This is a genomic window from Haladaptatus marinus (genome assembly GCF_051194195.1).
The window spans coordinates 977974-1088133 of record NZ_JBLZNK010000003.1; the positions used below are offsets into that span (position 1 = coordinate 977974).

At 59.3% G+C, this 110160-nt stretch carries 118 protein-coding genes, 2 tRNA genes and 1 pseudogene (2 of these 121 cut by a window edge); 60 read left to right on the forward strand and 61 right to left on the reverse strand.

Translation table 11 applies throughout. From position 1 onward, the window contains the following. The 5 genes from ACN2TU_RS11215 to pepF all read right to left on the reverse strand — a co-directional run. Positions 1–158, reverse strand: the beginning of a protein-coding gene (locus ACN2TU_RS11215; protein WP_435155384.1) for a CPBP family intramembrane glutamic endopeptidase. The gene continues 610 nt to the left of window position 1, outside the view; 158 of the gene's 768 nt are visible here — the first part of the coding sequence; it begins with the start codon at positions 156–158; the stop codon falls past the left edge of the window. A 46-nt stretch (positions 159–204) separates the two neighbouring features. Then, entirely contained in the window at positions 205–894 is a 690-nt protein-coding gene (locus ACN2TU_RS11220) for a BGTF surface domain-containing protein (RefSeq protein WP_435155386.1), read from the reverse strand. Between the two features lie 82 nt (positions 895–976). Next, positions 977–2269, reverse strand: a complete 1293-nt coding sequence (locus tag ACN2TU_RS11225; RefSeq protein WP_435155387.1) for a glucose-6-phosphate isomerase — start codon at positions 2267–2269, stop codon at positions 977–979. A gap of 590 nt (positions 2270–2859) precedes the next feature. Then, positions 2860–4080 (reverse strand): proteasome-activating nucleotidase Pan2, encoded by a 1221-nt coding sequence (gene pan2, locus ACN2TU_RS11230; RefSeq protein WP_435155389.1) that lies wholly within the window; start codon positions 4078–4080, stop codon positions 2860–2862. 266 nt (positions 4081–4346) lie between these two features. Beyond that, complete coding sequence (gene pepF / locus ACN2TU_RS11235; protein ID WP_435155390.1) at positions 4347–6137, reverse strand: oligoendopeptidase F; 1791 nt, start codon at positions 6135–6137, stop codon at positions 4347–4349. 99 nt (positions 6138–6236) lie between these two features. Here pepF and ACN2TU_RS11240 point away from each other — a divergent pair, with 99 nt between their 5' ends. Next, entirely contained in the window at positions 6237–7571 is a 1335-nt protein-coding gene (locus tag ACN2TU_RS11240) for a M28 family peptidase (RefSeq protein ID WP_435155392.1), read from the forward strand. Positions 7572–7579: 8 nt separating this feature from the next. Here the strand turns inward: ACN2TU_RS11240 and ACN2TU_RS11245 are convergent, their stop codons facing one another. The 7 genes from ACN2TU_RS11245 to ACN2TU_RS11275 form a co-directional block, all read right to left on the reverse strand. Continuing rightward, positions 7580–7750: a hypothetical protein gene (locus ACN2TU_RS11245; protein ID WP_435155393.1), complete on the reverse strand. Its 171-nt coding sequence runs from the start codon at positions 7748–7750 to the stop codon at positions 7580–7582. Positions 7751–7993: 243 nt separating this feature from the next. After that, the gene (truA, locus tag ACN2TU_RS11250) at positions 7994–8785 is read right to left on the reverse strand and encodes a tRNA pseudouridine(38-40) synthase TruA (protein WP_435155395.1); all 792 of its coding nucleotides are present in this window, start codon (positions 8783–8785) and stop codon (positions 7994–7996) included. A 148-nt stretch (positions 8786–8933) separates the two neighbouring features. After that, positions 8934–9533 (reverse strand): DUF7411 family protein, encoded by a 600-nt coding sequence (locus ACN2TU_RS11255; RefSeq protein ID WP_435155397.1) that lies wholly within the window; start codon positions 9531–9533, stop codon positions 8934–8936. A gap of 1 nt (position 9534) precedes the next feature. Then, positions 9535–9876 carry a DNA-binding protein gene (locus tag ACN2TU_RS11260; RefSeq protein ID WP_227776334.1) on the reverse strand — a complete coding sequence of 114 codons (342 nt, stop codon included), beginning with the start codon at positions 9874–9876 and terminating at the stop codon, positions 9535–9537. Between the two features lie 119 nt (positions 9877–9995). Next, positions 9996–10163: a hypothetical protein gene (locus tag ACN2TU_RS11265; protein ID WP_435155400.1), complete on the reverse strand. Its 168-nt coding sequence runs from the start codon at positions 10161–10163 to the stop codon at positions 9996–9998. Positions 10164–10338: 175 nt separating this feature from the next. Further along, positions 10339–10794, reverse strand: coding sequence for a 30S ribosomal protein S19e (locus tag ACN2TU_RS11270; protein WP_435155401.1), 456 nt, complete (start codon positions 10792–10794; stop codon positions 10339–10341). A 109-nt stretch (positions 10795–10903) separates the two neighbouring features. Continuing rightward, positions 10904–11938 carry a lysylphosphatidylglycerol synthase transmembrane domain-containing protein gene (locus ACN2TU_RS11275; protein ID WP_435155402.1) on the reverse strand — a complete coding sequence of 345 codons (1035 nt, stop codon included), beginning with the start codon at positions 11936–11938 and terminating at the stop codon, positions 10904–10906. Positions 11939–12024: 86 nt separating this feature from the next. On the opposite strand from ACN2TU_RS11275, the gene thiL reads away from it, so the two are divergent. Further along, positions 12025–12909, forward strand: a complete 885-nt coding sequence (gene thiL / locus ACN2TU_RS11280) for a thiamine-phosphate kinase (protein WP_435155403.1) — start codon at positions 12025–12027, stop codon at positions 12907–12909. On the opposite strand, the gene ACN2TU_RS11285 is transcribed toward thiL, so the two are convergent. From ACN2TU_RS11285 to ACN2TU_RS11300, 4 genes are all read right to left on the reverse strand, one after another. Then, positions 12894–14018 carry a site-2 protease family protein gene (locus ACN2TU_RS11285; RefSeq protein ID WP_435155404.1) on the reverse strand — a complete coding sequence of 375 codons (1125 nt, stop codon included), beginning with the start codon at positions 14016–14018 and terminating at the stop codon, positions 12894–12896. The genes thiL and ACN2TU_RS11285 overlap by 16 nt on opposite strands. Before the next feature lie 34 nt (positions 14019–14052). After that, positions 14053–15003: an AEC family transporter gene (locus ACN2TU_RS11290; RefSeq protein WP_435155405.1), complete on the reverse strand. Its 951-nt coding sequence runs from the start codon at positions 15001–15003 to the stop codon at positions 14053–14055. Between the two features lie 351 nt (positions 15004–15354). Further along, positions 15355–15606 carry a DUF7123 family protein gene (locus ACN2TU_RS11295; protein WP_435155406.1) on the reverse strand — a complete coding sequence of 84 codons (252 nt, stop codon included), beginning with the start codon at positions 15604–15606 and terminating at the stop codon, positions 15355–15357. 244 nt (positions 15607–15850) lie between these two features. Further along, positions 15851–16645, reverse strand: a complete 795-nt coding sequence (locus ACN2TU_RS11300; protein WP_435155407.1) for a molybdopterin synthase — start codon at positions 16643–16645, stop codon at positions 15851–15853. A gap of 87 nt (positions 16646–16732) precedes the next feature. On the opposite strand from ACN2TU_RS11300, the gene pyrH reads away from it, so the two are divergent. From pyrH to ACN2TU_RS11320, 4 genes are all read left to right on the forward strand, one after another. Beyond that, positions 16733–17452, forward strand: a complete 720-nt coding sequence (gene pyrH / locus ACN2TU_RS11305; RefSeq protein WP_435155409.1) for a UMP kinase — start codon at positions 16733–16735, stop codon at positions 17450–17452. Next, positions 17449–19101 (forward strand): lysine--tRNA ligase, encoded by a 1653-nt coding sequence (gene lysS / locus ACN2TU_RS11310; protein ID WP_435155411.1) that lies wholly within the window; start codon positions 17449–17451, stop codon positions 19099–19101. The genes pyrH and lysS overlap by 4 nt, the downstream gene beginning before the upstream one ends. 173 nt (positions 19102–19274) lie before the next feature. Beyond that, positions 19275–19586, forward strand: a complete 312-nt coding sequence (locus tag ACN2TU_RS11315) for a hypothetical protein (RefSeq protein WP_435155413.1) — start codon at positions 19275–19277, stop codon at positions 19584–19586. Between the two features lie 64 nt (positions 19587–19650). After that, on the forward strand, positions 19651–21480 hold the full coding sequence (locus ACN2TU_RS11320) for a site-2 protease family protein (RefSeq protein ID WP_435155415.1): 1830 nt from the start codon (positions 19651–19653) through the stop codon (positions 21478–21480). Between the two features lie 130 nt (positions 21481–21610). Here ACN2TU_RS11320 and ACN2TU_RS11325 read toward each other — a convergent pair whose 3' ends face one another. Beyond that, on the reverse strand, positions 21611–22126 hold the full coding sequence (locus ACN2TU_RS11325; protein ID WP_435155416.1) for a PadR family transcriptional regulator: 516 nt from the start codon (positions 22124–22126) through the stop codon (positions 21611–21613). A 136-nt stretch (positions 22127–22262) separates the two neighbouring features. On the opposite strand from ACN2TU_RS11325, the gene ACN2TU_RS11330 reads away from it, so the two are divergent. The 8 genes from ACN2TU_RS11330 (at position 22263) to ACN2TU_RS11365 (ending at position 29190) form a co-directional block, all read left to right on the forward strand. After that, positions 22263–23771, forward strand: coding sequence for a heme-binding protein (locus ACN2TU_RS11330; RefSeq protein ID WP_435155417.1), 1509 nt, complete (start codon positions 22263–22265; stop codon positions 23769–23771). Between the two features lie 61 nt (positions 23772–23832). Then, a complete protein-coding gene (locus tag ACN2TU_RS11335; RefSeq protein WP_435155419.1) occupies positions 23833–23967 on the forward strand; it encodes a hypothetical protein in 135 nt (44 codons plus the stop codon). A 539-nt stretch (positions 23968–24506) separates the two neighbouring features. Continuing rightward, positions 24507–25406 carry an acyltransferase gene (locus ACN2TU_RS11340; RefSeq protein WP_435155420.1) on the forward strand — a complete coding sequence of 300 codons (900 nt, stop codon included), beginning with the start codon at positions 24507–24509 and terminating at the stop codon, positions 25404–25406. A gap of 45 nt (positions 25407–25451) precedes the next feature. After that, positions 25452–26531 (forward strand): PQQ-dependent sugar dehydrogenase, encoded by a 1080-nt coding sequence (locus ACN2TU_RS11345; protein ID WP_435155421.1) that lies wholly within the window; start codon positions 25452–25454, stop codon positions 26529–26531. Between the two features lie 136 nt (positions 26532–26667). Then, positions 26668–26970, forward strand: coding sequence for a DUF7577 domain-containing protein (locus ACN2TU_RS11350; RefSeq protein ID WP_435155423.1), 303 nt, complete (start codon positions 26668–26670; stop codon positions 26968–26970). 48 nt (positions 26971–27018) lie between these two features. Further along, a complete protein-coding gene (locus ACN2TU_RS11355) occupies positions 27019–27771 on the forward strand; it encodes an Nmad3 family putative nucleotide modification protein (RefSeq protein WP_435155425.1) in 753 nt (250 codons plus the stop codon). Positions 27772–28022: 251 nt separating this feature from the next. Then, the gene (locus ACN2TU_RS11360) at positions 28023–28589 is read left to right on the forward strand and encodes a GAF domain-containing protein (RefSeq protein ID WP_435155426.1); all 567 of its coding nucleotides are present in this window, start codon (positions 28023–28025) and stop codon (positions 28587–28589) included. Next, the gene (locus tag ACN2TU_RS11365; RefSeq protein WP_435155427.1) at positions 28501–29190 is read left to right on the forward strand and encodes a sensor histidine kinase; all 690 of its coding nucleotides are present in this window, start codon (positions 28501–28503) and stop codon (positions 29188–29190) included. Before ACN2TU_RS11360 ends, ACN2TU_RS11365 begins: the two co-directional genes overlap by 89 nt. Positions 29191–29239: 49 nt before the next feature. Here ACN2TU_RS11365 and ACN2TU_RS11370 read toward each other — a convergent pair. Further along, a tRNA-Gly gene (locus ACN2TU_RS11370) sits at positions 29240–29310 on the reverse strand. Between the two features lie 190 nt (positions 29311–29500). Between ACN2TU_RS11370 and ACN2TU_RS11375 the strand changes: the two genes are divergently transcribed. Then, positions 29501–30295 (forward strand): NAD+ synthase, encoded by a 795-nt coding sequence (locus ACN2TU_RS11375; protein WP_435155428.1) that lies wholly within the window; start codon positions 29501–29503, stop codon positions 30293–30295. Positions 30296–30307: 12 nt separating this feature from the next. On the opposite strand, the gene ACN2TU_RS11380 is transcribed toward ACN2TU_RS11375, so the two are convergent. After that, the gene (locus tag ACN2TU_RS11380) at positions 30308–31006 is read right to left on the reverse strand and encodes an enoyl-CoA hydratase/isomerase family protein (RefSeq protein WP_435155429.1); all 699 of its coding nucleotides are present in this window, start codon (positions 31004–31006) and stop codon (positions 30308–30310) included. Positions 31007–31064: 58 nt separating this feature from the next. Between ACN2TU_RS11380 and ACN2TU_RS11385 the strand changes: the two genes are divergently transcribed. The 12 genes from ACN2TU_RS11385 (at position 31065) to ACN2TU_RS11440 (ending at position 40566) form a co-directional block, all read left to right on the forward strand. Beyond that, on the forward strand, positions 31065–31706 hold the full coding sequence (locus ACN2TU_RS11385; protein WP_435155430.1) for a DUF7114 family protein: 642 nt from the start codon (positions 31065–31067) through the stop codon (positions 31704–31706). Positions 31707–31757: 51 nt separating this feature from the next. Further along, positions 31758–31829 (forward strand) — tRNA-Thr (locus ACN2TU_RS11390). 114 nt (positions 31830–31943) lie between these two features. Next, the gene (locus ACN2TU_RS11395; protein ID WP_435155432.1) at positions 31944–32087 is read left to right on the forward strand and encodes a hypothetical protein; all 144 of its coding nucleotides are present in this window, start codon (positions 31944–31946) and stop codon (positions 32085–32087) included. Between the two features lie 311 nt (positions 32088–32398). Beyond that, complete coding sequence (locus ACN2TU_RS11400) at positions 32399–33955, forward strand: outer membrane protein assembly factor BamB family protein (protein ID WP_435155434.1); 1557 nt, start codon at positions 32399–32401, stop codon at positions 33953–33955. A 45-nt stretch (positions 33956–34000) separates the two neighbouring features. After that, positions 34001–34660: a potassium channel family protein gene (locus tag ACN2TU_RS11405; protein WP_435155436.1), complete on the forward strand. Its 660-nt coding sequence runs from the start codon at positions 34001–34003 to the stop codon at positions 34658–34660. 530 nt (positions 34661–35190) lie between these two features. Further along, a complete protein-coding gene (locus ACN2TU_RS11410; RefSeq protein WP_435155437.1) occupies positions 35191–36057 on the forward strand; it encodes a dihydrodipicolinate synthase family protein in 867 nt (288 codons plus the stop codon). A 39-nt stretch (positions 36058–36096) separates the two neighbouring features. Continuing rightward, complete coding sequence (locus ACN2TU_RS11415) at positions 36097–37068, forward strand: ABC transporter permease (RefSeq protein WP_435155438.1); 972 nt, start codon at positions 36097–36099, stop codon at positions 37066–37068. Then, positions 37065–38012, forward strand: coding sequence for an ABC transporter ATP-binding protein (locus tag ACN2TU_RS11420; RefSeq protein WP_435155439.1), 948 nt, complete (start codon positions 37065–37067; stop codon positions 38010–38012). Before ACN2TU_RS11415 ends, ACN2TU_RS11420 begins: the two co-directional genes overlap by 4 nt. An 89-nt stretch (positions 38013–38101) precedes the next feature. Continuing rightward, a complete protein-coding gene (locus ACN2TU_RS11425; RefSeq protein ID WP_435155440.1) occupies positions 38102–38245 on the forward strand; it encodes a hypothetical protein in 144 nt (47 codons plus the stop codon). A gap of 6 nt (positions 38246–38251) precedes the next feature. Next, a complete protein-coding gene (locus ACN2TU_RS11430) occupies positions 38252–39511 on the forward strand; it encodes an LEA type 2 family protein (RefSeq protein ID WP_435155441.1) in 1260 nt (419 codons plus the stop codon). Between the two features lie 62 nt (positions 39512–39573). Then, positions 39574–40014 (forward strand): hypothetical protein, encoded by a 441-nt coding sequence (locus ACN2TU_RS11435; protein WP_435155442.1) that lies wholly within the window; start codon positions 39574–39576, stop codon positions 40012–40014. Between the two features lie 81 nt (positions 40015–40095). Beyond that, positions 40096–40566, forward strand: coding sequence for a DUF7384 family protein (locus ACN2TU_RS11440; RefSeq protein ID WP_435155443.1), 471 nt, complete (start codon positions 40096–40098; stop codon positions 40564–40566). A 33-nt stretch (positions 40567–40599) separates the two neighbouring features. Here ACN2TU_RS11440 and ACN2TU_RS11445 read toward each other — a convergent pair whose 3' ends face one another. The 10 genes from ACN2TU_RS11445 to ACN2TU_RS11490 form a co-directional block, all read right to left on the reverse strand. Further along, positions 40600–41136, reverse strand: a complete 537-nt coding sequence (locus ACN2TU_RS11445; RefSeq protein WP_435155445.1) for an XTP/dITP diphosphatase — start codon at positions 41134–41136, stop codon at positions 40600–40602. A gap of 39 nt (positions 41137–41175) precedes the next feature. Continuing rightward, on the reverse strand, positions 41176–41448 hold the full coding sequence (locus ACN2TU_RS11450; protein WP_435155446.1) for a DUF5808 domain-containing protein: 273 nt from the start codon (positions 41446–41448) through the stop codon (positions 41176–41178). A gap of 470 nt (positions 41449–41918) precedes the next feature. Beyond that, a complete protein-coding gene (locus tag ACN2TU_RS11455) occupies positions 41919–43535 on the reverse strand; it encodes a bifunctional N(6)-L-threonylcarbamoyladenine synthase/serine/threonine protein kinase (protein WP_435155447.1) in 1617 nt (538 codons plus the stop codon). Then, positions 43536–43670, reverse strand: a complete 135-nt coding sequence (locus ACN2TU_RS11460; protein ID WP_435155448.1) for a 30S ribosomal protein S27ae — start codon at positions 43668–43670, stop codon at positions 43536–43538. Further along, the gene (locus ACN2TU_RS11465; protein ID WP_435155449.1) at positions 43670–43996 is read right to left on the reverse strand and encodes a 30S ribosomal protein S24e; all 327 of its coding nucleotides are present in this window, start codon (positions 43994–43996) and stop codon (positions 43670–43672) included. The genes ACN2TU_RS11460 and ACN2TU_RS11465 overlap by 1 nt, the downstream gene beginning before the upstream one ends. 197 nt (positions 43997–44193) lie before the next feature. Beyond that, entirely contained in the window at positions 44194–44745 is a 552-nt protein-coding gene (locus tag ACN2TU_RS11470; protein ID WP_435155451.1) for a GTP-dependent dephospho-CoA kinase family protein, read from the reverse strand. A 2-nt stretch (positions 44746–44747) separates the two neighbouring features. Continuing rightward, entirely contained in the window at positions 44748–44945 is a 198-nt protein-coding gene (spt4, locus tag ACN2TU_RS11475) for a transcription elongation factor subunit Spt4 (protein ID WP_266078870.1), read from the reverse strand. A gap of 2 nt (positions 44946–44947) precedes the next feature. Beyond that, positions 44948–45520: a DNA-directed RNA polymerase gene (locus ACN2TU_RS11480; RefSeq protein ID WP_435155452.1), complete on the reverse strand. Its 573-nt coding sequence runs from the start codon at positions 45518–45520 to the stop codon at positions 44948–44950. Position 45521: 1 nt separating this feature from the next. Further along, positions 45522–45899: a PIN domain-containing protein gene (locus ACN2TU_RS11485; protein WP_435155453.1), complete on the reverse strand. Its 378-nt coding sequence runs from the start codon at positions 45897–45899 to the stop codon at positions 45522–45524. After that, entirely contained in the window at positions 45899–47134 is a 1236-nt protein-coding gene (locus ACN2TU_RS11490; RefSeq protein ID WP_435155455.1) for a translation initiation factor IF-2 subunit gamma, read from the reverse strand. The genes ACN2TU_RS11485 and ACN2TU_RS11490 overlap by 1 nt, the downstream gene beginning before the upstream one ends. 147 nt (positions 47135–47281) lie before the next feature. Here ACN2TU_RS11490 and ACN2TU_RS11495 point away from each other — a divergent pair, with 147 nt between their 5' ends. From ACN2TU_RS11495 to ACN2TU_RS11515, 5 genes are all read left to right on the forward strand, one after another. Continuing rightward, complete coding sequence (locus tag ACN2TU_RS11495) at positions 47282–48235, forward strand: winged helix-turn-helix domain-containing protein (RefSeq protein WP_435155456.1); 954 nt, start codon at positions 47282–47284, stop codon at positions 48233–48235. Between the two features lie 165 nt (positions 48236–48400). Beyond that, complete coding sequence (locus tag ACN2TU_RS11500; protein WP_435155457.1) at positions 48401–48679, forward strand: hypothetical protein; 279 nt, start codon at positions 48401–48403, stop codon at positions 48677–48679. A 79-nt stretch (positions 48680–48758) separates the two neighbouring features. Beyond that, on the forward strand, positions 48759–49055 hold the full coding sequence (locus ACN2TU_RS11505) for a hypothetical protein (RefSeq protein WP_435155458.1): 297 nt from the start codon (positions 48759–48761) through the stop codon (positions 49053–49055). A 37-nt stretch (positions 49056–49092) separates the two neighbouring features. Further along, a complete protein-coding gene (locus ACN2TU_RS11510) occupies positions 49093–50052 on the forward strand; it encodes a DUF5787 family protein (protein ID WP_435155459.1) in 960 nt (319 codons plus the stop codon). A 211-nt stretch (positions 50053–50263) separates the two neighbouring features. Next, a complete protein-coding gene (locus tag ACN2TU_RS11515; RefSeq protein WP_435155461.1) occupies positions 50264–51649 on the forward strand; it encodes an arylsulfotransferase family protein in 1386 nt (461 codons plus the stop codon). Here ACN2TU_RS11515 and ACN2TU_RS11520 read toward each other — a convergent pair. The 4 genes from ACN2TU_RS11520 to ACN2TU_RS11535 form a co-directional block, all read right to left on the reverse strand. Then, on the reverse strand, positions 51646–52464 hold the full coding sequence (locus ACN2TU_RS11520; protein WP_435155463.1) for an MBL fold metallo-hydrolase: 819 nt from the start codon (positions 52462–52464) through the stop codon (positions 51646–51648). The genes ACN2TU_RS11515 and ACN2TU_RS11520 overlap by 4 nt on opposite strands. Positions 52465–52467: 3 nt before the next feature. Beyond that, positions 52468–53799 (reverse strand): ATP-binding protein, encoded by a 1332-nt coding sequence (locus ACN2TU_RS11525; protein WP_435155464.1) that lies wholly within the window; start codon positions 53797–53799, stop codon positions 52468–52470. Between the two features lie 424 nt (positions 53800–54223). Beyond that, positions 54224–55549 (reverse strand): flippase activity-associated protein Agl23, encoded by a 1326-nt coding sequence (locus tag ACN2TU_RS11530; RefSeq protein WP_435155466.1) that lies wholly within the window; start codon positions 55547–55549, stop codon positions 54224–54226. Positions 55550–55853: 304 nt separating this feature from the next. Further along, a complete protein-coding gene (locus tag ACN2TU_RS11535; RefSeq protein WP_435155467.1) occupies positions 55854–57656 on the reverse strand; it encodes a flippase activity-associated protein Agl23 in 1803 nt (600 codons plus the stop codon). 142 nt (positions 57657–57798) lie between these two features. Here ACN2TU_RS11535 and ACN2TU_RS11540 point away from each other — a divergent pair, with 142 nt between their 5' ends. Beyond that, positions 57799–58947 carry a thiolase family protein gene (locus ACN2TU_RS11540; RefSeq protein WP_435155469.1) on the forward strand — a complete coding sequence of 383 codons (1149 nt, stop codon included), beginning with the start codon at positions 57799–57801 and terminating at the stop codon, positions 58945–58947. A 5-nt stretch (positions 58948–58952) separates the two neighbouring features. Here ACN2TU_RS11540 and ACN2TU_RS11545 read toward each other — a convergent pair whose 3' ends face one another. Together ACN2TU_RS11545 and ACN2TU_RS11550 are read right to left on the reverse strand one after the other, a co-directional pair. Further along, positions 58953–59462, reverse strand: a complete 510-nt coding sequence (locus tag ACN2TU_RS11545) for a GNAT family N-acetyltransferase (protein ID WP_435155471.1) — start codon at positions 59460–59462, stop codon at positions 58953–58955. A 59-nt stretch (positions 59463–59521) separates the two neighbouring features. Then, positions 59522–61194 (reverse strand): annotated as a pseudogene (locus ACN2TU_RS11550) (aldehyde ferredoxin oxidoreductase family protein). A 182-nt stretch (positions 61195–61376) separates the two neighbouring features. On the opposite strand from ACN2TU_RS11550, the gene ACN2TU_RS11555 reads away from it, so the two are divergent. Next, positions 61377–61913, forward strand: coding sequence for a DUF7344 domain-containing protein (locus ACN2TU_RS11555; RefSeq protein ID WP_435155473.1), 537 nt, complete (start codon positions 61377–61379; stop codon positions 61911–61913). A 25-nt stretch (positions 61914–61938) separates the two neighbouring features. Here ACN2TU_RS11555 and ACN2TU_RS11560 read toward each other — a convergent pair whose 3' ends face one another. From ACN2TU_RS11560 to ACN2TU_RS11570, 3 genes are all read right to left on the reverse strand, one after another. Further along, positions 61939–63825, reverse strand: a complete 1887-nt coding sequence (locus tag ACN2TU_RS11560; protein WP_435155475.1) for a cation:proton antiporter domain-containing protein — start codon at positions 63823–63825, stop codon at positions 61939–61941. Positions 63826–63881: 56 nt separating this feature from the next. Beyond that, positions 63882–65816 (reverse strand): AMP-dependent synthetase/ligase, encoded by a 1935-nt coding sequence (locus tag ACN2TU_RS11565; protein WP_435155477.1) that lies wholly within the window; start codon positions 65814–65816, stop codon positions 63882–63884. 81 nt (positions 65817–65897) lie between these two features. Further along, a complete protein-coding gene (locus ACN2TU_RS11570) occupies positions 65898–66812 on the reverse strand; it encodes an MBL fold metallo-hydrolase (RefSeq protein ID WP_435155479.1) in 915 nt (304 codons plus the stop codon). A 530-nt stretch (positions 66813–67342) separates the two neighbouring features. Here ACN2TU_RS11570 and serS point away from each other — a divergent pair. Both serS and ACN2TU_RS11580 read left to right on the forward strand, forming a co-directional pair. Then, positions 67343–68698, forward strand: coding sequence for a serine--tRNA ligase (gene serS / locus ACN2TU_RS11575; RefSeq protein WP_435155481.1), 1356 nt, complete (start codon positions 67343–67345; stop codon positions 68696–68698). A gap of 54 nt (positions 68699–68752) precedes the next feature. Then, the gene (locus tag ACN2TU_RS11580; RefSeq protein WP_435155482.1) at positions 68753–69457 is read left to right on the forward strand and encodes a hypothetical protein; all 705 of its coding nucleotides are present in this window, start codon (positions 68753–68755) and stop codon (positions 69455–69457) included. 7 nt (positions 69458–69464) lie between these two features. Here ACN2TU_RS11580 and ACN2TU_RS11585 read toward each other — a convergent pair whose 3' ends face one another. Further along, the gene (locus ACN2TU_RS11585; protein ID WP_435155483.1) at positions 69465–70340 is read right to left on the reverse strand and encodes an SDR family oxidoreductase; all 876 of its coding nucleotides are present in this window, start codon (positions 70338–70340) and stop codon (positions 69465–69467) included. A gap of 111 nt (positions 70341–70451) precedes the next feature. Between ACN2TU_RS11585 and ACN2TU_RS11590 the strand changes: the two genes are divergently transcribed. Next, on the forward strand, positions 70452–71177 hold the full coding sequence (locus ACN2TU_RS11590; RefSeq protein WP_435155484.1) for a helix-turn-helix domain-containing protein: 726 nt from the start codon (positions 70452–70454) through the stop codon (positions 71175–71177). A 30-nt stretch (positions 71178–71207) separates the two neighbouring features. Here ACN2TU_RS11590 and ACN2TU_RS11595 read toward each other — a convergent pair whose 3' ends face one another. From ACN2TU_RS11595 to ACN2TU_RS11610, 4 genes are all read right to left on the reverse strand, one after another. Continuing rightward, entirely contained in the window at positions 71208–71675 is a 468-nt protein-coding gene (locus tag ACN2TU_RS11595) for a hypothetical protein (protein ID WP_435155485.1), read from the reverse strand. Positions 71676–71700: 25 nt separating this feature from the next. Beyond that, positions 71701–73272, reverse strand: coding sequence for a sodium:solute symporter family transporter (locus ACN2TU_RS11600; protein ID WP_435155486.1), 1572 nt, complete (start codon positions 73270–73272; stop codon positions 71701–71703). Beyond that, positions 73269–73763, reverse strand: a complete 495-nt coding sequence (locus ACN2TU_RS11605) for a hypothetical protein (RefSeq protein ID WP_435155487.1) — start codon at positions 73761–73763, stop codon at positions 73269–73271. Before ACN2TU_RS11605 ends, ACN2TU_RS11600 begins: the two co-directional genes overlap by 4 nt. Positions 73764–73930: 167 nt before the next feature. After that, a complete protein-coding gene (locus tag ACN2TU_RS11610) occupies positions 73931–74257 on the reverse strand; it encodes a nuclear transport factor 2 family protein (RefSeq protein WP_435155488.1) in 327 nt (108 codons plus the stop codon). A 332-nt stretch (positions 74258–74589) separates the two neighbouring features. Here ACN2TU_RS11610 and ACN2TU_RS11615 point away from each other — a divergent pair, with 332 nt between their 5' ends. After that, entirely contained in the window at positions 74590–75099 is a 510-nt protein-coding gene (locus tag ACN2TU_RS11615; RefSeq protein WP_435155489.1) for a DUF367 family protein, read from the forward strand. Between the two features lie 75 nt (positions 75100–75174). Beyond that, positions 75175–75324, forward strand: coding sequence for a 50S ribosomal protein L40e (locus ACN2TU_RS11620; protein ID WP_435155491.1), 150 nt, complete (start codon positions 75175–75177; stop codon positions 75322–75324). 36 nt (positions 75325–75360) lie between these two features. Here ACN2TU_RS11620 and ACN2TU_RS11625 read toward each other — a convergent pair whose 3' ends face one another. Next, on the reverse strand, positions 75361–75906 hold the full coding sequence (locus ACN2TU_RS11625) for a GNAT family N-acetyltransferase (RefSeq protein ID WP_435155492.1): 546 nt from the start codon (positions 75904–75906) through the stop codon (positions 75361–75363). Positions 75907–76016: 110 nt separating this feature from the next. Further along, the gene (locus ACN2TU_RS11630; RefSeq protein WP_435155493.1) at positions 76017–76625 is read right to left on the reverse strand and encodes an MBL fold metallo-hydrolase; all 609 of its coding nucleotides are present in this window, start codon (positions 76623–76625) and stop codon (positions 76017–76019) included. A gap of 81 nt (positions 76626–76706) precedes the next feature. Between ACN2TU_RS11630 and ACN2TU_RS11635 the strand changes: the two genes are divergently transcribed. Genes ACN2TU_RS11635 through ACN2TU_RS11645 form a run of 3 tightly spaced genes read left to right on the forward strand, consistent with a single transcriptional unit; the run spans position 76707 to position 78109 of the window. Then, the gene (locus ACN2TU_RS11635; protein WP_435156176.1) at positions 76707–76889 is read left to right on the forward strand and encodes a DUF5786 family protein; all 183 of its coding nucleotides are present in this window, start codon (positions 76707–76709) and stop codon (positions 76887–76889) included. Between the two features lies 1 nt (position 76890). Beyond that, the gene (locus tag ACN2TU_RS11640; RefSeq protein WP_435155494.1) at positions 76891–77475 is read left to right on the forward strand and encodes an endonuclease dU; all 585 of its coding nucleotides are present in this window, start codon (positions 76891–76893) and stop codon (positions 77473–77475) included. Positions 77476–77521: 46 nt separating this feature from the next. Continuing rightward, on the forward strand, positions 77522–78109 hold the full coding sequence (locus ACN2TU_RS11645) for a uracil-DNA glycosylase (protein WP_435155496.1): 588 nt from the start codon (positions 77522–77524) through the stop codon (positions 78107–78109). Between the two features lie 109 nt (positions 78110–78218). Here the strand turns inward: ACN2TU_RS11645 and ACN2TU_RS11650 are convergent, their stop codons facing one another. The 4 genes from ACN2TU_RS11650 to ACN2TU_RS11665 form a co-directional block, all read right to left on the reverse strand. Beyond that, positions 78219–78665 (reverse strand): universal stress protein, encoded by a 447-nt coding sequence (locus ACN2TU_RS11650; RefSeq protein ID WP_435155498.1) that lies wholly within the window; start codon positions 78663–78665, stop codon positions 78219–78221. 85 nt (positions 78666–78750) lie between these two features. Next, positions 78751–80025: an inorganic phosphate transporter gene (locus tag ACN2TU_RS11655; RefSeq protein ID WP_435155500.1), complete on the reverse strand. Its 1275-nt coding sequence runs from the start codon at positions 80023–80025 to the stop codon at positions 78751–78753. A gap of 54 nt (positions 80026–80079) precedes the next feature. After that, entirely contained in the window at positions 80080–82185 is a 2106-nt protein-coding gene (locus ACN2TU_RS11660; RefSeq protein ID WP_435155502.1) for an outer membrane protein assembly factor BamB family protein, read from the reverse strand. Between the two features lie 59 nt (positions 82186–82244). After that, positions 82245–82469, reverse strand: a complete 225-nt coding sequence (locus tag ACN2TU_RS11665) for a hypothetical protein (RefSeq protein WP_435155503.1) — start codon at positions 82467–82469, stop codon at positions 82245–82247. Positions 82470–82629: 160 nt separating this feature from the next. On the opposite strand from ACN2TU_RS11665, the gene hisH reads away from it, so the two are divergent. Continuing rightward, on the forward strand, positions 82630–83289 hold the full coding sequence (gene hisH / locus ACN2TU_RS11670; protein ID WP_435155505.1) for an imidazole glycerol phosphate synthase subunit HisH: 660 nt from the start codon (positions 82630–82632) through the stop codon (positions 83287–83289). A 26-nt stretch (positions 83290–83315) separates the two neighbouring features. On the opposite strand, the gene ACN2TU_RS11675 is transcribed toward hisH, so the two are convergent. Continuing rightward, the gene (locus ACN2TU_RS11675; protein WP_435155507.1) at positions 83316–83750 is read right to left on the reverse strand and encodes a hypothetical protein; all 435 of its coding nucleotides are present in this window, start codon (positions 83748–83750) and stop codon (positions 83316–83318) included. Positions 83751–83949: 199 nt separating this feature from the next. Here ACN2TU_RS11675 and ACN2TU_RS11680 point away from each other — a divergent pair, with 199 nt between their 5' ends. Genes ACN2TU_RS11680 through ACN2TU_RS11690 form a run of 3 tightly spaced genes read left to right on the forward strand, consistent with a single transcriptional unit; the run spans position 83950 to position 87134 of the window. Further along, positions 83950–85053 carry a tRNA (guanine(26)-N(2))-dimethyltransferase gene (locus tag ACN2TU_RS11680; RefSeq protein WP_435155508.1) on the forward strand — a complete coding sequence of 368 codons (1104 nt, stop codon included), beginning with the start codon at positions 83950–83952 and terminating at the stop codon, positions 85051–85053. Between the two features lie 36 nt (positions 85054–85089). Further along, the gene (locus ACN2TU_RS11685) at positions 85090–86316 is read left to right on the forward strand and encodes a YihY/virulence factor BrkB family protein (RefSeq protein ID WP_435155509.1); all 1227 of its coding nucleotides are present in this window, start codon (positions 85090–85092) and stop codon (positions 86314–86316) included. A 2-nt stretch (positions 86317–86318) separates the two neighbouring features. Beyond that, a complete protein-coding gene (locus ACN2TU_RS11690; protein WP_435155510.1) occupies positions 86319–87134 on the forward strand; it encodes a phosphatase PAP2 family protein in 816 nt (271 codons plus the stop codon). 58 nt (positions 87135–87192) lie between these two features. Here the strand turns inward: ACN2TU_RS11690 and glnA are convergent, their stop codons facing one another. After that, the gene (gene glnA / locus ACN2TU_RS11695) at positions 87193–88563 is read right to left on the reverse strand and encodes a type I glutamate--ammonia ligase (RefSeq protein WP_435155511.1); all 1371 of its coding nucleotides are present in this window, start codon (positions 88561–88563) and stop codon (positions 87193–87195) included. A 124-nt stretch (positions 88564–88687) separates the two neighbouring features. On the opposite strand from glnA, the gene lrp reads away from it, so the two are divergent. The 3 genes from lrp (at position 88688) to ACN2TU_RS11710 (ending at position 90286) form a co-directional block, all read left to right on the forward strand. Further along, positions 88688–89146 carry an HTH-type transcriptional regulator Lrp gene (gene lrp / locus ACN2TU_RS11700; RefSeq protein ID WP_435155512.1) on the forward strand — a complete coding sequence of 153 codons (459 nt, stop codon included), beginning with the start codon at positions 88688–88690 and terminating at the stop codon, positions 89144–89146. 46 nt (positions 89147–89192) lie between these two features. Then, positions 89193–89837 (forward strand): helix-turn-helix domain-containing protein, encoded by a 645-nt coding sequence (locus tag ACN2TU_RS11705; RefSeq protein WP_435155514.1) that lies wholly within the window; start codon positions 89193–89195, stop codon positions 89835–89837. Between the two features lie 122 nt (positions 89838–89959). After that, on the forward strand, positions 89960–90286 hold the full coding sequence (locus ACN2TU_RS11710; protein ID WP_435155515.1) for a DUF7344 domain-containing protein: 327 nt from the start codon (positions 89960–89962) through the stop codon (positions 90284–90286). 85 nt (positions 90287–90371) lie between these two features. On the opposite strand, the gene thsA is transcribed toward ACN2TU_RS11710, so the two are convergent. Together thsA and ACN2TU_RS11720 are read right to left on the reverse strand one after the other, a co-directional pair. Then, entirely contained in the window at positions 90372–92039 is a 1668-nt protein-coding gene (thsA, locus tag ACN2TU_RS11715) for a thermosome subunit alpha (RefSeq protein WP_435156178.1), read from the reverse strand. Between the two features lie 139 nt (positions 92040–92178). Beyond that, entirely contained in the window at positions 92179–92727 is a 549-nt protein-coding gene (locus ACN2TU_RS11720; protein WP_435155516.1) for a KH domain-containing protein, read from the reverse strand. 382 nt (positions 92728–93109) lie between these two features. Here ACN2TU_RS11720 and ACN2TU_RS11725 point away from each other — a divergent pair, with 382 nt between their 5' ends. Beyond that, complete coding sequence (locus ACN2TU_RS11725; RefSeq protein ID WP_435155518.1) at positions 93110–93637, forward strand: DUF106 domain-containing protein; 528 nt, start codon at positions 93110–93112, stop codon at positions 93635–93637. A gap of 92 nt (positions 93638–93729) precedes the next feature. On the opposite strand, the gene rio1 is transcribed toward ACN2TU_RS11725, so the two are convergent. Both rio1 and ACN2TU_RS11735 read right to left on the reverse strand, forming a co-directional pair. Beyond that, the gene (rio1, locus tag ACN2TU_RS11730; protein ID WP_435155520.1) at positions 93730–94593 is read right to left on the reverse strand and encodes a serine/threonine-protein kinase Rio1; all 864 of its coding nucleotides are present in this window, start codon (positions 94591–94593) and stop codon (positions 93730–93732) included. A gap of 73 nt (positions 94594–94666) precedes the next feature. Further along, positions 94667–95332, reverse strand: coding sequence for a nitroreductase family protein (locus tag ACN2TU_RS11735; protein ID WP_435155521.1), 666 nt, complete (start codon positions 95330–95332; stop codon positions 94667–94669). A 220-nt stretch (positions 95333–95552) separates the two neighbouring features. On the opposite strand from ACN2TU_RS11735, the gene ACN2TU_RS11740 reads away from it, so the two are divergent. Beyond that, positions 95553–95777 carry a hypothetical protein gene (locus tag ACN2TU_RS11740; protein ID WP_435155522.1) on the forward strand — a complete coding sequence of 75 codons (225 nt, stop codon included), beginning with the start codon at positions 95553–95555 and terminating at the stop codon, positions 95775–95777. 186 nt (positions 95778–95963) lie between these two features. Here ACN2TU_RS11740 and eif1A read toward each other — a convergent pair whose 3' ends face one another. Then, a complete protein-coding gene (gene eif1A, locus ACN2TU_RS11745) occupies positions 95964–96248 on the reverse strand; it encodes a translation initiation factor eIF-1A (RefSeq protein ID WP_266078917.1) in 285 nt (94 codons plus the stop codon). Positions 96249–96562: 314 nt separating this feature from the next. Between eif1A and ACN2TU_RS11750 the strand changes: the two genes are divergently transcribed. Together ACN2TU_RS11750 and ACN2TU_RS11755 are read left to right on the forward strand one after the other, a co-directional pair. Then, the gene (locus tag ACN2TU_RS11750) at positions 96563–96772 is read left to right on the forward strand and encodes a hypothetical protein (RefSeq protein WP_435155524.1); all 210 of its coding nucleotides are present in this window, start codon (positions 96563–96565) and stop codon (positions 96770–96772) included. Positions 96773–96889: 117 nt separating this feature from the next. After that, entirely contained in the window at positions 96890–97096 is a 207-nt protein-coding gene (locus ACN2TU_RS11755; RefSeq protein WP_435155526.1) for a DUF7470 family protein, read from the forward strand. 18 nt (positions 97097–97114) lie between these two features. Here ACN2TU_RS11755 and ACN2TU_RS11760 read toward each other — a convergent pair whose 3' ends face one another. Next, complete coding sequence (locus tag ACN2TU_RS11760; RefSeq protein WP_435155527.1) at positions 97115–98092, reverse strand: tyrosine--tRNA ligase; 978 nt, start codon at positions 98090–98092, stop codon at positions 97115–97117. A gap of 79 nt (positions 98093–98171) precedes the next feature. Here ACN2TU_RS11760 and ACN2TU_RS11765 point away from each other — a divergent pair, with 79 nt between their 5' ends. Next, the gene (locus ACN2TU_RS11765) at positions 98172–98369 is read left to right on the forward strand and encodes a hypothetical protein (protein WP_435155528.1); all 198 of its coding nucleotides are present in this window, start codon (positions 98172–98174) and stop codon (positions 98367–98369) included. Between the two features lie 18 nt (positions 98370–98387). Next, positions 98388–98525, forward strand: a complete 138-nt coding sequence (locus tag ACN2TU_RS11770) for a hypothetical protein (protein WP_435155529.1) — start codon at positions 98388–98390, stop codon at positions 98523–98525. On the opposite strand, the gene ACN2TU_RS11775 is transcribed toward ACN2TU_RS11770, so the two are convergent. From ACN2TU_RS11775 to rnz, 3 genes are all read right to left on the reverse strand, one after another. After that, complete coding sequence (locus ACN2TU_RS11775) at positions 98522–100543, reverse strand: DUF460 domain-containing protein (protein ID WP_435155531.1); 2022 nt, start codon at positions 100541–100543, stop codon at positions 98522–98524. The two genes, ACN2TU_RS11770 and ACN2TU_RS11775, sit on opposite strands and share 4 nt — an antisense overlap. Positions 100544–100626: 83 nt before the next feature. Continuing rightward, on the reverse strand, positions 100627–101496 hold the full coding sequence (locus ACN2TU_RS11780) for an N-acetylmuramoyl-L-alanine amidase (RefSeq protein ID WP_435155532.1): 870 nt from the start codon (positions 101494–101496) through the stop codon (positions 100627–100629). A 152-nt stretch (positions 101497–101648) separates the two neighbouring features. After that, positions 101649–102575: a ribonuclease Z gene (gene rnz / locus ACN2TU_RS11785; protein ID WP_435155533.1), complete on the reverse strand. Its 927-nt coding sequence runs from the start codon at positions 102573–102575 to the stop codon at positions 101649–101651. Between the two features lie 208 nt (positions 102576–102783). Here rnz and ACN2TU_RS11790 point away from each other — a divergent pair, with 208 nt between their 5' ends. Further along, the gene (locus ACN2TU_RS11790; RefSeq protein WP_435155535.1) at positions 102784–104886 is read left to right on the forward strand and encodes a DUF7282 domain-containing protein; all 2103 of its coding nucleotides are present in this window, start codon (positions 102784–102786) and stop codon (positions 104884–104886) included. A 134-nt stretch (positions 104887–105020) separates the two neighbouring features. Next, positions 105021–106082, forward strand: coding sequence for an AAA family ATPase (locus tag ACN2TU_RS11795; RefSeq protein ID WP_435155536.1), 1062 nt, complete (start codon positions 105021–105023; stop codon positions 106080–106082). Between the two features lie 133 nt (positions 106083–106215). On the opposite strand, the gene hisG is transcribed toward ACN2TU_RS11795, so the two are convergent. Then, positions 106216–107064 (reverse strand): ATP phosphoribosyltransferase, encoded by an 849-nt coding sequence (hisG, locus tag ACN2TU_RS11800; RefSeq protein ID WP_435155538.1) that lies wholly within the window; start codon positions 107062–107064, stop codon positions 106216–106218. A gap of 96 nt (positions 107065–107160) precedes the next feature. Between hisG and ACN2TU_RS11805 the strand changes: the two genes are divergently transcribed. The 3 genes from ACN2TU_RS11805 to ACN2TU_RS11815 all read left to right on the forward strand — a co-directional run. Next, positions 107161–108462: an amidohydrolase gene (locus ACN2TU_RS11805; RefSeq protein ID WP_435156179.1), complete on the forward strand. Its 1302-nt coding sequence runs from the start codon at positions 107161–107163 to the stop codon at positions 108460–108462. Positions 108463–108588: 126 nt separating this feature from the next. Beyond that, positions 108589–109872, forward strand: a complete 1284-nt coding sequence (locus tag ACN2TU_RS11810) for an adenosylhomocysteinase (RefSeq protein WP_435155539.1) — start codon at positions 108589–108591, stop codon at positions 109870–109872. Positions 109873–109948: 76 nt separating this feature from the next. Then, positions 109949–110160, forward strand: the 5' end (the start) of a protein-coding gene (locus tag ACN2TU_RS11815) for a hypothetical protein (protein ID WP_435155540.1). Its footprint extends 499 nt past the window's final position; 212 of the gene's 711 nt are visible here — the first part of the coding sequence; it begins with the start codon at positions 109949–109951; the stop codon falls past the right edge of the window.

The following is a 110160-nucleotide window of genomic DNA, read 5'->3' on the forward strand; positions in this document are numbered from 1 at the left end:
GGGCCGAGAACGATGAGGAACACGGATGCCCACAGAGAGATTGCGAGCAGTCCCGAGAAACCGAGCACACCGCTCAAGAGGACTGCACGCACCATCTGGCCGAGCGAACCGCGGGTCGGGGAATCACCACCGACGCTTGCCGCTGTACCATCTTCCATACGCGAGAGAAAGAACTGTGGGAGTAAAGGTGCTACGACCCGGTAATCAGTGGCGACGGGAGAGCAGGACGAGTCCCGCGAGAGCGACGACTGCGACGACGAGTCCGAATCCGGGTTGGCCACCACTCTCGCTCGACTGGACGGTGCTCGCCGTGGACGTTTTAGTTCCTTCGTCAGCGGCCATTTCAGTGGTTGTTTCGGTCGTTGTTTCGGTCGTCGTGTCGCTCAATTCGGATGTCGTCGAAAACACCGTCGTTGTCGTTGCCTCGGAATTGTTTTTGAGGACGCCATCGACAGCGGCGAGCGGGGTTCCGGCGGTCGAGTTGTTTTCCCGCGTGGCGACGACGACGCCGAACTCGGTGTCGGACTCGTACTCACTGAAGTTGAACGTCGCGTTGAACGACCCGTCGGGTTGAACTGCAACCATCTGCGATTTGAAAAACTGACTCGTCGCGTGAATCTGGACGAATAGTTTGGTCCCCGGGTCGAGTGTCGTCTCGCCACGAACCGTCTGATTTGCCGCAGTATCGAAAACGAGGGGGTTGACGTCGTTATCAAACGATACAGAACTGTTGTTCGCCGTAACCGTATCGTGGTCGAGCGGTGCGTCGGCGAACGTCTCTGCGGAGTTTCCAGTCGATGAGGTGGAAACACTGGTCGCAGTGACCGCGCCGGTGAAGAGTGAAATCGCGACGAAAGCCGCGAGAACCGTGGAAAGGGAATGATGCCTCATCATGCTGAAAGTGCGCCATTCAGGAGGTGACGCGAAGGACGTTCGACAACTCTTCGTAGTCCGGTAAATGCTTTGTGAACGGCGATTATTCTACCACGAGCGCCGACTTGTCAGCGAGCGAATCTGCTTCGTCGAAATCGCCCCCTCCGAGGAGACCACGAGCGACGCGCTTGCCCCACTCGACTGCGGGTTGGTTGAACGTCTCGACGCTGTACAACTCGCCCGCGAGGACGCAGGACGTTTCCAGACAGTAGAGGAGTTCACCGAGTCCGTACTCGTCCACGCGGTCGATTTCGAGGCGAACTGTCGGTTGTCCGGATTCCGCGAGACTCGCTTCGGTCGCCTCGAACTCGGCATCCAACAGGGTTCCGAGGCTCTGGCCGCCGAGATATTCCAATCCGGGCAGGTCGGTTTCCGGAATCGCACGGTCGTCCCGTTCCGTCGGGCGGATCAACGTGACCATCTTGTCCCGAGGACCGGCACGGTACAGTTGCAGTTGGGAATGCTGGTCGGTCGCACCGAGTGCTCGCACGGGCGTCTGACCCAATCCATCCTTTCCGAGGCTCTCGGCCCACAACTGGGCGAACCACTCGGCAAACGTCTCCAAGGATTCGGCATACGGCATCATGGCGTTGATTCCCGCGCCGCGTTCGTCCAGCGCGTAGCAGGCAGTTCCGTAGGCGTAAGCTGGCGAGTCGAACAACGACCCGGAGAGCCGACTCGCTTCCGCCTGCGCACCCGCGAGCACCGCGTCGATGTCGTGACCCTGAATCGCGGCACAGGCCAGTCCGACCGTCGAGAGCACCGAGAATCTGCCCGGAACGCCGTCCGGAACGTCGAGCGCGGGAAGGTCATGTCGGTTCGCGAGATTTCGAAGGTTGCCGTCCTCGCCGGTTGTAACGAAGGTTCGTTCCGTCCAGTCCACGCCAGCCGACTCCATGGCATCGCGGACGGCGAGGAAGTTCGCCAGCGTCTCCGCCGTCGTTCCGGAACGGGAGACGACGTTGACCGCGGTATCCGCGAGCGAGATGCTGTCGAGGAGCACTGAGACGTGTTCCGGGTCGACGTTGTCGAGGAAGTAGGCGTCAACCTCGGATTCCAGTCCGTGTGCTAACGTCGCCGCGCCGAGCGCGCTGCCGCCGATACCGACCGTGAGCACCGTTTCGGCGTCCGCGAACGGTTCGACCGCCGTTCGAATCTCGTCGGTGTCGGTCGTCTCGGGTAGGTTCAGTGCTTCGTACCCGTGTTCGTTATCTTCGCGTCCCGCTTCGATTCGCTCGTGGGCGTCGGCGACACGTTCGTCCAGCCGCTCGAGGACATCGCGTGAGACGCCAGGTGAGGCAACGGTGTCGAGGGCGTTGCCGAGGTCAACTCGCATACGAGAGTCGGCACTGTGTGGGAAGAAAAAGCCCCCTGCTTTGACGTGCTGGAGACGTGCCACTGAGGACGATAATTCTCGATTCGGTGATTTCAGACATCATCTACTCTTTCGGGATTTTCAAAGCGAAGGTTTCAGACAGTGTTTACAGTTGCTGGCTGATGAGACATCACACTCGACCGCTTCAACACCGTGAGTCCTCCGGGCTGTTTGTAAACGCTAAGGCAAATACCGCACCTATGATACCGACACCATCGCTTGAAAATCGACTCGCAAACGAAAATCAGCAGGCCGACCAACCGCCGGGATTAGCAACTACACAACCGCTAGAGGACTAGCAACTCTACCGCGAGCGAGGAGCGATAGCGACGAGTGAGCGGGCCGACGACTGAACGGAGCGGAGTTCTCGTGAGCGAAGCGAACGAGAGCACGGAAGGCGCTCTGCGCCTTCCGGAGCGAAGTGAAAGAGGAGTGCTTTTGGTTCAGCTTTTACAGGGAATGGAAGAGAGTGAAGCTCACTCGTTCCTTCACGGGCGACGCCCGTGAAGAAGCCGGACGAAGAGCGGCGTAAAAGCTGAACTAAAAGGTAGTTAGTAAGCGTATCGCAGGTTCGGAACCGGGTCGTCGCCAGCCTCGATTTTCTTCAGCGCCGCTTCGAAGTCCTCCATCGTCACCTCGGTGCGGCTGTCTCGGATGGCGAACATGCCGCTCTCAGTCGTCAGGCTCTCGATTTCGGCACCGCTGAACCCTTCCGTCATCTCGGCGAGGTGTTCGAAGTCCACGTCCTCGGCGACGTTCATGTCACTGGTGTGGATTTCGAGGATGCGGTTGCGACCTTCCTCGTCCGGGTTCGGCACTTCGATGAGGCGGTCGAAACGACCGGGGCGAAGGATGGCACTGTCGAGCATGTCGAAGCGGTTGGTGGCCGCGATGATGCGGATTTCGCCGCGGTCTTCGAAGCCGTCCATCTCCGAAAGCAGTTGCATCATCGTTCGCTGCACCTCGGCGTCACCCGACGTCTTCGAGTCGGTTCGGCGGGAGGCGACCGCGTCGATTTCGTCGATGAAGATAACTGCCGGTTCGCGCTCGGATGCGAGTTCGAACAGGTCGCGGACGAGTTTGGCACCCTCGCCGATGAACTTCTGGACGAGTTCCGACCCGGCCATCTTGATGAAGGTGGCGTCGGTCTGGTTGGCGACTGCCTTCGCCAGCATCGTCTTCCCGGTTCCCGGCGGGCCGTGAAGGAGGACGCCGCTCGGCGGTTCAATACCTGCAGCCTCGAACTGCTCGGGGTTGACGAGCGGCTCTTCGACAGCTTCCCTGACTTCTCGAACCTGTTCTTCGATACCCCCAATGTCGTCGTAGGTCACCTCGGGCGATGCGTCCACTTCCATCGCCTGCGCTCGCGCGTCCGTCTCCATGTCCAGCAGTCGCTCGACGGTAAACGAGTCGTTGACGGCGACTCGATCCCCGGCTTCGATGTCCTCACGCAGTTGCACTGCAACGTCGGTCAGTACCTCTTGATTGTTGCCGTGTTGTTTGATGATGAGGCCGTCGTCGGTTACGTCTTCGACAGTGGCGACGTACAGCGAGGTCGTTTTCAACGTCTCGTTCTCGCGCTGAAGACGGTCTACTTCGTCTGCAAGGTCTTCGCGGCGTTCACCGGCAGCTTCGACACGCTCACGCAGTTTTTCGTTGACCTTTACGATGTCCGTGAAATGTTCTTGGAGTGCCGACAAGCGCTCCTCGTCGGACATCTCCGGATCGAGCTCAAGCGTTGGTCTATCAGGGACAGATGGACTGCGCGACATTTGTTATTCCCTCGTATGTCGCCACATTAAAAGTGCCTTTGGGTCGCGGAGCGTCCGGAAGTTTTGAATACTCTCGAAGTAGTCGCGCGCATTTCGATATATTGTGGGCATTTTCGCGATCAAGCCTAATAAATTTAGTCAGACATCTATCGAGTGTGTACAATTTTCATCGAGTAAACTGAACTTGAAATACGGATGGAGAAATGAAGATTCGATAGGAAAGCGGCCGATTGACGAACGAAACGAAAGCAAAGGGGTTCGTTGCGTTAAATCAGTTCTTCCATCTCATCGAGATGCGTGTCGTAGACATCGAGCGCGCGCTGGATAGGTTCGGGCGAGGCCATGTCAACGCCCGCATCGCGAAGTAGTTCGAGCGGGTACTCCCGCGACCCACTGCCGAGGAACTCCAGATAGCGTTCCGCGGCGGGTTGGCCCTCCTCCAGAATCTTGTCGGCAAGCGCGACAGCAGCGCTGATTCCAGTGCTGTACTGGTAGACGTAGTAGGCACGGTAGAAATGCGGGATGCGCATCCACTCACGCTCGATTCGGTCGTCCACGGCAGCGGGGTCGTAGAACTCACGCTTGAGGTCGCCGTAGATTTCGTCCAGTCGGTCGGGCGTGAGTGCCTCGCCGTTTTCCACGGCCTGGTGGGCACGATACTCGAAGTCGGCGAAGAGCGTCTGGCGATACAAGGTCGAGCGGAACCGTTCCAGATACTCGTTCAGAACGTGGAGACGGAACTCGGGGTCGTCCACGGTTTCGAGCAGGTGGTGTGTCAACAGTGCCTCGTTGACCGTGCTTGCCACCTCGGCGACGAATATTTCGTACCCACCGTACACGTACGGCTGCGTTTCGCTCGTCAACTGCGAGTGAAGCGAGTGTCCGAGTTCGTGTGCGAGCGTGTACATCGAGGAGATGTCATCCTGATAGTTCATCAGGATGAATGGCTGCGTGTCGTACGTGCCACCGCTGTACGCACCTGCCCGCTTGTCTTGAGTCTCGTACACGTCTATCCAGCGCGATTCGATGCCCTCCGCGACCCGTGATTGATAGTCCTCGCCGAGCGCACCGACGGCATCTACGACGTATTCGACCGCTTGGTCGTAGTCGAGGTCTGGACTCTCGGACTCGGTCATCGGCATATACAGGTCCCACATTCGAAGTTCGTCAACACCGAGACTCTTGCGCTTGAGTTCGGCGTGGCGGTGGAGTTTATCGAGATTGTCGCGGACGGTGTCGAGCAAGTTGTCGTACACTTCCGGCGGAACGTTCGGCCCGTCCAGCGCCCCCTCGCGTGCGGTGTCGTAGTTTCGAGCACGGGCGTATTTCACGTCCGATTTGACGCTGTTTTTGTACGCAGCGCCGACCGAATTGCGCACGTCGTGCCACTCGTCAAAGTAGTTCTCGTACACCGTTTGACGGAACTCGCGGTCGGAGTTTTTGAGAAGGTTGACAAAGTTGCTCTGCGTAATTTCGACCGCATCACCGTCGGGTTTTTCGACGGTCGGGAAGGTCATGTCGGCGTTCGAGAGCATGCTGTAAATCTCCCCGGACGCCCCGGTGACCTCGCCGAACTCCGCGAGCAGATTCTCGATTTCCGCGGAGCGAGTGTGTTCTTTCATCCGCATCACGTCGTCGAGGTAGTGGTCGTATTCTTCGAGACCGTCCGTCTCCTCGATCATCCGGTCGAGTTCGTCGTGGTCGAGCGACTGCACTTCCGGCTCGATGAAGCTCGATGCACTCTGGGCGCGGGAAACGAGCGACTGGGCGCGGGTCGAAAGTGCCTGATACTGTTGGTCTGACGTGTCCTCGTCGCTTCGCATTCTGGCATACGACGCAACCATGGCCACCTCTCGGTCGATCTCGTCTGAGAGTTGCAGAACCGAAAGGAGCGTCTCGCCGTCCTCAGTTACCGCTCCTTCGTACGCTTCGAGCTCTCCCAGTCGGTCTTCGACCGTCTCGTAGGCTTCCGTCCACTCGTCGTCGGTCGCGTAAATGCTCTCCAGATCCCATTTATATTGTGAATCGATGTCGTTTCGTTCGGGAACAGAACTCATACCATACCAGTAGGACAGCCACCCTGTAAACGTTGATATTTCAGAAGGAGGTTTCACCGCAGGACGGAGGTTTTTACCGACTGCCGACACAGTGGGGGTATGGTTGACGAGGCACGGATAGCACTCGCCGAGATGTGGCAGGACGACTACCCGTGGGCGTTCTTGACGAAGATAACCGAACTCGAAAATCGGATGGGAGGCCATCCCGGTGAACGACGAGCCGCAGAACTCGTCACGAACGGGTTCGAACGCGCTGGCGCGCGAAACGCCCACATCGAATCGTTCGATATGGACTGTTGGTCGCGGGGTTCCGCACGACTCGCCGTTACAAACCCGCCGGAGCGCTCGTTCGATACCATCGCACTGCCGTACTCACCCGCCGGCGACGCGCGCGGCGAGTTGGTGGATGTCGGCCATGGTATGCCCAACGAGATAGACGAAAAAGACGTAGCCGGGAAAATAGCGGTTGCCAGTACGACGACGCCCGCCGGAAGTCGGTTCATCCACCGAATGGAAAAGTTCGGCTACGCCGCTGCAGCAGGTGCCGAGGGTTTCATCTTCCACAACCACGTTTCGGGACAACTGCCACCGACCGGGTCGCTCACGTTCGGCGACGAAACCGCGATTCCGGGCGTCGGCGTGAGCAAGGAAACCGGAGCATGGTTGACCGAGTACGCCGAGCGCGGTGCAACTGCGAGGCTCACCGTCGATGCCGAAACGACGGCGGGGACGAGTCACAACGCCGTCGCGGAACTCGGTCCGGACACCGAAGAGGAGGTCGTGGTCGTCGCCCATCTCGATTCCCACGACATCGCGGAGGGCGCACTCGACAACGGATGCGGCATCACCGTCGTCGTCGCGGCGGCCCACCTCCTTGCGAAGATGAACCTCGACACGCGCGTCCGGATCGCTGGCGTCGGCTGTGAGGAAATCGGTCTCCTCGGGAGCGAGGCGTTGGCGAATTCGCTCGACTGTTCGACGGTGAAAGCAGTCGTCAACGTCGATGGTGCCGGTCGATTCCGGAATATGCGGGCGTTCACTCACGACTCCGAAACGATATGCGACGTGGTCGAATCCGTCTCCGACGAGACGAACCAGCCCATCAAACTGCAAGAAAACGTTCACCCATTCAGCGACCACTGGCCGTTTTTGAAACAGAGTGTGCCTGCACTCCAACTGCACAGCGAGCAAGACCACAGCGCGCCGGGAGCGCGCGGACGGGGATGGGGCCACACCCACGCCGACACGCGGGACAAAGTGGACGACAGAAACCTGCGCGAACACGCCATGCTGGCCGCGCTTCTCGTTCAGGAGGTCGCCTCGTACGACGAGGTTCCGCGACCAACCACCGAAAGCATAGCCGAAAACCTCCGAGAAAACGACTTCGAAAAGGGGATGCGGGCGGCCGGAATTTGGCCCGAGGAGTGGGATTAGGGTTCGATTCACGTCCCATCCGCAAGTTCACCGACGAAGATGACGAGGCCACAGAGGACGAAGTAGACGCCGAAAAATAGCGAGCCAAAGACAACGAAAAACGACACGAGCGCTCCTACGACATGGAAGGCAGCGACGAGAGCAGTCGTGATGCCAAAGCCGACGGTTGCGATAATCATACCAAGTGTCACGTACGTCGTCGCCTGTCAGAGCCAGTCGGTGCTGTCGGAACGGTGATTCATACGGAGACACATCACCCAAGTATCAAAAACAGTTCGGTGAGATGAAAATTCGCGGGTAGTGCCTCCGAATCGCCGAGTTTAGCTCCGGTGTGTAATCTCGTTTCGGACGATGTCCACAGTCACGTCCCGGAGCAAACCGTCGTTGACCATATCAGATAGCGACACGTGACAGTGATAAATCTATTCGAGGTTCGCAGTAATTTCACGGGCGACTCGTGAGCGAGTTCGTTGCTCGATTCCCAAGTCACGGAACACCTCCTTGGCACTCTCCGCCGCATCGTTTTCGATTTCGAACGAACAGCCGTATCCGACGTCCACGAGAAGCAGTGGGTGTGCGGGCGCTGGCGGAACCCCCTCCGGCCCGTCAAGCGGTTCCGGTGAGAGCACGCGCTCGATTTTCGCCATCGGCGCGTTACCGACGGCGATGGCATGGACGAGGGAGACGACCCGACGAACCAGATTGCGGGCGAAACCGCCGGCACGAAGCGTGAAGACGAGATAATCGCTGTCTTGCAGGACGTGGATGTCGAGGTCACGGACGGTGCCGTCGTCGTCGGGCGTCAGGTTGTGAAAATCGTTCTCGCCAGCGAGTCGCCCGACGGCATCTTTCGCCAACGCGAGGTTCGCTGTCGGGGCGTAGCAGTGATAGACGTATTCTCGAAAGTAGGCGTCGTGGGTCGCGTGAAACTCGGGAACGACTTCGGCGCTCGCCCACGCGCGAATCGACCCCGGCAGTTCGCTGTTGAACGCCGACGGGGTGAACCAGTCGGGACATTCGAACGCTACAGTCTGTGCGAGGGCTGAGACTCCGGCGTCGGTTCGACCCGCAGCGGCGTATCCCTCCGGTACGTCGTCCGCCACGCCAAGGGCGCGAAGCGCATCGAACATCGCATCCTCGACGGTCGGAACGGTTGGCTGACGCTGAAATCCGTAAAATGGGCGGCCGTCATAGGCAACTCGAAAGGCACGCATCTCCAGTTCGTACACGTGGGATGGGTATAGTTCGTTGGATGCTACCGCGGAGAACGGCATCGGTTACGATGCATACCGAGAAGTAAGACGACGATTTACACGAAGCAGGTCGCAGTATCGGTCGGCCATCCACTAATCAAGCACTGCATTATCCGCGTGTGAGGAACCCTGTGACGTACGTTTGTTCGTGTGCGGGGAAGACATCATCGACTGCATCCGTGCCGTGTTCATCCGTGAGGATAGCACGCAGTTCCGCCTCGTAGTCGGCCTTGCGAATCTCGTCGCTCGGCCCGGATTCCACGTCCAGGTTCGCGGTGACCAGTCGGTCAACCGCACCCCGGCCGAATCCAGAGAGCGGCACGATGTAGTCGATATCGTAGCGGTCTTCGAGACTTTGGGCTTGTGCGCGCGAAACCGTCGGGACGCGGTCGTCCCGGCGCGTGCCGTCGGCCACCGCGTCGAAGCGCATTCCGGCCACGGTTTCCAAGGCGTAGAGATGCACCTGTTGGATACCGTTTCGAGGATAGCCGTCTTCGACCATCCGTTCGACCGCTGAGATGGCCGTGTCGCGGTCGAGTTCGACCGTTTCGAAGTCGAATCCGGTGGCTTCGGCGGTGTCGCGGGCGTGCTTCCAGTCGTCCGTGACGCCAAAGTGGGCTGTGACAAGCGTCACGTCGTAGAAATCGTCTAGCAGGAGGGCGGCAAGCGTCGAGTCCTTTCCCCCGCTGTAGAGGAGTCCGAGTTCCATCTCAGCGGCGTTTGATGTTGAAGCTCTTTTTGTCGGGCTTCAGTTCGCGGAGCAGTTCTTTCATCTTCTGGTCGTCGATTTTCCCGTTGATGCGCCCGCTCTGGGCGATTGCGAGGATTTGCTGTTCGACCTGCTCGGCGAACTGCGGTTTGCTCATTCGAACCGAGTTCAGTCGTTTGCGAGCGCCGTCCGTGAGGTACTGCCGAAGCAGTGCCTGCTTTTGTGCATCGGCCTGCTGTTGGGCCTGCTGCTGGGCTTCTTCCTGCTGTTTCTGGTCTTGCAGTTCCTCCATCTTTTTCTGTCGAAGCTCTTCCAGTCGGTCGTCGTCAGGACTTCCACTCATGCCTTATCTCTTCTTTGCCGCTAACGACCAAAAACAATTACGGAGGACAGCGTTCGACCGGTGTGCGAAAATCGGTTTGGATGTTCAGCGTTTGGATTCTCGAAAAACGGCGTCGGAATCTACGCACCGGGCTTCAGGACGTGCAGTGAGGACGGTTCGCGCCAGTCGCGCGAACCGTCCGAGTGACCGGGGAAGTCAGGGGAGTACGAGGCAAGCGTTCTGCCTCGACTTCGAGCGGGGAGGGATGACCCGCGAGCAAGGACGAGGACGCCAGCGGCCTGGCGCACTCGCCCGCATGCGGAGGCGGTAATTTGGAGTCGTGATTTGAGTCACAGCAACCAACCAAATGAGACCCACGACAATCGACCTAGTAGCAGAAAAGCCGGTCTCAAACCAACAGAAACCGAACAAAGCCGGAGCTAATCGACGGAAAATCGAGAGCCGAAAACGGAAATCGCGTTCTTACGCGTAGCGTTCGAGTTCCGGTCGGTCGAGGTTGGACATGACCTCACCGGCCGTGTCGTCGAGGAAGCTGCGACCCTCGGCTGAAATTTCGCGGCCGCGAGCCTCGCTGGATTCGATGAGCGCTTCCTCTTCGAGCTGCTGGAGGATGGTTCGGATGACCTTCTTGCTACCGTCGGAGCGGTGTGCTGGCGCAACGACGTAGCGGTTCGAACCGGATTTGGTGCTGCCGTACTCGGTCGAAAGGCGTTCGACACCGACCGGGCCGTTCATTGCGACTTTGCGGAGAAGGCTGCCTGCGCGGATGTACCAGAAGTCGTCCTGTTCGGGCGGTAGTTCGCGCTGTGCGCCGGTTTTGGCGAATTCGAACCAGTCCGGTTGTTCGATTCGATCTGCAAGCTCGTCGGCGAGCGCTTCGATGAGCGCATCAGCCGGAACGTCGTAGAGCGTCGTCATACGATTGGATTCCCTTCGACGGCGTTTAAAGCCATCGTTACGGAGTTCGGACACGCAGAATGGGACGCCGTCTCACCTATCGTTCGGGGGGATGGCGGGCGATTCGACGCTACTCCCCATTGACCTTGTCGGCTTCCAGCATCGCGGTCGTCACCCCGCCGAGCATCGTCGGAAGCCAGTAGGTCGCGCCGCGATGGATGACCGCCGCCGCCCCCGCCGTGGCCGCAGAGACGCCCGTAATCGGCACCAACAGGAGCACTAGTGCGGCCTCGACACCGCCGAGTCCACCCGGAAGTGGCGCGACGCCTGCGATACTCCCAATCGGGACGATGAACAACACGGCCGCGAACGGGACGGAGTGGCCGAGCGAGTAGAGCGACAGCCAGAGCGAGATGGACGAAAGCAGCCACCCGAACGCCGAAAAGAAAACGGCGAGCAGGAGGCCTCGGCGGTCGCCCGCGATCCGTTCGATAGCGCCGAAGAAACCCTGAATTCGCTGAATTACTGCGGAGCGAGTCGTCGGCTTCACGCGTGGCACGATTCGCGCAATGAGGCCCACGATGGGAACGACACCGCCTGCGATACCCGAACCCACTCGGTCACGGTTCTGCCATCCGATGACGACTGCGGTGGGAACCGCGAGCGCCAGAAGGACGATAGCGAGCGCGACCAGTTCGACCGTGTCACCCAGCGTGATCACCGTCGCGTAGTAGGCCACCCCGACCAGCGCAAACGAGATGGAGGGAACGAAGTTGATGGAGTCTACGGTAGCAATCGCACCGAGGCTGGTCTCGTACTCGGCATTCGTGACTCGTGAAATGAGCAAGGCGGTGAACGGCTCGCCACCGGCTTGCCCGAACGGCGTCACGTTGTTGGCGAACGTCGCGCCAGCGTAGAGGAAAAACGCTCGAAGCGCCGAAACGTGGACACCGAGAATACCGAGGACGGTTCGGAGCGACATAGCCCAGGAAAAGAGCCAACAGAGTGCGACCGCTGCGACGACGGCGACGATGCGCATGTTGGCCATTGACAGTGCCGACACCACGCGGTCGATGCCGACGAGGGAAAAAACGACGAGCAAGACAGCGACCGCGGCGACGAATCCGACTGCAATCGTCCGCAAGTCACCCAAGTCGAGTCGCATCAGTTATCAATTCGCCAATATCGGTGACACTGCTTGAAGCCAACGAAGACCGTTCGCTTTTTTCCTGGCGCGATAGAACGAGCGATATGGACGAACGGGCCGCGCTCAAACTGCTTGCGGGTGAACTCTCCGACGCGGGTGACGACGCGGCAGTCGTGGATGATTTGGTGTTGACGACCGATATGCTCCACGCGACGACCGATTTTCCCACTGGAACGACGCGGTACACCGCCGGCTGGCGCGCGGTCGGTGCCTCCCTCTCGGACGTTGCCGCGATGGGGGCAAACGCAGTCGCCGCAGTTGCCGTCTACGCCGCACCAGAATTCGATTCTAACGAGCTCGAATCGTTCGTCGCGGGCGCGAGCGACGTGTGTGAATCGGTCGATGCGCGCTACGTCGGCGGGGACCTCGATACGTTCGACGAGTTCACCACCGCCACGACCGCACTCGGCCGAACCGACGACCCCATCCATCGCTCGGGCGCACGACCCGGGGACGTCCTATGCGTGACCGGGACGCTAGGACGAAGCGGCGCGGCGCTTCGCCTGTTCGACCGAGGTGAGACCGAACGCGCGAACGACCTCTTTTGCTTCGACCCGCGAGTGGCGGCAGGACAGGCCCTCGCACCGCATGCGACAGCGATGATGGACTCCAGCGACGGCCTCGCACGGTCGGTCCACCAGTTGTCGGAGGCCAGCGATTGTGGGTTTGAACTCGACGACGATGCGATTCCGGTCGCAGACAGTGCCCGTGAAGTCGCCGAGGATGACGACGACGAACGAGCCCTCAGCCTCTTTTTCGGCGAGGATTTCGAACTCGTCGTCACGCTCCCCGAAGCAAAAGTATCGGAAGCACGGAAAGCGTCATCCACACCGATTACGGTCATCGGCGACGTCACGGATTCCGGGGTGACACTGGATGGCGAGCCACTTCCCGACCGCGGCTACACCCACGGTCAGGAAATGATCTGAATCGGCGTCGGCGTAAAACAGAGAAATCCGATGACGAACGTGAGCACGCCCAATAGCTTTCGTCGCGGGTCGAGTGCGCCGTCGTCAATCGGCGTCGCGGGGCCGACGTACGCGAAGAACATCGATAGGAAGCCCCAGATAACCCAGAGCACGGTCGCGTTGCTCACGTTGAGGACGTAGAAGACGTACGCCGCCAATCCGAACAGAACCGCGGGGACGATTGCCGCGACGCTTTCCTGTCGCTCACCGATTATCGCCCGGACGATGTGACCGCCGTCGAGCTGTCCAACGGGGATGAGGTTGAGGAAGGTAACGAACATTCCGACCCACCCACCGATAACGACCGGATTGATGGATTTCGTCGGGTCGTTGTCGTACGACAACGGTTCGCCCATGAGCGCCGCGATAGCCTTCAAAAGGGGTGGATATCCGAACTTCACTTCGATAGTTGACGCGCTGTTGAGCGTCTCCTGCGTGACGGTCACGGGGTCCATCGTCAATCCGATGGCCGTAACGATGACGGTCGCAACGAGACCGGCAAGCGGTCCGGAAACGCCGATATCGAACAGTGCCTTGCGGTCGGGCATCTGGCCTTTCATCCGAATGACCGCACCCATCGTGCCGATGAGCGTCGGCATCGGGATGAAATACGGGAGGGTCGCGTCCACACCGTGGTAGCGACTCATCACGTAGTGACCCAACTCGTGTGTGCCGAGGACGCCCATTACGGCCAGGGTAAAGGGCCACGCCGTGAGAACGGCAGTGACTGGGTCGGAAACCGGGTTGACGTGATACCACGACGCTCCTGCCCAAAGCGTCGAGAGGATGGTCGCGACGAACAACAGAACGTTCTTCCACGGAACGCCGTCCGGACCGAGTTTGACGGGTTCGGCGACGAGCACGTACTCGCCCATCCGCGTCGATAGCATTACTTCGTAGCCCTGCTCTCGGAACAGGGGCCATACTGACTTCATCAATCGTTCTTGCGGAACCAGCGGTTCGCCGTAATAAATCAGCTGCTCGCCATCTCTACGAACATCGTACACCCGAAAGACCGAGCGAAGTCGTTCCAGTGGAGGTCCATTCTCGGGCGGCTCGGTCGAAGCCATTCAGTCTCAATACGGAACGAGTCGGTATAAACCCCTAGACGATAGTACCCGACTGGAGGATGGCGATAAGAAGCGTGAGCACCGGCACGCTCACCAAGGTGCTGACGAAGATGGCCGTGCTCACGTACTCAGGAGCGGACAACCCGGAACCACCTCCGTCGTACTCGATACTCAGGATAAGCGGGGTTATCGCCGCCGGCATCGCACATTCGAGAACGAACACTCGGGCGACAGTTACATCGTCGAATCCGAGAAGAAAGACGACAGCGACGGCGACGAGCGGTGCAACGAGGAGTTTCATCGCGTTCGCGACGCCCACGCGGGAGACGGCGGCCCCCGAATCGGTGTTCGCCAACTGGATTCCGAGCATCAGCAACATCACCGGAATCGCCGCATCGCCGGTCAGTTTCAGCGTCTCCATCGCCGCGGAATCGACGGGTGGAACGACGTCCAGCGCGCGTGCAGCACCTGCGGCAACGACAGCGTACACGAGGGGGAGTTTGAACACCTCTCGAAGCGCCGCGACGTTCGAGGTTCCGTTTCCCCGCGAGGCGAGGTAGACGCCGACGGTGTAGGTGAGCACGGATTGAGCTGCGATATAGAGGATTGCGGTACTGCGGCCGACGTCGCCGAAGGCGAACTGCGAGAGGGGAATTCCGTAGTTGCCCGCGTTCGGAAACGCGCTCGTCAGCACGAGTGCGCCAAGGACGGGTTCGGACTCTCCGAGTGCGCGTCCGACGAACTCCGCGACCAACACCATGCCGAGCGTGAACACGGTGACGCCGACAGCGAGCGTCAGGGCCGTTTGGCCGCCGAGCGACGACGTAGTGAGACTGTGAAAAACCAGCGCAGGCGTCAGAACGTAGATAGTGACGGTACCCAGCGCATCCACGTCGATATCGCGGAGGGTTCCGAGCAAAAAGCCGACAGCCGCCACGGAGAGAACGGGCAAAATGGCAGTCGTCAACGCGGAGAGGAGTGACACTAGTCGAACGAAAACGGTGGGGAACTACAAAGCCATCGAAGGCGGAAAACAGGGGACGGAGCAGAGGTGGGAACGCGAGGGGATTCAGGGTGTTCGAATCGGGCGTTTCAAGGGAATGTTTCGATTGTAGCGTTGCAGGGGAACGCTGTTGGGGTGGTGCTGGGGAACGTTCTGTCGGGTTGCGGTGTTGCGATGTTGGGGGGGATGTTGTCAGGGGAGTGTGGCGTGATTCGTGGAGGGGTTTTCAGGGGTGTGTGCGGGGTGGGGCGTTTGCGTTTCGGACGGAGCGAGGTGTTGGCGGGGTGTTCGGAGGGGTGGCGGTGTGCGCGGGGACGCGTGCGCCGAGGGGCGTTATGCGGGAGCCACGCGCCACGTGGTTGCACTCGTGTACGACCACTTTTCGACTTCGAGCTCGGCGCAGTCGGTCAGTTTCACCATCAGCGCACCGATCTCTTTGGCGGAGAGGTCGACTTCGTCCGCGATGAACTTGCTTTTGAAGTACATCTCTCCGTCGATCGCTTTCTCACAGAGGTACTGCTTGAGTCGGTCTTCCTTGGATTCCGGTTCAGGGCTTTCAGGGGCGATTTGCGTGGTAGCGCTCATGTGCTGACTCCAGTTTCTGCATAGTCGGGAGGGTTGTTATAAAGGGAGGAAGCTTAGGGTGGTTTCGGGAATCTTCAGACCGATCGAGCGGAAAGTGACGTGAATGCGGGTAAAAACGACGTTTTACAAAGCATTCAAAATGCTTTAGAAAGTTTAAAAACTCATTTCGTTTTTTATTTCATGGGTATCACGCCGGTCGTCAGACGGCGGGAAAACCGTGGCAAATCACACTGATAACTTCGATCTATCGCTCGTGAACCCAAAACTGTTCGTCGGTAGTGACCTCTTTTTTGAAAATCGGTACCTCGGCCTTTAGGCGATTGATGCCGTCCTCGACCGTTCGAAACGCCTCCTCTCGGTGGCCTGCCAGCACGACGACGAAAACGATGTCCTCGCCGTACTCGATAACTCCCGTTCGGTGGTGCATGAGAACGGCAAAAACCCCCTCACGCGCCTCGAGTTCCTCGCGAATCGTGTCCAACTTCGTCCGTGCAACACCTTCGTACTTCTCGAATTCGAGGGATTCGGTCGGTGTGTCGTCATCACTGTCTTTGGCCCGAACACGACCCGTAAACGTCGCAATCGCTCCCGAACGCGCGGCATCCGGCGACCGTTTCGCTCGCGCGACGAGCGATTCAAGCGTGACGTACTCGTTCACACCTGCGAGCGCGTCGCGGACAGCCTCGAATTCGAGGCTGTCCGCGTCATCCACGCGAACAAGGGGTTCGCCAGCGTGGTCGGCGTCGCCGAGGGAAATCGTCGGGATATCCGCTTCGGGGAAGCCGGAAACGACCGCGTAGTCGTGCGCGGGCGCGAGTTCGTCGAGCACGTCGGAAAGGGAGCGGTTCGCACCGCGGGCGCGCCATCCGTTCTCGCCGAGTTCGAACGAGGTGAGATGCGTCGAATCAGTCGGGATGGTCGAACCGGCCGGTTCCGACGACGAGGTAACGATGCCGACCGTCCCCAGTTCCCGGAGTTGGTCGGCAAGTCGGGTTACAGCCGTTTCTGACCCGTTTCCGACGATACCCAGTACCTTCATGCGCATATTGGAGGTGGCGAGGCGCTTTTAGCCTTCGGTCGGAAGTTGAGAACGCTTAAGGCTGCGTCCCGGTAAGTCGGCGATAGTATGAAGGTGGTCGTTTCTATCGGCGGGAGCGTGCTCGCGCCGGACTTAGAGTCCCAGCGCGTCCGTGGCCATGCTGAAGTCATCGAATCGCTCGCAAAAGAGGGGTGTACCATCGGCGCAGTCGTCGGTGGCGGCGGTGTCGCGCGAGAGTACATCGGCGCGGCCCGCAACCTTGGCGCGAACGAAATCGAACTGGACGATATCGGTATCGACGTAACGCGGCTCAACGCTCGCCTGCTCATCGCGGCGCTCGGTGAGCAGGCTGCACCGAGTCCGGCCGAGACGTACGAAAAAGCGGGAACCGCGATGCATCGGGGCGATATCGCGGTCATGGGCGGCGTGATGCCCGGCCAGACGACCGACGCCGTGAGCGCGGCGCTGGCCGAGTATACGAACGCCGACCTGCTCGTCTACGCGACGAGCGTCAACGGCGTGTTCAGCGATGACCCGAACGAAGTGGACGACGCGACGAAGTACGACGAACTCTCCGCGGGCGAACTCGTGGACGTTATCGCCGACCTCGAAATGACCGCGGGAAGTTCTTCGCCCGTTGACTTGCTGGCCGCGAAACTCATCGAACGCTCCGGTGTACGAACCATCGTCCTCGACGGAACCGAACCGGAACGGATCGCCGACGCCGTCCTCAGCGGGAAACACGATGGAACGGACATCATCCCCGAGGGGACGGACGACGAAATGACCTACTGGGTACAAGGATGAGCGCAGGGACGGCACCAGTCGATGAACGAGACGAGAGTGGAGACGACCACCACGTCTTCTGGGCCGACGAGGTTGCCGACCGAATCGAAGCACGCGACCCGGACGACCCCATCATCATCAAGGGTGGTATCTCACCATCCGGGGTACCACACCTCGGAAACGTCAACGAAATCATGCGTGGCTACTTCGTTGCGGAAGCGCTGCGCGACAGGGGTCACGAGGTAAAACAGGTGTTCACCGCGGACGACCGCGACCCGCTGCGGAAACTGCCACGAAAACTCGCCGACCTGGACGGCAACATCGTGGATTTGGGCGACGTGAACGCCGGCGCACTCGGTCGCAACCTCGGGAAACCGTACACCGACATTCCCGACCCGTTCGAGTGCTGTGACTCCTACGGGGAGCACTTCTCAAACCTCATCCAACAGAGCGCGGATTTGCTGGGCGTTCCCATCGACGTGCTTTCGAACACCGAGATGTACGAGTCCGGCGAGTTAGAGGCAGTGACGCGCGATATCCTCGGCGATTCCGAAAAAGCCCGTGAGGTGCTCGCCGAGTATCAGGACAAGGTCGACGAGGAGTACATCCCGTTCAACCCCATCTGTGAGGAGTGCGGGAAGATTACGGAGACGGTGACCGATTTCGATATCGAGGCGGGAACCGTCGAGTACGTCTGTACCGACCTGGAGGCCGGTGACAACACCATCGACGGATGTGGTCATGAGGGCACCGCGACTCTCAGAGAAGGCAAACTCCCGTGGCGGTTCGAGTGGCCCGCCCAGTGGAAGACACTGGGTGTAGATTTCGAACCATTCGGCAAAGACCACGCGGAAGGCTCGTGGCCGAGTGGTGAGGACATCGCCCGGAACGTGATGGATTTCGAACCGCCGGTTCCGATGACCTACGAGTGGTTCACGCTCAACGGGAAGCCGTTTTCCTCTTCTGAAGGAAACATCGTGCTGGTTTCGGAGGTGCTTTCACTGCTCGAACCCGAGTTGCTCCGGTACTTCTTCACGAAAGACCCGAACAAGGCGCGAGACTTCGATATCGGCCGTCTCGACCTACTCGTGGATGAATTCGACCGGTTCGAGCGAATCTACTTCGGCGAGGAGAACGCCGACGAACGGGAAACCGCGCTCGCCGAGCGAATCTACCCGATGGTCGTGAGCGAAATTCGACCCGAACGAATCCGAATCCCATACACGTTCGCCGCCATTCTGGGAATGACCGACGACCCCGAACTCCGTGAAGAAATCGCACGAAAAGAAGGTCACATTCCCGACGATGCGCCCGACTGGGCGGTCGAGGAGGCGCTCGCGCGAGTCGAGCGGGCACAGACGTGGGCACAGCGCACCAGCAACGAGTACGATTACGACCTGAAGCGAACCGAGATGCCGGACGCGGAAATCGACGACGAGACTGCAACCGCGCTGGACGAACTCGCGGATTTCATCGAAGCGGGCCACGACGGCGACGAAATTCAGGGCGAAATCTACGAGACGGCAAAGCGCCACGATATCGACATCGGCGACTTCTTCGGGACGGGGTACCGGCTCTTTTTCGACGATGAACAGGGGCCGAAACTCGGGCCGTTCCTCTCGAATTTAGACCGAGAGTTCGTACTTCGCCGACTGCGGCGAGAGGGATAGTTTCAGCCGATTTTTACGACCACCCTAATTGCCAACAGAGTTAATAGCGTTGGTAAATATAACCCTACTGCTTCCACATAACAGGTGCATAACAAAGTACCTGCCAGTGAAAGGGAGAGATGTAAAGTCTGTCTGACTACCAATCACGTCAGCGACTAAACCGATATATTACCATGGCCCTGATAGAGCTCAATCTTGAGAAGCCAGCGTTGAAGCGTACCGAACTCGTCAAAGAATCCGAAGCCGAGACAACCGAAACGACAGAGACGGAAACCGAGACGACAGAGGAAGAAACGGAGATCGCGGAGGAGGAAATCGAGGAACCGAAAAAGCGCGGTAAGGCTCGAACGTTCGCCCGCCGCGCCGCAGTGCTCGGTGGCACCGCCGCCGGACTCGCGGCCGCGCGGAAGTTCCAGCAGAAACGCCAGGGCAAGAAGGACGCAGAACAGCAGGACTTCGAAGAAGACTGGCAGACCGCGGAGTAACGCTCCCGGTTTTTTCGCGTTCGTTCCCAAACGCCTTTGAGCGACGCGAACCTTTCTTTTGCCAATGGATACGATTGTGTGGGTAATTATCGGAATTACGGCGTACTGGTTCGCCCTGCTTGCACTCAGGGCGAACGATATGCTGCCGTCCTATCTCGGTATGCAGGGGCCAATTCTAACGCTGCACACCCAACGAGGGAAGAAATTGCTCGACCGGCTCGCCCGGCCGAAGCGATTCTGGCGAGCGTGGGGGAACTTCGGTCTCGGTATCGCGTTGGTCGTCATGGTCGGCACCTTCCTGGTGCTCGTCCTCCAGGCGATTGCCATCGTCCAGAAGCCGCCGGAACCGACAGCGGTGACACAACCACGGAACGTGCTCGTCATCCCTGGTGTCAACGACTTTCTGCCGCTGTCAGTCGCCCCCGAAATTCTGTTCGGGCTGCTCGTCGGATTGGTCGTCCACGAGGGGGGCCACGGCATCTTCTGCCGCGTCGAGGATATCGAAATCAAGTCGATGGGACTGGCGCTGTTTACGATTCTCCCAATCGGCGCGTTCGTCGAACCCGACGAAGAGAACCGACGGAAAGCGGACAGAGGTGGCCAAAGCCGGATGTTTGCGGCCGGAGTGACGAACAACTTCGCCGTCACGATTCTCGCGTTCATGCTCCTCTTCGGCCCGATAATGGGGTCGATAACCGTCGCGTCGGGTGCGGCAGTCGGCGGCGTCTTCGACGGCTCTGCCGCAGGTGATGCAGGTATCGAACGCGGCGACAGAATCATCGCGGTGAACGGAACCGCAGTCGAGAGCAACGGCGACCTCCACGATAAGCTCGCGAACATCGAGAGCAGGTCGGTGTCCGTTACGGTCAAAAACGGCAACGAGGAGCGAAAGACGACTATCGAACGCTCCCTGCTCGTGACGGCGATCGCGAAAGCCTCCCCCTTCGCGTCGGACTCGGAAAATTCCGAAGCGCCAAGCATCGACACGAGCGAAAACATCACCGCAGTCAACGGAACCACGGTGCACACGGAAAAGGCCCTGAACCGAGAGCTGGCGGATAGAAAAATCGCAACCCTGACCGCGAACGGGGAGAACGTCACCGGACCAGTCGGCGCGCTCTCGACCGTGCAGGAAAATGGCCCGATGAGCAACGCCGACGGATTGAGTTCCGGCGACGTGCTCGTCATCACGGCCATCGACGGGAAACGGGTCATCAACAGTAGCGACCTGAGCAGTACCTTGGACGAATACGAAGCGGGACAGACGGTGACCGTCGAAGCCTTCCGGAAAAACGGCGACACCTACGAGCGCACCACCTACGATGTGACGCTCGGCAAGAACAACGGTGAGGCGGTCGTCGGCATCTTCGTCTCGCCGGGAACGTCCGGTGTCACGGCGAGTGGATTCGGAACGAAACTCTACCCGGCCAAGACGTTCCGTGATCTCATCGCGGGGCAGTTCATGTCCGTCTTCGGCGGCGGCGGCAGCGACCCACTCACCTCGTTCCTACTCGGTGTCGCCGGAACCCTCCTGCTTCCGTTCGCCAGCCTCTCGATGCCCGTCGGCTACAACTTCGCTGGATTCGTCGGATGGAACGCCAACTTCTACATGGTTCAGGGGCCGCTATCGGGACTCGGTGGGAGCCTCTTCCTGATAGCAAACGCCCTATTCTGGACGGGATGGATCAACCTCAACCTCGGCTTTTTCAACTGTATCCCGGCGTTCCCGCTGGACGGGGGACACATCCTCAGGATGGGTTCCGAAGCCATCGTTTCGCGTCTGCCGACGAGCCAGGGACGACAGGTCACCACGATGATAACGACGACGGTCGGGTTGACGATGCTGGCCAGCCTCATCCTGATGATATTCGGGCCACGACTGTTGGCCGGATAGACTCGGAGTCTGTTCCGCGATACTGGTTTTTCTGCTGACTGAGACGAGCGGATGGCTACGCGACCAGGTTGAAATCAAATTTCTATCGATAGTTAGGGCGTACGATAGCGGAGAATCAAAGACGAAGCGGTCAGTCTTCGAGTCCCATCCGTTCGTAGAACTCCTCAGGCGTGTCCGGAATCCGCTCAAAGTCGCCGAAGTCGCGTTCGTGGTGTCGAATTATCTGTTCGAGTATCCACGCGCTGAACGTCTCGTCGAACTGCCATTCGCCCTCCGGACTCTCGACTTCGAACCGGTCGTCGGTGGCGAAGGCGACATAAACGTGATAAAATCCGAGAATGACGTCCGCGAACTCGCGGGCCTTCGTCCCGCTCTCCTTTCGCTTCTCTTCGAGTTCCTCGTATCCCGCGTCCGTGAGTTCGAAGTATTTCCGGTCGGGTTCGTCTTCGCGTTCGATTCGTTCGGCCCAGCCTCTCTCTTCGAACTTGTAGAGAATGGGATACACCGACCCGTAGGATGGTTCCCAGTGACCACCGCTAATCTCCCGTATTTCCTTGAGTATCTCGTACCCGTACCGCGGTTTTTTGTCCAAGAGTTCGAGCACGAGATATGATATCAGGCCTTTCGGCGGGCCACTTTTCCGCATTGACAGGGGGTTTAAGTCGTGTTTTTGAAAGGCTTTCGGTCGGAGCGACATCGGCCGCAGTAATATCAACGTCGGCGAAGCGAAAGTTCCGTGCCGACTCAAAAGTTCCTTGTCCGGTCACTCCCAACCACCCTATATGCCGAGAAAAGTCCCACCGACGCGCGAAGGGTGGTACGCACTCCACGACTTCCGAACCATCGACTGGAACGCGTGGCGAGACGCTCCCGAGCGAACCCGCGAGAACGCACTGGCCGATGGCGTCGAGTTCCTTCAGGCACACGAAAACGTCACCGACGCAGACGACGGGTCGTCCGCCGTGTTCAGCGTCATGGGGCACAAAGCCGACCTGTTAGTTGTTCACTTCCGTCCGGAGATGAGTGACCTCGACACCGCGGAGCGAGCGTTCGAACGAACCGGTCTTGCCGACTTTACCGAACGAACCGACTCCTACGTTTCCGTGACGGAAGTCGGCGGCTACACTTCCGACGAGATGGTAAAAGACCCCGAGGACATCGAGGACACGGGGATGGCACGCTACGTGGCGAGCAAACTCTATCCCGATATCCCGGACGCGGAATTCATCTGTTTCTACCCGATGAGCAAACGCCGAACCGGAGAGGACAACTGGTACGACACGCCGTTCGACGAGCGTGCCGAGATGATGTCGAGTCACGGCGAAATCGGCAAGGGCTACGCCGGGAAAGTCACACAAATCATCACGGGAAGCATCGGCATGGACGACTTCGAGTGGGGCGTCGACCTGTTCAGCAATGACCCGACCCACATCAAAGACCTGCTGTACGAGATGCGCTTCGACGAGGGAAGTTCGCGCTTCGCGGAGTTCGGGTCGTTCTACTTCGGACGGCGCTTCCCGCCCGAAGACCTCCCGGCGTTCATGGACGGCGAGGAAGTCCCAGTTCCGGAGGATGCCCATCCCCACGGCGATGCGCACGCACATGGTCACAATGACGAAGGCGCGAGTCTGCACCACGGTGGTGCCCACGGCGAAAGTGGACACGGCGAAGGCGGCCATCACCACGAAAAATCCGAAGACGAGGACGACGAGGCCGAAGACATTCGTGGCGAACTTGAAGACCTCGACATCTACGCCGGCCAGCCTCACGGCGAAGACGTGTATGCGATGGTGCTCTACTCCGAAGCCGATGCGGACGAGCTGTTCGACGAGGTGGACGGTCTGCGCAAGAACTTCGACCACTACGACACGCACGTGAAAACCGCAGTGTACGAAGGGGACGACCGCTCCGCAGTCGTGAGCATCTGGAAGACCCAGAGCGCGGCGGAGACGGCGGGTGGCTTCCTCGCCGACCTCCCCGGAATCGTCGCCCGGGCTGGCGAGGAAAGCGGATTCGGCACGATGGGCATGTTCTACACCGTCAAACCCGAACACTGTGAGGACTTCGTAGGGAAGTTCGAAACCGTCGGTGGCGTCCTCGAAGATATGGAAGGCCACTTCGACACCGAACTGCTGGCAAACCACGAGGACGAAAACGACATGTTCATCGCCAGTCAGTGGCGCTCGAAGGAGGACGCGATGACATTCTTCCGCAGTGACGCGTTCAGCGACACGGTCAGTTGGGGCCGGGATATCTTGGCTGATAGGCCTCGGCACGTCTTCTTGGCGTAGAATCCTTCTCGTATGGGTTGCGTTTGCAGGGTTCGGCGTCTGGTTGACCTATGTTGCTTCGATGCGTGGGACGTTGGTGTACATGCTCGGCGACACGCTGGCGAAGGTGTTCGTCGCCACTGGATTGGCGAACGTCGCGCTCTACGTTATCGCCAGAGGAGTTTCGCTGGGAATGCGAGAGGAGCCGTATCCGTGATGAAACCGCAGAATCGGTCGAGTTATTGTGAAAACAGTGTAGTTCAGCGTTGTTTCAAAAGTAGCGCTCGCTGACGCTCGTTTCAGTTATTCACCAGCAGAGCAAACCTTGACGAGCCATTCCTTCACTCGGGAAGAGCAACCTCTTCCGGAGCGAGGGAATCGGTTGGGGAGTGTGTGAGATACGAGGTCGCAGAGCGACCTCGACTGCGAGCGGTGTAACCGCGAGCGCGGGTGCGGTTGCGGTTTCATTGGAGTCGGCACCACTGGCAACCCTAGAAACACACGAGAGAATCGGAGTAGAAAGGAGGGAGCTAAACAGCACAAAATGATATCAAACAGTGCAAGACGACCCGCGGATTGAGTTCCTTCGAAAGCGCGGAGTGAAAGTGAACGATGGCCACAAAGAACTAACCTCCGTCATTCGATTTTCCAGTAGAAACGATGGCGGGAAGAAGTCACACTCTCCGCCGGAACCAAAACCCCCATGCCCTCGGAAGGGGTACTAACATATAAGAAAATAGAGAGTGAATTAAGTATATGACAAAGCGACACGTTACGCTCCCCGAGTCCGCCGAGGCGGGCGTTCGCGGGTTCATCGACGAAGTGGACGAACGGCTTGCCAGCGACGAGGATACTTGCAGGGTCGTCAATGAAGTGCTCATCGACCTCCACGGCGACCGCGATGCCTACGAGGCGTGGCAGAACGGCGAACCGGTGTCGAACGCCGAGCGCGTCCGACTCCAGAGCTACGACCCCTGTAACTCCACGCTGGAGAGCGAGTATTACGCCGAAAAGGACGAAGAGAAGTTCCGAAAATCGAAGCACCTCCAGTGGCTTTGGCGGCAGTTCGACGCGACGCCGATGGCCGACAACGTCGAGTTCGCCCTCCGCTTCCGCGAGATGCTCGCAAACCACCTCTTCGAGGAAGCGGGCAACAACCTCCGTATCTTCAAGGGCGTCACGATGACTTACGGACACAACATCACGGTCGGCGACAACACCGTCATCCACGACGACGTTCATCTAGACGACCGCGGGAAGTTGACCATCGGAAATCGATGTTCCATCAGTGACGGCGTCCACATCTACAGCCACGACCACGACCTCATCGACCAGACCGAGGTGACGAACTTCCACACCATCATCGAGGACGACGCGCGCATCACCTACGACTCGATGATTCGAGCAGGGTTGAAAATCGGCGAGGACGCCATCGTCGGCGCACGTGCGGTCGTCCAAAGCGACGTTCCGGCCCACCACATCGCGGTCGGCATGCCCGCGAAAAGCATCAAAATAAAGCCCGGGTGGGAGGACGAAGCGGTTCCCGTGGACGACGTCCCGCCGACGGAAAAGGAGTCGCGGCGAATCGATTCCGAACTGCCCGACGACTTCGAGGTGTTCGACGAGTTCCAGCGCGACTTTGACCCGTCGAACTAACCCGACACCACACCGTTTTTCTCCTGTGGGGTCGTGGAGCGGATTATGCGACGCCGCACGTACCTGCGGACGATGGCGCTCGGCATTACCGGACTTGCCGGGTGTATAAAATCGTCCGGCAGTGCGACGCAAACCTCGACCGCGAATATGGAACCGGGAGTGCGCGTCAAGACGGTCGCCATGAACCTCGAAGTGCCGTGGGGGAATGCCTTCGATTCCAGCGGCGACCTCTACCTCACCGAACGACCGGGACGGATTCGCCTCATCCGCCCGAACAGCAACGAAGTCGTCGCCGACATCACCGACCAAATCGCCCACAGTGGCGAAGGAGGACTCCTTGGATTCGAGTTCCATCCGAACAACGAAAACCTCGCATACACCTATCAGACCTACGACGGACAGGCTGGACTCCGAAATCGAGTGGTGCGCCACCGTGTCGGCAATGAGTTCGAGCGCGAGCAAATAATTCTGGACGACATTCCCGCCTCGTCCAACCACAACGGCGGCAGACTCGCCGTTCACGACGATGCACTGTACGTCACGACGGGTGACGCCGGGAGCGGAGAGCGCGCACAGGACGAAGAATCGATGGCGGGAAAAGTTCTCAGACTGACGCTCGACGGAACGCCACATCCCGACAACCCGTTCGGAAACGAAGTGTTCACCTACGGCCATCGTAACCCGCAGGGCCTCGCGTTCCGGGACGGAACGCTGTTCAGCACCGAACACGGCCCAACCACGGACGACGAAATCAACGTCCTCGAAGCGGGAAACAACTACGGGTGGCCGACCGTCACCGGAAAAAGCGGGAAGTTCACCGACCCGATTGCGACGTATACGCCGACCATCGCGCCCGGCAGTGCGACGTTTTACAACGGCCCGATTTCCCAATGGCAGGGCGATTTCTTTTTCGGAACGCTCGCGGGCCAACATCTCCATCGAGTTCGAATCGACGGCAGGAACGTGGTCGAACAGGAGCACCTGCTGGTAAACGAGTACGGCCGTCTCCGGACTGTGTTCACCGGACCGGACGACCATCTCTACGTAATGACCAGCAACCAAGACGGACGGTCTGCGGGGCCGGCACCGCAGGACGACCGAGTGCTCAAACTGCAACCGGCGTAACCGCAGCTATGTTTTTGTGGTGATAAAAAACCGCACGTAACGAGCATCCACAAACGACCAGTTTCGCGACTAATCAACGAACGTTCTAAATTCTCCGGACAAATGTGTGCGAAGCTACCAAGTATCATGACGTCGTATGCCATACTGTAGCATGAACGTCTGGGGGTGGATCATCCTGTACGTCGTTCTCTTCGCTGGACTACAGCTACTCATCTATCGGTTCCTGCGGAGCGACGAGGACTCGCCGCTCCTCCAGTCCACGCCAGCGAGTTCCGAGCGACGTGCGCCGGATGATATTCGAAAAGAAAGCGTTCTAGAAGAGTTCAGTGAGGTCAACGAGGCCGACCCGAGCATTCGCCAATGTCCACACTGCGGAACGGAAAACGGTGCCGAGTACACCTTCTGTCGGGAGTGTATCGGACCACTCGGCGTGTGGTAGCGGCGCGTACTAGCCACGCTTTTGCCGTCCGCGTCCCCACGGAGAGCTATGCCCCGCGCCGTCGCCATCAACGTCGCCGCTAACACCAACCAGCCCGGCGTCCGTGGTCCGATCTTTTCGGACGGGAGTTTCGAGTACGTCCCGATACCCGAGTCGGAGCCGACCAAACGGGAAGTGCCGACGTACGCCGACCTCGACCTCTCGGTCGAACTGCCCGAGGGTGCAAAGAAACTCCCCGTGCATCTCGACCCGGAGTTTGCGGAGTATCCCTGCTGTCAGCGATACACCTACGGAGACCCCTTCGGCGTGAAGGCCCAGCCTCTGCTGGAACTGGACAAAGGAGATTACGTCTTCTTCTACGCGACGCTCTCGACGGCAGAGGGTCTGGAGGACGAGTCCGTGGAGTCGAAACACGAGTGGATTACTCCAGACTGGGGGACGTACATCATCGGCCAGTTTCGGCTCGCCCGGGAGCCGATTTCCGGCGAGAAGTTTTCAGGGTTGGCGGATGGGGAGAAGGAAACCTTCGCGAACAATGCCCACGTGAAACGCGAGAAATTCGACGCCGAGGTCTTGTTGGAGGGTTCGGAAGGGGAATCGGGGTTGTACGAGCAAGCAGTTCCACTGAGTAGTTCCGAGGCGGGGGTGGAGGCTAATCGGATTGTGACCGAACTATCAAGTGATTCTGGAAAAGGACCGTGGTGGCGCAGGCCGATGCGGTTTGACGACGCTGAAACGAGAGAGCTATTCACAGTGTTTGAGACCCAAGATTTCGGACGCTGCTTTGGAGACGAACCGTAACCACCGGTCGCGCGTAGCAGGTGATTTTATGCTGATGGAATGTAAATCGTTCTACAATCCGTGAATTTGACACAGTTGGCACATCGTCCCTATGTGTCGAATAGAGATACGACCAGGATTGGCTCTCCGTCGTGACGAGAGCAGATTCGGTTTAGGCGTCACATTCGACAGATATTTTCAGCACCCTGACAGAAAATGACAACTTCCGTTCGCCACCATCTCGGAACAAAACAGTGAGAACGGCTATCAAAATGACAAATTACAAACCACATGACGAAAGCCAGGAACGACAAGCGACCGTTCTCAGGAGAATCTATCGTGTCATTGCGGACAAAAACGAAACGTTCGAAGGGAAGGTAGAGGAACTCCTCAAAATCGGCCGCGAAACACTCGGGACGGAGTACGGAGCGCTCTCCTACGTTGAAGACGGCGACTACGTATTCGAAACCGTCCACGACCCGAGCGAGGAAACGACGGCTGGCGACGTTGTTCCTCTCGAAGAGACGAACTGCGAGCGTGCCATCGATACCAAACAGACGCTCGTGTTGGCGGACATCGAAACCGAAGCGCCCGAACTGACCTCCCGTGCGGGATTCACCGACATGGGAGTCCAGTGCTACATCGGAACACCGGTCGTAGTAGACGAAGACGTCTACGGAACCTTTTTTCTACGGCCGAACGGTTCGTGGAAAGAAGTTCACCGACTGGGAAATTACGCTGGTCGACATAATGGGGCAGTGGATCAGCTACGAACTGGAACGCGAACAGCGGGAAACCAAGCTCATGCGGCAACGAAATCACCTCGACGATTTCGCTAACATCGTCGCCCACGACCTCCGAAATCCGATAAACGTCGCGCAAGCGTACATCGAGTTTGCCCGGGAAGAACCCGAAAACCGAGAGGAGCACTTGGACGGCGTGGAAACCGCACTGAACCGAATGGACGTTCTCATCGATGACGTGCTATCGCTTGCTCGTATCGAGCAACAGGAACTCGACTCCAAAACGGTCGATCTCCGAACCGTTGTCGATGATGCGTGGACAACCGCCGCGACGGAGTCCATTTCCCTGTCGGTCGAGGACACACTGGTATCAGTCGTTGGGAGTCATAGCCTCCTCCAGCAGGCGTTCGAAAACCTGATTCGAAATACCGGCGAGCATGCGGATTCGGAAGCCACGGTTCGAATCGGGCTATTGGACGATGGCTCCGGCTTCTACTTCGAGGACGACGGGCCGGGGATACCGAACCGGAAATCCAAACGAGCATTCCAGACCGGATTTTCAACCGGCGAGGACGGAACCGGGTTCGGACTCAGCATCGTCAAAGAAATCGTTGAAGCTCACGGCTGGTCGATTACGGTGACGGGAGGAACGACGGGCGGTGCACGATTTGAAATCGAAAACGTCCAGTTCGTGTGAAAATACGTTTCTTGAAATTCTATTCTTCTCACGGCCGTTCGTCACGGACTGCGCCGACCGGGAGTTGAACCCGGGCTATGAGCTTGGGAAGCTCATGTCCTGCCACTAGACCACCGGCGCATGTCACTCACTTCGTTCGTTCCATGCGCCGAGGATCACAAATCCATCGGATTTGCTCACCACCGGCGCATTCGAACAATTCGAACGTTACTACACCCCGACACCACTTCAACGTAGCGCCATCCGACATTCGTCCAGAAATTCGGCGTAGGCGGGGAGGTTTTAGTCATCAGCAACCCAACACCCGGTCATGATAGACCTCGAACTTTCGGCGTCGGAACTCGACGCCCATCGCGAACACATCACCGAGTTCATCAGCAAGCAGGTCGCGGCGGCGGGCACTGACTCGGCAGTCCTCGGGCTATCGGGCGGTATCGACAGCACGCTGACGGCCTATCTCGCCGCGGAAGCCCTCGGGCGGGAGAACCTCCATGGCCTCATCATGCCCGGCGCGGTGAGCCGGGAGGATAACATGACCGACGCGGAGTGGGTCGCTCAGGAACTCGAAATCGCCTACGACGTGTTCGAAATCAACCCCATCGTCGACCAGTTTCTCAACGCCTACACCGAAGCGGAGGGCGACCAGATGGCGGTGGGCAACGCCCGTGCCAGAACACGAGCAGTGCTGAACTATCTCGTTGCCAACCACCAAGGGGCGCTGGTGCTCGGTACCGGAAACCGAACCGAGGCGCTCGTGGGGTATTTCACGAAGTACGGTGACGGCGCGGTCGATTGCCACCCCATCGGCAATCTCTACAAACAGCAGGTGCGCCAACTCGCAAGACACGTCGGCGTCCCCGACGAGTTGGCAGAGAAGGAAGCCACTGCGGGACTCTGGGCCGGTCAGACCGATGAGGAGGAGTTGGGCATCGACTACGACACGCTTGATGCGGTGCTGGCACTCCACGTCGATGGCCCGCTTTCGGTCTCCGCGACTGCTCGACAGGTTGCTGGCGTGAGCGAGGAAAATGTCGAACGAATCGGGACGATGTTCGACCGAAGCGAGCACAAGCGTGCCGTCCCGCCAGCACCGGAACCGCTGTAATTTTTCTCTCCATTACTCGCGCCGAGCAGCGATGTCCTCGGCGTGTTCCGCCACGAGTTCGCCGAACGCTTCGGCCTCGCGGGCGGCCTGCACTCCCGACGACGCGGAATCACGGACGCGCGCTTTGACGACGGCGAGTGCGTCGGGGGCGTTATCCGCGATTTCCTCGGCGACCCCCCGCGGGTCGTCGGTGATGCGCGAAACCAGCCCCATTCTTCGTGCTCCCTCCGCGCCGACGACCCGACCGGAGAGTGCGAGGTCGAGTGCATCGCCCAATCCGACGATTTCGGGGAGTCGAACGGTTCCGCCCCATGCGCCGAAGATACCGAGTTGAACCCCCGGTTCGGCGAACGTCGCGTCCGGTGTGGCAACCCGAATGTCGCAGGCGAGTGCGAGTTCGACTCCGCCGCCTCGCGCGAAGCCATCGATTCCGGCGACGACGACGCTTTCGGTGCGTTCGATTACGTTCGCAACGCGTTGGCCGTGTTCCGCGAATCCCTCCGCCGATTCTCGGTTCAATCCCGCGACGACATCGAGGTCGGCACCGGCGCAGAACGCGGTGCCTGCCCCATGGAGGTAGACGACGGGTCGGGTGGCGGTTTCAACGGCATCCGCGAGGTTGGAGAGTCCCTCGGGAGTGAACGCGTTGCGGGATTCCGGCCGGTCGATGGTAATCGTTCTAATTTCCGGAGCGTCGGTTACACGAATCATACTCCCAGTTGGCGACGCTTTCCAAAGGTCTTTGGCAGTTCCGTCGTAAGCCCCAATAATGGAAGAGGCCGTCCGGGCGCGCGGGTCAGCGCGCGAGGCTGTCGAAGATATTACGCCAGCGCAACTCCGCAATTACATCGACGGGCTGCTGGAGTCGTCAGGTATCGTCCCGGGTGTTCTGACGTTGCTGAGCGTTCGAGCAGTCGGAAACGATGTCGATACGAGCGAAGTCGAGCGTCGTGCCGCAGGCGTCCAACTCATCTACGAAGGATTGCAACTCACGCGAACGCTGGCACACGACGAACCGTGGAACGCGGAATCGCCGCACACCGAGAGCAACATCGCCGTCCTCGCGGCGGACGTGATGGTTTCCCGTGGATTTTCGCTCCTCGCACGGACGGAAGCCGCCGACACGGCGGTACAGACCGTCAAATCGTTCGGTCGCGACCAGACTGACGGACAGGATGACCACGCCCTCGAAACGGACGTGTTCGAACTCGCAATCGTCGCCGGAACGACTGCGGCGGGTCGGTCACGCCCTGTCGGAACCCGACAATACGCCGAACAGCTCACCACCTCGGTCAGCAACCACGAATCGGAGACAACACTGCCGGACGATACGGAGGAGGTTCTTGGGAAATTGTCACGACGGCGACCGAGTCACGTGGACGAACCCACGTCATACACTACCGACCCCTGACGCGAATCGAAACGCCTAAAGACGCTTCCGTGTGTAGAAATAGATGCCCGCGCCTGGGTAGCTTAGCGGTAAAGCGCGTCCTTGGTAAGGACGAGAGCCCGGGTTCAAATCCCGGCCTAGGCTTTTTCGATTTCTTACCTTGAACAGCGGAGCAGTCGTCCTGTTACGTCGATTTGGGGAGAATATAATACGAAATATGAAAATAATATATAAAAACATAAAGTATATTTTTATTAAGTGATAAATAAAGCGGTTTTTGACCACCTTAGTACACTTATAGGAAATGATGGAGAGGACAGTTCGAACGGTGACGCTGGCAACGATGGTGATCAAGACGACGGGTCGAACGGCGACCAGCAGAACGACGAAGACGACTGCTAAGGACGATCACCGAGTTTCTTTTTTGATACCACTTGCGACCCATACGAGCGAAAGCCATCGGTAGCAACCGTCGTATCTCACTATGGTCAATGCTAAAGGCAGTTGGTACGACAGCTAGAACGGAGAGTCTAACTAACTCACACGGGAACACCGATACGGAATACATCGTCATCTTGGCGAGCTGAGTTCTGCTTCCGTTTCTATTTTATTATCATCTATTCTATATGTATGAATAGATGATGAATAATAGATATATACAACAATTTAACATAATTATAGGAAAGATAAGAGGGTCAGAAAGCTCTATCCGCATGCCCTCAGACAACAGGCGAACGTTTCTGAAAACGATCGGTGTGACTGCTGGCGCAATGAGTCTCACCGGAACCGGTGTAGTCCTCGCTCAGCAAGACGACAACGATAGCGACGACGATGAAGGTGAGCAAAAATCGACGGGATGGACGACGTATCGCGGCAACGTCGGACGAACCGGAGCAACGGCTGTAAGCGGCCCAACTCCACGCGCGACGACGGATTGGTCGATAGACCTCGACGGAAAGGTGGAATACGTCGAACCGGTGGTCGTCGATGGGACGGTGTTCCTCGCCGTTCGAACCAGCGGTTACGAGGAAAGTGAAGGCTACGTCGTGGCGTACGACGCGAACACGGGTGAACAAAAATGGAGGCGGGACGACCTTTCGAGACCGGACAATCCAACCGTAGTCGATAGTACCGTGTACGTCGGGACGGACGGGTACAACGATAAGGGTGAAAACGCCTCCTACGCACTCGATGCCGAAACCGGCGAGACGAAATGGAAACTGGCGAAACCGCAGTATGGCACCCCGGTCGTCGTTGACAGACGGGTGTACACGGGTGCAGAATCCGCTCACGACGCCGAAACCGGAGATGTCATCTGGGACAAGCCGGGGCTCTCGACTGATGTGTTCTACGGAAACGAGACCCTCTACTACGATAGCGGAACGGCTCGAAATCCCGAAGACGGGTCGGCATACTGGACCGACACCCTACACAACAAAGAGGAGTTCGCGGTCGAAGGCGGATTGGTGTATGCCACCTACTGGGATTCCGAGGATAACAGCGATATCTTGGCGAGGTCGGGAGACGACAGGTCGCAAGTCTGGACGCACGAGACCAAGCGAGGAGGAAGCACATTCGACTCGATTACCGTCGGCGATGGGTCGGTATACTACACCGAATACGAGGAAGGTTACATCCTGAGAGCGCTCGACTCGAAAACGGGCGAGGTACAGTGGGAACACGAATTGGACGTGAACATTACGAGTCCACCGACGCTGGCCGACGGCATCGTCTACCTCGGCGGCCAAGTTCCGTCCGAGGACGACATGGGTGAGGCGCTTGTGATAGCGGTTGATGCGAACACCGCAGAGCACAAATGGACGTACACGTTCGGCGGCGACGACTTCGATGGGTACGGTTCCGCGGCGGGAGCACCCGTCGTCGTGGATGGGCGAGTGTACGTAGCGACGCACCCCACGGATGGCGACTGGGAGCAAAAAGACCCGTTCGATGGAACCCTTCACGTTCTCGAATACAGCGACGAGGAAGACGGTTCGGACGGACAAGCGCCGGAAGCCTGCATCGAGGCGACGCCGAACCTCGACGACCTCGACGCGGGCGACACCGTGACCCTCGAAACTTGCTCCACGTGTTACACCGACGAAGGGCCGAAACACGAGTGGGATACGGACGGCGATGGGGAGTACAACGAAACTGGCCACTCCGTCACGGTGACGGTTCCCGACTGTGAATCGCTCGAAGTAACGCTCCGCATCACCGACTCGGGCGGGGACACGGACACGGAAACCGTCGTCATCTCCAGGAACTGACCCACCACACTAACGTTTTTGTGCTCCCTGCGCCTTTGCATAGCCATGCGATTTGTTATCGTGGGCTCTGGCCGTGTGGGATTGCGAACCGCTCGGGTGCTGACCGAGGAGGGGCACGACATCATCATCGTCGAAGACGACCCCGACAAGGCGGAACGAGCGCGCAAGGAGGGGTTCGAAGTTATCGAAGGGGATGGGTCGGACGAGAACGTGCTGACGGAGGCCGGGCTTGACTCGGCGGATGCGGTCGGCGGGTTGACCGGCGACCTGAACGTCAACTTCGCGGCCTGTATGGTCGGCAAACACCACGGTTGTCGAACCGTCATGCGTATCGACGAGGATTACCGGGAGGATATTTACCACAAGTTCGCCGACGACGTGGACGAGGTCATCTATCCCGAACGTCTCGGCGCGGCAGGTGCGAAGACGGCCCTACTCGGCGGTGATTTCGACGTTATCGCGGATTTGACCGCCAACTTGCAGCTGACCACGATGACGATTCCGGAGAACTCGCCCCTCATCGGGACGCACGTCATGGCGGTCGAACTGCCGACCGACGCGCGAATCTACGCCCACGGACGCTCCCGCGAACGGATGACGATACCGCTCCCCGGAACGTCGCTCGAAGGCGGAGACCGTGTCGCGCTCATCGCCGCACGGGATGCGCTCCCGGCAGTGCGAGAGCAACTACAGGGTTCCGCATAGCTCTTGAGTCGAGTTGTGCGACGCTATCGAGTTCAGTATAAAGGAAAAACGATTGGGCAGCGCGGGGTTCTAGGGTCGTCCGGGACGAGAACTTTCGTGGGGAGATTGGTGACACTGTAACGGGAAGCCAACCCGCCGCCAGAGCCCCCGGCCCCGCCGGAAACCCACCGCGAGACTGCGACACGCTTCGCGCCCAAGCCGTCGGGCGCAACTCTACGAAAGAGCGGGTACCTCTTTGTTATGAACTGTTTGTCGGGAGTACAGGAACCGTTTGTAGCTATCAGGACACGTCTACGTAGGGGAAATAACTGCCTGCCGCCGGAAAGGGGAGTGTTGAAGTGGAGGGGGGGTGGGAGAGCGGGGTAGGGGAGGATGTGGGTGGTGTGCCGGGCGCGCGGAGTGGGAGGATGGGAGAGAGGTGTGCGCGCCCGGTTTCGACTGGGAAGGGCGATAACTTAAAACCGCGTCAGACGACCGTGAGACGCTTCCGCTACCACCGATTTCATGGTCTCGGCGTGAGGATGACACCTATGCACGGAACTGGCGTCCCACTGCTAACACCGTTTGACGACGAAGGAAACCTACAAGAGACCGACCTCCGCGAACTCGTCGCGTGGGTCGAAGACCGCGGGGTGGATTTCATCGTTCCCTGCGGGTCGAACAGCGAGGCGGAACTGATGAGCGTCGAAGAGCGCAATCGCGTTACCGAAATCGTTGCAGATGAATCTGACGTGCCCGTTCTCGCGGGGACCGGCCATCCCGGCCTCCGCGAGACGCTCCGCCAGACGAACCTCGCGGCGGAGGCGGGAGCAGACGCCGCCCTCGTGGTAACGCCTTTTTACTTCAGTCACGACGACGACACGTGGATCGATTACTACCGAACCGTGGCCGACGAGAGTCCGGTTCCGGTGTACCTCTACAGCGTTCCTGCATACACGGATGTCGCCCTCTCGCCGGAAGTGGTCGGCGAACTCGCCGACCACGAGAACATCGCCGGGATGAAAGATTCGAGCGGCGATCTGACGCGATTACAGCGAGAGCGCGCCCGCACCGAAGATGCCGATTTCAACCTCCTCGTCGGCAGTGGGAGCATCTACGCCGCCGGACTCGACGCCGGTGCCGATGGGGGTGTCCTAGCACTCGCGAACGTCGCCCCCGAACGCGCAAGCGAAATCTATCGGCTTCAGCAAGGTGGCCACGACGAACAAGCCCGGCAGTTGAACGCCCAGCTGATCGAACTGAATCGGGCGATTACGGCCCAGTACGGCGTTCCGGGCGCGAAGGCGGTCATGCAAGCGCGCGGCGCACCAGCAGGTGCGCCGCGCCGACCGCACCACCCGGTGAGTAGTTCGGTTCGGGAGGAACTCGAAGAACTGGCGCAAGCCGCGGAGCACTGAGAGAAAGACACTTCGCTGTCGGGTGTCTGCTCTCGAACCGTGAGCACGGAGTCGGCTCGACCTACGGCGGTTGCGTTTGGAACGGGAACGTCAGTGCTGACGGTCATAACGGTGCAGCTGCTTGCGTTCTCGATTTCGTTTTCGGTCGGCCATCCCGAACTCTACGCCGTTTTCGCGATTCTGAGTGCTGGGGCGCTCGCGTTCGCTGCCGGACGTGGAACGTTCGGAATCCTCGCCGCGACTCTCGGAACCGTGCTACTCGTGGCGCTTGCCCTCCCGCTGTTGATGCTTGTCGCTCGACAGAATCCAGCGGCACTGCTCTCCTCGGCGACCAACCCCAGCGTTCAACGGGCACTCTTCCTCTCGGTGTACGCGCCTTTACTCTCCGCGCTGGCGTCGGTCGCGTTGGGCGTTCCACTCGCCGTCGTTCTCGCCCGCGGATTTCCGGGGCAGGCGCTGGTCGAGAGCCTCGTCGACTTGCCGCTGGTCGTACCACACAGCGTGGCCGGACTCGCGGTGCTATTCGCGTTCGGCCAGGGTGGTCTCCTTCCCCGAGCAAAGGTACTCGGAACCCTGTTCGGGATGGTGCTGGCGATGACGTTCGTCAGCGCACCCTTCGCGGTGAACGCCGCCCGAGAGGGATTCGAACGCGTGGATTCGCGCATCGAACGGGCCGCCCGAACCCTCGGCGCGAACGAGTGGGAGACGTTTCGGCGAGTGACAGCACCGCTGGCCGCCAGAAGTGTGCTGACTGGCGGCGTACTGGCGTGGGCACGGGCAGTTTCCGAGTTCGGTGCCGTCGCCATCGTCGCGTACAGCGTTTCGGTGTTTTACCCGCCAGCAATGGAGCGCGTTTCCGGCGTCCAACACGCGCCAGTGTTCATCTACAACACGTTCCTCTCGTCCGGACTGGAAGCGAGCGGTTCGGTTGCGACTCTGCTACTCGTGCTCTGTGTCGGACTCTTCGTGCTCGTCCGCTCACTGGCCTACGACCGAGGAGGGTGGCCGTGACGGAATCGGGACTCGCCATTGCGGTGAACGCGGCGTTCACGGCGGATGGCGCGACGTTCACGGTTGAAGCCGACGTGAATATTTCGGCGGGCGAAACGCTGGTCGTCCTCGGCCCCAGTGGAAGCGGAAAATCCCTCCTACTGGAAGCAGTTGCGGGGTTTCACGACCACGACGGCGCAATCTCGCTCGGTGGACGAGACGTGACGGGACTGCCCCCGGAGGAGCGCCGACTGGGATTCGTCTTTCAGGAGTACGCGCTCTTTCCACATCTTACCGTTGCGGAGAACGTCGCGTTCGGCGCGGAGTACCACCACGAAACGCACGACCCGCAGGAACTGCTGTCGGCACTGGGCGTCGCAAACCTCTCGGAACGATATCCCGAGACGTTGTCGGGCGGCGAAAAACAACGCGTCGCGCTCGCACGGTCACTACTCGTTCGGCCAGACGCCTTCCTGCTCGACGAACCGCTTTCGGCGCTGGACGTACCGACGCGCCAGTCGCTTCGTGAAGATTTGGCCGTACTGCTTTTGGACGAGACCGCGGTGTACGTTACACACGACAGAACGACGGCGCGAGTGCTGGCCGACCGAATCGCGGTGATGCGGAACGGCAGTATCGAACAGATTGGAACGCCGGACGCGATATTCGAACGCCCGGTATCGTCGTTCGTCGCGCGGTTTACCGGGAGCAACTGTTTGCCCCATCCCAACGGCGAGGGAACGATAGCGATTCGCCCGGAGCACGTCGAAATCGGTTCCACGAATCCGGATTACCGCGCACGGGTTATCCGGGTGTTGCCGGAGGATGGCCGATACCGCGTGGTGCTTTCGATGGATGGAAACCGGTGTGATTCCTACGCAACCAATCCGCCGTGCGTCGGTGAAGCAGTCAATGTCAGTTTAACCGATGATAAAACCCATAATGTCGGTTCACACGGTGGATAATTACAGGTAAAGGTACTTGAATTTCCGTCCGAATCCACAGTATAATGAATTATCTGGGGGGGACGATACATCACTGTTGGAGGGAGACGATGGCGATACGTAACCTGTTTGGCAAGGTCGTCGTCGCGATGCTGTCGCTGTTCGTCGTCAGCGCCGGTGGTTTCGGTGTAGCAGTCACATCGGGAATGGTGACGGTCGGCCAACCGACCGTCGACGGTGTCCAGACCGACTAGGGAACCGTGAACGCCCAGACGAGCGAAATCCAAACGAAAATCGATTTGAACAACCCGAACTCGGTCGGCGTTCCGGGCGTCGTGGACGTGAACTACGCAATCGGAATGAACGACGTGACCGTCGCCGAGGGAACGACCGACGGCGGCGTTCACGTGAAGCCCGGCGAGAAAACGTCGTTCGCCATCGACTCGGCGTTCAACAACGGGAAGCTTCCGACGTGGTGGGAAAGTCACGTGAAAAACGACGAGAAGACCACGATGAACGTACAGTTCTACGCCGTGGTTAAGGAAGACGGAGAGACGAAACGAGTCACACTCCCCTCCCTGAGCAAGCGCGTCGTCTTCACGACCGACGTACTTGGCGGTGGGAAGATCACGACGAAAACCGTGCCACGAACCGGTGCAGCCGAGTCCCAACCACCGAAGCTCCGATCGGTCGAAAGCGAGTGGGTCGTCCCCGAAACCGGCAACACCGGGATTCGAACCCGTACCATCGTGGCGAACCCGAACAAGCCGGGGTCGGTGTTCGCCGAGCATCTCTCCATCGATGCGAACTACCGAGTGCTGATGAACGACGTGCAGCTGGTCGAGGGCGAGACGAATCGGGATATCAGGCCGGGTCGCACCGACCTCGAACTCTCCGGGGAAATCACCGACCACGAAATCCAGCGCTGGTGGGTCAGCCACGTCAACAACGACGAGAAAACTGACCGCGTCGTCGAACGGGACGTGACGGTCGATGCTGGGTTCGCACGACTACCAGTCGGCGGGGAAGCGGAGCGCGGAACAGTCACGACCGATATGCTTGGTCCAGTCGATTCAAACGCGACGCTGCCGTTCTCGGTTGCGGGACGGCAAGTCGGACGTGTCTCGAACACGAAAGCCGAGTGGAGCGAAGCGACGATGGCCGAGACACCCATCGAATCCTCCGCCACCTTGAGAAACGACCGGAGCGAGTCGATTCACATCACTGAGGTCGGCTACCGCGTGACGATGAACGACATCGTGCTCTCGGACGAATCGAAGGACAAATCCATCGAAATCGAACCGCACAGCGAGACGACGATTCGGGACACCGTCCCGCTCGACAACTCGAAACTCGGCGCGTGGTGGAAGACGCACCTTCGTCGCGGCGAGGAGAGCACGCTCGCAGTCAACTACTACGTCGTCGTGGAGTATCATGGCTACACGGAGCGAGTCGAACTCGATGCGCTGAACTACGAGAAGACGGTGACGACGGATATTCTCGGCAACAAATCGGCGTAAGCGGATTTTATTGCTGATTTTCGAGCCAAAACGTATACTCTCACGCTAGAAAATACGAACCCATGGACGAGTCAATCGGTTCTCGATGGTGGATTTTTTTCGCGATGGTTGCAGCCAGCGTTCTCCTCGGACTCGTCGTGAACATCATTCCGTGGGGTATGCTCGGCCCGTTCGAACCGATTGTAGACGTCGCCTTTCTGCTCGCACAGGCTACTATCGCGGTTGGTCTCGTGCTATTTCCCCTCTTCCTCTTTCTCGATACCAGAGCGATCCGGCATGCTGAGAGTTCGTGGAATCCGAATCCGTCTCTTTACGGTCTCGGAGGACTGGTATATCCCGACATCACGGTTTTCGGACAGCAGGTGTACGGAATCATCATCGGCCTGCTCTCGATTGGCTACTTAGTGCTCCGGTACCGGCGCGTCGGCGTGTTTCGCCGCCACGTCTCCAACTTCGACCGAAACAAGCGCTTTTCTCCCCTGACCTCACAGACAAACTCATGACGTGGCGCGACCTGTTCGACCGTGCAGAGGAGTTCGACACCGACATCGAAGCCGTCCGGAAGACGCTGGTAGAGCAACGCGATGAGTAACCCGAATCCCGCCCGTATCGCCATCGACGCGGACGTGTTGGCCGCGGATCTGCTGGTCGGTAGGGATGCCCGCAGAATGATGGACATCGTTCGCGAACACTCGTGGATCGAACTCGTCGCCAGCGACGAACTGCTGTCCGATGCCGAAGAGGTCATCCGCGAACTGGCCGACGACGAGCTGGCGCGCGACTGGCGCGAGAAAATCGAAGTCCTCCAAATCGAAGTCGAACAGTCACCCGGCGACCACCCCGCCCTCGCCAGCGCCCACGCCGGAAACGCGGCACACATCATCTCCTACGATGACGACCTGCGAAGCGCGAAAACCGCGGCTACGCTTCAAGGTCGGATTTCGGTCAGCGTCAAGCGACCCGACGGGTTCGTCTCGCTGTTCGACCCCGAAAGTCTGTACGATGTGGTGGTCGGTGGTGAGTATCCGGGACCGGATAGCGATCCGAGAGCCTAAGTCGTCCTCCCGAATCGAGGGACGGGATTTTCGTTATCGGTCCGCCAACCAATCCGCGAACTTCGCCAACGCCCGTCCACGGTGGGAAATGGCGTTCTTTTCTTCCGTACTCATCTCGGCCATCGTATTGCCCTCGTGTTCGAAAATCGGGTCGTAGCCGAACCCGCCGTCACCGCGTGGTGCGACGAGCGTTCCGGGCACCGACCCGGAGAACGTCTCCGCGTTCTCGCCGTCGTAATACGCGACGATACAGCGGAAATGGGCGCGGCGGTTTTCCTCCTGTTCGGCGATTTGCCAGACGCGCTCGACGCCGAGGGTGTCCTCGACGTAAGCGGAATATGGGCCGGGAAAGCCACCGATTGCGTCAACGAACAATCCTGCGTCATCCACGACAATGGGGTCTTCGCCGCCAGTCTCCTCGAACGCTTCGTGTGCGCCGTGGAGCGCGATTTCCCCGAGGTCGTCGCTCTGGATTTCCGTGTAATCGTACTCGATTTGACGAACCTCGTCGTCAAGATAGTCGCGTGCCTCGCGGATTTTTCCCTCGTTGCCGGTGACGAACCGTATCATGGCAGAGAGGGTGTCCCGCGAACAAAAAGAGGCGTCGAATCAGTCGTCGTCTACGATGACTTCGACGGGTTCGTCCTCGACATCCTCCACGTCGGGGCCGCTTTGCTCGTGCCAGAGCAGGACGCCAGCGAGGGCGAGGACGAGCCACGAGCGCCAGTTGGCGAGATTGAGCGTATAGCCGATGCCGAACGGTTTCTCGACCAGCATTCCTTCGCCGGGCTTCCAGTAGGACGAGAGCATCCGCCCGACGCTCGGGCGTTCGAAGTTGTACGGCATGCCGAAGAGGGTTCCAGAGGTTTCTTTGTCGGACATATCATGGTGAATGACCGCGCCGGTAATAGCATTTGGGGCATCGGATGTGTAAAATAAATGACTGGTTGGGATTCGTGGAAAAACACGAGATGTGACGACGCCTTCGATACCAATGTGAGACAGTGTAGACCACAACTGCTTGGCACAATCAACGCCCAAACGAACATAGGAGCGAGTGGCGGGCCAACACCAAAGACAGATAGACCGATGAACCGCCCAAGCCAAACCCAGCCAGCCGAAGTGACGGTGGAAAGCCGACTTTCCAATACGCGATGGCAAGCCCACCCAGGCTCGCCTGCTGTCCTGGTGGCAACGGGCGAGCGACGGAGGGCACGAGTGGCCTGCCACGAGTAACTGACAGAGCGAGGGCGTGGCGTGCGCCTAGCAGTTGCAGTCACAGCAACGCTACCGCATCCGGTTTCAGAAACGCATCCAACGTGAAAAACAACGTGTCAGAATGCAAGTCGTCGTCACTGATACCGTCCGCGACCTTCGATTTCGCGCAACTGTGCGACGACACGCTCGTCGCCCGACTCCGAATAGGCGGACTCGAACTCACGCCGCAGTTCCTCGGCTACGTCCGAGGTTCCGGCGAGACTCTGGCTGAAGACGTGCAAATCCATCGCGTAGTCCTCCACATCGTCGGAGTGGTAGCCCAATCCGAAATCGATGAAGTACGTGCGGTCGTGCTCGCGGGAATCACCCGCTCGCTCGTTCCGGGGCGTGTCGCCCCCAGCACACCGAACGTTTCGCGTTGTCGGGTCGCCGTGGACGATTCCCGCCCGATGCATTACGCCGAGGTGCCGACCCACGTCGCGCACTCGCGATGCGGTCAGATCTTCGCGGAGGTCAGCCTCGCCGACGTGCTCGAACTCGATGCAAGCTTCCGCAGGGTCAACGTCGTAAACGACCGGCGTCGGCACACCGGCACGGCGCGCGTCGCTCGTCAAGCGTGCTTCGAGGGTCGTGCGCTCCTTACGTAAGCGCGCATCGAGTTGTGGATGACGATAGGATTTGGCCGTTCTGCGCTTCGTCACGCGTTCCGAGCCGATGGAAACGGTGGCTTCCGCGCCGCGAATCTCGCGTTCGCCGACGTTGCGGAACACTTCTTCGCGGTCGGTTCGCCAGGAGACGGCCACTTCGTCGGGGCGGAAGTTCGAATCCACCGCCGAATCCGTCACCGGAATCGTATCGCCCGCGTCCAGCATCTCCTTGCCGAGCACCGCAATCATCCCCGCGTTATCCCGTAGGAAACGCGGTTCGGGAGCGTAGAACTTCGCACCGCGCTGGTCGCACATTTCGCGGAGCATCTCGCGGAGACGGGCGTTCTGACCGACCCCACCACCGAGAACGAGTTCGTCCCGTCCGGTGAGCGACAGCGCGCGCTCCGCCACTTCGGTGAGCATGGCGAAGATGTTCTCCTGAAGCGAGAAACAAACGTCCTCGATTGCTTCGCCCGAATCGACGGCCTGTTTTGCCGCGCTCATGATGCCCGAAAACGAGAAATCCATCCCCTTCACGACGTACGGGAGGTCGATGTACTCGCCGTCTTTCGCGGCCTCCTCGACCTTTGGTCCGCCCGGATGTGACCATCCGACGTGTCGCGTGAATTTGTCGATGGCGTTGCCGACGCCCGTGTCCATCGTCTCGCCGAGAACGCGGTACCGACCGTTTCGGTAGCCCAACACGTGCGCGTTCGCGCCGCTGGCGTTCAGACAGATGGGCGAGTCGAATCCCGACTGCTGTCGGCCGATTTCGAGATGAGCCACCATGTGGTTCACGCCGAGCAACGGCACGTCCAGACTCTGGGACAACGCGCGCGCCGCGGTGCCGACGATTCGGAGACACGGGCCGAGACCCGGCCCGCGCGAGAACGAAACCGCATCGATTTGGCCGTCCGCTTCGGCCATCGCCGTCTCGATGACGCGCGGAATCGCGTCGCTCATGTGTTCTGCGGCTTCGCGCGGATGAATGCCACCGCTCTCGGGTTGGTAGGCGTCAGTCTCGATAAAAACTGAATCGGTGTTCGTATCGTAAACGGCCGCGCTGGCCGCCCACGCGGTACCCTCAACGCCGAGGATTCGCATTTACTTCCACTCGGTGTAACTGCACTTGCCACAGTGAAGTCGGTCACCGTGGTCGGCGAGGAACGAGTCGCCACAGCGCGGGCACTGCTCTCGCTCAGTCGTGCCGTCGTCGTTGTAGAGTTCGTTGCGCGCCATTATTCAGCCTCCTCGGCTTCCGCTTCCGTGTCAGTGTCGGCGTCGTCCGCCGTGATTTTGTTGCGTTCGAGCATGTAGTCCTGTTCGACATCGCGCGCGTGCTCGGAGCTGTCGTAGACTTTCGCGTAGCCGACGGTCTTGCGCATACCGAATTTCGTGCTCATTTCGTGGACGACGACTTCGTCCGCGTTTTTGTCGAGTTTCGCCGCGAGGCTGTCTCGAACCGAGAGACGCGAGGGCGTTGCCTCGTCGTGAACGATCTGGAACCGCACTTCAGTCCGGTGGAGCATTGGGTTCTGCTCCTGTGAGAGGATTTCGACTTCCATGTGTAACACTCAGTTATACTCCTTTTCTCCCTGTAGCGTGTAAAAGGATTTCGAAGTGGGCGATTCGTCCGAAGAGACGGCTACAGTGGAAGCCACGGAGAATGGATGTCGCGGGTTGGGATATGCTACTGTTCCTGTCCACCATCGTTCACCCGATATTCGATGATGCCGTCGCATTACTCGTTTCGCCTCGTCGATTATGAATTCCTCTCCGCACCGACGAGCGAGAAGAGCCGTTTCGTATCGCCGTCCATCTGCGCGAGGAGATTTTCGACCTGCTTTTGCACGGAGGGAGTTACCTGCACGTGAACCATTCCTTCGTCCGGTTGGCCGTAGATGACGCTTCCACCTGTAGGGACGGCAAGCACCGCCGGGAGCGCCGCGAGGTCTTCTTCTCCGTCGACGACGAGCACTGTCGCCTCGGGCGCGGCAATCGCCTCGACGAGCGCGGAAAGGAGGTCGTCAGTGAGCACTCCGGCCGGATTTTCGACCGTCACGTGCCGGGCGTCGTCGCTTACCGCGTCGCGGATTTCTGGCTCGACTGCATCGCGTTTTGTCAATCCATCGACTAACGCTACGTCCGGTGTGACGCCGACAGATTCGAGATGATAGGTAACGACATCGCCGACAGCGACGAGCGGACTTCCCGTGGAGTCAAGAAGCGTCTCTGCGTCAGTAAAAATAGGCCCAAGCGGTTCCTTAAGCTCACTTCGCAGTGTGCGAGGGAGCGAGACGACGGTTTCTGTCACGTCTATCTGACTTTCAGCGCGTAACTGCCCGGCTCCGTCACCTGCATTTCCTGCCCGATTTCGCTCTCCTCGGGGTGGGCGATGACGACGTAGCCGCTCCAGTCTTCCGTGAGACTGGTCGAGTTGCACACCGAACAGATTTCCTCGTCCGCGTCCAGAACGGCGTGGCAGTCGCGACAGGCGAGTCGGTTACTGGCCATGGTTACTCACTCTCGGTTGCTGGTTGGCGTTTTTCACGATCCTCTTTCAGCCAGCCGTGTTTGCCCAGTCCGACCTGCTTCGCCGTGAGGCCGATTTTGCTCTCGCGTGGGTTGCGCTCGTCAATGCTCTTCGTAACGATTCGTGCTCGAACCGAGTCACCGACACCGAGCGTGCGGTTGGACTCGCGGGAGGCGAGTTGTTGGTTCTCTTCGTCGAATGCGAGATATTCGTCGGAAATCTGGGAGACGTGGAGCAGTCCGTCTACCGGCCCGATGCCAACGAACGCCCCGAAGTTGACGACTTCCACGACTTCTCCGTCGACGACCTCCTGCATCTGAGGGTCGAACGTGACGGCGTCGAACTCCGCTTCGTAGTAGACGCCGGGGCGGTTTGGAAGCACCGCACCGTGGCCGATATCGTGAACTTTGGTGACGCTGACGACACTGCCGACGTCTTCGTCCATCCGTCCTTCGAGCTTGTCCTGTAGTAGCCGCTGCACCAGCCCCGGCGTTACGTCCGCGAGGAACTGGGGAGGTACCTCGACCGTATCTTTCAGTCTAACCCGTTTGTACATGCTATGGTTGAGTGATTGCGAGTTTGTTCCCGCCCCTTATATGAATTACCGGAACGCCGGCGTCGAGCAGACGGTCCCGGAGGGGCGCGTCGTTCGTGACGACGAAGTCGAACTCGGGTGCGAGTTCGACCAACGCGTCGTCGGCATACGATTCGTGATGGTCGATGGTTTCACAGCGGGTCGCCAAATCAGCGCCAACGCTGGCGGCAGTCGCTTCCGCGCCGCCGCCCTGCGAGAGTCCGTCGAGTTCCGAGATGACGGCACGCGGTGCGACGCACTCGAACTGGCCTAACAGCCGGTCGAGTTCGTCGAACAGCCTGACGTCCGATTCGACGGGCATCATGAGCGCGCTCGTGTCCATGGCGACCGTGAGAGCCATCAGTTGGTAGTGAGCGTTCCGATTCCGATGAGTCGCCATCGTGCGCCGATACGGCGGTTGATGGCGATTTTCGCACCTTCCGGCGCGCAGACGGGTCGTTTGAGTGCGACTTCACACTCGCCGTCGCGCGCGCTGGTGACCGAACCAACCGTCGTCGCCGTGCCGACGGTCAGCATGAGCGGTTCGCCCGTGCTGATTTCGTCGATTTCCTCGTCGTCCAAGCCGACGAGACGGTCGAGCAGGTCGATTTTCATCGTGAACTGTTCCCACGTCGGGGGAAGGCTGCCGGGCGTTCCGGCGACCTGTCCGGCCAGCGCGTCACCCTTCGTGTAACTCGGGTCGAGTCCGGTACCGACACCGAGCAGTCCACCGGGTGTGACTTTGTCCACCATCTCGCCGCCCGCCTGAAGGGAGCGAACGTCGGTTTCGATGGGTTCCCATTGGGTCTGGCCCCCCTCGTCGATTTCACGGCCAGGACGGAGTTCAAGTTCGTCGCCTTCGGTGAGTTTCCCTTGCACAAGACTGCCACCGAGAACGCCACCGGTGAGTTCGTCCCACGTGGTGCCGGGACGGTTGATGTCGAAACTGCGGGCGACGTACATCTGTGGGTCGTCCTCCGGGTTGCGCTCCGGTGTCGGAATCTCTTCCTCGATAGCCTGCATCAGCAGGTCGATGTTGACTTCCTGCTGGGCGCTGATCGGGACGACTGGTGCGTCTTCCGCGACGGTGCCTTCCACGAACTCCTGAATCTGTTCGTAGTTGCGCTCCACGCGGTCACGGTCGATCAAGTCGATTTTGTTCTGTGCGATGACGATGTTCTCGATGCCGATGATGTCGAGCGCCATCAGGTGCTCTTCGGTCTGGGCCTGCGGGACGGTTTCCGTGGCCGAGACGACGAGCACTGCGCCGTCCATCAGCGATGCGCCCGAGAGCATCGTCGCCATGAGCGTTTCGTGGCCGGGTGCGTCCACGAACGAAACTGTACGAATCGGTTCGCTGTCCGAACCGTCAGGGCACGTCTCATCGACCGTGTAGCATTCCGGCGCGTCCACGTCCGGACACTTCCGGAACGTCGCGTCGGCGTAGCCGAGTCGAATCGAGATGCCCCGTTTCATCTCTTCGGAGTGCTGGTCGGTCCATTCGCCGGAAAGCGCCTGCACGAGTGTTGTCTTCCCGTGATCGACGTGGCCGACGAGTCCGATGTTCACCTCCGGTTGGTTGTGTGTTCCTGTCAACGTTGACCTCCTGAGAGTAATTTGTCGTAGATTCGGCCCGAACGACTGATAAACCTACTGTTCTGGTATGGCGCGCGCTCGTGACAAATTATTTGCAAAAATGCAGTTCACACAACACTTTATTGGTTTCCCGACAATACTTCGCGTATGAGCAGCGACACCCCGCTTCAGGAGTGCGATGACTGCCTCGCTCCGGCGGAGGCGTTTTCGGTCATCGCCAACGAAACCCGACTGTCGATTCTGGAGGCGCTCTGGCAGGCACCCGAGCGCCCGGTTCGATTTTCGGAACTCCGGAAGAAAGTCGGCATGCGCGATAGTGCCCAGTTCAACTACCACCTCCAGCAGTTGGCCGACCATTTCGTCGTCCAGACCGACGACGGCTACGACTTCCGACAAGCCGGGAAGAAGGTCGTCAGCGCGATTCTGGCCGGGTCGTTCAACGAACATCCCAGACTCGACCCAATCGAACTGGTCGAAACCTGCACGGACTGTGATGCGAACCTGCGGGCCGTCTACGAGGATGAAACGTTGGTCATCGCATGCCCCGACTGCACCAAACTCCACGGAAGCTACCCCTTCCCGCCGGGCGGCTTGAACGACCGAACCGACTGCGAAATAATGGATGCGTTCAACCAGCGCGTGCGCCACCTCCACTGCCTCGCCGCCGACGGCGTCTGTCCGGAGTGCAACGGAAAGATGGGAACGACCGTAACCCGCGACAGCGAGGACGCTCTCGGAACCAAGGTTCGCGTCGACCATCGCTGTGAGCAGTGCCGTCACCGACTGCAATCCACGGTCGGACTGTCGCTCCTCGACCAATCGCAGGTCGTCACCTTCTACAGCGACCACGGAATCGACCTCTGTACGAATCCGTTCTGGGCACTCTCGTGGTGTGTAAGCGACGAACACACGACGGTGCTCTCTGACGACCCGTGGAAAATCGAGGTCTCGATTCCGCTCTCCGGCGACGAACTCAACATAGTCATGGACGGCGACCTGAACGTCATCGAAATCGAGCAGAGTGGATCCGTGCAGACCGGCGCAGAACGCACTGCGACCGGCACGAACCACGCCGCGACTGACGCGAAAGGAACCGAGTGACGGTAGGGAGACAGAAGGGCAGTCTTCGACCGGTAATCCGGTCAGCGACGACCGGAACGCAGTTCAACATTTGTAGCAATATTCTTACAATACCGTATTTCAGTAGCGCGGCCTACATAAATGTACTTCAGATAACAATTTTGCGGGGAGAAGTCCTCTATCTACATGAGGAAACGAACAATGAAGTACGAAACCAACCCCTTCCCTGAACGGATTCCACTCTTCCACGCGGTGCGTCGGGCGATGACGGTCGTGTTCGCTCTCGTGGCCAGTCTCGGTGCGGTCACCGTTGCCGGTCTCCTGTACATCTACGGACTGGAACTGGCCGGAGCGAACGTAGCCCTGTTGCTCGTCGGGTGGGTCACAAGCATCGGCGTCGCAGTGATGCTCCCGTTCCTCGTTGTCCGAATCGTCGGCACGATTCTCACGACGTTCCGACTGTAACGTTTTTCGCTTTTTCGCTCGAATCTGACGCGAACGACTATTGAATTCGGTCGCTAACCTCCGTTTGTGGGGAGAATCGATGTGCCATCCACGGGGGAGCAACGAGCCTATCGAGAACCGAGAACCGACCAGCGAAAAGCGTGAGTCGAGGAACGAACGCGAACGGGCGAAGGACGAACGAACGAAAGACGAGGGTATTCTCGCCCGGACGAAGGCGATCGTTGCTTCGCTGTTCGACACACCCGGCGAGAACGGACGACGAGAACCGGACTCGACGATGCGGATTGATGGGGTTTCGGAGCGACGGCCGACCGTCGAAACGAATCGCGGGAGCGAGGCTGACGGGACAGAAGAGTCCCTTCTCGCGAACGACTGACGCGGGCTTTTTGTTTTCGGCGCGCTGAACCAGTACCGTGCGAGAGTTCCCGTTCGAACTGGCGCTATGTGCCCACCTCGAAGCGACGACTGACGACATTCTCGCGCGACAAATCGGTGGTGGCGTTCACGCGCCCTCGAATCGCATCATCGACGTGCTGTGTGTCGAACCCGGCCCGGCGTTCGACGCCCGAACCAGAGTGACGAGCGAGCGAATTCCCGACGCCGCAATCGAGAGCGACGTTGGCGTCGGGCAAGCACGGTACTGGCGGAACGCCTTCAACACGTCGCCGGAATACGCCCGGCAAATCGTGGATAGGGCGGTCGAAATCGGGTTTTTCGAACGGGAACGCAGGAACGGCAGGGAGTACGTCCGACAGGTTGCACGTTATCCGGACTGGTTCGGGCGACTCGTCGGTATCGAAAACAAACCCGACCTCGGCGACCCCGGCGACCTCGAAACACAACTCCGTAAGGACGTGAGCCTCGGTCTCGTAGACGAAGTCGTGTTGGCGACCGAGAGCTACGTCACCCGTGCCCACCTGAACCGCATTCCCGACGAGGTCGGCGTCTGGCGGTTCGAGGGAGAAGAAATCGAAGTGATTCGCGAACCAACGTCACTGCAAACGGAGGCGGCGGGAACCGAACTCATCGAACAGCACGCGGGGAAGACGGACGTTCGCGTCGTCACCGCAAGCGAGAAGGCCCGCCAGCGTCGGCGGATGGCCGAACGCGCGTACGGCAAAGGGTGGCGAACCTACGACTTTCCGGCGTGTGCCGAAATCGAACCACGGCACGGCGGCATCCCGTACTGTCATTGGAAAGGCCGCATCGTGAATCCGATTCACTGTGACCCGAAGTGTCCGGGTCACGACCGGGCCGAGCCGCCGGATATCGACCTCGATTCGGAGCGCGATTCACGGACGCCGTGGGTCGCCGACCCGGCGGGACGGAAACGACGACAGTCCGGACTCGATGTCTTTCGAACGGGAGAATGAGGTCGTCGTCCTGTGACTGAGGTCGAAATGATACAAAGGCGATAAGAAAGCGTTGTGAGAGTACCATAAGCCACCCCCAAATAGCCCTTTTGAGTGATTTCTGGGCCACATGTATCATCGATTTATATCCGTTTTGACGATACCGTACAGGCGACGGGTTCACGAAAGGATGTGTAAACATACAAGATGCGGGAAGCGGATAGACAAGGATATGCAGACGCCCTCTCGACGGCAGTTGCTCGCCGTCGGTGCGATACTCCTGTGCTGTCTTCCTCTGTTGGCTTCGCCACTCACCGCCCAATCGGGTGGGCAAGGAAGTACCCAAAATCCCTGTGCCGGGACGATGGTGAACCCGGCGAACGGAACGACCGTCATCGCCGTGCAAGGCTACTCGTGGCTCGAAAATGGCGGCAAAGAACCCGCGAAACTCGTCGGTGTCGGACCGAAGGGAGAGGTGAAATGGGTTCATCATACTGCGGAACACGGCATGATCTGGGGATACGACGTTGACCCGATGGAAAACGGAAACCTCTTCGTCACCGGAACGGCGAACGGGAAAACCGTCGTCTACGAGTTCAACCCCCGTACACAGGAACACGTCTGGGAGGAGTCGCTTCCGATCCACGACACCCACGACATCGACCTGATCAACAACGGCACACAGCTCCTCGTCGCCAACATGCGCGCCTCCAATCCGGAGACCGGAAAAGCCGACGACAGCATCTTCGTCTACGATTTGGAGAAAGACGAAATCGTCTGGCGCTGGTACTTCCGGAGCGAGTACCCAAAGTCCGTCGGTGGCAACTACTCGAAGGACTGGACGCACGTGAACGACGTGGACAAAATCGGTGACGGTCGGTATCTCGCCTCGCCACGAAACTTCGACCAAGCTATCGTCGTTAATCGTTCCACGAACGACGTCGAGATGCAACTCGGTTCCGACGACGAACACGATATTCTCGACATGCAACACAACCCGGACTACTTGGAAAGTGAAGACGGCAATCCGACGTTCCTCGTTGCCGACTCCGAGAACGAGCGCATCGTCGAGTACGAAAAGCAGGGCGACGACTGGAAACTGACGTGGGAACTCGGCAAGAAAGATGACCTCCGATGGCCCCGCGACGCCGACCGCCTCTCGAACGGCAACACGCTCATCGGCGATTCCAAAAACCAGCGCGTCCTCGAAGTGACGCCGACCGGCGATGTCGTCTGGGAGTTCTACGCACCGTGGCTGGTTTACGATGTCGCACGCATTCCAAACGAACGCGCCGAAAGTCCGACCATCGCCGACCAGAACGCGACGGGAAGCTACGGAATCAACGGCGATGCGGCAAAGTACGACGCCGAAACGATGAAGCGGTGTCACTCCTACCTCCAGTCCATCGACGGCTGGGCGGACGGTCAGCAGCCGGAAACTGAAAGCGGGTCCAGCGATTCGGGCATCCAGGACGACGACGAACGGAACAACGGCAGCCTCGGCGGGCCGAAAAACGACGAATCCATCAGCGGGGGCATGTCGCTCCCCGGATTCGACTTCGTGGTCGGTGTTGTCGGGCTGTTGCTCGCAGTCGCCTTCTTCGTCCGGCGTCGTTAGAGCAGGTATCGCTCGCCGTCTACCGCTAACGGCTCCTCGAACGCTTCTTCTGCGGGATAAAAGTGTGATACGTGGACGAGCCGCGTCTCTTTTGCACCGAGTTCGTCCGCCAACGAGAGCGCTCCCTCGCGAGTCATGTGTTTATATCCGAACGTCCGCGGAACTCCATCCTCGGAGTGGTGTCGGCCGCCTGCGGGGTGGTATTCACAGAGCGAGGCCGGAACGATAGCGTCAGCGAGAAAGAGATCCGGGTCGGTCATTTTCTCGCGCGAGGAGTCGGGAATCCCGTAGTTCGTATCGCCCGAGAGAACGAGTTTCCCCCCGTCTCCTTCGACGACCACCCCGTAGCAGAGCAGCGGTGGATGTTCGACTGGTGCGAGAGTCACGTCGAACCCGCAAACCGAAAACGACGTGAGCGGATCGTGGTCGTGGACGGAAATCTTGTCGAGGTAGTCGAACTTGGTTCGAATCGTCTCGGCGACGCTCTCGTCTTTCTCGGGGTCGATTTCGTTCGCAGCGTGAACCGGCAGCGAGTCGAACAGTCGATAGGAGTTGCCCAACCCGTCCAAGTGGTCGAAGTGAACGTGCGTAATGATGAGTTCGTCCGGTAGCGGCACGTCATGAGTGAGAAATTGGTGTCGAAAGTCGGGACTGGCGTCGATAAGGAGACACTCGTCCGTCGCTTCGTTGCGGACGTGAACCGAAAAGCGCGAGCGCTCGATATCGCGCTCACGAGCCATGGAACAGGTGTCACAGTCGCATCCAGGCGTCGGCGTCCCCGTCGTGTCGCCAGTGCCGAGGAGGGTGACTTCCATCACTCAGTGGTCGTGTGAGTGACCACTTATATCTCCGCCCGCGACCAGTGCGTCGTGGTCGCCGTCGATCATATCCATGTCCTTCAGGTTGTCGCGTTCCTCGAAATCCTCGATGGCGTGAAGCAAGTCGTCCTGCATGAGTTCGGTTCGGTTTTCGGTGAGGGCTTCGAGCACCGCTTCGCGGAGGACGAGACGGAGGTCGCTCCCGGTGAGCCCTTGCGTCTTCGTCGCCAGTTCGTCGGGGTCGAAATCGTTGATTTTCATCCGGCGGGTGATGACCCGGAGGATGTCCGAACGCATCTGCACGTCCGGTTTCGGGAAGTTCATGATTTCGTCGAAGCGCCGCCACGCCGCCGCGTCGAGTTGGTCGGGATGGTTCGTCGCGCCGATGAGAAGCACGTCGTCCTGAATCAACGAGATGTTGTCGATGGATTTCAGGAGGGTGTTGACTGCTCGTTTGATGGCAGCGTGCTCGTCGCTCCGTCGCGTTTTGGCCACGAAGTCGAACTCGTCCATGAAGAGGATGCAGGGCGAGAGTCGCTTCGCCACCTCGAACACCTTCTCGACGTTTTTCGCCGTCTCGCCGAGATACTGGCTGGTTATCATCGATAGTTTCACCTCGACGAACGGGAGGTCTAAGTCGTATCCCAACGCCCGTGCCGTCGAGGTTTTCCCGGTACCCGGCGGGCCGACGAATAGGAGCTTTCCGATCTCCCGCAGGCCAATTTCCGCGAGATATTCGCGGTGCTCGATGGCCTTCATTATCTTCTGAATCTCGGCCTCCTGGTCTTCCGTGAGCACGAGGTCGTCCAGCGTCAGTTCGACCTCTTCCGGTGCGTGGATATCCACGAGATCGAGCATGCTCTCGCCGTCCTCGTCTTCCTCGTCGGGGTCGAAGTGCTGTTCGAGCAGGCTATCGATCCACGCCCGGTCGGACTGTACGGGACGGTTCGCCTCGCGCACAGCCTCGTAGTCCACATCGACGCCGTCGTAGTCGGAAAGTGTGTACGCCAGCGTTGGGTTCGCCGCGATCCGTTCCTCATCGCGCTCTACGAACCACTCTTCGGCCATCTCCCGCTGTGTCAACTCGATGCTCCCCGAGAAGGTGTCCCGGTCGGTGAACATCAGATCGGAAATCGCATCCCACGGCTGGTCGAGACCGGTTGCCTCGCGCGCCGTCTCGACCGATGTTTGAAGCGGTCGCTCTATCGTGCCATCGTGCCAAAACACCTGCCGGATGGCAGGTGGTAAGTCGTTTTCGTCGAGTTCTTGGTTCTCGCTATAGATGCGCGCGGTCAGCAAGAACTCGATTACGTCCAGCGCCCCGCTGTTCATTCTTCCGTAAATTGACGCGGGAGAATCTTAAGCGCGTCGAAGACCGGATCTGAGCGTTCACGGATAACGTGGCGTGGTTGTGAATCTGACATCCGGAAATTCAGAGCGACAGTACCCAACGCGAAGCAGACGTCGATTGTCTGCGTCAGGCGTCCGTCAAAGTTCGATTCTTCGCAACGAAAACGGTCTGTCGCTCACGTGACAGTCACTGTTGAAGCCGAACCGTTGGAACTCGTGGGTTCGATAGCCATCCATGTACGAGTCGATGTCCTCGGCGGTGCCGTCCTCAGACGTGCACGTCGAGAACGTTGTTGAGCGTGACGACGATTGGTGGTTTCTCGCCCGTCACGTCGATTGTGTGGTTCGTGCTGACGACCTCGGCGTCGGCAGTTTCGAAGTACCACGAAAGCGGAAGTCGAGCGTGTCACCCCTGCCCGGGAGGTGGTACCTCGTGGGCGGAGTGATCCGGTGAATCCAGTTCCTCGCCGAAGAACAGCACGTCAGTTCCCTCGTTCTCTCGTGAAATCCGTTGAAGGTCGGAGAGAAGCGGCTTCGCCTCGCTAGACGACGATTGAGCGTACTGGACGAGTTGATTGTCCGGACTCTGTGGGTTCTGGAAACTCGTGTCGTATGCCGCCATCCCGACCTGCGCCGAGACGAGCAGTAACAGGGCGACGGCGGCGACGGCGCTCACGTCGTCGCCGCGTTCGTAGCCCTCCCAGCCCAATCGGAAAATCAGCGCGAGTCCGACCGCCGCAGGGAACGCCAGCGAGATGACGGCATGCACCATCGCCCACGCGGGTTTGATATCCATCACGAGGGGATAGCCGAGAACGCTGGCGATGCCCCAGTAGAACCCGAACGAAACGATTGGGGTGGGACGCTCGCCGGAGTAGCGGTCTACGAGAAATCCGATGACTGCCAGCAGACACAGCGCCAGAGCACCGACTTCGAGCGTCCGGAAGGAGTCGGTGAGATACGGGAGATACGCGTGGTCGGAACTGTCAGACCAGCTGATGAATTTCTCCCACGCCCCGACGGTGGATTTGGTGAGGAGTTCCGAAATCATCCCCGGATTCGAAAACGACTTCCACAACCCCGGGCCGGGTTGGGTCTGTGACGGCGGCGCGTAGAAGAAGACGATGATGGCGAGGAACTCGACCACGGCGAGAAGGACGACGCCGATTCCGAGGAGTGCGGTTCGGACGATTGATTGCTTATCCTTCGTCCAGAGCCATCGGCGCAGTTTAGGTGGAATGATGCTGACGATTCCCTCGGAACCGACACGTCCGAGAAAGAGACGATGGTCGTAGACCAGCGCACCCGCGCCAACCCAACAGGCGAGATAGAGGAGGGCGTTTTCCTTCATCGTGAAGCCGAGTGCGAACGAGGCGACTCCGGCGAAGAAATATCGTAGTTTTCGGGTGTCCGAGAATCGGACGAAAAAGCCGAGCGCGAACACCATCACCATGGCCAATGGCACGTCGTTTCGCAGGAATCGCGAGTAGTAGAGCAGGATGGGATTCAGCGCGAGCAAGACCGCGAGTGCGACCGTTTCCGACGAGCGCAATCGCTCGCGGAACAGCAAGGCGGCGAGGGGAAGGCAACCCCCCATCAGCGCAACGACGAGTCGCATGGTGAAATCGTTCGCGCCGAACAGTGCAAACACGACCGAATTGACGTGGAAGAAAAACGGTCCGTGGACGAACCGGCGATAGAACCAGACGCCGTTTTCGGCGTACCGTGCCATCCAGTCCCACGAGGCGCAGGAAGAGGGCAACAGCCGTGATGCCGACAACAGCCAACTGGGTGCGGGTTGCATCCGCAGTGAGGGATTCTCGGATGGCGGAGACGGAAACCATCGAACGAGACTGAATCTCAGAGGACATGGCTATCGGAAACTCACTGAAATCGTCGGTCGGAAATTAGTGTGGAGAGTGGATTGCATTACGGATAAGTGTCATCGATGTGATTAAATACTTTCGAGGAATTCTGGAAAAAGAGAAAGTGGTTCGTTGGCACCCTGCGAACAGGCAGTACGCGGAGAGATTTGGTTACGCAGTTTGATTCACCGAGGCTTGTCCGTCTTCCACATAAATTGCCATATTACTGACGGTACACCCGCTGTCGAAGCCGTATCGGTGGAACTCGTATCGGCTGTAACCGTCCATGTACGGGTCGATGTCCTCGGCGGTGCCATCCTGGTCGGAACACGTCGAGGCGTTGTTCATCGTGACGACGATGGGCGGTTTCTCGCCCGCCAGATCGCTTGCGTTCTTGGTGCTCGTGATGTCCGCATCGGCGGCTTCGAAGTACCAAGCGAGTGGGAGGCGTTCGAACCACCCACCTCCGGCGGGTGCCACCTCGTGATCCGATTCGTCGGACGAGTAGAGTTCGCCGCCGTAGAAGAGCACATCAGTCCCTTCGTTCGTCCGTGCGATTCGCTGGAGGTCGTTGAGAAGCGGTTTCGCCTCGGACGACGATTGGGCGTACTGGACGAGTTGGTTGTCCGGACTCTGTGGATTCTGGTAGGAGGTGTCGTAGGCTGTCGCACCGACTTGTGCCGAAACGAGCAACAGCAGGACGACAGCGGCGATGACGCTTACGTCGTCCCGGCCCTCGTAGGCGTCTCGACCCCAGCGGAACACCAGCGCGAGCCCGACTGCGGCCGGGAACGCCAACGGAACGATGGCGTGAACGGTCGCCCATCCGGCCTTGATGTCCATCACGAGCGGATAGCCGAGGATGCTGGCGACGCCCCAGTAAAATCCGAATGCGACGACGTCGTTCGGCAGGTCACCCGAGTAGCGGTCAACGAGGAATCCGACCACGGCGAGGAGGCAGAGGGCCAACGCACCGACTTCCAGCGTTTCGACGAAATCACCCAAAAACGGGAGATACGAATGGTCGGTGTGCCCCGTCCAACTCTGAAACTCGTTCCACGTGCCGAGGGTCGCGGTTCCGATGACTTCCGGAACCATACCCGGGCTCGAAAACGCCTTCCAGAGACCTGGGCCGGGTTGTGTCTGTGACCGTGGGGCGTAAAAGAGGATGATGATGGCGAGGAACTCGATAACTGCGAGGAATGTGACACCGATTCCGATGAGGGCAGTCAGCGCGAGCGACTGCCGGTCGGTTTCCCGAACCCAGTTTCGCAGTCGTGGGGGAATCGCCGCCGCGATACCGTCGTTGCCGACTCGTCGCAGGAAGAGACGGTGGTCATAGAGCAGTACGCCCGCCCCCGCCCAACAGGCCGCGTACAGCAGGGCGTTTTCCTTCATGGTAAAGCCGAGTGCGAACGAGGCGACACCCGCGAACAGATAGCGCAGTTTCCGAGTGTCCGAAAACCGAACCAAAAAGCCGAGCGCGAACACCATCGCCGCGGCCAGCGGCACGTCGTTTCGCATGAACCGTGAGTAGTAGAGCAAGACGGGGTTGAACGCGAACAGAACCGCAAGTGCGATCGTCTCGGACGGTCGGAGTCGCTCACGGAACAACAAGGCCGAAAGCGGCAGGAGACCGCCCAACAGCGCGACGATGAGTCGCATCGAGAAATCGTTCGCGCCGAACAGGGAGAACAGAATCGAGTTGACGTGAACGAGAAACGGACCGTGAACGATGGGCCGATACTGCCAGATACCCGTTTCGGCGTAACGGGCTATCCAGTAGGCGACACGGGCCTCGTCCTGATGCGCGACGCGGCCGCCGAGATCCACGAGGCGGAGTGCGAGTGCGAAGATAGTGACGAGGAGGATGAGCGGAACCGGGTTGGTAAAGCGCGTCAGCAGACCCGACTCTTCGCTCGACGGGAGGGAGCGGGAACGAGTATGCTTCTGTGCGGTGTCGGAACCTTGCATCGTCAGGAGTCACAGACGATATGGACTCGGTTCGGACAAATAGTTTCTGAACCCCTATCGATAGTCAATAAACTTACAAACTATTTCTCATTTACTCGAAGTTCTACCGCCACTTAAGGGCATCCGGCGAGAACGGTCAGGCATGAGTAGCGACACCACACCAGTCATCGTCAAAGCAGTCAGAACGCCGCAAGGAAAAGACGGTGGCGTGTACGAAGAGGTTCGAAGCGAAGACCTTTCGATTCCACTCATCAACACGATTCTCTCGGAGACAGGTCTGACGGGTGACCACATCAACGACCTCATGTGGGGCGTCGCCCAACAGCGCGGCCAGCAGGACAACAACGTCGCGCGAATCATCGCGCTCCTCTCCGACCTCGGCGAGAGCGTCCCGGCGACGACCATCAACCGATGGTGTGCCTCCTCCATGCAATCGCTCATCAGCGCGAGCGACGCGATTCGGGCGGGCCAGCGGGAGGCCGTCATCGCGGGCGGCGTGGAGAACATGTCTCGCGTCCCGATGTCCGGCGCCTACGAGGGACGAAACTTCCACCCCGAGATGTCTGAGCAGTACAACCTCCCCGAACTCCAGATGGGGATGACCGCCGAGAAGGTCGCCGAGGAGTTCAACATCTCCCGCGAAGACCAGGACGAGTACGCCCTCCGGAGCCACCAGCGCGCCGCAGCGGCGACCGAGGAAGGCCGGTTCGACGACGAAATCGTCCCCATCGAAACCGACGAGGGACTCGTCGAGGCGGACGAAGGTATCCGCCCCGACACCACCATAGAAGCACTTCAGGGCCTCCCGAGCGTGTTCAAAGCCGACGGAACGGTTACGCCTGGCAACGCGTCCCAGATTTCCGACGGTGCGGCCGCAACCCTCGTCACCAGCGAAGCCTTCGCGGAAGACCACGGCCTCGACATCCTCGCCTACGTCGGCGACAACAACGTCGCTGGCGTCGACCCGACGATGATGGGAATCGGCCCGGTTCCGGCAACCCAAGGCTTGCTCGAACGCACGGGTGAGGACATCGACGAGTTCGACCTCGTGGAACTCAACGAGGCCTTCGCCAGCCAGACGCTTTACTGCCAGCGCGAACTCGGCGTCGATGACGAGAAGTTCAACGTCAACGGCGGCGCAATCGCCGTCGGACACCCGCTCGGTGCGTCGGGCGCACGACTCCCCGTGACGCTCGTCCACGAAATGCAAAAGCGTGATGCCAAGAAAGGACTCGCGACACTCTGTGTCGGCTTCGGACAGGGCGGCGCGATGACGTTCGAACGGCGGTAGACAGACTACAACGTCTTTTTCATCTCCACCACGATTCCCTCCACTTCCGTCGATTCGTGGCTGGAAAACTCGTGGGCGTGTTCCCGCACTCGCTCGTAGCCGTGCGACTCGTAGAACGGCACCGCGTTGAGCGACGCCGAAAGCCCGAGGACTCGGATACCCTTTTCTCGTGCGCGACGTTCCAATTCGGTGTAAATTTTCGACCCCACGCCGTCGCGGGCGACCTCAGGATGGACGTAGACCGCCGTTATTTCGGCGTCCACCGTCGCCTCGTATCCCTCGGGTGACTCGTACTGGAAGGAACCGAACCCGAGCACACCCCGTTCGTCTTCGGCAACGATGTAGTAGCGGGACTCCGAGCCGATGGCCGCCGAATAATCAGCGGACTCACAGCCCTGTGCCCACGCATTGACTTGTTCCCGTGAATATCCGTCCCGTCCCAATACAGTGATGGATTCGGCGTGAACGCGACGCACGGCGTCGCTATCCGCGGGCATCGCCTCTCGGATTCGCATGGGGAAAAGTGGTTTCCGTTTCAGTTAGAATAGTCGGTTCGACAGACCGTCTATCGGATTTAGTCCGCGCTCACGATATCGGAACTCTCGGAAACCGTTCCATCGTCGTTCCAGCCCCGTTCTTCGTAATACTCCGAGAGTGCGTTCTCAAACTCGGGCAGGTCGTACGGGAGCGTATCGTCCTCCCGGTCGAACCCGCGTCGGTTGTTGAAGTGTCGTTCGAGTTCGACCACTTCGGCACCCATCGCCAGCAAGTCGTCGTACTCCGCATCGAGCAGGGTTTCGAGGCGCTCTTCCGTCATGAAGTCCCAGGAAAACTTGCAGACGACGCCGCTGTCGAGGACGGCATTGTGGTTCTCTTTCTCGACGAAAAGCGGCGGTTTGCCCTCCAATCCGGTCGGGTCAACTGCCTCGTCCTTGCCGACGAGCGGGTACTCCTTCGAGTAGAACTCGGCGTACATGTGATCCGCACCGCGGTTGGAAACCGCGAAGGCGAGCCCCTGCCCGTTCAGAGTACGACCGTCGTGGGCCGAAAATTCGAGCCCTTTGACCGTCCAATCCTCCACGCCGAGTTCGTCAGCGGCGCGGTGGACACCCTCCGCGAGCAGGTCGCCTTCGTCCTCGCGGTAGGCGATTTTCTCGACGAGTTCGTGGATGAGGTCGCTGTTGCCGAACTCGTCGTTTGCGGCGAGATACGCGGAGATCACGTCACCGCAGGAGATAGTGTCCATCCCCAACTCGTCACAGAGGTCGTTCGACTTCATCACCGAGACGACATCGTCCACGCCCGCGTTGCTCCCGAACGTCATCACCGTCTCGTACTCCGGTCCTTCGGTTTCCAGTCCAGTCTCCTCGTCCTTCGTCGGCAGCTTACAGGCAAAGGCACACTGCGAACAGGTCCCTTCTTGTATTTCTTATCGGAGACCGCACCGCCACCGATCTCGTTCGCACCGTCGAATTCCAGTTCCGAAAAGTAGTGAGTCGGAAGCGCGCTGACGTGGTTTGCGTACTCCGTCACGCTGGTCGTTCCGGCCTCGTTCATCGGGTGATCATCGGCAGTTGCAGCCTCTCGATGCACGTCCATCTGAATCGGGTCGATGTCAATATCCGGCGCGGAGTCGCCGTCGAAGGAAATGCACTTGACGTTCTTCGAACCCATCACCGCGCCAAGGCCGCCCCGACCGAACGCGCGGTGTTCGGTTGTCATGATCGACGCGAACCGCACGCGGTTTTCGCCCGCCGGACCAGCGACGAGGAGTTGTTCGTCGCCGAGCCCATGTTCGTCGGCCATGTACTCGCCGACCTCGGAGGTCGTCGCCCCGACGAGTTCGGAAACGTCCTCGAACTCGATTTCCTCGTCCGTAATGTGAATCGCCACCAGGTCGTCGCTCTTGCTGGTGAGTTCCACCGCACCGTAGCCAGTCGCACCGAAATGACGGGAGAGAAACCCACCGGCATTCGAGGAGAGTAATCCACCCGTGAGTGGCGAGATGCCGGTACAGTTCATCCGGCCGGTGAAGCTCATGTTCGAGGTTTGCATCGGGCCGGTCGTGAAAAACAGCCTGTTTTCGGGGCCGAACGGGTCGGCGTCGAACGGAATCCGGTCGTGGGCGAGTTTCGTCCCGACACCCCGACCACCGACGAACGACGACAGTACGCCATCGATGTCCTCGGTTCGTGTTTCTCGGTCATCCGCGTCGATGGTCAGCAGCGAACCCTCGGTGTGAATCATATCGGGAGTTTGGGGACAGGATACGATAATAACACAGATCGTGGTTCGACAGACGTTTTATCAGTAAGATACCTTGTTTTCCACCGTTAGACAGCCTAAACGGACGAATATCTTTTTGCGGTTCTGACTCGAAGTTGAGGCAGTGTAACGCTCAGTAGGACGACTACAGCGCGCTGTCGATCATGACAACCGAGCCATCATCCGGAACACGGATGCTTTCACGCGACATGGCGTTCGAAATCCTCACGAACGCCCGGCGTCGGTACACGCTTTCGTACCTTCGGTCACAGTCGGGAGCAGTCTCCATCGGCGAACTCGCCGAAGTGGTCGCGGCGTGGGAAAACGAGACGTCGGTCGAACTCGTCTCTTCGAAAGAACGAAAATCGGTCTACACCTCGCTCTATCAGACACACCTCCCGAAGATGGCCGACGCGGGCGTAATCGACTACGACAGACAGCGAGGAAACGTGCAACTCAGCGACCGGGCGAACGAACTCGATGACTATCTCTACCCGGCGACCGAATCCTCGAATTGGAGTACATATTACCTCGGACTGGCGCTCGTCGGCGGAGCGGTCGTCATCTGCCGATTGATCGGAATGTATCCGCTTACGGAAGTACCCATTCTCGTGTACGCCGGATTACTCCTCGGGTCGTTCGTGTTACTCTCAGCAGTCAACCTCGAGCTCGTTCGTAGAAATCGGAACAGAGGGCGGTAGGTGGCCGTGTTCGGGTCGAAAACGGTTATCGTGGGTGACAGAGATCGATAGCGTTCCGAACCGCTTCTCTGCGTCCGAGGAACGTGATGTGGTCACCCTGCTGGAGCGTGAAGTCTTCGCTCGGCACGCTCGTCTCGCCGTTTCGGCCGACGAGCGCGATGAGGACGCCGTTCGGGAGGTCGGAGTCCAACTCGGTAATGGTTTTACCGACGAGATCTTTTGCGGTGACTTCGATTTCCTGTACGTCACCACTTCGACCGAGTTCGGTCATCCAGTTCGAGAGCGCCGGACGTTCGATGACGTTGTCGATGGCCCACGCAGTCGCGAGCGACGAGGAAATCGTTCGGACACCGAGGTCTTCGAAGGCATCCACGTTGTCCGGGTTGTTCGCCCGGGCGATGATGGTTTCCGCGTCGAACTTCGAATCGGCGAGTTGCGCGACCAGTAAGTTCACGTCGTCGTCGCCAGTCGCGGCCACGACGATTTTTGCGTTGTCGGCACCGGCCGCCCGAAGGACATCCGTATCCGTGCCATCTCCGCGATGGACAGTGAAGCCGTTATCTCGGGCGGTCGCAATTATCGATTCGTCCTGCTCGATAAGCACGACGTTCTCTCCACGGTCTTCGAGGCGTTCGGCGAGCGCACGGCCCACCTTTCCGCCTCCGATGATGAGTACACGCATTGGAATCACGTTCAGTCGTTCCGCGATGTGTCGAGCGAAGCCAGCCTCGAACACGACGGTGACGAGGATGACGAGAAAGACGGTTCCGATGAGGGTCGTCGCTGCGGCCCCCGAGTTCGGAATCTCCGGGGTGTTCTGGAGTCGAAACGCGAACAACGTCGCGACGGACGCCGGGATGATGCCGCGCGGGCCGACGAAGCTCACAAACAGTTTTTCGCCGCGCGTGAACCGGGTTCCGGTAGTCGAAACGAATACGAGGAACGGTCGGATGAGGAACATCACCGCGAGGACGACGACCACACCGCCGACGCCCAGCGAAAACAGGTCGCTCGGCTCCAGCAGGGCCGCCAGCGTGATGAACACGAACGAAAGGACGACCAGCGTAATGTCGCCTTTGAACTCCTCGATTTTCTCCTCGTAGGGTAGGTTCGCGTTACCCAGAATGATGCCCGCCGTCGCAACCGCGGCGATACCTGCTTCTTTTGCGAAGAAGTCCGCAACGGCGTAGGCGACGAGTGCCCCCGCTAGAACGAGCAGACGGGAGTTCTGTGGTGCGTTTTCCCGCGAGAGGTCGACGTGACGAAGCACGTACCAGATGACGAGGGAAATCAGCAAGCCGACGATGAGTCCGGTGCCGAGTTTCGCCATGAACTCGCTCAAAAACTCGGCAAGCGCGAACGATTCGTTCCCCGTGAGGACAACGACCTCGAACATCACGACTGCGAGAATCGCCGCCGTCACGTCGTTGACGATACCTTCCGTCTCCAGCGCCGCACCGACCCGGTCGCGAACCGCGACGACGGACAGAATCGGCGTGATGACGGTCGGACCGGTCGCCACGAGGAGCGCGCCGATGAGAAACGACAGGTCCCAAGCCGCACCGAGTGCGAAGTGGACGACAATGGCGGTTCCGACGAGCGAGATGGCCGCACCGATGGTGACGAGACGAATCTGTGCGGACGGTGCCTCGCGGAGTTTGTTTAGTTTAAGATGGAACGCACCCTCGAAGACGATGATGGCGACGCTCAGACCGACGATTGCCGACAGCGCGCCGCCGAACGACGTGGGGTCGAGTAGCCCGACCCCGACAGGACCGACGATGATACCTGCCGAAAGCAGAAACAGCACGCTCGGCACGCGAAATCTGTCTGCCAGCACCTGCGCTACGACGCCGACGCCGATGATGGCCGCGACGATGTAAATCAACTCGGCACTTGCCCCAGAGCTCACGGGCTAGCCTCCATGTACTGGAAATGAGTAACCCGATAGTATAAAAACGCCCGCACTTAGTCGGCGTATATTGCCTCGATGTCGTCGGCGAACCGGTCGAGGATGTTCCGGCGCTTTTTCTTCATCGTCGGGGTGAGAAGGTCGTTTTCCTCCGTAAACTCGACCGGAACAACCCTGAACTGCTTGATTTGTTCGTACGACTCGAATCGCTGGTTTGCCACTTCGACTTCGGCTTCGATCCACTCGGAAACCGTCTCGTTCCGACACAGTTCGCGGGAATCGTCGGGGAGCGAGACGCCCTCGCGTTTCGCCCGGGAGCGAACTTCCGCTTCGTTCGGGACGATGAGCGCGCTGACGAACTTCCGCCCGTCGCCCATCACCATACACTGCTCGATGATATCGCATGCGGCGAACGCGTCTTCGATGGGGCCGGGGGCGACGTTCTTGCCTGTCGAGAGCACGAGCAGCTCCTTCGCTCGCTCACGGAAGGCGATGTAGCCGTCGGGGCGAATTTCCACGATGTCGCCGGTTCGGAACCACCCATCCTCGGTAAAGGCTTCCTCGGTGGCTTCAGGCATGTTCCAGTAGCCGTCAGTGACGTTCGGCCCTTTGACGAGAAGTTCGCCGACCTCACCCGCCGCGTCGTCGAACTCCGCGCCGACCATCGACGTGTCGAGTTTTACCTCCTGATCCAGCACCGGCGGGCCGATAGTTCCGATTTTCGGATCCTCAGGTGGGTTGACGGAAATGACCGGCGACGTTTCCGTCAGACCGTATCCTTCGAGGATAGGGAGTCCCATGCCGTGATAGAGCGCACAGAGGTCGGCGGACAGGCTTCCGCCGCCGCTGATGAGGAACTCCACGTTACCGCCGAGGCCTTGCTTTACCTTGTCGAAGACGAGTTTGTCCGCGAGAATTTTTTTCGCTCGAAGGCCGATTCCCGGCGAGTCGGTTTCGTGATATTCGACACCAACGTCGGTGGCCCACTCGAAGATTTTGCGCTTCGTGTCGTTCTCCTCGGCTTGCGAGCGAATCGCGTCGTAGATTCGTTCGTACACGCGCGGAACGCTGGTTCCGGTCGTCGGCCGAACCGCCTGGAAGTCGTCCTGGAGCGTGTCGGGACTCTCCGCGTAGGCCACCGTCGCCCCGGCGGCGAACATCAGGAAATGCCCGGCCATTCGCTCAAAAACGTGTGCAAGCGGGAGGAAGGAGACGGTGCTCGAATCCTCATCGATGGTTGGGACGGTTTTGTCCGGACGGGGACCGAACCGCCGGTAGGACTGGTTGACGTTGGAACGGAAGTTCCAGTGTGAGAGTCGAACCCCCTTCGGCCGCCCGGTCGTCCCGCTGGTGTAGATGAGCGTGGCGAGGTCGTCCGGGTCGCGGGCGTCAAGCCACGATTCGTACTCTTCCGCGTCGAACACCTCGGCACCACGGTCGTGAACCGCCGCGAGGGTGTAGAGGTCGTCGCGGTCGTACTCCCGGGAGAGGGAGTCCATCACGATGATGAATTCGAGGTCGAGTTCGTCCTCCGCGTCGAAAACGCGCTCCAGCAGGTCTTCGTTCTCGACGACGACGCCGGTCGCTTCCGGGTCTCCGAGTAGGTACTGAACCTGCGAAACCGACGAACTCCGGTAGACGGTGGTGACGACTGCACCCGCCGCGAGCAGGGCGAAGTCGGTTTGTGCCCACTCCATTCGCGTGTCGGCGAAGATGCCGATTCGGTCGTCCGCGGTGACGCCGAGAGAACGGAATCCGGCGGCGAGATTGCGGACGATGTCGCGCATCTTCGCGTACGAAAGTGCACGAAACTCGCCGTCTGGGGCCGCCGGAATCACGGTTTCGGTGAGCGAGCGACGGTACACGCCGCCCTTGTACTGCTGTGCGGGACGGTTCGCGTGTCGCTCGGCGCTGCCCTCGAACATTCGCGCCAGCGTCGTCCGCTCGATGACCGGGTCGGTGTACTCCTGCTCGGCGTTACGCCACTCCATACCACCCTTTCAAACCCCCGTGGCTTAAGATAGTGTAAAACGATACAAGAGTTTATTGACGTTTTCTCGGATTCGGGCTCACTATTCGTCCTCTTTCTGGTCGAGATAATGAAGAACGCCGCGAGTGTTTAACACGATTTCGGCGCGGGCCTTTCGCTCGCCCCACACGTCGTCCATCTCCTGTTCGTCAACGAAGTGCTCGATGACGGCTTCATCGTCGTCCTCGGCGGCGCGCCGGGATTCGATCGCAGCGACCCACTCCGAGAGGACTTCGCCGTACTCGTCCATCGCCTCGTCGGAGTAGGGACGCGGCCCGAAGTGCGGATATAGAAGCGTCGTCGGTTCGATTTCCCGAATGGTCTCCACGTCGTCCAGACACTGTTCAAGGTCGAAATCCGACGGTGGGGAGGTTTCGCGAATCTGCTCGATGCTCGGCACCCAAATACCTGCCGCGTCGGCGACGAACACCGCATCGTTCTGACGGTCGTAGAAAATGACTTGGTGTGGGGCGTGCCCCGGCGCGTAGATGACGTCCAACTCGTGGCCGCAGTCGAGGACGTCGCCGTCGGTCAGTTCGACGACGCGCTCTTCAGGAACCGGTTTCGGTTCGACGTAGAACTCCCACTGGTCGCCGACCGCGCTCTTCGTCCCCTTGACGAGATATTCCGGATTCACGAGGTGGCGAGCACCGATTTCGTGGATGTACACGTCCGCGTTCGGGCACGCCTCGGCGAGGAAGCCCGCACCGCCAGCGTGGTCGAGGTGGACGTGCGTCAGCACGATGGAGTCCAACTCCTCTCGCTCGATGTCGAGTTCATCCAGCGCGTCGAGGATTCGTTCGTAGTTCGTCCCGATGCCCGAGTCGATGAGTGCCGGTTTTTCCGTATCGAGGATGTACACCGCGCCGTAGGCCTCGGTGTCGTACATGCCGGTGTCGAGGTAGTAAAGGTCGGAACAGTCGTCCGTCGTAACTTCCCGAAGGTCGCCGATTGCCATGTAGGAGTCAATGTGAGTTGCTGGGAAAAAACGATTCGCGTCTAGCATGGGGAAAAGACGGTTCGCTGGAGGCCGGTTTTTCGGGATACTCGTTTCCGAGTCGGCCTGTGCCAAGCAGGTAGCAAATCACGACAACAAACACCGCAACCGCACCTCGTCCCTCGCGCGGGTGGCCCGTTTCCGGGCCACCTTCGCGCGCCGAAAATGACGAGGGGATTTTCTACGGAACACATCGAACATACACAAGAGCGCGCCGCTCGTCCTTCTGAACCCTGGTGGATTGAAAGGGCAAGCATTCTCGGCGAACCCCGATCCCGCAAGCACTGGAGAGTACGACCGAAGGGAGCGCTCGAAGCGCGCAGCGCGGGTCGCGGGAGTCGAGAACGCGAGGGATTTCTGGGTCACGGCACTGCCAATCTCTGTTGAGTAGTTCCCAGTTCCGTTCTCCCGGAAGCAACCCAACCACAGACCGTCCCAAAATCCAGAGAGCGATACGGTTTTTTGCAGGCGGACTGAAATCCGAGACAGGAATGCTCGACAGGAAGTACATCAGGGAACATCCCGACAAAGTCCGGGCGGCCCTCGAAAATCGAGGTGCCGACGTGGACGTTGACGAGTTCCTCGCGCTGGACGAGGAGTGGCGAAAACTGAAGGCGCAGGGCGACGACCTGCGCCACGAACGAAACGAGGTCAGCCGAAGCATCGGCGACCTGAAACAGGAAGGCAAGGAGGAGGAAGCCCAGGAAGCAATCGAGCGGTCGAGCGCCCTCAAAGCCGAACTGGAGGAGGTCGAGGAGCGCGCCGACGAACTCGACTCGGAACTCGAAGAACGAAGCCTCGAAATTCCGAACGTACCACACGAGAGCGTGCCGGTCGGCGAGGACGAAGACGACAACGAGGAAGTCCGAAGGGAAGGCTTCGACAGTCTGCGCGACCTGCCGACGGAAATCGTCCCGCACTACGACCTCGGTGAAGACCTCGAAATCATCGACGAGGCACGCGGCGCGAAGGTCTCCGGCAGTGGTTTCTATTTCCTCAAGGGTGACGGGGCGCGACTCGAACACGCACTCATCCAATTCATGCTGGACGTACACCGCGAGCAGGAGTACGTAGACGTGTTCCCGCCGGTGCCGGTCGATAGCGAAGCGATGACCGGGACGGGACAACTGCCGAAGTTCGCCGAGGACGCCTACAAAATCGAGGACGACGACCTCTGGCTCTGCCCGACTGCGGAGGTTCCGGTGACGAACATGTACGCAGACGACATCCTCCTGCGCGGCGACCTCCCGCTGAAACACCAAGCCTACACGCCGAACTTCCGCCGGGAGGCCGGAGAACACGGCGTGGCGACTCGCGGAATCGTGCGCGTCCACCAGTTCAACAAGGTCGAACTGGTCAACTTCGTCGAACCCGAGGAAAGCTACGACCGACTCGAAGGATTGCTCGCGGAGGCCGAGGAAGTGCTCCAGAAGCTCGGGCTGCCCTACCGCATCCTCAACCTCTGTACCGGCGACCTCACCTTCTCGTCGGCGAAGACCTACGACATCGAGGTCTGGGCACCCGGCGACGACATGGAAGACGGTCCGGAAGAGGGTGGCCGCTGGCTCGAAGTCTCGTCGGCCTCGAACTTCGAGGACTTCCAAGCCCGGAGAGCGGGACTGCGCTACCGCCCCGAACGCCACGAATCGACGGAGTACCTACACACCCTGAACGCATCGGGAACCGCAATCGGGCGCGTCATGGTGGCCATCCTCGAATACTACCAGAACGACGACGGCACCGTCACGGTTCCGAAAATCCTGCGCCCGTACATGGGCGGACAGGAAGTCATCGAGGGCCACGAACCTGTCGGCGAGAGCGCCCTCGGCTCGGGCGACAAAGAGTAAAAGAGTTCTCTCACTTTTCAGAAAGTATTCAAAATAGTTGGAGTAGCAACAAGTATGCGACGACGAACCTTTCTCGCCCTGAGCACGACCCTCCTCGTTGCTGGCTGTGTCGGGAGTCGGTCCGTCGGAACGCCGAAAACGAGCGACCCGGAGGCGACGACTGATTCGACATCGACAGCCATCAGTACGCCAGCCGACCGAACCTACCGGGAGTGTTCGTTTCAGATACTCCACTACCGGGAATTTCCAGAACCGGTACAGAACGAAATCGATGGTGCGCTCGCTGACGGGAAGTACACCGCCGAAAAAGTTCTACTTCAGGAAACGATGAACACAGCGGATGGGTGCGTTGTGAAGGACGACGTGTACTACGCTCCGAGCGTCGAGCAAGCGGGCGACAAGCAGGTACTCAGGGTGAACCGTGACGGCGACCCCGAACTGCGTGATTCGCGCACTCTCTGGGTCAACAACGAGACACAGAAGGAACTGGTGGTTCGGATTCGTAACGAGGAGGGACAGCAAATCAGAGAGCCAACACACCTCCCTGCCGACGATGGTGGGCCGATTCACACGACCAAGAAAATAGGACAGTACGAAGTCGAGTTGGAGTATGGCGAAGCGACGGAGACCTTCGACTGGAACGTGAACTGGTCGTACGGCAGTCCGAAACTGACCGTCGAAAAGGACGGATACGATGTTAAACAGTCCGTCGCGGACAGACCGCTCTGCCAGTTTGAATACGAGACGACCGAAGCGTGACGGGAAATTACTCGTAGGTGAGCGTCATCCCACCGTCGAACAGCAAGTCGCCGCCGTTCAGGTGTTTCGCGTGTTTCGAGAACCCGAAGACGAACAGGTTGGCGACGTCAACCGGTTCCATCATCTCTTTGCTTCGTGCTTGGCCGAGCATCACGTCCTCGACGACTTCGTCGACGGAAATTCCGCGTTGATCTGCCGTGTCCGGAATCTGGTTCGTGACGAGCGGCGTCTTCACGTAGCCCGTGCTGACCGAAAACGAGCGAAGCGACCCGTCTCCCTCGGCGGCGATGGACTGTGTCAATCCGCGCAGGCCGAACTTCGAGACGTTGTACGCGACCTTATCCGCGGTGACGTAGTGGCCGTGAACCGAACACATGTTGCCGACACAGCCCACGCCATCGTCGGTAGCACGAATGTGGGGAAAACAGAGTTTAGAGAGGTACAGCGGGGCTCTCAGCATGATGTCGTGAATCGTATCGTAGGTCTCCATCGGGAACTCCTCGACGGAGTCGATGTGTTGCATCCCAGCGATGTTGGCGAGATAGCGAATCATCCCGTGGTCGGCCGCGGATTCGACGATTCGTTCGAGGTCAGCGTCCTCGGTCAGGTCAGCGGTCACTGTTTCGAAACTACCGTCGAGTTCGAGTTCCACGATTCGATCCGCGGTTCCGTCGAGGCCCGATTCGTCGATGTCGGTGCCGACGACGGTCAGCCCGTTTGCCGCCATCGCGATGGCGGTCGAACGCCCGATTCCGGAGCCAGCGCCGGTCACGATGCAGACGTTGTCGGTTGCGAAGTGGTCGTCGTCGACGATGAGAATATCCTCGGGCGTCGTCTCTGGCGCGGAAAGTCGGTCGTCCGCCTCGTCTTGTGAACCAGTCATTCGTGAAGTAGTGAAGACGGTCAGTCGGTGAAAAATAGAGGGTTGATATGTAAAATCAAATCTGGTACCGAATGCCGCCATCTATTTCCGTCATGAACGATGAGATGAGATATGATTTCGGTAACAATGGACATGGTACAGTATGACTGTCCATACATCGACGTAACCGACGAAGTCGATGTCTCGTTTCATACCATGCACTGGGATTTCAACACTGCCCAGCAGAAGCTAGAAACGAGAATTCTCGTAACCGGGGACGACCGCGGTGCGCTGACGAACGGCCTCAACGCCCTCCAGAATCACGACCGAATGTTGGGGTTCGAACTACTCTCGCGCCGCGAAAACACGGCAGTCATCAAATCGTTTATCGGCCAGACGAACGCGATGCGAACGATTCGGGAACACGACGGCTACATCACCGGCCCGTTTCAAATCAGCGACGGGAGCGAACTCTGGAGCGTCGGCTTCGACACCGCAGACAATACCGACAACGCACTCGCCGATCTGGAGGTTGGAAACGACTTCCGAGTCGAATCCCGAAACGCCACGTCGTTCGAGGATTACCTTGACGTTATCCAGCATCTCGGCTCGGCGAAAGACGTGCTCGATGGCTGTCGAGAGCTGTCCGAACGGGAACGTCAAACCCTGAAAAAAGCCGTCGACGGAGGATACTTTCAAACGCCACGGAACGCGACGCTCGGGACGCTGGCGGATGAGTTCGGCATCTCGAAAACGGCGGCCTCGAAGAACCTCCGACGTGCCGAAGGGAAAATTCTCGAACGAATCGTGTCTACCTTTCCGGACGTCGATGACGAAGACGTGATCGGTCCCGAATAGTCAACCCTGCACAGCAGCGGGCAACCAAAATCAGCGGAGTCCGGATGCAGTCTCGGCCTCGATATCGACGTGTGAAAGGCGGGAGTCATTTTGGAGCGTTTCGAAATCAGCCGCCTGTGAGTCCGCGGATTTCGTCGCGTAGAGTTCGAACGACGTGGTCTCGCCGTCTTCACGCCACGTCACCGTCATCGTCGCACGCCGGAAGAGCGAGCCGTCCCGAAAACGAATCGACTGAAGCGAATCAAGCGGGACGGCGAAGTTTCGCTCGCTGAGCGTCAACGCCTGCTCGGGTGGGAGTTCCTCGATTTCACGGCGTCCGCGCTCTCCCGTGTCCGCCCGCAAGAGCAGCGATTTGAACGATTCTCCGACGAAACACCAGACGACGCGCTCGTCGGTCACCAGTAGTTCCCAGTACTCCATCGACGTGGGACGCTGGCGGAACCACTGCGTAAGATGTGCGAGCAACTCTTCCGAGGGGTCGTCCCGTGGCTCGTTCATACCGTTGTTTCGTACCGCAGCCATATTATCGTTCCAAGAGGATGCCGATATCTTCCGGAACCATCGCCCGTTCCTGCGTCACGATCGAGACGCCGACGAAGAGCGCAATCGTAACCAAGAGCGCGACCGTTCCGACTGGGAACGACCCGGGGAACGGGTATAGATTCGTGACAGTCGTGCTGAGTCCCGAGAGTCCAACAGTGTCCGCAATTCGTGGAACTGCGCTGTAGAACAGGTTGACCGTCAACCCACCGACGAGGGCGGCAATTGCACCCTCTTTGGTCGCCCCCTTCCAGTTCAAGCCGAGGGCCGCGATGGCGAAGAACGCCGCCGCGAAGAATCCCCAGCCGATGGTGCCGAGAATGCCGACCAGCGTCTCCGAGAAGTAGACGATGAGCGTCGAGGCGACCGTGAGACCTGCCAGCGCGGCCTGCGTCACCCGAAGTTCCGTCTTGTCGTCGTCGATGGGTCGGCCGAGTGCTCGCGGAATGTCGCGGGAGACGGCCGCCGCACCGATGTTAAGGAATGAATCGCTGGTGCTCATGATAGCCGCGAGGAGTGCCGCCAAGATGAGTCCCGCGACGACGCCGGGAGTGTGTTCGAGGACGAACACCGGCCCAACGACGGACGCGCTTTTCGGGGCCGCGGCCTGTCCCGCTTCGACCATCGCACGCATTGATAGCCCGGTCGAAAACGCGAGAAGGCTCGAAATCGCGTACGTCACGGCGGCGATGGGCGCACCCCAGCGGAGGATTTTGAGGTTACGACTCATGTAGAACTTGGTGATGAGGTGTGGCTGTCCCGCCGCACCGACCGAGAAGAGAATCCACCATCCGAGCGCAGTGAAGATAGTCGCAGTCGGTGCGCCGAGTGCGCCGAACGGCGAAACGAACGCCGGATCCGCACTCGCGAGATTGCGGGAAATGGATCCCATTCCGCCGCCGAACGAAAGCGCGAAGGCGAAGACGAACACCGACCCGACGATCATCGTGATGGCCTGCACGAAGTCGGTCCAGACGCCCGCAATCATCCCGCCGAGCATGCTGTAGAGCAGGAGGATAAGCGCACCGATGAACAGCCCCCACATCACCGGAAGGCCGAAAATCGCCCGCATCACGTACTGAAGGGCGGCGAGATTCGTTGCAAGGTACGCCATCACGCCGACGATGACCGCGACAGCCGTGAGTCCGCGAACCCACGCGCTCTCATATCGGACGTACATCCCATCCGCGAGCGTCATCACGTCGCGGATATCTGCCAACAAGCGCATTCGCTTCGCCAGCAGCACCCACGTGATGATGAAGCCGAGCGGGGCTGTGAAGAAAATCCACAGTGCCGTCGTCCCGAACGAGTAGACGAGTTCGGGGCCGCCGACGAAGCCGAATCCGGACTGGATGACGGAAAACGCCGTCAGCGCGAGCACCCACGTTCCGATGCTCTTTCCGGTGATGAGGAAGTCCTCCGTGCTCTCGGTTTGGAGAAAACCCCACACACCAATAGCCAACACCATCAGCAGATAGGCACCGCCGAAAAGCAGGACGTACGGGCTGTCCGTGACCGGGATTTCCTGTAACGGAACCAGCGGCAACGAACTCATCGCCGGTCACCCCCATCGGTCTGCGGTGATTCATCGTCGGAACCGCCATCCGGTTCGGTTCGAGCCACGGAGAGAGGGTACTGTTTGCGACGTTGTACCTGCCGAACGTCGCTCATGATGTCGTCGACGACATCGTCGCTTCCGATATCCGGGAAAACGAGGGCGTAGTAGAGCGCGCCAAGAATCGGTAACAGCCAGAGGAAGACGAAATAGGCCAACGTCGGCACAGGCAGGCCAAGCACGTAGGTGTACTCGGTAACGCTGGGATTCCAGCGAAGCCAGATTATCGTGAATCCGGCAACGAAAATTGCCAGTAGTGCCACCAGTAACCACGTGTACGGGGCGAGGTCGAGTTCCCCGTCGTGGCGCTCGATTGACGATGCAGCGAAATTCGCCACGATGAACAGTGCTGCGAGATACGAAAAGACGTGATAGTTCTCGATAGCCGCGGAAACTAACAGTCCGACTGCTAGCACGGCTATCGTGGCCATTACCCTATTTCGTGCGCCGAGCGTTGTTCGTGAGGACGCCATCTTGTATGGACCAGGGTAGCAAATGGCGAAAAATAATGGGTTGATATGTAAACAACCTCGATAGTGCCGGGTTGATTGTCGTTCGTTCGAGACTGGTTACCGGTCCCTCAGCCGACTGAGAATAGTTATCGCGTCCGTGTCCAAATGCTCGTGATCTGGCCGTCGACGATGGAAAACTCGTCTTCGAACGCGAACAGTTCTTCGCCGTCGGAATCGAGGAGACGACCTTCGACGACCGTCGTCGCCCCGTTCTCCGAGACGCTGGCAATCTCGTGTGTCGTCGCTTTGTTCGGTCGGTCGTCGCGCATGAACGAGACGAGCGTCTCCCGGCCTTCGATGGTTCGGTCGGGGCGGTCGTGAACCACGTCCGGCGCGAGCAGTCCCTCGAACGTCTCGTAGTCGTGCGCGTCGATAGCGTCGTAGTAGCCGCGAACGACCACCTCGGAGTCCATGACGGGGGAGACGGGAACCACCCTCTTTAGCGTCCCGGCACGGAAACATGAGCACGAGCAGTGGATGGAGAGAACTATTGAGCCATATAGAGCACTGGATGACAGGCAATAGCCGTAATATAAACGTCTTTACATTCATCCTCGAAACGGACGCCTGCCGGGGAACACCCGGCCGATCAGTACTCCAGAACGGGTTTGTTTCCATACCGCCCCGTACACCACGGGGCTCTCATTTCCGTACCATTTTCGTGGAACAGTTCTCTTCTACCGCGATTCGACGACCCTGTTCCGTACCACGATTCTTTTGAGCGACCCGTTCCAATCGTCCATTAGTGAGACTGCACGTCCGGTACGAGGGTGACGACGACCCGAAAAAATGCACGGCCCGGAAGCTCGCGCGGTTCGACCTGACGGAACTCCACCGCTCGACTCGGGCGACACCGTACGGAATCGTGCTCAATCCGCACGCAGAGCAGGCACTCTCGCCCGCCGACAAGGCCGAAAGTCGCAATCTCGTGGCCCTTGACTGTTCGTGGGAGAGCGCCGGAAAGGCGTTGTTCGAGATGCCGGGCGTTCACCGAGCGCTTCCGTTTCTCGTCGCGGCGAATCCGGTCAACTACGGAAAGCCGTTCCAGTTGAACACCGTCGAGGCGTTTGCGGCGGGCCTCTGCATCCTCGGCGAGCGAGACCATGCCGAAGAAATCCTCTCGAAGTTCAGATGGGGCGAGACGTTCCTCGAACTGAACGAGGAACCGCTTCGCCGGTACGCCGATTGTGCGGATTCGAGTGCCGTGGTTGCGGTGCAACAGGAGTATCTGGACGCAGGCGATTCGGACGGATGATAGGACGAAGATACGAACGACCCCCGACGCGGCAACTCAATAACGTTTAAACGCGCGGGGAAGAAAACGCTCCGTATGGCTAGTTTCGACGCAGCGGAAAAACGAACGCTCGAAAAGATGATCTGCATGCGCTGTAACGCTCGTAACCCACAGCGAGCCCAGCAGTGTCGGAAATGCGGCTACAGCAACCTCCGCCCGAAGAGCAAAGAATCGCGGAGCGCGTAAGCCGATTTCCGTTTTTAACGCACATCGACCGGAGAGCTACGTCTCTGCATCCCGGTCGAACCACTCGTCTTCGAGAATCGCATACAGTTCGACATCGACGTACTCGCCGTCCAAAAATTCGGCTTCGACGTGCGTGCTTTCGTGACGGAAGCCGAGTTGTTCCCAGATTCGCGCCGACCCGACGTTGCCGGAGAAGACATGCGCGATTACGCGATGGTGGCGACGTTCGCGGAAAGCGTAATCGGTCATGAGCCGACTCGCTTCGGTGCCGTACCCCTCTCCCCAAAACTCCTCGGCGAGGAGGATGGCGATTTCCGCGTTGACAGCCTTCGAATCCTCTGGGTAGAGTCCGACAATGCCCATCGGTTCTTCGTCGCGACAGATGAGGAGATGCGTGGTTTCGTCGTCCGATACTCTTTCTTCGTACCACTCCCGCTCTCGGTTGCCGTTGACCGGCGACCGGTTGCCGAGATACTGGCGGACTGCGCGGTCGTTGACTGTCGTTTGGAGGAAGTCCAAATCCTCCTCTTCGACCGTTCTGAGGTCGATTCGGTCGTCGGAAAGAAAGACGGGGCCGGGCATGTACTGAGGTGACGAAGACCGACGCGAAAAGCGTTCGTGAGAGACAGTAGCAAACGCGACGAGTGATTTATGGAGTTCCCTGATTTCCCAGCCACCGATTCGTGTCGTCGTTATTCGGGATATTTCGGTTCGCGCTTTTCGGCCCGCTCCAGTGCGGTTTCGATAACGTCGCGCACGTCGCCGTGGAATTCGCCGCCGTGTCCGGCGTACATGTGTTCGACCGAATTGGGCATCCGGTCGAGGATTTCGCGGATGCTCTCGATGAGATCTTCTCGTGACTGGCCGGGCATGTCGGTGCGACCGAAACTGCCGTAGTCGAAGGCTCCGTCGTCGTGAACTACCACGTCACCACTGAAGATGGTCGAGTCGCTGACGAAGACGAGATGGTCGTCCGCGTGACCGGGCGTGTAGATGGCTTCGAACTCCTCATCGCCGATTTTGACGGTGTCTCCGTCCTTGATGGCGTCGTCCCTGCGCGCATGAGCGTCGTAGGCAGCGAGTTCCGAATCGAACTCGTCCAGCACGGATTCGAGTTGCTCTACGTGGTCGCCGTGCTGGTGGGTGAGAACGACAGCATCGAGGGCGTCCGTGTGCTCGCGAAGCACATCCACGACGCCATCCATCGCGCCAGCATCCACGAGAACCGGTCGGTCGCCGAGGACGAGATACGCGTTACAGGTGAACGTCTCGGCGTCGGCGGTAACGTTGATGACTTGCACGGCGGGGTGTTTCGCCTCATCTACCAAAATTCTGATGGGCGGCGAGCCACTTTAGTGACCGAAGACCCTAATGATGAATGCATGGGCTTTGGGAGCTACGACGAATCCGAACAAGAAAACCGAGAGTACAGTGCGGATTTGGACGACGACAGCGGCGTCAACACGTCCGAACATAATCACGAGGGGAGCGTCAGTTTCGAGTTCGGAGAATCGAACGACGAACTGCTAAATCGGCTCTCGGACATCAAAGACGGCGACGAATAGCGTGAAACCCGGCGTCAGAGCGCTTGGCGTCGCGGAGTCGTACCACACCGACGACACCAACACCAGTACGCTCGCCGGAGTGGTAACGCGCGTAAGCAGAGTCGTCGACGGCTTCGTTTTTGGAACCTGTACGGTCGGTGGAACGGATGTGAGCGACGCGATTCTCGACCTCGGCGAGCGTCTCGGTCGCGAAGACGTGCGCTATATTCTCGTTTCCGGAATCGCGCTTTCGTGGTACAACATCGTGGATATGCATCGCATTTCCGAGGCGCTCGACAGACCAGTCATCTCCGTCACGTTTGAGGAGAGCGACGGACTCGACGCATCCCTCGCCAGCGAGTTTTCGGGCGAGGAACTCGAACAGCGTCGTGAAATCTACCGTCGGCAGCCCGCCCGCCACGAATTCTCGGTCAACGAACAGACAGTTTTCGTTCGGAGCGTCGGCGTAGATACCCACGAAGCCCGCGATGTGGTTCGAGCGTTTACCCCGGACGGTGGCCGTCCGGAACCGCTCCGAGTCGCCCGAATGGCCGCCCGCGCCGGAGACGAGTGGTGGACTGTCGAGCAAACGAATCGAGGCGAGTAACGGCAGGCCGCGGGGACTTAATACGTCCCGCCCGTTTTCACCGTACATGGGTACGATGGAGGGACTGGAAGTCACCGAATGTGAGCGCTGTCCGGCGCTTGTGGACTGTCGAAGCCAAATCGTCAATGGAACGGGGCCAGCGGACGCAGACCTCTTGTTCGTCGGAGAGGGACCGGGCGCACGAGAGGACGAACAGGGCGAACCGTTCGTCGGCAGAAGCGGGTCGGTGCTGGACGATAAACTCCGCGACAAAGGTCTCTCCCGCGCGGACGTTCGAATCACCAACTGCGTGCGGTGTCGGCCACCGGAGAACCGCGACCCGACGAAGGAGGAACTGGACAACTGCCGGGAGTATCTGGAGCGCGAAATCGAATTGGTGAACCCGGACGTAATCGTCACGCTTGGGAAAGTGCCGAGCGAACATCTACTCGACCGGGACGTGGCGGTGACAAGCGAGGCCGGAACGATAGCCAACGCCGAACTCGGCGGCGAGATACGCGACGTGCTAATCTGCGTTCACCCCGCGGCGACCCTCTACGACCGAAGTCAGGAATCGACGTTCGATACGGCACTGGAAAAGGCGGCGAACATGGGGGGTTCGAGCGGCGGACAGTCCAGTCTCGGCGAGTTCTGAGTGCATTTCCCGCTTCGGTGAAATGGGTTCGGGGAGCGACACTGGAATGAGTCGGGGATGAATAGTCGTGTTCGCAGTTCGCCGCAGTCAAAGTCCGTCCTCACGTCGTCTACTTTCTCACTATCGTCACGGTCATCGGGGCACGGTGAGCCACCTTTTCGGCGACGGAGCCGAGAATGATGTTCGAGAAATCCTCCTTCCCATGCGTCCCCATCACGATGTGGTCTACATCGTGGGTTTTGGCGTATTTGACGATCTGTTTCGCCGGCTGTCCCATTTTGACGACGCCCTCGAATGGTACGTCGCCGGCCGTTTCGCGCAATTCTTCGTGGAGTTCCTTCGCGTTGTCCCACTCCTTCTGGTACCACTCCTGTGAGTAAGCGGGCATCCCCGCCTTCCCGAGCGGCGACTGATATCCCGGCGACAGGGGGTCGATATCGAACGGGTTAACCACTGTGAGAACCGTGATTTCCACCTCGGACATCCGCAGCGAGTAGTCGTACGCCGCCTTCGATGCCGGTGACCCATCTATCGGAACGAGAACGTGTTCCACCATGCTTGAGGTCACACCGGCAACCGAGTAAAGCGATTTTCTCTAATTGTGCCAGGAATCGTACTGGACAATGGTCACGTTCGTCAGCTCACCCAGTTCCCAGGACGAACTCGAAGAGGATGTACGACCCGACTGCCGAAACGGTCGGCGAAAGAATCCACAATACGACGATTCGGCTCGTCGCCGCCGGGTCGAACAGGGTCTTTTCGGCCAGTTCTTCGAGGTCCTCCTCACCGATCGGTGGAACGTCCGGCGTCTCGCCACCGTCCCGTGATGTGGGCGGGGTGGGAACCTCCCCTTCTGCAACCTCACCGATGGTCGGGCCGGGTGGCACTTCCGTCTCGCTGGTTTCGGCGATGAGCGATCCCGTCGTGAGGTCAACGTCCGGGATCGGTTCCGGTTGTATCGCCGACTCCGCGGCGTCCGCGAGCGACACCGCACGACTGGCCCGCCCCCATCCGAGTCCGATGATGCAGGAGGTGGTACTGACCGCGAGACTCGCCGGAATACCGAGACGGGAAAGAACCGTGATGATGGTCGCACCGATTATCGAGACGATAAGCGCCGCCAGAATCGGTAGGTCGGTGATACCGTCGCCAATCGTGTCGAGCGTCCGGCGAGCGATGGTAAACCCGCCCAGACCGATTGCGCCGATTGCGAGCAGGATACCCTCTTCGATGGTAATCGACCCGTTTCCGACGAGAGGAGCCACGGCGTTCGCCGCGTTCGACGCGCCCGCACTGAATCCCATGTAGCACGCGATGAGAAGCACCGAAACCGCGCCGACGAGGTCGCGTTTTCCAAAACCTTCGTTGAGTGTGGGGCGGGGAATCACCCCCGAGCGGTCGAGTCGAAACAGTCCACCCTCGATTCGGGAAAACGAAAAGCGAGCATCGAGGTGTGGATAGACGTAGCGACCGATGAGCATCCCGACCCAAAACGCCGCGAGTGGGGCGACAATCCACGCCGAGACGATGGTGAACATGAGGGATTCGCGTAACGTATCCGTGGCGAGTCCGAGGCCGACGATTGCCCCGACTGCGGTCATGGATGTCGATGCGGGCACGCCGAACAGGTTCGAGATGAGGAGCGCAAACCCCGCGAAAAAGAGCACGACGATGCTCGTTTCGAGCGTGAACTGTCCCGCCGGAACGATACCGTCGCTCATCGTTTCGATGACGTTTCTGCCGACAGTCCAACCGCCCCAGAGCGCGAACGCCGTGAAGAGACCCGCCGCGCCCACTTTTCCGATGATTCGGCTTCCCACGGCAGGACCGAACGCGACACCTGTCGATGAACCACCAATGTTATAACCGACGAACGCGGCGACGAACAGACCGACTATCAATAGTACAGTGACCATACTAACCCCCAATCATATGACGTCGTGGAGCTATTTCGTTCTTTCTCGCCCGACTCAAGCGCGAAACGCCGCCCATCGAAGCATATCATCGAATTTCACGACCGATTCGTACCGGTCGTCCGGGTCGTCAGCCATCGCTTTCGAAAGCACCGCACCCAATTCGTCGGAAATCATCCGGGTTGTTTCGTCCGACCCACCATCGCTCGAAACCGAATCGGTCACGAGGAATCGGGCAATCGCACCGAGGCGGTACACGTCGGTTCGTTCGTCCGCCGACTCACCCGCGATCTGTTCCGGGGCGTCATAGGGCGAGGAATCACGATGTTTCGCGAGGACAGTGGCGAGTTCCCAGTCGCTCACGCCGCCCCTCCCATCGCCATCGAGCAGAATCGTTTCGGGCGCGAGACCACCGTGAACTAGTCCGTCGGAGTGTGCCCTGTGGACGGTCATGTTTGCGTCGGAAAGCGCCGTGATTCGCTCCTCGACGGGTCGCTCGCAGTCGGCGAGCGACTCGCCTTCGTAGCAGGGGAGTTCGACCCAGTCGTCACCGAAATCGAGGACGGGGACGACACTCTTCCGGTCGCTCAGGTCGGCCCATTTGGTCACTGCCGTTTGGAACTCCCCGGCGAGATTCGAGTCGGTCAGCCGTTTCTCGGCGACGACGTACGGGCCGTCGTCGCCGCGTTTTCTAACGCGATAGGTCTCGGTGAACTCGTCGCTCGCGATGCATTCGAGACGGCCGTATTCTAGCTCGGGGTTCGTCCCCGATTTCATCTCGGTGGATTCCGTTTCTGCGTTCATCCGGCGATACGCCGCAAAGATGCCAGTTCCGAGGAGAACACCCGAGAGGGCCATTCCCGTACTGGATGTGAGGAAATCCGTCGTCTCGTCCACGAGCATCGCTGGAAACGGCCGCTGGCGGGTGAATCCATACACAGTCCCTCTAGTTCCGAGGACTACATGCTCTTCCGAGACGGAGAGCATCGTTGGCTCCTCATCCGGCTCGAACGACCATTTGACGGTTCCATCCTCGGTTGAGAAAGCGTACATCTGGTCGTGATGTAACGTATAGAGGACGTCACCCACGACGTAACCCCAGTAAAGGTGGAAATTATCTGCGCCTGAGATCTCGTACGTCCATCGTTCGGAACCGTCGGAATTCACCGCGATAATCGTTTTTCCAGTGTTCAAAAACACCGCCCCGTCGGCAACGATCGGTTGTTGACCGTGCCTACCTGTGCTCTCGTACTCCCAGCGCACGTTTCCATTGGCTACGTTGAGCGCGACCAGGTTCTCGTTCCAGAGATACAACGTACCGTCGTGAACCTCCGGTGCCGAATAGCCTCTATCGCCCAATGATTTTGTCCACTGTGTCGAACCGTCGGGGTTCAGTGAGACTATTGTCCCACGGATTTGGCAGATAATCGCCTTCTCGGTCACCGAATGTAACCTGAGTGTGGCGTGTCCCTCTGGGGAAGACTCCGCGATTTTTGCTCCACTTCGCTTCCAACGTTTCCTTCCCGAACTGGCCGAGAACGCATACACGCCGTCCTCTGCACTAGCGTATACGGTATCGTCACGATGGTCGAGCGAGTAGGCCCGTTCGCTTTCGATATCGCTCTCCCAGCGACTTGTCCCGGATTCGATGTCGTATGCGACGACGCTGAACTTCCCGGTAGCATAGATCGTTCCACCCCCGAACGTCAGTTGGGTTGAGTATCTTCCGGCAGATTGTCGCCATCGCTCGCTGCCGTTTCGTGGGCTGAGCGCGATGAGTTCCCGGTTTTCCCTCGTCGTACTACTGCCGAGCGCACCGACTACAAAAACGGTGCCAGCTTCAACGACCAGATTTTGAAGCGACAGAAACGTCTCCTTCCACAACTCGCTTCCGGTCGCTTCCTCGATGGCATGGACGCTGGTGGTGTTCGGATTGCCTGCATTCGACTCGGAGGCTCCGACGACGTATACCACTCCGTCCGCCGCCGTCACCGGATAGTACGCTTCGATTCCCGACCGCGAAATTGTCCAGTTCGTCTCGGGCGCGTTGTCTCCCGAGTCTTCCGTGGTCGTCTGCGCACTACCGACCGCAGTGGTCATACCGACCGCTCCGGAAGCGGTCAGGAATCCGCGTCGGGAGAGCAGGGAGGGCGAGGAATTCATACTTCCATCTATCAAGTCGTATTATTTATAGACAAATATCAAGAGAGGACAAGCCTGCGTTATTGCCACGCGGATTCGCTCATCCGCTGTGGGAAGTTCCGCACGAGGTCAACGAAGTGCTGGACGATGTCGTCCTGTTCTTCGCCATCGCCGCGGAGATACGACCGTGTCCGCTGGCTAATCATCTCGACGGAGACGACGAGGAAGAAGATGACGATGATGGTCGCCATCATGTTCGTATAGGCGAACAGACCCTGCTGCGTGTTGAGGATGCGGTTCACCATTACGAAATCATGTTATCCGTTCGGTAGTTATTTGTTAAATATTCTTGTTATTTTTTAATCCAAATATAGTGGTAACTATAAGCACATATAGGATACACCGTAGCGGGCAGAATTAGGGAAAACGCAAAACCGTTTGTACGCCGAGTCGCTATCGACTGGTATGGAACAGGGAACGGGTACGAGGGAACGAACAGCCTCCGTCGTCGTGGTCGATTACGGACTCGGGAACCTTCGAAGTGCAGTCAGTGGCCTCGAACGCGCCGGAGCGGATGTCGAAATCTCCGACGACCCGGCCACGTTCGAAACCGCGGACGGAATCGTTTTACCAGGCGTCGGTGCGTTTCGTGAGGGTGTCGAAAATGCCGGACCGTATCGTGATGCACTCGTCGAGGCCGCGGAAAGTGGCACACCGGTGTTCGGCATCTGCCTCGGAATGCAGATGTTGTTGACGACAAGCGAGGAAGCGGAACGCGCCGGGGAAGGAGAAGTCACCGGACTGGACTTCATTCCTGGAACGAACGTCCGCTTCGGCGAGGGACAAAAGGTTCCGCACATGGGCTGGAACGAGTTGTCAGTGGAACGTGACCACCCAATCGCGGAAGGAGTCGATGGCGAGTACGCCTACTTCGTCCACTCCTACTACGCCGTGCCGGAAGAAAACGAGGCAGTGGTCGCCGAAACGGACTACGGCACGCGATTCCCCAGCATCGTCGTCAACGAATCGGGAACCGTCTTCGGAACGCAGTTCCACCCGGAAAAGAGCGGGGAGACGGGGCTTCGAATCCTCAAGAACTTCGTCGAGATTTGCGCCGGGAACTGAATCTGACGTCCTCTTCGTCTGCCGTTTTATAAAAATTCGCGAACGTCGGAGTACCACATGTCATGATAGTCCATCGCGTCGATTCGCCGGGCGATTTCCGCGGCGAGAACATGCCAGCACAGTTCGGTCGGGTCGTCGGGGTCTAAGTTGTACTCGCTGTCCCGGCAGGTACACCCACCTTCCACGATGTACTCGTCCTCGAATCCAACGACGACCACGAAATCCCGGTACTGTTTCACCCGTTTTTCCGACACCGCTTCGATTGCCTGCATCCCTCGGTCGTCGTGGACTTTGAGGATTCGATTTACAACTTCCGGCGTCAGCGATTCCACGTCCGCTAGGTCGGCTTGCCACTGCTGGACGGGGTTCACAAATCTCCCTCCACGAGCGGGTTCGGACGACGGGTCGAATGGGACACCGGACGCACGGATGGCCGGTTCGGACGGGCGGAATAAACCCATTCCGATAGCGGGTAGCGAGGTTGATTTTTTCAACGATTACAGGATATTCTGACGTAGGATTTGGAGTCGTGATTTGGAAACGACACGACTCCACCAGAGTCATTGGTAGTGTGCTCACACCCGCCTCAACGGAAACCAAACACACCTAGCCGCAGTCGAACTCGCTGGGCTTTTCGCCCCGGAACGCAGAACTCGACACATGAACGTCCGCGAAGGAGGAGTCGAGGTGGTCGTCCCAGAACAGGACGGCGACAGCATCACCGACGACGTGTTCTTCAACCCGGTACAGGAGTTGAATCGCGACCTGACCGTCGCCGTCCTGCGAACCTACCGCGACCGAGAACCACGAGCAGAGAGCTATCTCGACGCGATGGCAGCCTCGGGTATCCGCGGGGTTCGCGCCGCCGAAAACGGCTGGGACGTAACGTGTGCGGATATCGACCCCGACGCTATCGACCTCTGCCGGGAGAACTTCGAACGAAACGAGTTACCGGGCGAAGTCGTCCACCGAAACGCCAATGCGCTCATGCACGAGTCCGTCTTCGATATCGTGGATATCGACCCCTTCGGAACGCCGATTCCCTTCGCCGACGCCGCCTTCGCCAACACTCGCGACCTCGTCTGTGTGACAGCGACAGATACCGCACCGCTCTGTGGTGCGCACTTCCACAGCGGCGTCAGAAAGTACAGCGCGATTCCGCGAAACACGGACTATCATGCCGAAGTCGGCGTTCGAATCCTCCTCTCCGCGCTGGCCCGAACCGCCGCCCGCTATGATACCGGCGTGACACCGATTCTCACCCACTCGACGAATCACTACGTCCGGACGTATCTCGAACTCGACCACCGCGCGACGGACGCGAACAACGCCATGGACGAACTCGGCCACATCTATCACTGCGAGGACTGTCTCCACCGCGAGTACGAATACGGCCTCATCGCCAACCCACCCGAAACCTGCCCAGCCTGCGAAAGCAACCGCGTTCTCACCGCTGGCCCGGTCTGGCTCGGGGCGACTCACGACGCGGAATTCGTCGCCGAAGTGCGCGAGAACCTCACCGAGGACATGGGAAGCGTGAAACGCGCGAACAAACTCCTCGACGCACTCGAAGGCGAACTCCACGAACCCACCCACTACGACCAACACAGGCTCTGCAAGGAGTGGACGCGCTCCGCCTCCGGCATGGACGAGTTCTTGGAGCGCCTCCGGGATGCGGGTCACGAAGCGTCGCGCGCCCACTACGGCGGAACGACGTTCAAGACGCCAGCGAGAGTCGAGGAAATCCGAATCGCAACCCAGTAGCGAAATTATTTGTGCGTTTTCCTGTAATTAACAGGTGTGAATTTTCGAGCGACCATAGGCGAAATCGTCGACGAGGTGCGCGAACAGGAGATCACGTTTCTCGCCGCCGGAATCGCGTTCTACGCATTCGTCTCGATACTTCCCGCACTCTTGTTGGGTCTGGCACTCGTCTCCATCGTCGGCGGTGAGGGTATCGCCACCGAAATCGTCCAAACTGCGCAACGGTTTCTCTCGCCCGCCGCGGAGGCGGTCATCTACGAGGCATTCACCGATCGGTCGGGTCGTGGAGGTGCAACCATCGTTGGTGTGCTCGTTCTGGTGTGGAGTACGCTCAGGGTGTTTCGCGGTCTGGACAAAGCGTTTTCGCGAGTGTACGATTCGAACGGAGTGGAATCGTTTTTCGAAACGCTGGTCGATGCGTTCATCGTCGTCGTCGTCATCGGGGTAGCGCTCGTCGGACTCGCGGTCGGCAACATCGTTTTTTCGGCGTTCGGCTGGATTCCGTTCGCAAAGACGCTCTCTGCGGTGGTCATCCTTTTCGCGCTCGTACCGGTGTTCCTTCCGCTGTATTACTTCTTTCCGGACGCAGACGTCACGGTGTGGGAGGCGCTTCCGGGGACGGTGCTCGCGACCGTGAGTTGGGTCGGCTTACAGGTGGTGTTCCAGACGTACGTCGAATCAGCGGCACAGTTTACCGCATACGGCGTCCTCGGTGGTGCGCTCCTGCTCGTTTCGTGGCTCTATCTGGGAGCAATCGTGCTCCTCCTCGGTGCGGTGGTGAACGCCGTCCTCGCCGGAGGGCCTTTCAGGAAAACTAAAGACGCGGGGGAAACCAACAGCAAACAACAGGCAGATTCAGGAGAGTATATGACCGACGATACAGAGCAGTCCGCCCCGGACATCCTCGAACTGCACGGAGACGTAGAGCGCCTCCAATCGGAGTTCGAGGAGTTCGAGCACGATGTCGACGAGCGAACGGTTCAGAAACCCGAACTGGAGTCGGAGCTAAAGCGATACGTCCGCAGACGAATGCGCCGCGGACACGCCCGTGGGTGGGGACCGTATCTCGTCCTCCTGTACGGAACAGCGATGACCATCGGCGCGTTCCGCTGGCTTGAAAGTGGCTGGGCCATCGCCGCCATGATAATCATCTGGCTATCGACGCTTGGACTATACACCCTGATGGTTCTCGTCGGATTCGGCGTTAGCGCGGTTGGCGTTCCGGGACGTGTCGGTGGACGAATCCGCGATTGGCGTTCGTAATCATGCCTCGAGGTTGGGGTGTCATCGAGGCGCTTCGTGAGATACTGCCGAAATGGGCACCGGAGGTGTTCGTGTACGTCACGCAACTCGGAGATGCGTGGGTGTATTTTCTTATCGGTGCGCTTTGCTACTGGTTCAGCGACGACCGGGAGCGGTTCGCATTCGTTCTCGCCGCCACATTGGGTGCACTCTCCTTGACGCTCGCGCTGAAGGAGTTTTTCGCGCTCGCACGACCGAGCGAAACGCTCCAGTTTATCGAGGCAACGGGATACGGCTTTCCGAGCGGACACGCAATCGGTTCGACCGTATTTTGGGGAATCCTCGCGCTCACAATAGACCGATGGAATCGTGGGATACGCATCGCCGGTGCGTCGGTCATCGTCGCGTTGGTCGTCCTCTCGCGAGTCGTTCTCGGCGTCCACTTCGCAATCGATGTCCTGGTAGGTGTCGCGATCGGACTCGTGTATCTCGCCTTCGTTGTCAAGGGACTCCGTTGGCGACCGACCGCAGCGTTCGGACTCGCAGTCGTCTTCGCGCTGGCCGCCCTGTTGTTGGCACTGCGAACGTCCGTGACCGCGAGCAACTTGTTCGAACCCGTCGCCGCGCTCGGTGGGACGACCGGTGCCCTGATACTGTGGAGCGCAATCGACCCACCCGATGAGTCGATTGGCTACATCACCGGTTTCGTCGGACTGTTCGTGCTCGGCGTGCTCTCCTACATCGGCCTCGAATTCCCCCTGCCGCTCGCGGGAGTGTTTGTCATCAACGCGGTCGTTCAGGGAGGAATCATCGCGTACCCACGCCTCACAGGGCGCTAGCCAAGGCTCGCAATGCCATCGAATCAGCAACAAAATAGCAGTCGAGTTGACGGGGGGATTAGAACTTTTCCAAGTAACGCTCTTTCTCCCAACCGCTGACGTAGGTTTTGTAGTCGTCGTACTCGGCAGTTTTGACAGTGACGAACTTCTCGACGACGTGGTCGCCGAGCGCTTCCGTGATGACTTCGTCCGTTTGGAGAGCATCGACTGCCTCCGAGAGACTGCCGGGGAGCATGGTGATGCCGTAGTCTTCGCGCTTCTCGTCGTCGAACTCGTAGATGTCCTCGCGGACGGGTTCACCGGGGTCGGCACCATTCTCGATGCCGTCCAGACCGGCGCTGATGACAGCGGCGAGTGCGAGGTACGGGTTGCACGACGGGTCGGGACTGCGGATTTCGAAGCGCGAACTCGTACCTGCGGCATCGGGGACACGGATAAGCGACGAACGGTTCACGCCGCTCCACGCGACGTAGACGGGCGCCTCGTAGCCGGGGACGAGGCGTTTGTAGGAATTGACAGTCGGGTTGGTGATTGCCGTGAACGCTTCGGCGTGGTCGAGGATACCGCCCATGAAGTTGTACGCTGTCTCGGAGAGGTTGAACTCGTCGTCCGCGTCGGCGAAGGCGTTGCCGTCCTCGTCGAAGAGGCTCATGTGACAGTGCATGCCCGAACCGTTGATTGCCGAGATGGGTTTGGGCATGAAGGTGGCGTGGATGTCGTTCTGTTCCGCGACGGCACGGACGACTGCGCGGAAGGTGGCGATGTTGTCGGCGGCCGAGAGCGCATCGTCGTACTTGAAGTTGATTTCGTGCTGGCCGTCCGCGACTTCGTGGTGGCTGGCTTCGATTTCGAAGCCCATTTGTTCGAGCGTAAAGATGACTTCACGGCGCACGTCGCTCGCCATGTCTTTCGGCGCGAGATCGAAGTAGCCGCCGGAGTCGTGCGGGATGGTAGTTGCCTTGCCGCCGTCGTCCTTCTCGAACAGGAAGAATTCGGGCTCCGGGCCGATGCTGACGGAATAACCCATCTGGTCAGCCTTGTCGAGAACGCGTTTGAGAACCTGCCGTGGTCCCCCCGAGAACGGCGTTCCGTCCGTGTTCACCACGTCACAGATGAGGCGCGCGCTCGCCGTTTCGCCGTCCGAGCGCCACGGGAGGACGGCGAACGTGGACGGGTCGGGTTCGAGACGCATGTCGCTTTCCTGAATTCGCGCGAACCCTTCGATGGAGGATCCGTCGAACCAAATACCCTCCTCGAACGCCTTCTCAACTTGGTGAGCCGGGATGCTGACGTTTTTCACCGTCCCCGTGATATCCGTGAACTGGAGACGGACGAAGTCGACGTTTTCGCGCTCGATTGCTTCCAGAACGTCCTGCTCTTCTTTATCCAACCCGTCCTCTTCTGTCGCGGCAATATTTCCGTCTGTCATCTTTATCGACAGTCTACGCAAATACATCCACCATTAAAACTGTAACGGTTGGTCAATTGTGCAATTTTTGCCCAGAATTGGATATTCGTTAAATTCTAATGCATGGAGTGGGATGGTTGGTGTAATGACGTACGAAAATCTGGATGCGAAGCTAGTAAACGAACTACTTGGTGACGGTCGGGCAAGTCTTCGAAGCCTCGCCGAAAAACTCGACGTTTCAGTAACGACCATCTCGAACCATCTAGCTGACTTGGAAGAACGGGGGGTCATCCAGGGCTACACGCCTCGCGTCGACTACGACGAACTCGGCTACGATGTGACGGCTATCGTCCAGTTGAAAGTTGAGGGGAACGCCCTGCCGGAAGTGACCGAACGGCTGCAAGACCACGACCAGATGATAAGCGTCTACGAGGTCACGGGCGACTACGACATCATCGCTATCGGAAAATTCACCGATACGGACGGGATGAACGAGCAAATCAAGAAGTTGCTTATTGACCCAGATATCAAAGAAAGCAACACGAGCGTCGTGTTGAACGCCGCGAGCGAACACGAGCAGTTCAAACTCGACGTGGACGAGTAGTCGGGCAGCAGTAACACTTAGACCCCCGGAACGAGTCGCAACCGATATGAGCGTTATCGCGGAGTTTACGCTTCACGCTCCGACCCTCGTGTTGACACCGACGCTCGAAGCGGCTCCCGGAATGACTGTCGAACTCGATCAACAGATAGTTGCGGCGGGCTACACGCCACTGCTCATCGTCTGGGTGAGTGGCGACGATTTTGCGTCGTTCGACGTTGCCATCCAGGCGGACGAGACCATCGCATCACACGCCATCATCGAAGACCTCGACAGTCGAAAGCTGTATCGGCTGGAAATCGCCTACGACGACATTCTTCCCGTGTATCCCGCATACCGAAAATTGGGAGCCATCCCGATGGCAGGTCAGGGGAAAGCAGGAGACTGGCAACGACGAATCCGATTTCCCGACCGGGATGCGCTAGCCGAGTTCCAACAGTTTTGTGCCGAAGAAGGGATCGAATTCTCGCTCAAGCGACTGTACACGCCGAGTGACGAGCAAATGGCGTTCCAGTTGACGGAGCCGCAACTCGAAGCACTCGTGGCGGCGTACGAAATCGGATACTTCAACGTGCCGCGCGACGCGACACTGAAAGATATGAGTTCGAAGCTAGATATCAGCAAGCAGTCGGTGTCGGAACGGCTGCGACGTGCACAATCACGTCTCGTGTCGAGCGCGATTCTTGGGGAATAAAATATACGGCCTGATTTGTAAGGCAAACGTTGAGATTGCCCGACGTACATAACCAAGTAGAGAGTTCCGACTCCGTCGAAACGAAAAGCCGAGTTCCCGTCAAAGTCCGCCCTCATCCAACGATGCCAACTACAGACAACATTGATATGCCCGCACCGTCAGTTGTTTTTTCAACACTTGCTAGCGCGCGACGACGACTCGTGCTCGGCGAACTCCTCGAACGAGACCAGGCAGTATCGGTAACCAGCCTCGCACAGACGATCGCTTCCGCGGAACCGAACAGCGAGTCACGGCGCATTTGCGCCCAGCTACATCACAGCCATCTGCCAAAGCTCGAAGACGCCGGGTTCGTAACCGTGGACGATGGAGACGTAACGCTCGTCGCCCACAGAGACGTTATCGAACCGTATCTTGTTCTCGCGGAGCGGTTCGACTCGCTACGAGACTAACCGTCAAAAAAGCGTTCGAATGGTCGATAGCGATGCAGTTGCGGTAACGGGTGTCGCGGTCGTGTGATGAAGTTCCTGCCGGAAGTTACATCGCGCCGCCCATACCGCCCATGCCGCCCATACCGCCCATGCCGCCCATACCGCCTGCCGGTGGGCCGCCTGCGTCTTCGTCGTCATCGCTGCTGCCGCCCTTTAGTTCACCTGCGGCGATAACGTCGTCGATGCGCAAGAGCATGACGGCGGCTTCGGTTGCGCTCTCGATCGCCTGCGTCTTGACTCGGAGGGGTTCGACGACGCCGTCTTCTTCCATGTCGACGATGTCGCCGGTGTAGGCGTCGAGGCCCGAGCTGGAGTTACCAGCGTCGTGTTTGCTACGGAGGTCAACGAGTGAGTCGATGGGGTCTAGTCCAGCGTTCTCGGCGAGCGTTCGTGGGATAACTTCGAGCGTGTCGGCGAACGCTTCGACAGCCAACTGTTCGCGGCCACCGACGCTGTCGGCGTAGTCGCGCAGGGCGAGGGCGAGTTCCGTCTCCGGAGCGCCACCACCAGGGAGGACTTTGCCGTCTTCGAGCGTGACGCGGACGACGCCGAGACTGTCGTCGATTGCGCGCTCGACTTCGTCGACGACGTGTTCCGTGCCACCGCGGAGGATGAGGCTGACGGATTTTGCCTCTTCGACGTCCTCGACGAAGATGCGCTGGTCGCCACCAACGTCCTTCTGGGCGACGCTACCGGCGAAGCCGAGGTCATCTTCCGTGATGTCGTCGACGCTGTTCACGAGGGTTGCGCCCGTCGCGCGGGCCAGTTTTTCCATGTCGCTGGATTTCGCGCGTCGGACGGCGAGGATGCCTTCCTGGGCGAGGAAGTGCTGTGCCATGTCGTCGATGCCGCCGTCCACGAAGACGACGTCAGCGCCGACATCGACCAGCGAGTCAACCATTTCACGGAGCTGTTTTTCCTCTTGGTCGAGGAACTGTTGGAGTTGGTCGGGGTCGGTGACGTTGACTTCGGCGTCGATTTCCGTCTCCTTGATTTCGAGCGCGCCGTCGATGAGGGCCACGTCGGCATCCTCGGCAAAGTACGGCATGTTGTCGTGGACGCGCTCCTTGTCGATGATAACGCCCTCGACGAGTTCGGAGTTGTCGATGGTGCCACCGACGACCTTCTCGACTTTGATGTTGTTCGTGTCGATTTCGTCGTCGTCAGCAACGCTCTGGACGGCGTTGACGACGAGTTCAGCGAGGTGTACCTTGGCGTTCTCCGCGCCTTTGCCGGTCATCGCCGTTGCGGCGATTTTCTCGAGGTATTCGGTGTCGTCTGCGTCGACTTCGATTGCGGCGTCTTCGAGGACTTCCTTGGCCTTCTCGGCGGCCTGTCGGTATCCCTGTGCGAGCGTGGTCGCGTGGATGTCCTGTTCGAGAAGGTCTTCCGCCTTCTGGAGAAGTTCACCGGCAACGACGACCGCGCTGGTCGTTCCGTCGCCGACTTCGTCTTCCTGCGTTTCGGCCACTTCGACGACCATGTTGGCCGCCGGGTGCTCGATTTCCATTTCCTTCAGAATGGTGACACCGTCGTTCGTGACGACGACGTCGCCCATCGAATCGACGAGCATTTTGTCCATCCCTTTCGGGCCGAGTGTGGTCCGTACGGCCTCTGCTACCGCCTTACCGGCGGTGATGTTCATGGACTGCGCGTCGCGCCCGGAGGTTCGCTGGCTGTCCTCTGAAAGAACGATGAGTGGCTGATTGCCCATTGGCTGTGACATAGTCATCACATGGGTTGATTGCGATTCTATATAAACCTTTTCTTGGCTACGTGCGAGCGTGCCACAAAGGACTCACGAAGGGGAATGTTATGCAGTAACAGGGCGGCATTTATATAGGAAAATGGAGTTAGCCGCTGAACTGGTGATACTCCATTCCCTGTTGTTTCATCTCGTTGCGTTTGCGTTCGAGGAACGAATAGACCGCGCCGTGTGGTGCGCCATCCAGAATCATCTCGGCGGCACTTCGAACCGTCTCTACCTGCTGTGGTTGCCCAATGATGCCGAGCGTGGTACCGTAGATGACCACATTGGCACCCGTCAGTTCCTCCATCAACTGACGAGTTCGACCGTTCTCACCGATGAGTCGGCCTTTCTGTCGCTGGAGGTCGTTTTTGTTGCGGGCCGCGGCGTCGATATCCACGAGGTCGAACAGCATCAGGTCGTCTTCGAGCAGTGTCAGCGCCTCGTCCGGGGCAAATCCACGCCCGATCGCTCGAACGATTTCTGGCGCTTTCAGTCCACGGACGGGGTCACCGTTCTTCTCAACTCGTACCGAACCGTCGTCGGAGTCGATATCGAGGCGCACGTCTGCACGACTTTCGATCTCTCGCATCGTCTCACCGCCTTCGCCGATGAGAACGCCGATTCGGTCCTGCGGTATCGTCACGTGCTTCATAAACGCTCTTACCACCTGACGCGGTTTAAGCCCTTCCCTACCACCTTTTGCTGTGTTCGCGCGGCAACGCCGCGCTCACTGGCAATATCTGAACCAAATGCCTGTACTTCTCCCTCGGCTCACGGCTTCGCCGCTCACTTTTCGAGGCGCTCCGCGCCTCGCACCGGTCGTCGCTTGGCCCGCTCACTCGTCGCCGTCGCTCCTCATTCACGAAGAGCATGATAGCACTTCCCAGTTGTGTCATTTGCTGATTTTCGGCGCTTGTGGCGGGTTCCGAAACGAGTTCTGTCTTCGTTCCGAAATCCACGGGCAAACCGACTCGAAATGCAAACCACCAACCCGTGGGGAAATGCTGATAATTGATTGAAAATGACACTCACCCATGGAATCCTCGAACAGCGGTTCGTGGTCGAAATACGACAAGCTGGCGGGCGTGCTGGCGGTTGGCCTGTTCGCGGGGTACTTCGTTCAGCCGATAGAGGCGGCTATCATCGCCGTCGTTTCGCCGCTTGCAATGTTGCTTCCGTTTTCGCTGTTCATCGTCACCCTTGTGGGGTCAACCGGACTCTACACCGCGGTATTACAGACGAAGCTCCGTGACACGGAGCGAATGGAGCTGCTTCGGGCGAAAATGAAGACGCGTCAAGGGAGAGTTCGGACTGCCCGGAAGGAAGGAGACGAGGAACAACTGGACGGCCTTCGCACAGAACAGCAGGAACTGATGAGGAGCCAAATGGAGATGATGAAAGGAAGCGTTCGTCCGATAATTTGGAGCCTTCTGGTCACTGCTCCGGCGTTCATCTGGCTTCGATGGGTGTTCACGTCCCGCGCCGTTGCAGTCGCCCCGGAGCGTTTTTCGTTCCGGTGCTCGGAAAAATCGCGTGGACAGCGACGGTTGTTGGGCCGTTGAAGGTGTGGCAGGTCTGGTACATCGGCGCGTCCATCTCGTCGGGGTACGTCAGTCGAAAAATCGTCCAGCGGGTCGTCTAAACGCAGTCATTTTTATTTTCTCGGGTCCGCGTTTTCCCGAATCCATGCTTCGAGTTCGTCGCCGTGAACCTCCAGTCCCTCTCGCTGGAAGAACGCCGCGATGTTCGCACAGTCCCGGGTCAAAAACTCCCCGCTATTTGGGTGATGGAAGGTCACTGCCTGACCCACGTCGATGATGCAGAGTTCGCCGTTGCTGACGAGGATATTGTACTCGGAGAGGTCGCCATGTACGAGTCCCGAATCGTACAGACGGCGCATATACTCCTTGACGACTTCGTAGGCGGTTTCGGGATTTTCGAGTTGCGCATCCGCGAGGGTTGGCGCGCGCCGACCCTCGTTGCCCATGAATTCCATTACCAGCACGTTTCGCTGGACTGCGATTGGTTCCGGCACTCGCACGCCCGCTTTTCGGGCGCGTTTCAGGTTGGCGAACTCCTTGCGAACCCACGCGAGGACGACTCGTTTTTTATCTCCGCCGAGTTCCTCGAATCGCGGGTCGCCGACGAGATACTCCCGCATGTCGCGGAAGTCGCTGGCGTTGATTCGGTATATTTTGACCGCGACTTCGTCGTTCTCTTCGTCCCCCAGCGCGCTGTACACTGTCGCTTCCTTGCCCGACGAAAGCGGACCGCCGAATGCCTGCACGTAGCCGTCCTGCACGAGTTTGTACAGCGCGGCGAGGGTAGCGTCGTCGAAGACGGACTGCTCGACTTTGAACTGGTCGGTGTCCTTGACCCGTTCCCGAAATTGGTTGAACTCTCGGTCGCGCTTTCGCGCGATTCGGTCGGCTTCGGTGTCGGAAACATCTATTTCCTCCCACTCGTCGCCGGGTGTACCGGTGTTTTCCAGGTCAAGTAGTCCGTACTCCTCACTCATCTGTTCCCGTCTATGCGGAGGAGCGGTAAAAGGGTGGCCCGTTCCAGTTGGTTCGATTCGCGATTTGATCCGATTAGTACGATTCCTTGTGAAGGATTTCCTCGACGGAGCGCCGGGGGAGACGCTCGGGTTCCTCGCCGCCGCTCGGTCCGACCGCGAGAAGCATCACCGGAATTTCGTCGTCCGGCAGGTCGAGGAACTCGGCGATGCGCTCCTGGTCGAAACCGATCATCGGCGTGGCGGTCAGCCCTCGCGCGTGTGCGGAGAGCATGAGATTCTCCGCGGCGAGGCTCGCGTTCCGAATCGCGTAGTCGCGCCCCAGTTGGTCGTCATCGTACATTCCGACCGTCTGGGCTTTCGTCTCCGCTGCGGTTTCCTCGTCCAGTCGACCCGCTTCGACCCACTCCTCGAAGACGCGGTCTGCTGTCTTCGCGTTGGTATGACCGACAACGAGAATCGCGGTTCCCGCATCGCGGATGTGCTCTTGGCCGTACGCGATGTCAACGATTTCGTCCAGTCGTTCCTCGTCCTGCACGGCGACGAACTCCCACGGTTGGAGGTTGTACGACGACGGGGCGATAGCCGCATCTCGAATCAGTTCCTCCAGCGTTTCCTCGTCGAGATCCGCGTCGGGGTCGAAGTTATGACCCGACCGGCGGGTGTGGAGTGCCTCGATAACGTTCGGGAGCTCGGCATCGTGGTCTGCGTCAAACTCCTTGATGGACTGGTTTTGCGACATCGTGCTGTGAATTACGAACTCGGTATTTAACCCGCGTACGGAAACGGTCGGGATTTCCGATTTCGGTGTGTTATCTAGCGAAGTGCGGAAAATATTTGTAAATTGAAATTTTCATGAGAGCAATGACCAAAATAGACGGCGTAGCCCGTTTTTCGGTCGTTCGGTTCTCCACGCTGTCGAAACAGCACTCGCAGTCGTCCTACTCACCGCAGGATTCGGCATGTGGCTCTCGCTAACCGGTGACGGCGGGGAGGGAGCAGGCGCGATTTTTATCGCGTTGGTCTCCATCACCACGATAGCAAGCGTTCTCCTCGCTCTGCTCGTCGTCCTCCGAACCGGAATCGAGGTGTTTCGGTTCGTGAGCGAGTGGGTGACGACCAACCACCAGAAGTCAGCAGGCAACACAACGCCAGAACCAGCAATCGAAACAACCGTCAAGGGCTAGCTCACCCTCCGGAAAATCTCCGATTTTCCGGGCGGACGACTGAATGGAGTTGGGCAGACTCGCGCCGCGAGTCTGCCGTGACGAAATGAAGGAGGAGCGCTTTTGGTCGAGCTATTACAGGGAGACGGTCAGCGGCCGGGTCGCCGCGACCCGGCCGCTGAGTCTCGACCGTCGTAAAAGGTCGTGTTACTGAATGTGCCCTTCTTGTCGCAGTTGGTCGGCCTGCTGCTTGTCGTAGCGCCACTTGATGTCGGCCTTCTCGTCCTGCCAATCCCACGGTTCGACGAGGACGATGTCGTCCTCTCGAATCCAAACGCGCTTTTGCATCTTCCCCGGGATTCGAGCGGTTCGTTCCTTGCCGTCTGCACATCGTACCTTGACGCGATTCGCACCGAGCATGTTGGTGACGGTAGCGAATACCTCATCGTCGTCTGGCATGCGGAGGTTTTTGCGTCCGCTGTTGTCACTCATACTCCATAGTTGGTGGTCATTGCCTTTAAATCCGCTGTCCTGCACGGCAGGTACACCCACACTCGACCGGAGAGGAACCCGCCCCCGCACCACCAGCCGGGGCAATCACCGAAAGATGACATCACGTTACGAAAGAAAGAGACGACGTATATCTCAGTGGTTGGAAACTTTTAGGCAGAGTAGTTCGAATTTCAACATGTATGTTGGAACTATCCTCCATGGCAACCGAATGGCTCGGCGTCGGTGTGCTCTTCGTAGTGCTCGGTTACCTCATCAAGTTCCAGGGCTGAACCTTCCTCCTCGCAGGGTCCGACGTGACATCGCCAGTCCCGAAGGACGTGGTCGCGGATATCGCTGGCAACACCGTCCTTCGAATCGGGCTGGCGTCGCTTGCTCTCGGAGCAATCATTACTGTCGCGAGTCCGCCATCGTATCTGCCGACCATCTTTGAGGCGGTCATCCTCCTCGCTGTGCTCCGACTCCTGTACCGCCTCCACACCTACACCCCCGCCAACCCGGCATAGCGACGACGACCGAAACTACAGTTTTTCGAGACCGGTGACGAGTCACAGTCCCTATAAATCACTGAACGGCGGCGGGTAACTACCAGTTTTAAGACACTCCCGGACACATTCCGGGCTATGTTTGGCAAACTCGGTGCGAAAGGTATCGTCGGTCTCCTCGTGCTCGTCGCCGGAATCGGTGTCATCGCACTTCAAAATCTCATTATCGCCGCGGGGATGGCGCTCGTCGTCCTCGGCTTCATCCTGACCGCGTGGGGGCTGATTTCAGGATTGCTAGAGAGCTTCGGAATGGGGGCGATGATGGGCGGTGGCGGATACGAATAAGAACGGAAAATTCGCCCGTTACTCAGCCTGCTGAATCTTTTCTCGACCAGGGGCGATCAGTTCGTCCAAGTAGGTCGCCAGCGCACTCTTGGCGTCCGCTGGGTGCAGTTCGTCGCTCTCCAAATCGTCTTCGAGCGACTGGTAGTCGTCGTATTCGAGATTGCCGCCGTACTTGTCGGGGCGTTCGACCACGACGTGCTCGAACCGCGGGAACACGTGGTATTCGAAGATTTGAAGGACGGGGTTTTCGAGGTCGTCCTCGGGGTCACGCGTCGGGGGACAGAACGCCGAGTTGACCTTCTCCTCGATGTCTTCGGTCGAATCCTCCATCGAGATGGTGACGCCTTTGCTGGAAGACATCTTTCCGTCGCCGGAACCGAGGTCGGCGATGAGGGGCGTGTGGATGCAGGTCGGCGAATCGTAGCCGATACTCGGGAGCGTGTCCCGGGCGAGCATGTGTACTTTGCGCTGTTCCATCCCGCCGATTGCGAGGTCCAAGTCGAGGTACTCGATGTCGAGCGCCTGCATCAGAGGGTACACTGCCTGTGAGACCTTTGTCGATTCGCCGCTCTGGATTTCCGCCATCGCCCTGCTCGCGCGGTTGAGCGTCGTTTCCAGTTCGAGGCTGTGGAGGTCGAGGACGTAGTCGTCGTCCATCTGGAACTCGGAACCGAATCGGAACTCGGTGTTCTCCTCGTCCAGTCCGTAGGCGATGAACTGTTCTTTCATGCGCTCTGCCGTCTCCTGAATTTCATCGAACGTCCCTTTGTCGTTCAGGTAGGCGTGAACGTCGGCGAGCAGGATGACGACTTCGAAACCGGCCTCCTGCAAGTCGATGAGTTTGTTCGCACCGAGCATGTGCCCGATGTGGAGCACGCCGGAGGGTTCGTAACCGACGTAGGCACGCTTTCCTTCGGGGTCGTCCGCGAGTTCGCGAACCTCCTCCTCGGTCACTAACTCCTCGGCGTTCCGGGAGATTAACTCGTAAGTGTCCATGCACGGAAAAAGATGACTCACTGGCTTTAGGGTTACGTCATTGGACAAGGAACAAGTCAGATGAGACGAAACGAGGGGTATGAACGCGGCGAGAATCGGACTCTGGTTGGTCGTTATCGGTGGACTTGCGCTCTATCCCGCGATTCGGTTCGGGCGAGAAATCGGCGGGATGAACGAACTCCTCCTGTTGTACGCGACGGTGCTAGCGGTCGGGTTCGGCATCGCACTCTGGGGACTGAGCGTCCTTCGAACGCTCACCGCGGAGTGGACGACCTGAATCGGCATTCGAGAGACATTGGGACGAACCTGTTGGGTCGAGACTACCTCCCTGCTCGGATTCATCGGATTTGCGCTCGCCATCTTCGGCGCGCTCCTCTGGAGTGAGAGTAAACTAACGGCTGAACGGAAATCGAGAATCGGGTCGAAGAACTAGTTACCGAACGAGGACGAAGATGATGACGAGGACGACGACCGTCGTTCGTCGGCCCGGCGCTCGGCGCGGTGTTCGCTGATGAGTTGGTCGAGTTGCTCGGTTTTCTCCTCCTTCCGACGGTCTTCGGCCCGGTCGCGCCAGTCGTCGATGACCGCCTCAACTTCCGACTCCTGCGCGACGGCGAGTTCGTCGATTTCCTGAATCGTCACGTCGCTCGCCGGACCGACCGGAACCCCGTGGTCGAACAGCACGTCGTCCGCGACGTTCGAAATGCCGCCCGCTTTGAGTATGACTCGCGGATCGATGTCCGCGAGTCGCTGGGCAGTCGAACGACCGGCACCGCTCGCGTCGCGGAGAAAGATCACGTCGTCCTCGGCGAGACCGTAGCTCTCGTGGGCGGCGTCGATGGCGTCGTTGGTGAACTTATCGATGGGTTTGACGGCGACGAGTCCGGCTTTCTTTTCGGCCACGTCGCTGAAGTTCGAATGGTCGAGTTTCCACAGTTCCTTGAGGCGGGCGAGTTTGCCCGTCAACTCCTCGATAGTCTCGTCTCGGTCGTCCAGTTCGTCCTCCAATCGGTTGTTCTCGCGTTGCAGTCGAGAGATTTCACGTCGGGCACGGACGTTCTCCCGCTCCTCCCGTTTCGCATCGGAGAGGTCACCCTCCAGTTCGTCGATTCGCTCGTCTTTTTCCTCGACCGTTTCCCGTAGGTCGTCCGTGTGCGATTGCAGGCGTTCGACCTGCGATTCGAGCTGCTTGATGCGCTTTTCCTCGGCGGAGAGTTCTCGAACCGTGTGTTCCGACTGCTCTTCTTCGGGTTCGGGGTCTTCCGAGAGGTCTGCAACCACGCTCTCGACGCTCTCTTCACCCGCGACCACGCGGGCAGTCACGTCACCGCGACTCATTCCTGCCGGAACCTTCCGGGCGATACGCTGGAACTGATCTTCGTGACCGTCGAACGCGAAGAACGCGGCGGCCATCGCATCTCGCTGGTGGTCGTTGTCGTAGTTTTCCTCCCGCGTTCGGTGCTGTTTTTCGTCTATCGGGAGGTCTCGTTCCGGCGTCCACGAAGCTGCGTCGAAACTTCGGCGAATCTTCTCGACGGTTTCGGGCATCGGCGTCACGTCCGCTGCGACGATAATCGGTCGGCCGCGCTCGATTATCCATTCGATTACGTCGGCGGTGTCGGCAGTTCTCGTGCTCCACACGTCGAGGAGTGTCCCGTCCAAATCGGTCAGCGCAACTGCCGTCGTCGTTCCGGGGTCGATGCCGACGATAACGTGATCTCTACGCTTGACGAGGGGTTCGAACTCGATGCCGTCCCGTCGGAGCCGGTCGATTTCGATTCGAACATCACCCGAGCGCCGGGCCGAGACCGGGATGTCACCCGGACGAGCGGTCACCTCGAAGATCGCGTTGGAGTACCCGCCGTACTTCTCGGTAACCTCGCGCTCGTACTCCAGTCCGGCACTCCGGATTTCGGATTCGACTTTTCGGGCGGTTTCCTTCACGGAGCCATGAATCCGGCGGGTAAATCGGTCTTCGCTCCAGCCACCTTTTCCGGTCGAGCGGCCACGAGCGACTTTGACGCGGGTGGTGTCGGTAAAGGCGGTCACTTCGTGGCCGACGTTCATCGCGGCGAGTCGAGCCGCCGCCTCCGCTTCGCGCATCGGCTTCTTTCCGTAGGGAACCCCGTGTCTGGATGCGACTCGGGACAGCGGTTCCGGTCGTTCCGAACCGGTCACTTGGACGAGTCGCGTTCCGTCCGGAAGTCCCCGGAGGAAATGGACGAGGGCGTCCTTATCAGCGGCAAGTTCGTACATGTTATCCGTCGCGACGAGCGCGGGTTCGTCGCGTTCGATGAGTCGCCGTAGCTTGCGGTAGGAAACGACATCACGGTCTACCTGCTCGCCATCGTAGACGACGAGCGCGTAAGAGGGAGAATCGCCTCGCACGTCCCCGCTTTGGATATCGACTCCGAAGACGAGAACGTCGAGAGCACTCGTTCGCTCGCTCACGGTTCGTGGTAGGTGCCCTCGAAATATAAATCCGGCGCGAAAAACACCTGATTGGATACTCGAAAGGGTTGATACTGACGAATCTATGCGTCGGTGAGATATCGCTCGACCGACCAGCCCCACACGTTCCGGTCGAGCCAGTGAACGCCCCACCAGCGGTAGCCGCCGTCGTCGATCGGACCGTTCATGATTTCGCCGATCTCACCGGGTGAGATGGTCGCGACGATTGGCTGGTCGGTTCCTGGCTGTTCGCGCGTGTTCAGGTTGGTCGTCGGCGTGACTCGGTCGTCCATGGCGAACTTGTTGCCACCGCCGCCACCGCCGCTACTGCCGTTAACGAGGCTCATGAAGTAGTCCCAATCCCACGTCGAACCGGGGTCGGTGTGGGCATTGTAACCACAGTCGCTTTCGGGTACTTGGTGGTGACCGATGATGCCACTCCCGTCCCGAGCGTCACACGGTGCGACTCCGGTTGGGTGAACCTTCGAAATACCGTAGGTGTCACAGAGCCAACTGACGATGTCGGCGGATTTCTGATACAGCGCGTCGGTAAAGTTCGTGTCGCCGACCCAGCCCTCGTGTTCGATACCGATCGAGTGAGCGTTGTAGTTCGTGCCGCCGGCGTGCCACGCACGGTCTTCGTGGTGAACCATCTGGGTCGCGTGTCCGTCGGAGTTCCGAATCGCGTAGTGGGCGCTGACGTTCGAGTCGGGGTTCTGAATCCAACTGACGGTTCCGGCGTAGCTTCCTTGGGTGACGTGGATGACGACCCAATCGATTTCCTCAGCGCCGTAGTTCGCGTCGCTGTAGTTGCTGGAATCTGCCGCGACCCATCTATCGGCGTATGGGTCTTGGACGTGTGCGTTCACCGTTCCGGACAGTCCGACACCACCGATTCCAACTGTACCGATTGCTCCGAGCTTCTTCAGCACATTTCGCCCATTTATTTTCATTACGAATATTCTAATATTTTGTACTTACTTAGTATTTTATTATATATGAATAGTTATTAGAATATAGTGATAAACTATGTAGTTGTTTCGCATCGCTCAGCGACGGATTGTGCCTTTCGTGTCCGTGCTACACAGCGGTGAAAAAGCGACTGCTACTCGTCCGGATACGGTACCTCGACGATATCCCCGTCGTCGGGGGCGAACACCTCGCCGTCGAACTCCTCTCGAGCCTCTCGGAGGTGGGGCGAAACGTCGCCCGCGTACCGCGAAGAGACGTGCATGAGTGCGAGTCGAACTGCCCCCGCCCGCTGAGCGATGTTTCCGGCTTGTGCCGCCGTCGAGTGGGCCGTTTTCCTCGCACGATCGGCCCTGTCGTCGGCGAAGGTCGCATCGTGAACGAGCAGGTCTGCATCTTCGGCCATGGAAACGACTTGCTCCGACGGGCGCGTGTCCGCGGTGTAAACGAACTTGCGTCCGGGTCGAGGGTCACCAACGACTTGCTCGGGATTGACAACCGTTCCGTCTTCGAGTTCGACCGGATTTCCGGCGTGGAGTTGCTGGAACTTCGGTCCGACAGGGACACCCAGTTCTTCGGCGTGTTCGCGGTCGAAGCGACCTTTTCGGTCGTCTTCGACCAGCGCGTAGCCGAGGGAGTTCGTATCGTGGTCGGTGCGGAACGCACGAACTTCGTACTCGTCGCGTCGAACCGCCACCTCGCCCGGCGCAACTTCAGTGATGTGAATCGGGAACGACGGCTGACTGCCCACTGCGTGAACGAGCGTGTCGATATCGTCGCCGGTTCCACGCGGCGTGTAAATCATCAGCGGGTCGTCGCGGTCGTTGAAGTTCCACGTCTGGACGAGACCCGGAATGCCGAGAACGTGATCGCCGTGGAGATGTGTGATAAAGAGGTCGGAGATGGTAAATCCCGTCCCGAACCGCATCATCTGGCGTTGAGTGCCTTCGGCGGCGTCAAACAACAAACGGTCGCCTTCCCGGTTGACGAGGATAGCACTCGGGTTTCGCTCCGTCGTCGGCACTGCCCCACTGGTTCCGAGGAAGGTGACTCGCATCGACATCTACTCGCAGTTCGTGGGTCGACAACTAAACCGCCTTCGAAAGCGTCGTTCGATTCGCTGAGAAATACTGGCCTATCCCAGACGCTTTGAGTGGGAGACAAAGGACAGGAACCACCTAACGACGCGAATCGGCGTCTTATCCCGTGAACGGTCGAAGCTGTTTATCCGGCGTCTCGTCGTCACCTCGTTCGCGGATGAGGAGGGAGATATGACACGAATCCCGAGAACAGTTAGTGCCACATTCGTGGCTGTTCTCGTGGTACTTGCCGGCGGTGTTGCGGTATCGCTGGGAACCACAGGACAGGCGGATACAGCATCAGAAATGCGGGTTACGAACCTGCAGGAGGAATCACAATCGAACATAACTATCAACGAACAACAGAGCGACGGCGAAACCATCGTCATCGAATCGGTTACGATGTCAGAGGGTGGCTTCGTCGCGATTCACGACGAAAGCCTGCTTGAGGGCAACGTCGTCGGAAGCGTACTCGGCAACTCGGTGTATCTCGAACCCGGGACGCACGAGAACGTCACCGTGACGCTTGCGCGTCCCATCAACGAGAGTCAGACGCTCATCGCCATGCCGCACCTCGACACCAACAACAACGAGGTGTACGGCTTCGTCATCAGTGACGGAGCTGTCGATGGTCCGTACACCAGCGACGGTGAGGCCGTCACCGACGATGCGGAGATTACCGTCGGTGAAGTCGAAGAACCGACCGCTGACAACGAGACGAATCAGACCGAAGAATTCGTCTTCCAAGTCGAATCGATGAACATCGACGAGTGGTCGTTCGTGCTGGGCGACAGCACCGAACCCGACCGCACCGAGACGATAAGCGGCGTGGACTTGCAAGACGAGACGGTTCGCGTCAACGTGACTGCCCTGCTCGAAAACGAATCGACGCAGGAAGTCATCGAGCGCGGCCAGAACGTCTCGCAAGCGGATGTCGAACGTGCCGTGGAGGAGTCGAACGTGACGGTTCCGAGTGACCTCGAAACCGTTCGCGTCGAACTTCGCGATATCTCCGTCGAGAACGTGACCTTCGTGGTCGAGGTTCCGTCGAATCTGAGCCTCCCGACGATGCCGGGCCAACCCGAAGTGCCCGAGCAACCGGAGGATCTCGATGCCAACGTGACCTTCGAAGACCAGTCCACGAACGGTGAGACGGTCACTATCGACTCGGTCACGGTGTCTGAGGGTGGTTTCGTCGCGATTCACGACAGAAGCCTCCTCGACGGTAACGTGGCCGAAAGCGTCATCGGGTCGTCGGAGTATCTCGAACCCGGGACGCACGAGAACGTCACCGTGATGCTCGACGAACCGCTGAACGAAAGCCAAACGCTCATCGCCGTGCCGTACCAGGACACCAACGGAAATCAGGTGTTCGACTTCATCACGTCCGATGGAGCCGAAGACCTTCCGTACGTCGTGGGCGGCCAGGTCGTGGCTGACTCGGCGAGAGTAACTCTCGAAGACGGTGCAGAGACGACGACGCCGGCGGAGACGACCACGGTTGAAGAAGAAACGACGGTAGCTGAAGAAACCACGATGGCTGAAGAGACGACCACCGTGGCTGAAGAGACGACAACTCCGGCGGAGACGACCACTGCCGAGGAAACCACGGTCGAAGAGGAGACGACGGTAGCGGAAGAGACGACGACGGCGGAAGAGACGACCACTGCCGAGGAAACGACGACTGACGAAGCGGATGGGCAGGTCAAAAACGTCTCCAACCTCGGCCCATCGCTCGAGGTGGAAAACCTCGAAGCACCGCTGAACGCGACGGTCGGCGACACCCTAGAGGTGAACGCGACCATCACTAACCCCACCGACCAGTCACTCACGCAGAACGTGGACTTCCGGTTGGATGGGACGGTAATCGAGCGCAAAGAGGTTGCTCTCGGACCGGGTGAAAGCGTGGACGTGACGTTCTGTATCGACACCAGCGATGTCGAACCCGGGACGTACACCCACGGGGTCTACACGGCTAACTTCGGCGAACTCGCTACGATTACGATAGAGGCCGCCGAAGAGACCACCACACCCGCGAACGAGACGACCGCTGCCGAAAAGACGACTGCCGCCGAAGAGACGACCGCTGCTGAAGAGACGATGACGACGGCCGCTGAAGAGACGACGACTGTTGCAGAGGAAACGACGGCCGCAAACGAGACCACCGCCGCTGAGGAGACGATGACGACGGCCGCTGAAGAGACGACCACTGCCGCCGCAAAGACGACGGTGGTTTCGGACACGACGACCGAAGCAGGTACCGCGACGACCGCCGCAAACGAGACGAGCACATAAGCGAATCTCGTGGTTTCGGCTCGTTCGACGGATTACATTTTTCAACCGGCGTCTGTGGGACGAACAGTTTCAGTTGACATACTCGCACGGCGCAACCGACCGATTCTTGTCCGACGACCTGCTACGATACGTCGATGGAGTCGCCGCTGTGGACCGAAACGTACGCACCCGACCTGTCCGACCTGCCCCAGCCAGCAGTGCGCGACTATCTGGAGCGGGCGGTGAATGAGCCGATAAACCTCGTGCTCTACGGGCCGGAAGGGAGCGGGAAAACCGCCGCCGTACGAGCGCTGGCGCGCGAAGCGCACGATGACCCGGACAACGACCTCGTGGAAATCAACGTCGCGGACTTCTTCGACCGGACGAAAAAAGAGATTCGGGACGACCCACGATTCTCGAACTTCCTACAGGGAGAAACCGAGTTCTCGAAGCAGTATCGTCACGGGTCGAGCAAGCGCAAGAAGTACAAACGCCAGTGGTCGAAGCGCGAGATGATAAACCACGTTCTCAAGGAGTACGCGGGCTATGCACCCTCCTCGGGCGAGTACAAAACCATCGTGCTCGACAACGCCGAAGCGATCCGCGAGGACTTTCAACAGGCGCTTCGCCGGGTGATGGAGCAATACCACGAAACCACGCAGTTCGTTATCACGACGCGCCAACCGACCAAACTCATCCCACCAATCAAATCCCGGTGTTTCCCCGTCTCAATGCGCAAACCCACCGAGGACGAGATTATCGACGTGCTCGAACCGATTCTGGAAGCCGAGGCGGCAGAGTACGACGAGATGGGTCTCCGATTCGTCGCCGGTTACGCGAAGGGCGACCTTCGAAAGGCGATTCTGGGCGCGCAACTCCTCCACGAACAGGAGGGCGCGGTCACCACGGACGCCTATCAGGTACTCCGCGAGTTCGGCATCCGCGGGCGCATCGAGGAGATGATGGAACAGGCCGAAAACGGTCAGTTCACCGACGCCCGGAGTTCGCTTGACGAACTCCTCATCGACGAAGGGTACAGCGGGGGCGAAGTGCTCGAAGAGATTTTGGACGCCTTCGGGCGCTCGAACAAGTACACCGGAGATTCGCTCGCCGAGGCGGTTCTGTTGGCGGCCGAGGTCGATATGGATCTGACCGAGGGGACGAACGACAGACTGCATCTCTCGCATCTGCTCGCCGAGCTCGGCGCGGAATCGTAGCTAGCAAGCGGGGATTTCGATCGTCACCACTGAACAGGTTCGTTTTGTAGGTAGCGTCTCCCGTCCATGATTTCTCAATTGATTCGAATAGCTCCTGCCCCCATATTGGAAAACGAATCCTCGATCCGCGGTTTCAATCGACGAGTCGTTCGATTTCGGTGACAAGGATTCCACTCGCACCCAGCTGCTTGACTTCGTTGATGGTCTCGAACACTTCACGCTCGTCAACGACGGTGTGCACCGCGACCTTCCCGTTTCCGGCGATGTCCATCACGGTCGGGCCGCCGAGACCGGGAATCACGTCCCGAATCTCGTCCAGTTTGTCCTCGGGTGCGTTCATCATCAGGTAGCGTTTGCCCTCGGCGGAGATGACGGACTGGAGCGCCATCATGACCTGTTCGACTTTCTCGTCGTCTGCCACGTCCTCGCGGGCGAACAGTCGAACCGAACTCGACAGCACCTCGTCGATGATACCCAGCCGGTTGACTTTCAGCGTAGTTCCGGTACTCGTGATGTCGATGATGGCGTCGGCCATATCGACGTGGGGTGTGAGTTCGGTCGCTCCGGTGACTTCCACGATTTCGGGGTCGATTTTCGTTTCGGCGAAATATTGCTTTGCGATGTTCGGGAACTCGGTGGCGACCGTTCTCCCCGCGAGGTCGGCAACGTCGTCGATGTCGCCGTCTTCCGGTGCGGCGAGGACGAGGCGGCACTGTCCGTAGCCCAAGTCGAGCAAATCGACGATGTTTCCAGGGTTCGCCTCTCGCGCCTGGTCGAGGCCAGTGATACCGATGTCTGCCGCACCATCGCTCACGTACTCCGGGATGTCTGCCGCACGGGCGAACAGCAACGTCACGTCCGGATCGACCGTATTCGCGTACAGCTTTCGGTCTGCTCCGTCCACGACATGCAGTCCCGCGTGTTCAAGCAGTTCCATCGACGGGTCGTGCAACCTGCCCTTGTTAGGGACGGCGATTCGCATTATCTCCGGTTCTGTCCGCCAGACGGATTACTCTTGCTTTCCCGGCGCGAACTGCAATCCATCAAAGTCATGCAAGAGGATGGACAAGCAGTAGGCATGACGACCCTCCGAATCGCGGGCGGGCAGGTACTGCGACCGGACATGACCGTAGAACGCGCCGACGTGTTGGTAGACCAAGACGAGGGAGAAATCCTCGCAGTCGGGGCAGCGAACGACCTTCCGGACGCCGACGAGACGCTGGATGCGAACGACGGACTGGTGATTCCCGGTCTCGTCAACGCGCACTGTCACGCCGCGATGACGCTTCTCCGTGGGTATGCCGACGACAAACCGCTGGAGTCGTGGCTCCGAGAGGATATCTGGCCGGTCGAAGGCGAGTTGACGCCGCAGGACATCCGCGCCGGAACCGAACTCGCCCTGCTGGAAATGATACAGTCGGGAACGACCGGATTTGCAGACATGTACTTCCATGTCGAAAAAGTGGCCGAAGCGGTCGAAAACGCGGGACTTCGCGCCCGACTCGGCCACGGCGTGGTGACAATTGGCCGGGACGAGGCGACCGCCCGCGAAGATTTTGAAACTAGCCTCGAAATCGCGGCGGAGTTCGACGGTACCGCGGATGGACGCATCTCGACGGCAGTGATGCCACACAGTTTGACGACGGTGGGTGAAGAGTATCTCCGAGAGTACGTCCCGGAAACCCGCGAGCTCGGCGTTCCTCTGCATTACCACGCGAACGAAACCGAAGACGAGGTCACCCCAATCGTGGAAGAGCGGGACGAGCGACCGCTGGAGTACGCCCGCGACATGGATATGACGGGTGCAAACGATTTCGTCGCGCACGGCGTTCACCTGAACGAAACCGAAATCGACCTGCTCGCGGAGACGGGTACCGGCGTCATCCACTGTCCTGCCTCGAACATGAAACTCGCCAGTGGGATGGCTCCAGTGCAAGCGATGCTGGACGCGGGTGTCACGGTCGGATTGGGCACCGACGGCGCGGCGTCGAACAACGACCTCGATATGTTCGGCGAGATGCGCGACGCGGCCATGCTCGGCAAACTCGCGGCTGACGATGCCAGCGCGGTTGATGCCGAATCAGTCGTCAGAATGGTAACCAAAGGAAGTGCGAACGCCCTCGGTTTCGACAGTGGCAGAATCGAGGAAGGCGCGAACGCCGACCTCGCGGTCATCGACCTATCAGCGAGTCATCTCACGCCGCGTCACGATCTCGTTAGTCACCTCGCCTACGCGGCACGTGGCAGTGACGTGAAACACACGATTTGTGACGGGAGCGTACTCATGGAGGACAGAGAGGTACTGGTTATGGACGAAGCATCCGTTCGAGCGACTGCCGACATCGCGGCAACATCGGTCGTCGAGCGCGCCACCCGATAGCGTCGGGCGCCGTTTTTTAACGGAGCGTTAGCACGGGAAACGGGAGATAGAAGGCCTATTTTCGCGAAAGTATCAAAGCCGACTGGCTTCGGTAGCATTTTGGGTGCGCTCATTCTTTTCTACAGCATGGCAGAGTATCCATCGATCAGCGAGCAACTCGACGATGTCGAGTCTGCTCGCGTCGAAGGCCATCGGAAGATGGACTGGGCGCGACAGCACATGCCGATTATGATGGCGGTCAGAGAGGAGTTCGAATCCGCCAAACCACTCGACGGCCAACGAATCGGGATGGCGATGCACGTCGAAGCGAAAACGGCCGTGCTAGTCGAGACCCTCGCGGAAGGTGGCGCGGAAGTCGCTGTTACGGGTTGCAACCCGCTTTCGACCCACGACGACGTGAGCGCCGCACTGGACGAACACCCCAACATCACGAGCTACGCCAAACGCGGCGTGGACGACAAGGAGTACTACGAGGCAATCGAGGCCGTCATCGACATCGAACCGACCATCACGGTAGACGACGGGATGGACATGGTCGCCGCGATTCACGAAGACCACCCCGAACTCATCGACTCAATCGTCGGCGGCTGTGAGGAGACCACCACCGGCGTCCACCGACTCCGCGCGATGGACGCGGACGGCGCGCTCGACTACCCCGTCTTCGCCGTCAACGACACGCCGATGAAGCGACTGTTCGACAACGTTCACGGCACGGGCGAATCCTCGCTCGCAACCATCGCCATGACGACGAACCTCTCGTGGGCCGGGAAGACCGTCGTCGTTGCTGGCTACGGCTACTGTGGGAAGGGCGTCGCAAAGAAGGCCGCAGGACAGAACGCGAACGTCGTCGTCACGGAAGTCGAACCGCGCCGTGCCCTCGAAGCTCACATGGAAGGCTACGATGTCAAGCCGATGGATGAGGCCGCAACGGAGGGCGACGTGTTCATCACGACGACGGGCAACCGCGACGTGATTACGGGAGACCACTTCGACCGAATGAAAGACGGCGTCCTGCTGGCCAACGCGGGCCACTTCGACATCGAAATCGACCTGGACGAACTCTCCGACCTCGCCGTCAGCGAGCGAGACGCCCGCGACGGCGTCCACGAGTACGAGATGGAAGACGGCCGACGCCTCAACGTCCTCGCCGAGGGTCGCCTCGTCAACCTCGCCGCGCCGCTTGCGCTTGGCCATCCGGTCGAAGTGATGGACCAGAGTTTCGGCGTGCAGGCCGCCTGCGTCCGTGAGATGGTCGAAAACAGCGCAGACTACGACGCTGGCGTCCACGACGTGCCCGACGAGTTGGACAAGGAGATCGCGGAGATCAAACTCGAAGCGGACGGCGTGGAGTTCGACTCGCTCACCGACGAGCAAGCCGACTACATGGGTAGCTGGCAGCACGGGACGTAAGGTTCGATTCTATTTCGTTTATCTGAAAAGTCTATTTTCCAACAAATATTTGTCGTTTTAGTTGAGAGTGAAACGTATGCAACGCCGCCAGTTCCTCCAGAACAGCGTTTTGCTCGGCATCGCCGTCAGTGCAGCGGGCTGTGCTAATTCGACTACCAACAGCAGTTCCGCCACGCAAAACGGTGACGAAGGCGATTCCAGTTATCAGTACGACGACAGTGACTCCGAGAGTTACGATACCGGCGATAGCGATACAGTGCCCGAGGCACCGCCACGCGAATCCGAGGT

What these genes read in the sequence shown, in the direction of transcription:
- ACN2TU_RS11220 (WP_435155386.1), bottom strand. Translation starts at nt 894, where the DNA reads ATGATGAGGCATCATTCCCTTTCCACGGTTCTCGCGGCTTTCGTCGCG.
- ACN2TU_RS11225 (WP_435155387.1), bottom strand. Translation starts at nt 2,269, where the DNA reads ATGCGAGTTGACCTCGGCAACGCCCTCGACACCGTTGCCTCACCTGGC.
- pan2 (WP_435155389.1), bottom strand. Translation starts at nt 4,080, where the DNA reads ATGTCGCGCAGTCCATCTGTCCCTGATAGACCAACGCTTGAGCTCGAT.
- pepF (WP_435155390.1), bottom strand. Translation starts at nt 6,137, where the DNA reads ATGAGTTCTGTTCCCGAACGAAACGACATCGATTCACAATATAAATGG.
- ACN2TU_RS11240 (WP_435155392.1), top strand. Translation starts at nt 6,237, where the DNA reads ATGGTTGACGAGGCACGGATAGCACTCGCCGAGATGTGGCAGGACGAC.
- ACN2TU_RS11245 (WP_435155393.1), bottom strand. Translation starts at nt 7,750, where the DNA reads ATGATTATCGCAACCGTCGGCTTTGGCATCACGACTGCTCTCGTCGCT.
- truA (WP_435155395.1), bottom strand. Translation starts at nt 8,785, where the DNA reads ATGCGTGCCTTTCGAGTTGCCTATGACGGCCGCCCATTTTACGGATTT.
- ACN2TU_RS11255 (WP_435155397.1), bottom strand. Translation starts at nt 9,533, where the DNA reads ATGGAACTCGGACTCCTCTACAGCGGGGGAAAGGACTCGACGCTTGCC.
- ACN2TU_RS11260 (WP_227776334.1), bottom strand. Translation starts at nt 9,876, where the DNA reads ATGAGTGGAAGTCCTGACGACGACCGACTGGAAGAGCTTCGACAGAAA.
- ACN2TU_RS11270 (WP_435155401.1), bottom strand. Translation starts at nt 10,794, where the DNA reads ATGACGACGCTCTACGACGTTCCGGCTGATGCGCTCATCGAAGCGCTC.
- ACN2TU_RS11275 (WP_435155402.1), bottom strand. Translation starts at nt 11,938, where the DNA reads ATGCGACTCGACTTGGGTGACTTGCGGACGATTGCAGTCGGATTCGTC.
- thiL (WP_435155403.1), top strand. Translation starts at nt 12,025, where the DNA reads ATGGACGAACGGGCCGCGCTCAAACTGCTTGCGGGTGAACTCTCCGAC.
- ACN2TU_RS11285 (WP_435155404.1), bottom strand. Translation starts at nt 14,018, where the DNA reads ATGGCTTCGACCGAGCCGCCCGAGAATGGACCTCCACTGGAACGACTT.
- ACN2TU_RS11295 (WP_435155406.1), bottom strand. Translation starts at nt 15,606, where the DNA reads ATGAGCGCTACCACGCAAATCGCCCCTGAAAGCCCTGAACCGGAATCC.
- ACN2TU_RS11300 (WP_435155407.1), bottom strand. Translation starts at nt 16,645, where the DNA reads ATGAAGGTACTGGGTATCGTCGGAAACGGGTCAGAAACGGCTGTAACC.
- pyrH (WP_435155409.1), top strand. Translation starts at nt 16,733, where the DNA reads ATGAAGGTGGTCGTTTCTATCGGCGGGAGCGTGCTCGCGCCGGACTTA.
- lysS (WP_435155411.1), top strand. Translation starts at nt 17,449, where the DNA reads ATGAGCGCAGGGACGGCACCAGTCGATGAACGAGACGAGAGTGGAGAC.
- ACN2TU_RS11315 (WP_435155413.1), top strand. Translation starts at nt 19,275, where the DNA reads ATGGCCCTGATAGAGCTCAATCTTGAGAAGCCAGCGTTGAAGCGTACC.
- ACN2TU_RS11320 (WP_435155415.1), top strand. Translation starts at nt 19,651, where the DNA reads ATGGATACGATTGTGTGGGTAATTATCGGAATTACGGCGTACTGGTTC.
- ACN2TU_RS11325 (WP_435155416.1), bottom strand. Translation starts at nt 22,126, where the DNA reads ATGCGGAAAAGTGGCCCGCCGAAAGGCCTGATATCATATCTCGTGCTC.
- ACN2TU_RS11330 (WP_435155417.1), top strand. Translation starts at nt 22,263, where the DNA reads ATGCCGAGAAAAGTCCCACCGACGCGCGAAGGGTGGTACGCACTCCAC.
- ACN2TU_RS11335 (WP_435155419.1), top strand. Translation starts at nt 23,833, where the DNA reads ATGCGTGGGACGTTGGTGTACATGCTCGGCGACACGCTGGCGAAGGTG.
- ACN2TU_RS11340 (WP_435155420.1), top strand. Translation starts at nt 24,507, where the DNA reads ATGACAAAGCGACACGTTACGCTCCCCGAGTCCGCCGAGGCGGGCGTT.
- ACN2TU_RS11345 (WP_435155421.1), top strand. Translation starts at nt 25,452, where the DNA reads ATGCGACGCCGCACGTACCTGCGGACGATGGCGCTCGGCATTACCGGA.
- ACN2TU_RS11350 (WP_435155423.1), top strand. Translation starts at nt 26,668, where the DNA reads ATGCCATACTGTAGCATGAACGTCTGGGGGTGGATCATCCTGTACGTC.
- ACN2TU_RS11355 (WP_435155425.1), top strand. Translation starts at nt 27,019, where the DNA reads ATGCCCCGCGCCGTCGCCATCAACGTCGCCGCTAACACCAACCAGCCC.
- ACN2TU_RS11360 (WP_435155426.1), top strand. Translation starts at nt 28,023, where the DNA reads ATGACAAATTACAAACCACATGACGAAAGCCAGGAACGACAAGCGACC.
- ACN2TU_RS11365 (WP_435155427.1), top strand. Translation starts at nt 28,501, where the DNA reads ATGGGGCAGTGGATCAGCTACGAACTGGAACGCGAACAGCGGGAAACC.
- ACN2TU_RS11375 (WP_435155428.1), top strand. Translation starts at nt 29,501, where the DNA reads ATGATAGACCTCGAACTTTCGGCGTCGGAACTCGACGCCCATCGCGAA.
- ACN2TU_RS11380 (WP_435155429.1), bottom strand. Translation starts at nt 31,006, where the DNA reads ATGATTCGTGTAACCGACGCTCCGGAAATTAGAACGATTACCATCGAC.
- ACN2TU_RS11385 (WP_435155430.1), top strand. Translation starts at nt 31,065, where the DNA reads ATGGAAGAGGCCGTCCGGGCGCGCGGGTCAGCGCGCGAGGCTGTCGAA.
- ACN2TU_RS11400 (WP_435155434.1), top strand. Translation starts at nt 32,399, where the DNA reads ATGCCCTCAGACAACAGGCGAACGTTTCTGAAAACGATCGGTGTGACT.
- ACN2TU_RS11405 (WP_435155436.1), top strand. Translation starts at nt 34,001, where the DNA reads ATGCGATTTGTTATCGTGGGCTCTGGCCGTGTGGGATTGCGAACCGCT.
- ACN2TU_RS11410 (WP_435155437.1), top strand. Translation starts at nt 35,191, where the DNA reads ATGCACGGAACTGGCGTCCCACTGCTAACACCGTTTGACGACGAAGGA.
- ACN2TU_RS11425 (WP_435155440.1), top strand. Translation starts at nt 38,102, where the DNA reads ATGGCGATACGTAACCTGTTTGGCAAGGTCGTCGTCGCGATGCTGTCG.
- ACN2TU_RS11435 (WP_435155442.1), top strand. Translation starts at nt 39,574, where the DNA reads ATGGACGAGTCAATCGGTTCTCGATGGTGGATTTTTTTCGCGATGGTT.
- ACN2TU_RS11440 (WP_435155443.1), top strand. Translation starts at nt 40,096, where the DNA reads ATGAGTAACCCGAATCCCGCCCGTATCGCCATCGACGCGGACGTGTTG.
- ACN2TU_RS11445 (WP_435155445.1), bottom strand. Translation starts at nt 41,136, where the DNA reads ATGATACGGTTCGTCACCGGCAACGAGGGAAAAATCCGCGAGGCACGC.
- ACN2TU_RS11450 (WP_435155446.1), bottom strand. Translation starts at nt 41,448, where the DNA reads ATGTCCGACAAAGAAACCTCTGGAACCCTCTTCGGCATGCCGTACAAC.
- ACN2TU_RS11455 (WP_435155447.1), bottom strand. Translation starts at nt 43,535, where the DNA reads ATGCGAATCCTCGGCGTTGAGGGTACCGCGTGGGCGGCCAGCGCGGCC.
- ACN2TU_RS11460 (WP_435155448.1), bottom strand. Translation starts at nt 43,670, where the DNA reads ATGGCGCGCAACGAACTCTACAACGACGACGGCACGACTGAGCGAGAG.
- ACN2TU_RS11465 (WP_435155449.1), bottom strand. Translation starts at nt 43,996, where the DNA reads ATGGAAGTCGAAATCCTCTCACAGGAGCAGAACCCAATGCTCCACCGG.
- spt4 (WP_266078870.1), bottom strand. Translation starts at nt 44,945, where the DNA reads ATGGCCAGTAACCGACTCGCCTGTCGCGACTGCCACGCCGTTCTGGAC.
- ACN2TU_RS11480 (WP_435155452.1), bottom strand. Translation starts at nt 45,520, where the DNA reads ATGTACAAACGGGTTAGACTGAAAGATACGGTCGAGGTACCTCCCCAG.
- ACN2TU_RS11485 (WP_435155453.1), bottom strand. Translation starts at nt 45,899, where the DNA reads ATGGCTCTCACGGTCGCCATGGACACGAGCGCGCTCATGATGCCCGTC.
- ACN2TU_RS11495 (WP_435155456.1), top strand. Translation starts at nt 47,282, where the DNA reads ATGAGCAGCGACACCCCGCTTCAGGAGTGCGATGACTGCCTCGCTCCG.
- ACN2TU_RS11500 (WP_435155457.1), top strand. Translation starts at nt 48,401, where the DNA reads ATGAGGAAACGAACAATGAAGTACGAAACCAACCCCTTCCCTGAACGG.
- ACN2TU_RS11505 (WP_435155458.1), top strand. Translation starts at nt 48,759, where the DNA reads ATGTGCCATCCACGGGGGAGCAACGAGCCTATCGAGAACCGAGAACCG.
- ACN2TU_RS11515 (WP_435155461.1), top strand. Translation starts at nt 50,264, where the DNA reads ATGCAGACGCCCTCTCGACGGCAGTTGCTCGCCGTCGGTGCGATACTC.
- ACN2TU_RS11520 (WP_435155463.1), bottom strand. Translation starts at nt 52,464, where the DNA reads ATGGAAGTCACCCTCCTCGGCACTGGCGACACGACGGGGACGCCGACG.
- ACN2TU_RS11525 (WP_435155464.1), bottom strand. Translation starts at nt 53,799, where the DNA reads ATGAACAGCGGGGCGCTGGACGTAATCGAGTTCTTGCTGACCGCGCGC.
- ACN2TU_RS11530 (WP_435155466.1), bottom strand. Translation starts at nt 55,549, where the DNA reads ATGGCACGGTACGCCGAAAACGGCGTCTGGTTCTATCGCCGGTTCGTC.
- ACN2TU_RS11535 (WP_435155467.1), bottom strand. Translation starts at nt 57,656, where the DNA reads ATGCAAGGTTCCGACACCGCACAGAAGCATACTCGTTCCCGCTCCCTC.
- ACN2TU_RS11540 (WP_435155469.1), top strand. Translation starts at nt 57,799, where the DNA reads ATGAGTAGCGACACCACACCAGTCATCGTCAAAGCAGTCAGAACGCCG.
- ACN2TU_RS11545 (WP_435155471.1), bottom strand. Translation starts at nt 59,462, where the DNA reads ATGCGAATCCGAGAGGCGATGCCCGCGGATAGCGACGCCGTGCGTCGC.
- ACN2TU_RS11555 (WP_435155473.1), top strand. Translation starts at nt 61,377, where the DNA reads ATGACAACCGAGCCATCATCCGGAACACGGATGCTTTCACGCGACATG.
- ACN2TU_RS11565 (WP_435155477.1), bottom strand. Translation starts at nt 65,816, where the DNA reads ATGGAGTGGCGTAACGCCGAGCAGGAGTACACCGACCCGGTCATCGAG.
- ACN2TU_RS11570 (WP_435155479.1), bottom strand. Translation starts at nt 66,812, where the DNA reads ATGGCAATCGGCGACCTTCGGGAAGTTACGACGGACGACTGTTCCGAC.
- serS (WP_435155481.1), top strand. Translation starts at nt 67,343, where the DNA reads ATGCTCGACAGGAAGTACATCAGGGAACATCCCGACAAAGTCCGGGCG.
- ACN2TU_RS11580 (WP_435155482.1), top strand. Translation starts at nt 68,753, where the DNA reads ATGCGACGACGAACCTTTCTCGCCCTGAGCACGACCCTCCTCGTTGCT.
- ACN2TU_RS11585 (WP_435155483.1), bottom strand. Translation starts at nt 70,340, where the DNA reads ATGACTGGTTCACAAGACGAGGCGGACGACCGACTTTCCGCGCCAGAG.
- ACN2TU_RS11590 (WP_435155484.1), top strand. Translation starts at nt 70,452, where the DNA reads ATGATTTCGGTAACAATGGACATGGTACAGTATGACTGTCCATACATC.
- ACN2TU_RS11595 (WP_435155485.1), bottom strand. Translation starts at nt 71,675, where the DNA reads ATGAACGAGCCACGGGACGACCCCTCGGAAGAGTTGCTCGCACATCTT.
- ACN2TU_RS11600 (WP_435155486.1), bottom strand. Translation starts at nt 73,272, where the DNA reads ATGAGTTCGTTGCCGCTGGTTCCGTTACAGGAAATCCCGGTCACGGAC.
- ACN2TU_RS11605 (WP_435155487.1), bottom strand. Translation starts at nt 73,763, where the DNA reads ATGGCCACGATAGCCGTGCTAGCAGTCGGACTGTTAGTTTCCGCGGCT.
- ACN2TU_RS11610 (WP_435155488.1), bottom strand. Translation starts at nt 74,257, where the DNA reads ATGGACTCCGAGGTGGTCGTTCGCGGCTACTACGACGCTATCGACGCG.
- ACN2TU_RS11620 (WP_435155491.1), top strand. Translation starts at nt 75,175, where the DNA reads ATGGCTAGTTTCGACGCAGCGGAAAAACGAACGCTCGAAAAGATGATC.
- ACN2TU_RS11625 (WP_435155492.1), bottom strand. Translation starts at nt 75,906, where the DNA reads ATGCCCGGCCCCGTCTTTCTTTCCGACGACCGAATCGACCTCAGAACG.
- ACN2TU_RS11635 (WP_435156176.1), top strand. Translation starts at nt 76,707, where the DNA reads ATGGGCTTTGGGAGCTACGACGAATCCGAACAAGAAAACCGAGAGTAC.
- ACN2TU_RS11645 (WP_435155496.1), top strand. Translation starts at nt 77,522, where the DNA reads ATGGGTACGATGGAGGGACTGGAAGTCACCGAATGTGAGCGCTGTCCG.
- ACN2TU_RS11650 (WP_435155498.1), bottom strand. Translation starts at nt 78,665, where the DNA reads ATGGTGGAACACGTTCTCGTTCCGATAGATGGGTCACCGGCATCGAAG.
- ACN2TU_RS11655 (WP_435155500.1), bottom strand. Translation starts at nt 80,025, where the DNA reads ATGGTCACTGTACTATTGATAGTCGGTCTGTTCGTCGCCGCGTTCGTC.
- ACN2TU_RS11660 (WP_435155502.1), bottom strand. Translation starts at nt 82,185, where the DNA reads ATGAATTCCTCGCCCTCCCTGCTCTCCCGACGCGGATTCCTGACCGCT.
- ACN2TU_RS11665 (WP_435155503.1), bottom strand. Translation starts at nt 82,469, where the DNA reads ATGGTGAACCGCATCCTCAACACGCAGCAGGGTCTGTTCGCCTATACG.
- hisH (WP_435155505.1), top strand. Translation starts at nt 82,630, where the DNA reads ATGGAACAGGGAACGGGTACGAGGGAACGAACAGCCTCCGTCGTCGTG.
- ACN2TU_RS11675 (WP_435155507.1), bottom strand. Translation starts at nt 83,750, where the DNA reads ATGGGTTTATTCCGCCCGTCCGAACCGGCCATCCGTGCGTCCGGTGTC.
- ACN2TU_RS11680 (WP_435155508.1), top strand. Translation starts at nt 83,950, where the DNA reads ATGAACGTCCGCGAAGGAGGAGTCGAGGTGGTCGTCCCAGAACAGGAC.
- ACN2TU_RS11690 (WP_435155510.1), top strand. Translation starts at nt 86,319, where the DNA reads ATGCCTCGAGGTTGGGGTGTCATCGAGGCGCTTCGTGAGATACTGCCG.
- glnA (WP_435155511.1), bottom strand. Translation starts at nt 88,563, where the DNA reads ATGACAGACGGAAATATTGCCGCGACAGAAGAGGACGGGTTGGATAAA.
- lrp (WP_435155512.1), top strand. Translation starts at nt 88,688, where the DNA reads ATGACGTACGAAAATCTGGATGCGAAGCTAGTAAACGAACTACTTGGT.
- ACN2TU_RS11705 (WP_435155514.1), top strand. Translation starts at nt 89,193, where the DNA reads ATGAGCGTTATCGCGGAGTTTACGCTTCACGCTCCGACCCTCGTGTTG.
- ACN2TU_RS11710 (WP_435155515.1), top strand. Translation starts at nt 89,960, where the DNA reads ATGCCAACTACAGACAACATTGATATGCCCGCACCGTCAGTTGTTTTT.
- thsA (WP_435156178.1), bottom strand. Translation starts at nt 92,039, where the DNA reads ATGGGCAATCAGCCACTCATCGTTCTTTCAGAGGACAGCCAGCGAACC.
- ACN2TU_RS11720 (WP_435155516.1), bottom strand. Translation starts at nt 92,727, where the DNA reads ATGAAGCACGTGACGATACCGCAGGACCGAATCGGCGTTCTCATCGGC.
- ACN2TU_RS11725 (WP_435155518.1), top strand. Translation starts at nt 93,110, where the DNA reads ATGGAATCCTCGAACAGCGGTTCGTGGTCGAAATACGACAAGCTGGCG.
- rio1 (WP_435155520.1), bottom strand. Translation starts at nt 94,593, where the DNA reads ATGAGTGAGGAGTACGGACTACTTGACCTGGAAAACACCGGTACACCC.
- ACN2TU_RS11735 (WP_435155521.1), bottom strand. Translation starts at nt 95,332, where the DNA reads ATGTCGCAAAACCAGTCCATCAAGGAGTTTGACGCAGACCACGATGCC.
- ACN2TU_RS11740 (WP_435155522.1), top strand. Translation starts at nt 95,553, where the DNA reads ATGTGGCTCTCGCTAACCGGTGACGGCGGGGAGGGAGCAGGCGCGATT.
- eif1A (WP_266078917.1), bottom strand. Translation starts at nt 96,248, where the DNA reads ATGAGTGACAACAGCGGACGCAAAAACCTCCGCATGCCAGACGACGAT.
- ACN2TU_RS11755 (WP_435155526.1), top strand. Translation starts at nt 96,890, where the DNA reads ATGTTTGGCAAACTCGGTGCGAAAGGTATCGTCGGTCTCCTCGTGCTC.
- ACN2TU_RS11760 (WP_435155527.1), bottom strand. Translation starts at nt 98,092, where the DNA reads ATGGACACTTACGAGTTAATCTCCCGGAACGCCGAGGAGTTAGTGACC.
- ACN2TU_RS11765 (WP_435155528.1), top strand. Translation starts at nt 98,172, where the DNA reads ATGAACGCGGCGAGAATCGGACTCTGGTTGGTCGTTATCGGTGGACTT.
- ACN2TU_RS11780 (WP_435155532.1), bottom strand. Translation starts at nt 101,496, where the DNA reads ATGAAAATAAATGGGCGAAATGTGCTGAAGAAGCTCGGAGCAATCGGT.
- rnz (WP_435155533.1), bottom strand. Translation starts at nt 102,575, where the DNA reads ATGTCGATGCGAGTCACCTTCCTCGGAACCAGTGGGGCAGTGCCGACG.
- ACN2TU_RS11790 (WP_435155535.1), top strand. Translation starts at nt 102,784, where the DNA reads ATGACACGAATCCCGAGAACAGTTAGTGCCACATTCGTGGCTGTTCTC.
- ACN2TU_RS11795 (WP_435155536.1), top strand. Translation starts at nt 105,021, where the DNA reads ATGGAGTCGCCGCTGTGGACCGAAACGTACGCACCCGACCTGTCCGAC.
- hisG (WP_435155538.1), bottom strand. Translation starts at nt 107,064, where the DNA reads ATGCGAATCGCCGTCCCTAACAAGGGCAGGTTGCACGACCCGTCGATG.
- ACN2TU_RS11805 (WP_435156179.1), top strand. Translation starts at nt 107,161, where the DNA reads ATGACGACCCTCCGAATCGCGGGCGGGCAGGTACTGCGACCGGACATG.
- ACN2TU_RS11810 (WP_435155539.1), top strand. Translation starts at nt 108,589, where the DNA reads ATGGCAGAGTATCCATCGATCAGCGAGCAACTCGACGATGTCGAGTCT.